General features: G+C 70.7%; 100 protein-coding genes, 5 tRNA genes and 2 riboswitches (1 of these 107 cut by a window edge). Of the genes, 35 read left to right on the top strand and 70 right to left on the bottom strand.

What is annotated here, in order from left to right:
* A protein-coding gene (gene leuC, locus ACP4J3_RS05900) for a 3-isopropylmalate dehydratase large subunit (protein WP_426531115.1) crosses the window boundary here: on the bottom strand, positions 1-259 show its start. It extends 1,172 nt beyond the left edge of the window; the window shows 259 of its 1,431 coding nt (coding positions 1-259); its start codon is at positions 257-259; its stop codon lies beyond the left edge, outside the window.
* 201 nt (positions 260-460) lie between these two features.
* Between leuC and ndgR the strand changes: the two genes are divergently transcribed.
* Complete coding sequence (gene ndgR / locus ACP4J3_RS05895; protein WP_003997614.1) at positions 461-1,177, top strand: IclR family transcriptional regulator NdgR; 717 nt, start codon at positions 461-463, stop codon at positions 1,175-1,177.
* 157 nt (positions 1,178-1,334) lie between these two features.
* Here the strand turns inward: ndgR and ACP4J3_RS05890 are convergent.
* The 9 genes from ACP4J3_RS05890 to ACP4J3_RS05850 form a co-directional block, all read right to left on the bottom strand.
* Positions 1,335-1,407 (bottom strand) — tRNA-Glu (locus ACP4J3_RS05890).
* 28 nt (positions 1,408-1,435) lie between these two features.
* Positions 1,436-1,507: transfer RNA gene (locus ACP4J3_RS05885), tRNA-Gln, on the bottom strand.
* Positions 1,508-1,527: 20 nt separating this feature from the next.
* Positions 1,528-1,600, bottom strand: a tRNA-Glu gene (locus ACP4J3_RS05880).
* Between the two features lie 29 nt (positions 1,601-1,629).
* Positions 1,630-1,702 (bottom strand) — tRNA-Glu (locus ACP4J3_RS05875).
* A 21-nt stretch (positions 1,703-1,723) separates the two neighbouring features.
* Positions 1,724-1,795, bottom strand: a tRNA-Gln gene (locus ACP4J3_RS05870).
* A 91-nt stretch (positions 1,796-1,886) separates the two neighbouring features.
* Positions 1,887-2,618 (bottom strand): HAD family hydrolase, encoded by a 732-nt coding sequence (locus ACP4J3_RS05865; protein WP_426531113.1) that lies wholly within the window; start codon positions 2,616-2,618, stop codon positions 1,887-1,889.
* 306 nt (positions 2,619-2,924) lie between these two features.
* The gene (gltX, locus tag ACP4J3_RS05860) at positions 2,925-4,409 is read right to left on the bottom strand and encodes a glutamate--tRNA ligase (protein ID WP_426531111.1); all 1,485 of its coding nucleotides are present in this window, start codon (positions 4,407-4,409) and stop codon (positions 2,925-2,927) included.
* Complete coding sequence (locus ACP4J3_RS05855; RefSeq protein ID WP_426531109.1) at positions 4,393-5,178, bottom strand: fumarylacetoacetate hydrolase family protein; 786 nt, start codon at positions 5,176-5,178, stop codon at positions 4,393-4,395. The genes gltX and ACP4J3_RS05855 overlap by 17 nt, the downstream gene beginning before the upstream one ends.
* Before the next feature lie 175 nt (positions 5,179-5,353).
* Complete coding sequence (locus ACP4J3_RS05850) at positions 5,354-5,545, bottom strand: hypothetical protein (protein WP_426531107.1); 192 nt, start codon at positions 5,543-5,545, stop codon at positions 5,354-5,356.
* Positions 5,546-6,108: 563 nt separating this feature from the next.
* Between ACP4J3_RS05850 and ACP4J3_RS05845 the strand changes: the two genes are divergently transcribed.
* The 8 genes from ACP4J3_RS05845 (at position 6,109) to ACP4J3_RS05810 (ending at position 16,697) form a co-directional block, all read left to right on the top strand.
* The gene (locus ACP4J3_RS05845; RefSeq protein WP_426531106.1) at positions 6,109-9,912 is read left to right on the top strand and encodes a nitrate- and nitrite sensing domain-containing protein; all 3,804 of its coding nucleotides are present in this window, start codon (positions 6,109-6,111) and stop codon (positions 9,910-9,912) included.
* A gap of 9 nt (positions 9,913-9,921) precedes the next feature.
* On the top strand, positions 9,922-10,335 hold the full coding sequence (locus ACP4J3_RS05840) for a roadblock/LC7 domain-containing protein (protein WP_048580707.1): 414 nt from the start codon (positions 9,922-9,924) through the stop codon (positions 10,333-10,335).
* Between the two features lie 111 nt (positions 10,336-10,446).
* A complete protein-coding gene (locus tag ACP4J3_RS05835; protein WP_003997626.1) occupies positions 10,447-10,845 on the top strand; it encodes a DUF742 domain-containing protein in 399 nt (132 codons plus the stop codon).
* Positions 10,826-11,401: a GTP-binding protein gene (locus tag ACP4J3_RS05830; protein WP_426531103.1), complete on the top strand. Its 576-nt coding sequence runs from the start codon at positions 10,826-10,828 to the stop codon at positions 11,399-11,401. Before ACP4J3_RS05835 ends, ACP4J3_RS05830 begins: the two co-directional genes overlap by 20 nt.
* A 387-nt stretch (positions 11,402-11,788) precedes the next feature.
* On the top strand, positions 11,789-15,037 hold the full coding sequence (locus ACP4J3_RS05825; protein ID WP_426531101.1) for a sensor histidine kinase: 3,249 nt from the start codon (positions 11,789-11,791) through the stop codon (positions 15,035-15,037).
* Between the two features lie 10 nt (positions 15,038-15,047).
* Positions 15,048-15,461, top strand: a complete 414-nt coding sequence (locus tag ACP4J3_RS05820; protein WP_004983065.1) for a roadblock/LC7 domain-containing protein — start codon at positions 15,048-15,050, stop codon at positions 15,459-15,461.
* 95 nt (positions 15,462-15,556) lie between these two features.
* Entirely contained in the window at positions 15,557-16,135 is a 579-nt protein-coding gene (locus tag ACP4J3_RS05815; protein ID WP_194040178.1) for a DUF742 domain-containing protein, read from the top strand.
* Positions 16,116-16,697 (top strand): GTP-binding protein, encoded by a 582-nt coding sequence (locus ACP4J3_RS05810; protein ID WP_031224757.1) that lies wholly within the window; start codon positions 16,116-16,118, stop codon positions 16,695-16,697. Before ACP4J3_RS05815 ends, ACP4J3_RS05810 begins: the two co-directional genes overlap by 20 nt.
* 169 nt (positions 16,698-16,866) lie before the next feature.
* Here ACP4J3_RS05810 and ACP4J3_RS05805 read toward each other — a convergent pair whose 3' ends face one another.
* The 3 genes from ACP4J3_RS05805 to ACP4J3_RS05795 all read right to left on the bottom strand — a co-directional run bounded on the left by ACP4J3_RS05805 (position 16,867) and on the right by ACP4J3_RS05795 (position 21,149).
* The gene (locus ACP4J3_RS05805) at positions 16,867-17,061 is read right to left on the bottom strand and encodes an acyl-CoA carboxylase subunit epsilon (RefSeq protein ID WP_426531098.1); all 195 of its coding nucleotides are present in this window, start codon (positions 17,059-17,061) and stop codon (positions 16,867-16,869) included.
* Positions 17,062-17,107: 46 nt separating this feature from the next.
* Entirely contained in the window at positions 17,108-18,691 is a 1,584-nt protein-coding gene (locus tag ACP4J3_RS05800; protein ID WP_426531096.1) for an acyl-CoA carboxylase subunit beta, read from the bottom strand.
* A 154-nt stretch (positions 18,692-18,845) separates the two neighbouring features.
* Positions 18,846-21,149, bottom strand: coding sequence for a polysaccharide lyase 8 family protein (locus ACP4J3_RS05795; protein ID WP_426531094.1), 2,304 nt, complete (start codon positions 21,147-21,149; stop codon positions 18,846-18,848).
* Between the two features lie 175 nt (positions 21,150-21,324).
* Here ACP4J3_RS05795 and ACP4J3_RS05790 point away from each other — a divergent pair, with 175 nt between their 5' ends.
* Entirely contained in the window at positions 21,325-21,879 is a 555-nt protein-coding gene (locus ACP4J3_RS05790) for a YceI family protein (protein WP_426531092.1), read from the top strand.
* Between the two features lie 33 nt (positions 21,880-21,912).
* Here the strand turns inward: ACP4J3_RS05790 and ACP4J3_RS05785 are convergent, their stop codons facing one another.
* The 3 genes from ACP4J3_RS05785 to ACP4J3_RS05775 all read right to left on the bottom strand — a co-directional run bounded on the left by ACP4J3_RS05785 (position 21,913) and on the right by ACP4J3_RS05775 (position 23,941).
* Entirely contained in the window at positions 21,913-22,482 is a 570-nt protein-coding gene (locus tag ACP4J3_RS05785) for a YdeI/OmpD-associated family protein (RefSeq protein WP_426531090.1), read from the bottom strand.
* A gap of 65 nt (positions 22,483-22,547) precedes the next feature.
* Positions 22,548-23,231: a DUF899 family protein gene (locus ACP4J3_RS05780; protein WP_426531088.1), complete on the bottom strand. Its 684-nt coding sequence runs from the start codon at positions 23,229-23,231 to the stop codon at positions 22,548-22,550.
* 95 nt (positions 23,232-23,326) lie between these two features.
* A complete protein-coding gene (locus tag ACP4J3_RS05775; RefSeq protein ID WP_426531086.1) occupies positions 23,327-23,941 on the bottom strand; it encodes a TetR/AcrR family transcriptional regulator in 615 nt (204 codons plus the stop codon).
* Positions 23,942-24,016: 75 nt separating this feature from the next.
* Between ACP4J3_RS05775 and ACP4J3_RS05770 the strand changes: the two genes are divergently transcribed.
* The gene (locus tag ACP4J3_RS05770; RefSeq protein ID WP_426531084.1) at positions 24,017-25,009 is read left to right on the top strand and encodes a DMT family transporter; all 993 of its coding nucleotides are present in this window, start codon (positions 24,017-24,019) and stop codon (positions 25,007-25,009) included.
* 105 nt (positions 25,010-25,114) lie between these two features.
* On the top strand, positions 25,115-26,287 hold the full coding sequence (locus tag ACP4J3_RS05765) for a Cmx/CmrA family chloramphenicol efflux MFS transporter (RefSeq protein WP_426531082.1): 1,173 nt from the start codon (positions 25,115-25,117) through the stop codon (positions 26,285-26,287).
* A gap of 55 nt (positions 26,288-26,342) precedes the next feature.
* Here ACP4J3_RS05765 and ACP4J3_RS05760 read toward each other — a convergent pair whose 3' ends face one another.
* Positions 26,343-27,941 carry a solute symporter family protein gene (locus ACP4J3_RS05760; protein ID WP_426531478.1) on the bottom strand — a complete coding sequence of 533 codons (1,599 nt, stop codon included), beginning with the start codon at positions 27,939-27,941 and terminating at the stop codon, positions 26,343-26,345.
* A gap of 17 nt (positions 27,942-27,958) precedes the next feature.
* A complete protein-coding gene (locus tag ACP4J3_RS05755; RefSeq protein ID WP_426531080.1) occupies positions 27,959-28,351 on the bottom strand; it encodes a DUF485 domain-containing protein in 393 nt (130 codons plus the stop codon).
* A gap of 300 nt (positions 28,352-28,651) precedes the next feature.
* Between ACP4J3_RS05755 and ACP4J3_RS05750 the strand changes: the two genes are divergently transcribed.
* Entirely contained in the window at positions 28,652-29,434 is a 783-nt protein-coding gene (locus tag ACP4J3_RS05750) for a serine protease (RefSeq protein ID WP_426531078.1), read from the top strand.
* Positions 29,435-29,600: 166 nt separating this feature from the next.
* Here ACP4J3_RS05750 and ACP4J3_RS05745 read toward each other — a convergent pair whose 3' ends face one another.
* The 7 genes from ACP4J3_RS05745 to ureA form a co-directional block, all read right to left on the bottom strand.
* Positions 29,601-30,950, bottom strand: coding sequence for a hypothetical protein (locus tag ACP4J3_RS05745; RefSeq protein WP_426531076.1), 1,350 nt, complete (start codon positions 30,948-30,950; stop codon positions 29,601-29,603).
* Positions 30,951-31,347: 397 nt separating this feature from the next.
* Positions 31,348-32,952, bottom strand: a complete 1,605-nt coding sequence (cimA, locus tag ACP4J3_RS05740; protein WP_426531074.1) for a citramalate synthase — start codon at positions 32,950-32,952, stop codon at positions 31,348-31,350.
* A 315-nt stretch (positions 32,953-33,267) separates the two neighbouring features.
* Positions 33,268-33,693 (bottom strand): hypothetical protein, encoded by a 426-nt coding sequence (locus ACP4J3_RS05735; protein WP_426531072.1) that lies wholly within the window; start codon positions 33,691-33,693, stop codon positions 33,268-33,270.
* A 245-nt stretch (positions 33,694-33,938) separates the two neighbouring features.
* On the bottom strand, positions 33,939-34,538 hold the full coding sequence (locus ACP4J3_RS05730) for a TetR/AcrR family transcriptional regulator (protein WP_426531070.1): 600 nt from the start codon (positions 34,536-34,538) through the stop codon (positions 33,939-33,941).
* 9 nt (positions 34,539-34,547) lie between these two features.
* On the bottom strand, positions 34,548-35,588 hold the full coding sequence (locus ACP4J3_RS05725; protein WP_426531068.1) for an agmatine deiminase family protein: 1,041 nt from the start codon (positions 35,586-35,588) through the stop codon (positions 34,548-34,550).
* Positions 35,589-35,606: 18 nt separating this feature from the next.
* A complete protein-coding gene (locus tag ACP4J3_RS05720) occupies positions 35,607-37,286 on the bottom strand; it encodes an urease subunit alpha (protein ID WP_426531066.1) in 1,680 nt (559 codons plus the stop codon).
* 25 nt (positions 37,287-37,311) lie between these two features.
* Entirely contained in the window at positions 37,312-37,992 is a 681-nt protein-coding gene (ureA, locus tag ACP4J3_RS05715; protein WP_426531064.1) for an urease subunit gamma, read from the bottom strand.
* A gap of 145 nt (positions 37,993-38,137) precedes the next feature.
* Between ureA and ACP4J3_RS05710 the strand changes: the two genes are divergently transcribed.
* On the top strand, positions 38,138-39,589 hold the full coding sequence (locus ACP4J3_RS05710; protein ID WP_426531062.1) for a cytosine permease: 1,452 nt from the start codon (positions 38,138-38,140) through the stop codon (positions 39,587-39,589).
* Here the strand turns inward: ACP4J3_RS05710 and ACP4J3_RS05705 are convergent.
* Both ACP4J3_RS05705 and ACP4J3_RS05700 read right to left on the bottom strand, forming a co-directional pair.
* Positions 39,586-40,692, bottom strand: a complete 1,107-nt coding sequence (locus tag ACP4J3_RS05705; protein ID WP_426531060.1) for a branched-chain amino acid aminotransferase — start codon at positions 40,690-40,692, stop codon at positions 39,586-39,588. The genes ACP4J3_RS05710 and ACP4J3_RS05705 overlap by 4 nt on opposite strands.
* A 291-nt stretch (positions 40,693-40,983) precedes the next feature.
* Positions 40,984-42,027: a 3-isopropylmalate dehydrogenase gene (locus ACP4J3_RS05700; protein ID WP_426531058.1), complete on the bottom strand. Its 1,044-nt coding sequence runs from the start codon at positions 42,025-42,027 to the stop codon at positions 40,984-40,986.
* 142 nt (positions 42,028-42,169) lie between these two features.
* Here ACP4J3_RS05700 and ACP4J3_RS05695 point away from each other — a divergent pair, with 142 nt between their 5' ends.
* Positions 42,170-43,738: a purple acid phosphatase family protein gene (locus ACP4J3_RS05695; protein ID WP_426531056.1), complete on the top strand. Its 1,569-nt coding sequence runs from the start codon at positions 42,170-42,172 to the stop codon at positions 43,736-43,738.
* 28 nt (positions 43,739-43,766) lie between these two features.
* On the opposite strand, the gene ACP4J3_RS05690 is transcribed toward ACP4J3_RS05695, so the two are convergent.
* Both ACP4J3_RS05690 and ACP4J3_RS05685 read right to left on the bottom strand, forming a co-directional pair.
* Positions 43,767-43,907, bottom strand: a complete 141-nt coding sequence (locus ACP4J3_RS05690; protein WP_194040225.1) for a hypothetical protein — start codon at positions 43,905-43,907, stop codon at positions 43,767-43,769.
* Positions 43,908-44,165: 258 nt separating this feature from the next.
* On the bottom strand, positions 44,166-44,726 hold the full coding sequence (locus ACP4J3_RS05685) for a GNAT family N-acetyltransferase (protein WP_426531053.1): 561 nt from the start codon (positions 44,724-44,726) through the stop codon (positions 44,166-44,168).
* A 161-nt stretch (positions 44,727-44,887) separates the two neighbouring features.
* Between ACP4J3_RS05685 and ACP4J3_RS05680 the strand changes: the two genes are divergently transcribed.
* Positions 44,888-45,094, top strand: coding sequence for a DUF5988 family protein (locus ACP4J3_RS05680; protein ID WP_426531051.1), 207 nt, complete (start codon positions 44,888-44,890; stop codon positions 45,092-45,094).
* Positions 45,095-45,136: 42 nt separating this feature from the next.
* Here the strand turns inward: ACP4J3_RS05680 and ACP4J3_RS05675 are convergent, their stop codons facing one another.
* The 3 genes from ACP4J3_RS05675 to ACP4J3_RS05665 all read right to left on the bottom strand — a co-directional run bounded on the left by ACP4J3_RS05675 (position 45,137) and on the right by ACP4J3_RS05665 (position 48,771).
* Positions 45,137-45,961: an alpha/beta fold hydrolase gene (locus ACP4J3_RS05675; protein WP_426531049.1), complete on the bottom strand. Its 825-nt coding sequence runs from the start codon at positions 45,959-45,961 to the stop codon at positions 45,137-45,139.
* A gap of 77 nt (positions 45,962-46,038) precedes the next feature.
* Positions 46,039-47,670 carry an L-glutamate gamma-semialdehyde dehydrogenase gene (pruA, locus tag ACP4J3_RS05670; RefSeq protein ID WP_426531047.1) on the bottom strand — a complete coding sequence of 544 codons (1,632 nt, stop codon included), beginning with the start codon at positions 47,668-47,670 and terminating at the stop codon, positions 46,039-46,041.
* A gap of 174 nt (positions 47,671-47,844) precedes the next feature.
* Positions 47,845-48,771, bottom strand: a complete 927-nt coding sequence (locus ACP4J3_RS05665) for a proline dehydrogenase family protein (RefSeq protein WP_426531045.1) — start codon at positions 48,769-48,771, stop codon at positions 47,845-47,847.
* Positions 48,772-48,916: 145 nt separating this feature from the next.
* Between ACP4J3_RS05665 and ACP4J3_RS05660 the strand changes: the two genes are divergently transcribed.
* The 5 genes from ACP4J3_RS05660 (at position 48,917) to ACP4J3_RS05640 (ending at position 55,091) form a co-directional block, all read left to right on the top strand.
* A complete protein-coding gene (locus ACP4J3_RS05660) occupies positions 48,917-50,101 on the top strand; it encodes a PucR family transcriptional regulator (protein ID WP_426531043.1) in 1,185 nt (394 codons plus the stop codon).
* Between the two features lie 101 nt (positions 50,102-50,202).
* Positions 50,203-51,693: an ABC transporter substrate-binding protein gene (locus ACP4J3_RS05655; protein WP_426531041.1), complete on the top strand. Its 1,491-nt coding sequence runs from the start codon at positions 50,203-50,205 to the stop codon at positions 51,691-51,693.
* A complete protein-coding gene (locus ACP4J3_RS05650) occupies positions 51,690-53,462 on the top strand; it encodes an ABC transporter permease subunit (RefSeq protein ID WP_426531039.1) in 1,773 nt (590 codons plus the stop codon). Before ACP4J3_RS05655 ends, ACP4J3_RS05650 begins: the two co-directional genes overlap by 4 nt.
* Positions 53,452-54,423 carry an ABC transporter ATP-binding protein gene (locus tag ACP4J3_RS05645; RefSeq protein WP_426531036.1) on the top strand — a complete coding sequence of 324 codons (972 nt, stop codon included), beginning with the start codon at positions 53,452-53,454 and terminating at the stop codon, positions 54,421-54,423. The genes ACP4J3_RS05650 and ACP4J3_RS05645 overlap by 11 nt, the downstream gene beginning before the upstream one ends.
* Positions 54,420-55,091, top strand: a complete 672-nt coding sequence (locus ACP4J3_RS05640; RefSeq protein WP_426531034.1) for an ATP-binding cassette domain-containing protein — start codon at positions 54,420-54,422, stop codon at positions 55,089-55,091. Before ACP4J3_RS05645 ends, ACP4J3_RS05640 begins: the two co-directional genes overlap by 4 nt.
* Here the strand turns inward: ACP4J3_RS05640 and ACP4J3_RS05635 are convergent.
* Positions 55,078-55,656: a TetR/AcrR family transcriptional regulator gene (locus ACP4J3_RS05635; RefSeq protein WP_426531032.1), complete on the bottom strand. Its 579-nt coding sequence runs from the start codon at positions 55,654-55,656 to the stop codon at positions 55,078-55,080. The two genes, ACP4J3_RS05640 and ACP4J3_RS05635, sit on opposite strands and share 14 nt — an antisense overlap.
* 83 nt (positions 55,657-55,739) lie before the next feature.
* On the opposite strand from ACP4J3_RS05635, the gene ACP4J3_RS05630 reads away from it, so the two are divergent.
* Complete coding sequence (locus ACP4J3_RS05630) at positions 55,740-57,257, top strand: MFS transporter (RefSeq protein WP_426531030.1); 1,518 nt, start codon at positions 55,740-55,742, stop codon at positions 57,255-57,257.
* A gap of 60 nt (positions 57,258-57,317) precedes the next feature.
* Here ACP4J3_RS05630 and serA read toward each other — a convergent pair whose 3' ends face one another.
* The 6 genes from serA to ACP4J3_RS05600 all read right to left on the bottom strand — a co-directional run bounded on the left by serA (position 57,318) and on the right by ACP4J3_RS05600 (position 67,274).
* Entirely contained in the window at positions 57,318-58,907 is a 1,590-nt protein-coding gene (serA, locus tag ACP4J3_RS05625) for a phosphoglycerate dehydrogenase (protein ID WP_426531028.1), read from the bottom strand.
* A 230-nt stretch (positions 58,908-59,137) separates the two neighbouring features.
* Complete coding sequence (gene ilvC, locus ACP4J3_RS05620; protein WP_426531026.1) at positions 59,138-60,136, bottom strand: ketol-acid reductoisomerase; 999 nt, start codon at positions 60,134-60,136, stop codon at positions 59,138-59,140.
* Positions 60,137-60,265: 129 nt separating this feature from the next.
* Positions 60,266-60,790 (bottom strand): acetolactate synthase small subunit, encoded by a 525-nt coding sequence (gene ilvN / locus ACP4J3_RS05615; protein ID WP_426531024.1) that lies wholly within the window; start codon positions 60,788-60,790, stop codon positions 60,266-60,268.
* A 25-nt stretch (positions 60,791-60,815) separates the two neighbouring features.
* The gene (locus ACP4J3_RS05610; protein ID WP_426531022.1) at positions 60,816-62,672 is read right to left on the bottom strand and encodes an acetolactate synthase large subunit; all 1,857 of its coding nucleotides are present in this window, start codon (positions 62,670-62,672) and stop codon (positions 60,816-60,818) included.
* Positions 62,673-62,909: 237 nt separating this feature from the next.
* Entirely contained in the window at positions 62,910-65,927 is a 3,018-nt protein-coding gene (locus ACP4J3_RS05605) for a putative bifunctional diguanylate cyclase/phosphodiesterase (RefSeq protein WP_426531020.1), read from the bottom strand.
* A gap of 405 nt (positions 65,928-66,332) precedes the next feature.
* Positions 66,333-67,274, bottom strand: coding sequence for a 2-hydroxyacid dehydrogenase (locus ACP4J3_RS05600; protein WP_426531018.1), 942 nt, complete (start codon positions 67,272-67,274; stop codon positions 66,333-66,335).
* Positions 67,275-67,350: 76 nt separating this feature from the next.
* On the opposite strand from ACP4J3_RS05600, the gene ACP4J3_RS05595 reads away from it, so the two are divergent.
* Together ACP4J3_RS05595 and ACP4J3_RS05590 are read left to right on the top strand one after the other, a co-directional pair.
* Complete coding sequence (locus ACP4J3_RS05595; protein WP_426531016.1) at positions 67,351-68,349, top strand: aldo/keto reductase; 999 nt, start codon at positions 67,351-67,353, stop codon at positions 68,347-68,349.
* A 295-nt stretch (positions 68,350-68,644) separates the two neighbouring features.
* Positions 68,645-69,796: a PQQ-dependent sugar dehydrogenase gene (locus ACP4J3_RS05590; RefSeq protein WP_426531014.1), complete on the top strand. Its 1,152-nt coding sequence runs from the start codon at positions 68,645-68,647 to the stop codon at positions 69,794-69,796.
* Positions 69,797-69,806: 10 nt separating this feature from the next.
* Here the strand turns inward: ACP4J3_RS05590 and ACP4J3_RS05585 are convergent, their stop codons facing one another.
* The 7 genes from ACP4J3_RS05585 to ACP4J3_RS05555 form a co-directional block, all read right to left on the bottom strand.
* A complete protein-coding gene (locus tag ACP4J3_RS05585) occupies positions 69,807-70,064 on the bottom strand; it encodes a type II toxin-antitoxin system RelE family toxin (RefSeq protein ID WP_426531012.1) in 258 nt (85 codons plus the stop codon).
* 27 nt (positions 70,065-70,091) lie between these two features.
* Positions 70,092-73,139: a helix-turn-helix transcriptional regulator gene (locus ACP4J3_RS05580; protein WP_426531010.1), complete on the bottom strand. Its 3,048-nt coding sequence runs from the start codon at positions 73,137-73,139 to the stop codon at positions 70,092-70,094.
* Between the two features lie 149 nt (positions 73,140-73,288).
* Positions 73,289-73,477, bottom strand: coding sequence for a hypothetical protein (locus tag ACP4J3_RS05575; protein WP_426531008.1), 189 nt, complete (start codon positions 73,475-73,477; stop codon positions 73,289-73,291).
* Between the two features lie 184 nt (positions 73,478-73,661).
* Complete coding sequence (locus tag ACP4J3_RS05570; protein ID WP_426531006.1) at positions 73,662-74,231, bottom strand: hypothetical protein; 570 nt, start codon at positions 74,229-74,231, stop codon at positions 73,662-73,664.
* Positions 74,232-74,266: 35 nt separating this feature from the next.
* The gene (locus tag ACP4J3_RS05565; protein ID WP_426531004.1) at positions 74,267-74,842 is read right to left on the bottom strand and encodes a GNAT family N-acetyltransferase; all 576 of its coding nucleotides are present in this window, start codon (positions 74,840-74,842) and stop codon (positions 74,267-74,269) included.
* Entirely contained in the window at positions 74,820-77,048 is a 2,229-nt protein-coding gene (locus ACP4J3_RS05560; RefSeq protein WP_426531002.1) for an MMPL family transporter, read from the bottom strand. Before ACP4J3_RS05560 ends, ACP4J3_RS05565 begins: the two co-directional genes overlap by 23 nt.
* A 210-nt stretch (positions 77,049-77,258) precedes the next feature.
* Complete coding sequence (locus ACP4J3_RS05555) at positions 77,259-77,609, bottom strand: hypothetical protein (protein ID WP_426531000.1); 351 nt, start codon at positions 77,607-77,609, stop codon at positions 77,259-77,261.
* Positions 77,610-77,796: 187 nt separating this feature from the next.
* On the opposite strand from ACP4J3_RS05555, the gene ACP4J3_RS05550 reads away from it, so the two are divergent.
* A complete protein-coding gene (locus ACP4J3_RS05550) occupies positions 77,797-78,603 on the top strand; it encodes an SAM-dependent methyltransferase (RefSeq protein WP_426530998.1) in 807 nt (268 codons plus the stop codon).
* A 61-nt stretch (positions 78,604-78,664) separates the two neighbouring features.
* On the opposite strand, the gene gatB is transcribed toward ACP4J3_RS05550, so the two are convergent.
* The 5 genes from gatB to ACP4J3_RS05525 all read right to left on the bottom strand — a co-directional run bounded on the left by gatB (position 78,665) and on the right by ACP4J3_RS05525 (position 82,869).
* Complete coding sequence (gene gatB, locus ACP4J3_RS05545) at positions 78,665-80,179, bottom strand: Asp-tRNA(Asn)/Glu-tRNA(Gln) amidotransferase subunit GatB (protein WP_426530996.1); 1,515 nt, start codon at positions 80,177-80,179, stop codon at positions 78,665-78,667.
* A 15-nt stretch (positions 80,180-80,194) separates the two neighbouring features.
* Positions 80,195-80,434 (bottom strand): hypothetical protein, encoded by a 240-nt coding sequence (locus ACP4J3_RS05540; protein ID WP_031485323.1) that lies wholly within the window; start codon positions 80,432-80,434, stop codon positions 80,195-80,197.
* Complete coding sequence (gatA, locus tag ACP4J3_RS05535) at positions 80,431-81,924, bottom strand: Asp-tRNA(Asn)/Glu-tRNA(Gln) amidotransferase subunit GatA (RefSeq protein WP_426530994.1); 1,494 nt, start codon at positions 81,922-81,924, stop codon at positions 80,431-80,433. The genes ACP4J3_RS05540 and gatA overlap by 4 nt, the downstream gene beginning before the upstream one ends.
* Before the next feature lie 6 nt (positions 81,925-81,930).
* On the bottom strand, positions 81,931-82,227 hold the full coding sequence (gatC, locus tag ACP4J3_RS05530; RefSeq protein WP_031485327.1) for an Asp-tRNA(Asn)/Glu-tRNA(Gln) amidotransferase subunit GatC: 297 nt from the start codon (positions 82,225-82,227) through the stop codon (positions 81,931-81,933).
* 270 nt (positions 82,228-82,497) lie between these two features.
* On the bottom strand, positions 82,498-82,869 hold the full coding sequence (locus tag ACP4J3_RS05525; protein ID WP_426530992.1) for a DUF4267 domain-containing protein: 372 nt from the start codon (positions 82,867-82,869) through the stop codon (positions 82,498-82,500).
* A gap of 87 nt (positions 82,870-82,956) precedes the next feature.
* Between ACP4J3_RS05525 and ACP4J3_RS05520 the strand changes: the two genes are divergently transcribed.
* Positions 82,957-83,541, top strand: coding sequence for a TetR/AcrR family transcriptional regulator (locus ACP4J3_RS05520; RefSeq protein WP_426530990.1), 585 nt, complete (start codon positions 82,957-82,959; stop codon positions 83,539-83,541).
* Between the two features lie 44 nt (positions 83,542-83,585).
* Here ACP4J3_RS05520 and ACP4J3_RS05515 read toward each other — a convergent pair whose 3' ends face one another.
* From ACP4J3_RS05515 to ACP4J3_RS05495, 5 genes are all read right to left on the bottom strand, one after another.
* Complete coding sequence (locus tag ACP4J3_RS05515) at positions 83,586-85,829, bottom strand: putative bifunctional diguanylate cyclase/phosphodiesterase (RefSeq protein WP_426530988.1); 2,244 nt, start codon at positions 85,827-85,829, stop codon at positions 83,586-83,588.
* A gap of 272 nt (positions 85,830-86,101) precedes the next feature.
* The gene (ligA, locus tag ACP4J3_RS05510) at positions 86,102-88,294 is read right to left on the bottom strand and encodes an NAD-dependent DNA ligase LigA (RefSeq protein ID WP_426530986.1); all 2,193 of its coding nucleotides are present in this window, start codon (positions 88,292-88,294) and stop codon (positions 86,102-86,104) included.
* Positions 88,295-88,309: 15 nt separating this feature from the next.
* On the bottom strand, positions 88,310-89,311 hold the full coding sequence (locus ACP4J3_RS05505; protein WP_426530984.1) for a methionine synthase: 1,002 nt from the start codon (positions 89,309-89,311) through the stop codon (positions 88,310-88,312).
* A 149-nt stretch (positions 89,312-89,460) separates the two neighbouring features.
* Positions 89,461-90,150, bottom strand: coding sequence for an SDR family oxidoreductase (locus ACP4J3_RS05500; RefSeq protein ID WP_426530982.1), 690 nt, complete (start codon positions 90,148-90,150; stop codon positions 89,461-89,463).
* A gap of 16 nt (positions 90,151-90,166) precedes the next feature.
* Complete coding sequence (locus tag ACP4J3_RS05495; protein ID WP_426530980.1) at positions 90,167-90,706, bottom strand: TIGR00730 family Rossman fold protein; 540 nt, start codon at positions 90,704-90,706, stop codon at positions 90,167-90,169.
* Between the two features lie 231 nt (positions 90,707-90,937).
* Between ACP4J3_RS05495 and ACP4J3_RS05490 the strand changes: the two genes are divergently transcribed.
* The 3 genes from ACP4J3_RS05490 to ACP4J3_RS05480 are packed head-to-tail and all read left to right on the top strand — an operon-like array spanning position 90,938 to position 93,768.
* On the top strand, positions 90,938-92,620 hold the full coding sequence (locus ACP4J3_RS05490) for a hypothetical protein (RefSeq protein WP_426530978.1): 1,683 nt from the start codon (positions 90,938-90,940) through the stop codon (positions 92,618-92,620).
* Between the two features lie 7 nt (positions 92,621-92,627).
* Positions 92,628-92,951: a DUF427 domain-containing protein gene (locus ACP4J3_RS05485; protein WP_426530976.1), complete on the top strand. Its 324-nt coding sequence runs from the start codon at positions 92,628-92,630 to the stop codon at positions 92,949-92,951.
* Positions 92,952-92,988: 37 nt separating this feature from the next.
* Complete coding sequence (locus ACP4J3_RS05480) at positions 92,989-93,768, top strand: alpha/beta fold hydrolase (protein WP_426530974.1); 780 nt, start codon at positions 92,989-92,991, stop codon at positions 93,766-93,768.
* A 7-nt stretch (positions 93,769-93,775) separates the two neighbouring features.
* On the opposite strand, the gene mnmA is transcribed toward ACP4J3_RS05480, so the two are convergent.
* Positions 93,776-94,906 (bottom strand): tRNA 2-thiouridine(34) synthase MnmA, encoded by a 1,131-nt coding sequence (mnmA, locus tag ACP4J3_RS05475; RefSeq protein WP_426530972.1) that lies wholly within the window; start codon positions 94,904-94,906, stop codon positions 93,776-93,778.
* A 60-nt stretch (positions 94,907-94,966) separates the two neighbouring features.
* Between mnmA and ACP4J3_RS05470 the strand changes: the two genes are divergently transcribed.
* Positions 94,967-95,632 carry an N-acetylmuramoyl-L-alanine amidase gene (locus ACP4J3_RS05470; RefSeq protein WP_426530970.1) on the top strand — a complete coding sequence of 222 codons (666 nt, stop codon included), beginning with the start codon at positions 94,967-94,969 and terminating at the stop codon, positions 95,630-95,632.
* A gap of 45 nt (positions 95,633-95,677) precedes the next feature.
* Here the strand turns inward: ACP4J3_RS05470 and ACP4J3_RS05465 are convergent, their stop codons facing one another.
* From ACP4J3_RS05465 to ACP4J3_RS05455, 3 genes are all read right to left on the bottom strand, one after another.
* Positions 95,678-96,853 carry a cysteine desulfurase family protein gene (locus ACP4J3_RS05465; protein ID WP_426530968.1) on the bottom strand — a complete coding sequence of 392 codons (1,176 nt, stop codon included), beginning with the start codon at positions 96,851-96,853 and terminating at the stop codon, positions 95,678-95,680.
* Between the two features lie 79 nt (positions 96,854-96,932).
* Entirely contained in the window at positions 96,933-97,205 is a 273-nt protein-coding gene (locus ACP4J3_RS05460) for a DUF4190 domain-containing protein (protein ID WP_426530966.1), read from the bottom strand.
* Between the two features lie 43 nt (positions 97,206-97,248).
* The gene (locus ACP4J3_RS05455) at positions 97,249-97,401 is read right to left on the bottom strand and encodes a hypothetical protein (RefSeq protein ID WP_194040317.1); all 153 of its coding nucleotides are present in this window, start codon (positions 97,399-97,401) and stop codon (positions 97,249-97,251) included.
* A 156-nt stretch (positions 97,402-97,557) separates the two neighbouring features.
* On the opposite strand from ACP4J3_RS05455, the gene ACP4J3_RS05450 reads away from it, so the two are divergent.
* Positions 97,558-98,187 carry a TetR family transcriptional regulator gene (locus tag ACP4J3_RS05450; RefSeq protein WP_426530963.1) on the top strand — a complete coding sequence of 210 codons (630 nt, stop codon included), beginning with the start codon at positions 97,558-97,560 and terminating at the stop codon, positions 98,185-98,187.
* 168 nt (positions 98,188-98,355) lie between these two features.
* On the opposite strand, the gene ACP4J3_RS05445 is transcribed toward ACP4J3_RS05450, so the two are convergent.
* On the bottom strand, positions 98,356-99,219 hold the full coding sequence (locus tag ACP4J3_RS05445) for a thioesterase family protein (RefSeq protein WP_426530961.1): 864 nt from the start codon (positions 99,217-99,219) through the stop codon (positions 98,356-98,358).
* 134 nt (positions 99,220-99,353) lie between these two features.
* Between ACP4J3_RS05445 and ACP4J3_RS05440 the strand changes: the two genes are divergently transcribed.
* The gene (locus tag ACP4J3_RS05440) at positions 99,354-100,592 is read left to right on the top strand and encodes an alpha/beta hydrolase (RefSeq protein ID WP_426530959.1); all 1,239 of its coding nucleotides are present in this window, start codon (positions 99,354-99,356) and stop codon (positions 100,590-100,592) included.
* Here ACP4J3_RS05440 and ACP4J3_RS05435 read toward each other — a convergent pair.
* From ACP4J3_RS05435 to ACP4J3_RS05395, 9 genes are all read right to left on the bottom strand, one after another.
* Positions 100,501-101,157, bottom strand: coding sequence for a trimeric intracellular cation channel family protein (locus tag ACP4J3_RS05435; protein ID WP_426530957.1), 657 nt, complete (start codon positions 101,155-101,157; stop codon positions 100,501-100,503). The genes ACP4J3_RS05440 and ACP4J3_RS05435 overlap by 92 nt on opposite strands.
* Positions 101,158-101,221: 64 nt before the next feature.
* Positions 101,222-102,367, bottom strand: coding sequence for an ABC transporter ATP-binding protein (locus tag ACP4J3_RS05430; protein ID WP_426530955.1), 1,146 nt, complete (start codon positions 102,365-102,367; stop codon positions 101,222-101,224).
* Positions 102,364-103,458, bottom strand: a complete 1,095-nt coding sequence (locus tag ACP4J3_RS05425; RefSeq protein ID WP_426530953.1) for an ABC transporter ATP-binding protein — start codon at positions 103,456-103,458, stop codon at positions 102,364-102,366. Before ACP4J3_RS05425 ends, ACP4J3_RS05430 begins: the two co-directional genes overlap by 4 nt.
* Positions 103,455-104,462: an ABC transporter permease gene (locus ACP4J3_RS05420; RefSeq protein WP_426530951.1), complete on the bottom strand. Its 1,008-nt coding sequence runs from the start codon at positions 104,460-104,462 to the stop codon at positions 103,455-103,457. Before ACP4J3_RS05420 ends, ACP4J3_RS05425 begins: the two co-directional genes overlap by 4 nt.
* 69 nt (positions 104,463-104,531) lie before the next feature.
* Positions 104,532-106,283: an ABC transporter substrate-binding protein gene (locus tag ACP4J3_RS05415; protein ID WP_426530949.1), complete on the bottom strand. Its 1,752-nt coding sequence runs from the start codon at positions 106,281-106,283 to the stop codon at positions 104,532-104,534.
* A 71-nt stretch (positions 106,284-106,354) separates the two neighbouring features.
* Entirely contained in the window at positions 106,355-107,353 is a 999-nt protein-coding gene (locus tag ACP4J3_RS05410; RefSeq protein ID WP_426530947.1) for an ABC transporter permease, read from the bottom strand.
* A gap of 362 nt (positions 107,354-107,715) precedes the next feature.
* The gene (locus ACP4J3_RS05405; RefSeq protein WP_426530945.1) at positions 107,716-108,513 is read right to left on the bottom strand and encodes an enhanced serine sensitivity protein SseB C-terminal domain-containing protein; all 798 of its coding nucleotides are present in this window, start codon (positions 108,511-108,513) and stop codon (positions 107,716-107,718) included.
* Between the two features lie 96 nt (positions 108,514-108,609).
* On the bottom strand, positions 108,610-109,377 hold the full coding sequence (locus ACP4J3_RS05400) for an enhanced serine sensitivity protein SseB (protein WP_426530943.1): 768 nt from the start codon (positions 109,375-109,377) through the stop codon (positions 108,610-108,612).
* Positions 109,378-109,526: 149 nt separating this feature from the next.
* Positions 109,527-110,201, bottom strand: coding sequence for an AAA family ATPase (locus ACP4J3_RS05395; protein WP_426530941.1), 675 nt, complete (start codon positions 110,199-110,201; stop codon positions 109,527-109,529).
* A gap of 173 nt (positions 110,202-110,374) precedes the next feature.
* Positions 110,375-110,473: riboswitch (glycine riboswitch) on the top strand.
* Positions 110,474-110,589: riboswitch (glycine riboswitch) on the top strand.
* A 43-nt stretch (positions 110,590-110,632) separates the two neighbouring features.
* Here ACP4J3_RS05395 and gcvT point away from each other — a divergent pair.
* From gcvT to ACP4J3_RS05380, 3 genes are all read left to right on the top strand, one after another.
* On the top strand, positions 110,633-111,754 hold the full coding sequence (gcvT, locus tag ACP4J3_RS05390; protein WP_426530939.1) for a glycine cleavage system aminomethyltransferase GcvT: 1,122 nt from the start codon (positions 110,633-110,635) through the stop codon (positions 111,752-111,754).
* A 160-nt stretch (positions 111,755-111,914) separates the two neighbouring features.
* The gene (gene gcvH / locus ACP4J3_RS05385) at positions 111,915-112,292 is read left to right on the top strand and encodes a glycine cleavage system protein GcvH (protein ID WP_426530937.1); all 378 of its coding nucleotides are present in this window, start codon (positions 111,915-111,917) and stop codon (positions 112,290-112,292) included.
* A gap of 24 nt (positions 112,293-112,316) precedes the next feature.
* On the top strand, positions 112,317-112,885 hold a 569-nt coding region (locus ACP4J3_RS05380; RefSeq protein WP_426531476.1), incomplete at its 3' end, for an aminotransferase class I/II-fold pyridoxal phosphate-dependent enzyme.

The raw sequence follows: 112,885 nt of genomic DNA, 5'->3' as shown, positions 1-112,885 counted from the left end.
GCAGCGTCTCCAACTGGACCCGGGAGACCGGGTCGGCGATGGGCTTGTCGATGTCGAGGGTGGGGGTGTTGTGGTCCTCGGTCGCGATGGTCAGATCGAGGCGGCGCACCTTCCGCCCGCTCTTGCGAAGGCCGTCGAAGGCCTGCGGGCTGGTCACCTCGTGCAGCAGGTGCAGATCGATGAAGAGGAGATCGGGCTCGCCCTCGGCGCGCCGGACGACATGGTCGTCCCAGACCTTCTCCGCGAGTGTCCTACCCATCGCTTTCCCTCCGGCCGGCATACGGTCCACCGGCCCAACTAGAGATCTTGAGAGGCGGCTTTCGCCCGCGCCCCTGTTCTCCGGGCGTCCGCCACCAGCCCGCTTTGGTCCACGGGCCGCACTGCCTTCGTCATTCCAGAGTGGCGTGTTCCACGGAAAATTGAACTTGCGTTTCACAGAGTGAGACGCGAGTATCGTTTCATGGACAACAGTAGCGGCGTCGGCGTTCTGGACAAGGCAGCCCTTGTCCTGAGCGCCCTGGAGTCCGGTCCGGCCACCCTCGCAGGGCTCGTCTCGGCCACCGGACTGGCACGACCCACGGCCCACCGACTGGCCGTGGCCCTTGAACACCACCGCATGGTGGCGCGTGACATGCAGGGCCGTTTCATTCTCGGCCCTCGGCTGGCGGAGCTGGCCGCGGCGGCCGGTGAGGACCGTCTCCTCGCCACGGCGGGCCCGGTCCTCACCCACCTCAGGGACGTCACGGGCGAGAGCGCACAGCTCTACCGGCGCCAGGGCGACATGCGCATCTGCGTCGCCGCGGCGGAGCGCCTGTCCGGCCTGCGGGACACGGTCCCGGTCGGCTCGACGCTCACGATGAAGGCGGGCTCCTCGGCGCAGATCCTCATGGCCTGGGAGGAGCCGGAGCGCCTGCACCGCGGGCTGCAGGGCGCCCGCTTCACGGCGACGGCCCTGTCGGGCGTACGACGCCGTGGCTGGGCCCAGTCGATCGGCGAGCGCGAGCCGGGCGTCGCGTCCGTCTCCGCGCCGGTGCGCGGCCCGTCGAACCGTGTGGTGGCCGCCGTCTCGGTCTCCGGCCCCATCGAGCGCCTGACCCGCCACCCGGGCCGGATGCACGCCCAGGCGGTCATCGACGCGGCCGCCCGCCTCTCCGAGGCACTGCGCCGCTCGGGCTGAGGCGCACGACACAGCCGTACGGCCGGAAAGGCAGCCTCAACGCCGCGGCAGCCTTTCCGACCGTACGGACCGGGACACCGAACCGCTCGCCGGATGCGCGAAGTTGACGCCCGGACACGGCGAAGGCCCTCCGCCGAAGCGGAGGGCCTTCGTCTTGTACCCCCGACCGGATTCGAACCGGCGCTACCGCCTTGAGAGGGCGGCGTGCTAGGCCGCTACACAACGGGGGCGTGGACTCTGCGTTTCCGCAGGTCCGAGCTGGTCTACCTGGACTCGAACCAAGACTAACTGAACCAGAATCAGTCGTGCTGCCAATTACACCATAGACCAATGTGGTTTAGACCAGTCAGTACCCCCGACCGGATTCGAACCGGCGCTACCGCCTTGAGAGGGCGGCGTGCTAGGCCGCTACACAACGGGGGCCCTAGCGATCCCGAGAAGATCGGAATCAGTACCCCCGACCGGATTCGAACCGGCGCTACTGCCTTGAGAGGGCAGCGTGCTAGGCCGCTACACAACGGGGGCTTTGCAGATGAGCTCTGCGAGCTGGCCTACCTGGACTCGAACCAAGACTAACTGAACCAGAATCAGTCGTGCTGCCAATTACACCATAGGCCACTGGAACGCAAGCCCCGGAGGGGATCTTGTTCTAGTTCGCTCCTCCGGTTCCCGGCCTTTCGGCCCGCTCCCCGGCGGCGCAGGAAGAACATTACCCGAAGGTGGACGGGGCTCCAAAACGACTATCCGCGCCGAGGATCGCGGGGAGTTCGGCGAGGGAAGCGATCCGGTGCCGTCCGCCGGGCTCGTCCTCGCTGGTGTACGCCCCGTCGCGGTCGATCCACACCGACAGCAGCCCGGCGTCCGCGGCGCCGCGCCCGTCGATCTCGGGGTGGTCGCCGACGTACGCCACCTGGTGGGGGGCGAGGTCGAGGGCGGCGCAGGCGGCGTGGAAGGCGCTGGCCTCCGGCTTGGAGACGCCGAGCTCGGCGGCGCACAGGATCGCCTCGAAGCGGGCGTGGACACCGAGCACGCGCAGCTTGTGGTCCTGGACGTGGATGCTGGAGTTCGACAGCACCGCGTGCCGGTGGCTGGCGGCGAGGGCGTCCAGGGCGGGCAGGACGTCCGGGAACAGGGCCCAGGCCGCCTGGTAGTGCGCGATGTAACGCCCGAACCAGGCGTCGGCGTCCGCATCGGTCAGCTCCTCGCCCAGGAAGACCCGTACGCGATCACGCCGCTGCCCCTCGAAGGTCGCCCGGCCGGCGGAGAACCGCGCCCACTGCTGATCGGTGACCTCCCGCCAGCGCACGAGGGCCTGCTCGACGCTGTCGTACCCGTCGAGCAGGCCCTCGGCCAGCAGGTGCGCGCGCATTCCGGCGCGGTCGGCGGTGGTGTAGTCGAAGAGGGTGTCGTCGACGTCCCAGACAACGGCTTTGATCACCATTACAGACTGGCACACTGCGGTCATGATCGAGCGCCGAATCCAGTTCACCGTCGAGGCCCGTACTGGCCCGTGACCCGTACCGGAAGACCTCGACCGCGCCGCTGGGCCCGGACGACAAGCTTCGCAGGACCTATGTGGCTCCCGGCATGATGCTGGAGTACATGGTCGCGGGCGTCATCATGGTCGTCGTCGTCCTGGAGATCTTCGACGAGTTCGCGTACCTGATCGACGAGGCCGACGCCGTCTGACACGAACGCGTGAGGGGCGGCGCCCGGAGTCATCGGGTGCCGCCCCTCACGCGTGTGCCTATGCGCTCAGCCTCGCCAGCGCCGCGTCGATCCGGGCCAGGGTCCTGTCCTTGCCCAGCACCTCGAGGGACTCGAAGAGCGGCAGGCCGACGGTGCGGCCGGTGACCGCGACGCGGACCGGGGCCTGGGCCTTGCCGAGCTTGAGGCCGTGGGCCTCGCCGGCGGCCAGGACGGCCTCCTTCAGGGAGTCCGGGGAGGTCCAGTCGGCCGCGTCCAGCTTCTCGCGGGCCGTGCGCAGCAGGGCGTCACTGCCCTCCTTCATCGCCTTCGTCCAGGACGCCTCGTCGAAGACCGGCTCCGGCAGGAACAGGAAGTCGACGTTGTCCGTGATCTCCGACAGGACCTTGAGGCGGGTCTGGGCGTGCGGGGCGATCGCCTGCCACTTCATCTCGTCGAAGGCCTCCGGGGCCCACGGGGCGAACGGGGCCTGGAGCCACGGGCGGCAGCGCTCGGTGAAGTCCTTCACATCGAGCAGCCGGATGTGGTCGCCGTTGATCGACTCGCACTTCTTGAGGTCGAAGCGGGCCGGGTTGGGGTTCACATCCGCGATGTCGAAGGCCGCGACCATCTCGGGCATCGTGAAGATGTCCTGGTCGGCGGAGAGCGACCAGCCGAGCAGGGAGAGGTAGTTGAGCAGGCCTTCCGGCAGGAAGCCGCGCTCGCGGTAGAGGTTCAGCGAGGACTGCGGGTCGCGCTTGGAGAGCTTCTTGTTGCCCTCGCCCATCACATACGGCAGGTGGCCGAAGGCGGGGATCCGCTTCGCGATGCCCAGCTCCATCAGCGCCTTGTACAGGGCGATCTGACGGGGCGTCGAGGAGAGCAGGTCCTCGCCGCGCAGGACGTGGGTGATCTCCATCAGGGCGTCGTCGACCGGGTTGACGAGGGTGTAGAGCGGGGCGCCGTTGGCGCGCACGATGCCGTAGTCCGGGACGTTCTCCGGGGTGAAGGTCAGCTCGCCGCGGACCAGGTCCGTGAAGGTGATCGTCTCGTCGGGCATGCGGAAGCGGACGATCGGGGTGCGGCCCTGGGCCTGGTACTCCTCGACCTGCGCCTCGGTCAGCTCGCGGCAGTGACCGTCGTAGCCGGAGGGCCTGCCGGCGGCCCGGGCGGCCTCGCGGCGGGTGTCCAGCTCGTCCTGGGAGCAGTAGCAGCGGTAGGCGTGGCCGCCGTCGAGCAGCTTCTGCGCGACCTCCTTGTAGAGGTCCATGCGCTGCGACTGGCGGTAGGGCGCGTGCGGACCGCCGATCTCGGGGCCCTCGTCCCAGTCGAAGCCGAGCCAGCGCATCGAGTCGAGCAACTGGTCGTACGACTCCTCCGAGTCGCGGGCCGCGTCGGTGTCCTCGATGCGGAAGACGAGCGTGCCCTGGTGGTGCCGGGCGAACGCCCAGTTGAACAGGGCGGTGCGGACCAGGCCCACATGGGGGTTACCGGTGGGCGAGGGGCAGAAACGTACGCGGACGGGTGCGCTAGCCACGCTTGACAACCTTGTTGGTGAGAGTGCCGATGCCTTCGATGGTGACGGCGACCTCGTCGCCGACGTTGAGGGGCCCGACGCCTGCCGGGGTGCCCGTGAGGATCACGTCGCCGGGGAGCAGCGTCATGGCCTCGGAGATGTTGACGATCAGGTCCTCGATGGGGTGGATCATCTCGCTGGTGCGGCCGAGCTGGCGCTGCTCGCCGTTGACCGTGAGCTGGATGGTGAGGTCGGCCGCCCTGTCGAGGTCCAGGTCCGTCTCCACCCAGGGGCCCAGCGGGCAGGAGGTGTCGAAGCCCTTGGCCCGGGCCCACTGCTTCTCGCGCTTCTGGACGTCCCGGGCGGTGATGTCGTTGGCGCAGGTGTAGCCGAAGATCACGTCCTTGACGCGCTCGCGCGGGACCTCGCGGCACATGCGGCCGATGACGACGGCCAGTTCGGCCTCGTGGTGGAGGTCCTCGGTGAAGGACGGGTACTGGATCTCGTCGCCGGGGCCGATCACCGCGGTGGACGGCTTGAAGAAGGCGAACGGGGCGTCGGGCACCTCGTTGCCGAGTTCGCGCGCGTGCTCGGCGTAGTTGCGGCCGAAGGCCACGACCTTGTTGGGGAGCACCGGGGGCAGCAGCCTGACCTTGCTCAGCGGGACCTTGGTACCGGAGAGCTCGAAGTCCGTGAACGGGATGCCCTTGATGATGTCGAGGACCAGCTCGTCCGGCCTGTCGCCCTCTACCGCGCCGAAGGCGACGTTCCCGTCGATGGAGAATCTGGCGATGCGCACGGGATCTTCGCGCCCCTCACTGAGAACTGGTGTGCGTGTCGGTCGCCCGGCCGGCCCACGAGCCGACGCTGGACGCTCCAGGCTAACCGGTCGGGCACCTTGATCATCGGACGGCGAACGCCGCGTGAGGGTGGCGGGGAGGGGGCTCCCCGGTCGGGCCGGGGAGCCGTAGCGGCTACTCGGCCGCGGCCGCCGCGGCGACGGGGGCGTCCACGAGGACCGTGCGCCGGGGGTTGGCCGTCTGTGCGGGGAGGTCGGCGGAGTGCTCCGGCTGCTGCGGGGTCTGCAGTTCGTCGGCGCCCTCGAGGTGCGCCAGCGTCGTGCGCCGCGGGTTGGCTATGTTGCGGAACATCATCGTCGTCTTCACCGTTGTACCGAGTCCTGTCGTGACGGGTTGGCGGAATCATCCCTCTTGTAAAGCGTCAGGCTAAACATGCGATTCCCGCGAGAAGTCGCGAAGGCCCCTTGATCAGCGTGTGAGTTTGCTCACGACTCCACGGACATAACGGCCAATTCAGACCAGCCCGCCATGCCAACGAATCGGACATTGGCCCACTGAAGCCATCATTCCGCTCCTGATCATGGCGACTGGGACACCTTCCACATGCGAGCGCCTCGCGGGCATAAGTCCGTTATGGGCAAGATTGCATTCTACGGCTGGTAATCTTTCCCTCACTCGGCGTCACGTATGTTACGGCTCGACCTACGGGCCTTGTTGGAGATCCTGCACTGTGCTGGAATTCCACGGACCGCCGCAGGATCGAGCCGGCGCACAGGGGGCGCACCGAGCGCCGAGTGGCGGCGAGAAGGGGGAGCCAGCGCCGGTCAATCACGACCATCAGGGAGCGTGTTCAGGACGCTCCCTAATACGCCGACACCGTGCCCGTCCGTTCAAGCGGAGGGGCGCCTGGTCCAGAGGTTGCGACGCTAGTGCAGGGACGTTTCAAGAGGGATGGCAGCGCTTCGGCGGAGCCGGAGCACGGCGGGACCGACCGAGGTCCCTCGCCCCAGCACGCCCAGAACCCGGGCCCGGCCCCGTCCGTCGACGGCGGTGAGCGCTCCGGGCGCCCCGCCGTGTCGGGGCCGCCGAGCGCGGCGAACCCACCCGCCCCGCCGGCCAAGAAGCCGCAGGGCCCGACCGGCCCCGGCTCCCGAATAGCCCTGCGCAACTGGCGCATCTCCACGCGTCTGGTGGCGCTCCTGACCCTCCCGGTGGTCGCGGCCACCTCGCTGGGCGCCCTGCGCATCAGCGCCAACGTGGACGACATCCAGCAGCTCGACAACATGCGGCTGCTAACGGACATGACCAAGCGGGCCACCGAGCTCGCCGCGGCGCTCCAGGAGGAGCGCGACCAGTCCGCCGGTCCGCTGGCGCACGGCGCCAAGGCGACCGACTACACGGTCAAGGGCTACCGGGACAAGACCGACCGTGCGATGAAGAGCTTCGTCGATGCCTCCGAGGAGATCGACAACACCAGCAAGGACGGCAGCCTCAAGGGCGTTCGCGACAACCTCGTCCAGCTCGTCGGCGACCTGAGCGACATCGCGAAGATCCGCAACACCGCCTACGAGGCCCAGCGCAACTCCACGCAGACGGTGGAGGCCTATCACCGGCTGATCACCAACCTGCTCGGCCTCTCCCAGGACATGGCGGAGGCGACCAGCAACCCGGAGATGATCCAGAGCACGCGTGCGCTGGCGGCCTTCTCCACCGCCAAGGAGTACGCCTCCATCCAGCGCGCGGTCCTCGCGGCGGCGCTGCCCGCGGACAACAAGTCCGTCGGCGACCTCTCCGAGAACGACCGGCTGTACGCCGAGTCGGCCGTGACGAGCCAGCGGTCCGAGCTGAAGAGCTTCCGCAGCGTCTACGGCACCCAGGCCGCCGCCGACCTGCTGCAGCCGATCGAAGAGCGCAACCCGACGATCACGGCCAGCGACAAGTACGCCAACCGCGCGCTCGGCAACCCCAACGCCCTGGTCGACCTGGAGAAGCGCTCGTACCGGGACTGGGTGGACGACAGCACCGTCAAGATCCAGGGGATGCGCTCCATCGAGACCACGCTGCTCGAGCAGATGGAGCAGAAGGCCCGCGAGCTGCGCAACGAGTCCGAGCGCGAGGCGATCATCTCCGGTGCGCTCATCCTGCTCGTGCTCGGTGTCTCCCTGGTCGGCGCCTTCGTCGTGGCCCGCTCCATGATCCGCTCGCTGCGCCGCCTGGAGGAGACCGCCACCAAGGTCGCCCAGGACCGCCTGCCCGAGCTGGTCAAGCAGCTGTCCGAGTCCGACCCGCAGGACGTCGACACCTCCGTCGAGTCCGTCGGTGTGCACTCCCGGGACGAGATCGGCCAGGTGGCCGCGGCCTTCGACGACGTGCACCGCGAGGCGGTCCGCCTCGCCGCCGAGCAGGCCCTGCTGCGGGGCAACGTCAACGCGATGTTCACCAACCTCTCGCGCCGCTCCCAGGGCCTCATCCAGCGCCAGCTCTCGCTGATCTCCGAACTGGAGTCCCGCGAGGCCGACCCGGACCAGCTCTCCTCGCTGTTCAAGCTCGACCACCTCGCGACGCGTATGCGCCGTAACGGTGAGAACCTCCTCGTCCTCGCCGGTGAGGAGCCCGGCCGCCGCTGGACCCGCCCGGTCCCGCTGGTCGACGTGCTGCGCGCCGCCGCGTCCGAGGTGGAGCAGTACGAGCGCATCGAGCTGGCCGCCGTACCGACCACCGAAGTGGCCGGCCGCGTCGTCAACGACCTCGTGCACCTGCTCGCCGAGCTGCTGGAGAACGCCACCTCGTTCTCCTCGCCGCAGACCAAGGTCAAGGTCACCGGTCACGCGCTGCCCGACGGCCGCGTCCTGATCGAGATCCACGACACCGGTATCGGCCTCTCCCCCGAGGACCTCGCGGCGATCAACGAGCGGCTGGCCTCGCCGCCCACCGTGGACGTCTCCGTCTCCCGCCGCATGGGCCTCTTCGTGGTCGGCCGGCTGTCCCAGCGGCACGGCATCCGCATCCAGCTTCGTCCGTCCGACTCCGGTGGTACGACCGCGCTGGTCATGCTGCCCGTCGACGTCGCCCAGGGCGGCAAGAAGCCCGCTCCGGGCAAGCCCGGCCAAAACGGCCCGGGTGGCTCCGGTGGTCCGGCCGCCGCGCAGGCCGCGGCCGGTGCGGCCGCCGCGCGTCGCCAGGCCCAGGCCGGTGGCGGCTCCCTCGGCGCGGGTGCGCCCGGCGGTGCTCCGGGCGGTGCCCTCGGGGCCGGTGCGTCCGGCGGGGGCCGGCTCGGTGCCGGCCAGGGACCGCGGGCCGCGCTGCCCGGACGGGACGGTGGCGGTCAGCCGGGTGGACCCGGTGCGCCGCGTGGACCGCAGGGTCCGGGTGCCCCGTCGCAGGGCCGGCCGGCTCCGGCCGGTGCGGGCGCCGGCTTCGGCGGCCAGGCGCCCGGTGCGCCGCAGGGACTGCAGGCCGCGGGCATGAGCGCGGACGGCTTCGGCCCGGGCCAGGACGCCTTCGGCTCCAACCGCGGCCCCGGCCGCGAGCAGTCCCGGCCGGGCGCGTCGGCGCCGCAGTCGCCGCCCCCCGGCGGTGAGAAGGGCCGTCGTGGCCGCCAGCCGCAGTTGCCGCCGCGCGGTGGCCCGCGTGCCGAGCTGCCGGGCGGCAACCCGCCGTCCCGCCCGAGCTGGAGCGACGAGAACGCCCAGCCGCCGGTGCCGCGCGCCTCGCTCGACACCCCGCGCGGGCACGACGAGGACCCCGCACAGACCTCCCGGATGCCGCGCATCGACGACCGCCAGGGCCCCGGCTCCACCTCGGAGTTCGCCCGCCCGGACTTCGACGCCCCGGCCCCCGGTACGTACCACCCGCAGAACACGGGTCAGTTCGCCCGCCCCGGTGCGAACGAACCGCAGAACAACGGGCAGCACAACACCGGCCAGTTCGTCCGCTCGGACGTCTTCGGCACCCCGGGCGGGCAGCACAACCCGTCGCAGACGGGCCAGTTCTCCATGCCGCAGTCGTACGACGACAGCTCGACGGGCCAGCACCTCCTGCCCGGCCACCGGAACCCCGAGTCCACCGGCCAGTTCGAGCGGCCCCAGGTCAACGGCAGCCACGGCGGCAACTCCGGCCTCGTCGGCCCGGCGCAGCCCCCGGCCCCGCCGCGTCCGCAGCAGCGGCCCGCCCGGCAGGAGCCGGACAATGGGGGCGCCGCGCAGCGGCCCGATGAGGGGTGGTGGCCGGGCGACGGGCGGGAGCTGCCGCCCGCGATGGGTCCCGGTGACGGGCGTACCCCGCTGTACGACACGTTGGAGACCAACTGGTTCCACGGCGGTCAGCAGGGGCGTCAGCCCGCCTCGAACGGATCGGCCCCGGCCTCCGCTCCCCGGCAGGAGCCGCAGGCCCCGGCGGAGCGGCCGCAGCCGTCCTCCGCTCCCCAGCGTTCCGCGTCGACCGCCTGGCGCAGCTCACCGAACGACGACCTCGTCCGGCAGGCTGAACGCGCCAGGCAGCCCGCCGCGGGCGGAGTCACCACTTCCGGCCTGCCGCGCCGGGTTCCCAGGGCGAACCTCGTCCCGGGGACGGCTCAGCAGCAACAGCACCAAAGCGGTCCGCAGGTCTCGCGTTCGCCTGATGACGTACGCGGCCGGCTGACCAATCTCCGTCGGGGTATCGCGCAGGGTCGACAGGCCAGTGACGGCCAGACCGGCAGCTTCCCGAGCCCCACTCACCAGCAGGAGCGTTAGTTGAGCCAGATGAGCCAGGCGGCACAGAACCTCAACTGGTTGATCACCAACTTTGTGGACAACACCCCGGGTGTGTCCCACACCGTCGTCGTGTCCGCCGACGGTCTGCTGCTGGCGATGTCGGAGGGTTTCCCGCGCGACCGTGCCGACCAGCTCGCGGCCGTCGCGTCGGGTCTGACGTCGCTGACGGCGGGTGCCTCTCGGATCTTCGACGGCGGTAACGTGGCCCAGACCGTCGTGGAGATGGAACGAGGGTTCCTCTTCCTCATGTCGGTCTCGGACGGTTCGTCCCTGGCCGTCCTGGCACACCCCGAATGCGACATCGGCCTCGTCGGCTACGAGATGGCGCTGCTGGTCGACCGCGCGGGCGCGGTGCTCACGCCCGACCTGCGCGCCGAACTACAAGGCAGTCTGCTCCACTGATCGCCCCGGATCCAACCCGTCTCACCGAATCACCGTCCGGCCGCCACAATCCCCCCACTGGCCCCACCCGACGGCTTGACCTACCGACTGCTGTCCCCGCCCGGAGGATTCATGACCCCGCCCACCGCCTCTCATGATCCGTACGCGGAGCCGTACGAGGATGAGGGCGACCAGCCGCTGGTACGTCCTTACGCGATGACCGGCGGCCGGACCCGGCCGCGCTACCAGTTGGCCATCGAGGCCCTGATCAGCACCACGGCCGACCCGGCAGCGCTCATGGGGCTCCTCCCGGAGCACCAGCGCATCTGTCACCTGTGCCGTGAGGTGAAGTCGGTCGCGGAGGTCTCCGCGCTGCTGTCCATGCCGCTGGGTGTGGCCAGGATCCTCGTCGCGGACCTCGCCGAGGCCGGCCTGGTCGCCATTCACCAGCCGGGCGGCGACGAGAACAACGGCGGCGCTCCGGACGTGACGCTGCTCGAAAGGGTGCTCAGTGGACTTCGCAAGCTCTGAACCGGGCCGGGCGACCACCTCCGCGAAGATCGTGGTGGCGGGCGGCTTCGGCGTGGGCAAGACCACGTTCGTGGGTGCCGTCTCGGAGATCAACCCGCTGCGCACCGAGGCCGTGATGACCTCGGCGAGCGCGGGCATCGACGACCTCACGCACACCGGGGGCAAGACCACCACCACGGTGGCCATGGACTTCGGCCGTATCACCCTGGACCAGGACCTGATCCTGTACCTGTTCGGTACGCCGGGTCAGGACCGGTTCTGGTTCATGTGGGACGACCTGGTGCGCGGTGCCATCGGTGCCGTCGTCCTGGTGGACACCCGCCGGCTCGCCGACTGCTTCCCGGCCGTCGACTACTTCGAGAACAGCGGGCTGCCGTTCGTCATCGCCCTCAACGGCTTCGACGGACACCAGCCCTACACGCCGGACGAGGTGCGCGAGGCACTGCAGATCGGCCCGGACGCGCCGATCATCACGACGGACGCGCGGCACCGGGCCGATGCCAAGAGCGCGCTGATCACGCTGGTCGAACACGCGCTCATGGCACGGCTGCGGTAGCGCAAGTCGACAGCGCCATACGGCAGTTGTCGTAGATGCGCCGGAGCCGACTGTGGCCTTTGACACGGTCGGCTCCATTGTTCATAACGTTTCGGCAGAGGAATCAGGTGGTACGGCCACTCGTCGCGGTCAAGCGGTCTCGCTGCGCGCACAGAAGCCCCGTCTTTTGGCGGGGCTCGCTCTTTATGACCGTTTTATCTGGGGCTTACATCACGTGGAATCCTCCTCTTCCACTGTTTGGAAGAGCGCAGGCCGTCGTGCTGGAATGCGAGAACTGCCCAATAGTCAAAGACGTACTCAGCAGTACTGCGTACTCCATGGCGAACTGGGCTCTGAGACACTGCGGCACAACGTAGGTGCCGACCCCGCCGGAAGGTTGTTGGTCGAGTGAGGCGAAGCAAGAACAGTCCCGAGCCGTCGGCCCGGGGCAACTTCACCCCGCCGCCGCGCGGAGCGGCGCCCGCCCCTGTGCCCGGATCCGAACCAACGGCGGCGCCCGCACCCAGCGGCGGCCGCCTCTCGCCGCGCAACTGGCGCGTGCCGACCCGGCTGAACGCGATCCTGCTCATACCCGTGCTGGTCGGCCTCGTCATGGGCGGCTTCCAGGTGAAGAGCTCGATCGACACCTGGCAGGAGGCCGAGGACGCGGAGAATACCGCGCGTCTGGTACGGGCGTCCCTCAACTACGCCGACGCCCTCTACAACGAGCGGGACGTCACGGCCGCCCCGCTGCTCCAGGGCAAGGGCCAGGACGACGGGACGGTCACCGCGGCCCGCCGCGCGACGGACAAGGCCGCCGACGAGTTCGACCAGGTCGCGCAGAACATGCCGCAGAAGCCGGGCCTGGAGCGGCGCCTGAACCTGTTCCGCAAGGCCGAGCCGAAGCTCGCGGACCTGCGGGCGGAGGCGTACGGCTCCAAACTCAGCGGCGTGAAGACCGAGGAGGGCTACGTCGACGTCGCCCACCCCCTGACGGAGTTCGCCAACGAGCTCGGTCTGGGCACCGGCAACATCACCTCCTACGGCCGTACCGTCTACGCCATCGAGCTCACCAAGGCGGCTCTGTCGCTGCAGCGCTCCATCGGCATGCACCTGCTGATCAAGCCCGGCCCGACCCCGGAGAGCTTCGCCGGCCAGCGGGTCGCCCTCACCTCGTACGCCTACCTCGAGGGCATCGCCGTCGAGGAGTACATCGCCGGTGGCACCGAGGCGGACGCGCAGAAGCTCGACGACGCGAAGAAGGCGATCCTGGCCGAGGGCAAGACCCTGGCCGCGGATGCCAAGGCCAAGAACCCGGACTACGTGCCGCCGCCGGCCAAGACGGAGGACATGATCAGGGCCATCGCGGGCCTGCAGTCCACCGACACCAGTGAGCGTGCCGCGCTCGCCCAGAAGGGCGTCACCGCCGAGAACTGGTGGGCGGTCAACACCCTCAAGTACAACGCCTACCGCGACATCGAGAACGACCTCGCCAACACCGCGGTGAACGAGGCCGCCAGCATCTCCGACGACGCCAAGCGCGACGCCCTGATCACCGGTGCCGCCGTCGTGGTCGCCCTGCTCGCCGCGTTCATCCTGGCCGGCATGGTGGCCCGCCAGATGTCCCGCTCCATGCGCCAGCTGCGCAACGCCGCCTTCGGCATCGCCGAGCAGCGGCTGCCGATGCTGGTCGACCAGCTCTCGCGCACCGACCCCGGCCGCGTCGACACCCGTGTCGCCCCGATTCCGATCAACACCCGCGACGAGATCGGCGAGGTCGCCCGCGCCTTCGACCAGGTCCACCGCGAGGCCGTCCGGCTCGCCGCCGAGCAGGCCCTGCTGCGGGGCAACATCAACGCGATCTTCACCAACCTCTCGCGCCGCAACCAGTCGCTGATCGAGGGCCAGCTCACTCTGATCACCGACCTGGAGAACAACGAGGCCGACCCGGACCAGCTCGAGAACCTCTTCCGTCTGGACCACCTCGCGACCCGTATGCGCCGCAACGGCGAGAACCTCCTCGTCCTCGCCGGCGAGGAGCCCGGCCGCCGCTGGGATCAGCCGGTGCCGCTGGTCGACGTGCTCCGCGCCGCCTCCTCCGAGGTGGAGCAGTACGAGCGCATCGAGCTGTCGGGCGTCCCGGAGGCCGAGATCCACGGCCGCGCCGTGACCGACCTCGTGCACCTGCTCGCCGAGCTGCTGGAGAACGCGACGACGTTCTCCTCCCCGCAGACCAAGGTTCGCGTGACCGCCACGCGTCTGCCCGACGGTCGGATCATGATCGAGATTCACGACAAGGGCATCGGCCTGACCGCCGAGGACTTCGCGGACATCAACCACAAGCTGGCCAACCCGCCGACCGTGGACGCCGCGATCTCCCAGCGCATGGGCCTGTTCGTGGTCGGCCGGCTGTCCGACCGGCACGGCATCCGCGTCCAGTTGCGCCCCTCCGGCGAGCAGGCCGGCACCACGTCGCTGGTCATGCTGCCGGACGCGATCACGCACGGCGGTGGCGGCGAACAGCAGCCGGTCCAGGACGAGTTCACCGTCTCGCAGATCATCCCGGAGCAGCAGTTCCAGGGTGAGAACTTCAGCCAGCCGATGCGTACGGCCGCCGAGCTCGGCTTCGACGACAGCGCCTACCCCGAGGTCCCGGACGACATACGCGAGCTGGACCCGGTCGGCCGCTCCCTGATGCGCGAGGAGCGCCGGGCGGCCCTGGAGGCCGAGATACACGGCCAGCCGCCCGCCGCGGAGCTGTCCGAAGCGCAGGCCTACGCCGACGGCTTCCCCGGCCAGCCCTCCTACGACAACCGCCAGAACGACTTCGGCGACCAGGCGTCGGACTACGACCGGCAGCAGGCGTACGAGGAGCAGCAGCAGCCGTCGTACGACGAGCCGCAGCAGCCGGCGTACGAGGAGCAGCAGCAGGCGGCGTACGACGACACGTACTACGCGCCGAACGGCGGTGTGGGGCACAGCGACACGTTCTCGTCGGGTGGCGGCTACCCCGAGCCCTCCTATGCGGAGCCGGCCGCCGAGGAGCCCGCGCCCGCCACCGGCTCCGCCACGGAGAGCTTCCCGGCCTTCCAGCAGCGGCGTCACCAGGACGACTGGCCGCAGCAGGAGGGCTACCGCAACGGCTACCCGGACCAGTACGCTCCGCAAGCGGAATCCGCGCAGGCCGATGACGCGAACGAGCGCGACGGCGTAGGCTTCGACCGTCCGGGGACGGACCCCTCCGCCGGCCACGCGATGACCGACGCCGGGTTGCCCCGCCGCGGCTCCGTCGCGAACGGCACCAACGGCGCCCGGCCCGCGCGGCAGGAGACGCCGGCCCCCACACCGGAGAGCAACGGCGACAGCAACTGGCGTTCGCAGAACGACGATCGCTGGCAGCAGGCCTCGCAGCTCCGGAAGCCCAAGGCAGGCGGGGTCACCTCCTCCGGCCTGCCGCGGCGGGTCCCCAAGGCCAACCTGGTCGAGGGAGCCGCCGCAGCCACCCCACAGGGCGGCCCACAGGTCTCCCGCGCTCCCGAGGACGTCCGGGGCAGGCTGAGCAACCTGCGCCGGGGGGTCCAGCGGGGCCGCAGTGCGGGAAGTGAAACGAACGGCCAGGGCTTCGGTCCTGACAGCACCTACAACCAGGAGCGTTAGTGTGAGCCCGATGAGCCAGGCGGCACAGAACCTGAACTGGTTGATCACCAACTTCGTGGACAACACCCCCGGGGTGTCGCACACGGTGGTGGTCTCCGCCGACGGACTCCTTCTGGCGATGTCCGAAGGCTTCCCCCGCGACCGCGCCGACCAGCTCGCGGCCGTCGCCTCCGGTCTGACGTCTCTGACGGCAGGCGCCTCCCGCATCTTCGAGGGCGGGAGCGTGAATCAGACGGTTGTGGAGATGGAGCGGGGATTCCTCTTCATCATGTCCATCTCCGACGGTTCTTCGCTCGCGGTTCTCGCACACCCGGAGGCGGACATCGGCCTCATTGGGTACGAGATGGCGCTTCTGGTCGACCGTGCCGGTACGGTCCTGACACCGGATCTGCGGGCGGAGCTCCAGGGGAGCCTGCTCAACTAACAGACAGTCGGTGCGTTTTGGCGTCCCGTGGCCGTAAAGTTTCGGGACGCGGCTCCACATGATGGGTGCCAGGCACAGTCGGAGGAGGAGAGAAAGTGGCAACACCCCCAGACGGTTCGTCATCGGGCAACTGGTCGTACGGTCCTGGCCAGGGCCGGAACGACGGTTCCCAGAACCCGAACCGTTACAACTTCCCCTCCACGCCGAGCCAGCGGCAGCCGTACGCCCCCCAGGGCCCCGGGCCCTCGCCGTACGACCAACCGCCGGCGCCGCGCATCCAGCCGGTGCAGCCGCAGCGACGCGCCCCTGAGCCGGCGCCCGCCGGGGCGTCGAACAACCCCCTGGTGCGCCCGTACGCCATGACCGGCGGCCGGACGCGCCCGCGCTACCAGCTCGCCATCGAGGCGCTGGTGCACACCACCGCGCAGCCGCACCAGATGCAGGGCCAGTTGCCCGAGCATCAGCGGATCTGCAACCTCTGCCGAGAGATCAAGTCGGTAGCCGAGGTCTCGGCTCTCCTCACGATCCCCCTCGGCGTGGCCAGGATCCTCGTCGCCGACTTGGCGGAGGCGGGACTGGTCGCGATCCATCAGCCCGGCGGCGACGAGAACGCCGGCGGCCAGCCAGACGTGACACTGCTCGAAAGGGTGCTCAGTGGACTTCGCAAGCTCTAGCGGCGGTCCTTCCCGCTCCACCACCTCCGCGAAGATCGTGGTGGCGGGCGGCTTCGGCGTGGGCAAGACCACGTTCGTCGGCGCCGTCTCGGAGATCAACCCGCTGCGCACAGAGGCCGTGATGACGTCAGCTTCGGCGGGCATCGACGACCTCACCCACACCGGAGACAAGACGACGACCACCGTCGCCATGGACTTCGGCCGCATCACCCTGGACCAGGACCTGATCCTGTACCTCTTCGGTACGCCCGGCCAGGACCGCTTCTGGTTCATGTGGGACGACCTGGTGCGCGGCGCGATCGGCGCCGTCGTCCTGGTCGACACCAGGCGCCTTGCCGACTGTTTCCCGGCGGTCGACTACTTCGAGAACAGCGGTCTGCCGTTCGTGATCGCGTTGAACGGGTTCGACGGCAATCAGCCGTACAACCCGGACGAGGTGCGTGAGGCGCTGCAGATCGGCCCCGACACGCCGATCATCACGACGGACGCGCGGCACCGTGCGGACGCGAAGTCGACGCTGATCACGTTGGTGGAGCACGCGTTGATGGCTCGCTTGCGGTAAGTGGTTCTTTGTGCGGCTGCTGGGCTGCCTCGGACGGTTGTGTGCCGTCTGCGGCAGCCCAGTGGTTGTTCGCGCCCACGCGGCGGAGCCGCATATCAAATACAGCCCCGCGCCCCTAAAAGCCCAAGGGCCCCTCCCGTTCGGGAGGGGCCCTTGGGCTTTTAGGGGCTCAGCGCCAGCTGTGCGGTGCCCGGAAGCCCGGCTCGCGCTCCAGGCGGCGCCAGCCGGCCTTTGCGCGGCCTCGGTGGGCCGGGGCGGGGTCGGCGGGCTGGGCGGCGGCGCGGGCCAGGAGGATCGCGGTGATGGCGGCGACTTCCTCGGGCTCGGCGTGGCCCTTCTCGACGCGGATGTCAGGGAGGTTCATGGGTGTCAGTCTCCGTGAGAGAGGTTTCCGCAGCGGTACCGGTGGGTTACTGCGGGGGGTTGCCGTGCTTGCGGGACGGCAGGTCCGCGTGCTTGGTGTGGAGCATCGCCAGGGAACGGACGAGGACTTCGCGGGTCTCCGCGGGGTCGATCACGTCGTCCACCAGACCCCGCTCGGCCGCGTAGTACGGGTGCATGAGCTCGGACTTGTACTCCTTGACCATGCGGGCCCGCATGGCGTCGGGGTCCTCGGCGTCGGCGATCTGGCGGCGGAAGATGACGTTGGCCGCGCCTTCCGCGCCCATCACCGCGATCTCGTTCGTCGGCCAGGCGTAGGTGAGGTCGGCGCCGATGGACTGGCTGTCCATCACGATGTACGCGCCTCCGTACGCCTTGCGCAGGATCAGCGAGATCCTCGGCACGGTCGCGTTGCAGTAGGCGTAGAGCAGCTTCGCGCCGTGGCGGATGATCCCACCGTGCTCCTGGTCGACGCCGGGGAGGAAGCCCGGCACGTCCAGGAAAGTGACGATCGGGATATTAAAAGCGTCACACATCTGGACAAAGCGCGCAGCTTTTTCCGATGCCTCGATGTCCAGGACACCGGCCAGCACCTGCGGCTGGTTGGCGATGATGCCCACCACCTGGCCGTCGAGGCGGGCCAGCGCGCAGATGATGTTCCGCGCCCAGCGCTCGTGCACTTCGAGGTAGTCGCCGTCGTCGACGATCTCCTCGATGACCTTGGCCATGTCGTACGGCCGGTTGCCGTCCGCCGGGACCAGGTCCAGCAGGACGTCCGAGCGGCGGTCGGCGGCGTCCGTGGACTCCACACGGGGCGGGTTCTCGCGGTTGTTCTGCGGGAGCAGCGACAGGAGGTAGCGCACCTCGGCGATGCACGTCTCCTCGTCGTCGTACGCGAAGTGGCAGACACCGGAGGTCTCGGCGTGCACGTCCGCGCCGCCCAGGCCGTTCTGGGTGATCTCCTCGCCCGTCACCGCCTTGACCACGTCGGGGCCGGTGATGAACATCTGGGACGTGTCGCGGACCATGAAGACGAAGTCGGTCAGGGCGGGCGAGTACGCCGCGCCGCCGGCGCACGGGCCGAGCATGACCGAGATCTGCGGGATGACGCCGGACGCCTTGGTGTTGCGCTGGAAGATGCCGCCGTAGCCGGCGAGGGCCGAGACGCCCTCCTGGATACGGGCGCCCGCGCCGTCGTTCAGGGAGACCAGCGGCGCGCCCGCCGCGATGGCCATGTCCATGATCTTGTGGATCTTGGTGGCGTGGGCCTCGCCCAGCGCGCCGCCGAAGATCCGGAAGTCGTGCGCGTACACGAAGACCGTCCGGCCCTCCACCGTGCCCCAGCCGGTGATCACACCGTCGGTGTACGGCTTCTTGGCCTCCAGGCCGAAGCCCTGGGCCCGGTGCCGGCGCAGCTGCTCGACCTCCCGGAAGGAACCGGGGTCCACGAGCAGCTCGATGCGCTCCCGGGCGGTCAGCTTGCCCTTGGCGTGCTGCGCCGCGGTCGCCTTCTCGCTCGGGCCGGCCAGCGCCTGGGCACGGATCTCGTGCAGCTCGGCCGTCCGCCCGCGCGCGTCGATCGGCTCACCCGGTGCCTCATCCAAAACGGTCATGTAGCGACCTTACGAAGGACGCGCTGGAAAGCGAGCCGTTGACTCCGTACAGTCCTCCGACCGATTTCCTGGTACCCCTGAACAGAACCACGGCGGCATGCAGCCTTTCCGACTGCTCAGAGGGCGTGCGGGTTGTGGAGGTCGCACAAAGCCGTCAGGCGAGAGCCACCTCACATCGATGGGTCGCGCATACCATCCCCGGAGTGACACGGATGCTCAGCCCGCGTCCCGTCGCGAGGATCTCGACCGAGTCGTCCGCCCGCAGGACCCGCCGTACGGGGTGGTCCCAGCCGATCTCCAGCGGCTCGCCGGTGCGCGGCGGCTCGCTCACGCAGAGCGTAGCGGTCCGGCCCCGGCGGCGGAGCAGGATACTCGCGCCGTCCGAGGCGGTGAGCGGACCGGCCGTGCCCGGCCGCCAGAAGTTGGCGGCCGTCAGGCCCAGGGAGGGGACGCGGACCGCCTGGCGGGCGGCGTCGTTGGCGAGGACCGACAGCCACCCGCGGTCGGCGGCCCGGGCGGCCACCTCCGCGCGGCGGGCGCCGGGCATGAGCAGGTAGAGGTAGGTGGCGTCGGCCGGGTCGGTGCCGTGGTCGAGCCACAGGGTCTGCCAGCGGCGGGTGCGGCGCTCGGTGGTGCTGGTGGTGTTGATGTCGGCCCAGGCGCCGGTGCGCTCCTCGCGCAGGGTGCGCAGCGCGCCGTACGGCACCACCCAGCCGCCGTGCCCCTCCAGATGCGCCCAGCCCCGGCCGCGTACGAGGGCCTGGGTGCCCCGCTCCCCCAGGTTGCGGTTGTCGACGACGGTCTCGACGGGGACGCCGTCCGTGCAGGTGATCCCGGCGCCGAGGCAGATCACGGCGTCGGCGACGCAGAACCACGACTTGCGGGCCTGGAGCGTCGAGCCCAGTCCCTTCAGATGCTGTCCGACCGCCGCGTACTCCCCGTCGGTGGCGCCGCCGACCCACCGCACGTCGGGCTTGGGCTCGCCCCACTCGCCGCCCGCCTTGTCGGGGAGGCGCAGCGTGGAGACGGTCGTGCCGGGAAGGCGGTACCAGTCGACGGTCGGCCAGTACCAGTCCGTGTACTGGTCGCCCAGGCCGTCCGCCCACCAGGAGAGCATTCCGGCCCCGGTGTGCCAGCCGCGCGGATTCTCGCCGTTGCCGCACTCGTAGTACGCGATGCGGTCGCTGGCCATGGCGATGTTCGCGACGAAGCGCGGGCGGCGGTGCACGGCCCGGTCCATGGCGGCGAAGAGGTGGTGGCCGGTGGGCTCGGGGGCGGCGGGGACCGGGGACTCGGCGACGGTGCGCAGCCGTGCGAGGTCGGCGACGCCGAACTGAGGGGCCGTCAGGATCGGTGTGACGGTGTCCCGTTCGATCCATCCCTTGATACGGCCGTACCAGCGCTCGCGTTCCGCGGTGCTCGCGCCGGCCGCCAGCAGAGCGATCGCGGCGATGATCGCCTGCCCGTGGTAGTGGTCGCTGCGCATCACCCGCCGGTCGTCGCTCTTGAGGTAACCCCGGCTGATGGCACGGCCGTTGACGCTGTCCATCACCAGCCCGTCGTGGATGAGGGGGGCGTAGGCGCGCTCGACGCTGTCGAGGACGATCTGCCTGTCCGGGTCGGTCACCTCCCACTCGGATCCGGCGAGCAGGGCGAAGAGGCGGCCGAGACCGTCGAGGAGGACCTGGCCGTAGGTGCCGGAGTAGGCGACCCAGGTGTGCTGCACGAAGGAGCCGTCCCGGTAGAGGCCGTCGCCCTTGGTGACGTACGGGAAGACCGGGGAGAGCGCGTCCCGGGCGAGGGCGATCTTCGCCGGGGCCCGGCCGAGGATGCCGCGCAGGGCGACGCTGCGGCACAGGTCGACGCGGTTGGCGCCGGTGGAGGTGCCGGAGTAGTCGGTGAGCATCGCGTCCGGGATGAAGTGGTCGACGGCGGCGCAGGCGGCGTCGATCCGGGCGCCGGTGAGGTGGTCGTGGAGGGCGGCGGTGATGTCCATCAGCAGGCGCGGGCTGCCGATCTGCCATTCCCACCAGTTGCCGTAGCGGGTGGTGGAGGGGTTGTAGACGGTGGCGGAGAGGTGGTCGAGGCCGCGCAGTACGTCGGCGAGGAGGGCCGGGTCGCCGGTGGATCCGGTGCCCTGCCGGCCGTAGGCCTGGGTCATGGTCCACAGGCGGCCGTAGCTCCGGGTGATGCCGGCGGGCGGGTCGAAGGGCTGGCCGGGCCAGAGGGAGGTGGGGGCGGGGGCCATGGTGGACTGAAAACCGCGGGCCAGGGTGCCGGTCTCGGCCAGGCGGGAGGCGTACGGCTCCGCTGCCGGGTCGTAGCCGGTGCCGAGGGCGATGTCGAGCCATCGTCGGCGGAGGGTGTCGTAGGGATCGGCGACGGCGCCGCGGGCGGCGGGAGCGGCCGCGGCCATGAGCGCCGTCGCGAGTAAGACGGCTCGGCGGGTCGGTCCCATGGGTTCCTTGAGTCCCTTGGTGGCTCTTTGCTGTGGGTTCATGCCCTGGGCATCTACCACCTCGAAGTAGTCACGCCAACACTTTGCAGATGATGTTGAATCCTGAACGGAATAGACCTAAGGTCGGTCGCGTTGATATGGTTCAACGTTCAACATCCTTCCGAAGGAGCACGTCATGGTGAACCCCGACCTCTCCGCCCTGACCGGTGACTACACGATCGACACGGCCCACTCCACGATCGGCTTCACCGTCCGGCACGCCATGGTCACCAACGTCAAGGGCAAGTTCCTCGACTTCAGCGGCTCGCTGCACCTGGACGGCAGCGACCCGTCGGCGTCCACCGCGTCCATCGACGTCAAGATGGACAGCATCGACACCGGCTCCGCGGACCGCGACGGGCACCTCAAGAGCGCGGACTTCTTCAAGATCGACGAATTCCCGACGATGACGTTCCGCTCCACCAAGGCGGAGGCCCTCGGCGGGGAGGACTACCGCATCACCGGTGACCTGACGATCCTCGGCACCACCCGGCCGATCAGCATCGACCTGGAGTTCAACGGCGCCGCGAAGGACCCCTTCGGCAATGAGCGCGTCGGCTTCGAGGGCAAGGCTCAGATCCTGCGCTCGGAGTGGGGTCTGACCTGGAACGCGGCGCTGGAGACGGGCGGTGTGCTGATCTCGGACAAGATCAAGCTGAACTTCGACATCTCGGCGATCAAGAACGCCTGATGATTCCCCTCAAGGCGCCGGTGGGCTCCTCGCTCACCGGCGCCTCGTCAGTTCCCGGAGGATCGCGGCGACTTGAGTGTCGCGGCCGCGTGCGGTCCGGGAGCGCAGCAGGCCCAGCATGAGCTGGTAGCGCTCGGTCCTGCCCAGCTTCTCGAAGGCCGCCCGGGCCCGGGGGTCCCGCTCCAGCGCGGCGGTCAGCTCGACCGGGACGTCGGCGTTGCGCTGCGACTCGTACGCCGCCTCCCAGCGCCCGTCCGCCTTGGCGGCGTCCACTTCGGCGAGGCCGGCCGGCCGCATACGTCCCTCGGCCACCAGTTCCGCCACGCGCCGCACATTGACCATCGACCAGAGGCTGCCGGGCCGGCGCGGGGTGATGCGCTGGAGGTAGTACGACCCGTCGATTCCCTTGCGCTGCCCGGTGATCCAGCCGTGGCACAGGGCCACGTCGTTGACCTCGGCGGCGGTGACGGAGGGGATGCCGGAGCCCTTCTTGGCGACCTTGACCCAGAGGCCGGGGTGCGGGGTCGGGTGCTCGGTCAGCCAGGCGTCGAGGGCGGGGGCGGACTCGAAGGCGAGGGGTTCCGGGTCGTGGAGAGGGCGCATGACGGAAACGTAGGGGTGAAGTAGGTCGGAAACTGTCCTCCATCGGGCCGTCCGCCGTGTCGGGGTCAGTAGTCGACGCTCGGATACCAGTCGCCGCGCCCCCGCGGGGTCAGGTCGAGGAGGTGCCAGACGGGGGCCAGCAGGTCGATGCCCCGCTCGTCGATGTCGGCGGACATGCGGGGGTGCGTGGAGTAGAAGTGGCGGATCGTGCCGTCGCCGTCGCGGGTGAAGACGGAGACGGTGGAGTCCTGTTCGCCGTCCTTGTCCTCGCTGCCCGTGTCGTACTTGAAGGTGCTGTCGCCACAGCTCAGCAGCCGCAGCCGGTGCCAGCCGCGATTACGGGCGTGCTGCCGCAGGACGGGCGGGTCGGCCGCCGCCGCGATGACGAAGTCGGCGTTGCGGGTGACGTGGCGGGCGATGCCGCTGAAGCCGTCGATCCACAGGGTGCACATCGGGCAGGGGTCGGTCTGTGCCTTGCCGTACATGAACTGGTACATGATCAGCGGCCGTTCGGGGCCGGTGAACAGCTCGCTCAGCCGCACCTCGCGGACCGGTTCGTCGCCGGCGTCGAGGTCGGCGGGCCCCTCCAGGAAGACGTAGTCGTCGACCGGCGGCCCCGGCGGCAGAGCGCGCCGCCGGGCGGCGACCTGCTCGCGGTGGCGCATCAACTCGATCTCGGCGAGGCGCAGTTCTTCGCGTGCGGCGAGGTACTCGGGTGATTCCCCTGGCAACCGGGTGTGCCGGAACATCGCGTCCTCCTGGGTCGGTTTCCCGTTCCCCTGCTCCCCTTCCCTGTGCCGCCTTCAGTCTAGGCCGCAGGCCTTGATCGCTCACCTCGATGGACTCATGGCCGCCCTTGCGGTGCCTGAAGGAGAGCTTCCGCCTGTTCGCGGGCGTGTGCGATGGGGTCCGGGAAGGTGTTCAGGCCGTGGGCGACGAGCGCTCCCTCGTGGAGGAGCATCAGTGTCCGGCCCAAGCGGTCCGAGTCGTGCGGGGCGATGTCCCGGGCGAGACGGATGAACAGGGCGAGCATCCACTCCTTCTGCCCGGCGATGACCGGGTGGGCCGGGTGGGCGGGGTCGCTGATCTCGGCATGGGCGTTGACCATGCTGCACCCCTTGGAGCCGTGCTCCACCGACCATGCGCGTGAGGCGTCGAAGACGGCCAGGACGTGCGCCTGCGGCGTCGCGTGCGCCGCGTCGAGGTGGTCGTCGAGGTAGTGCGCGAGGAAGGCCCTCCAGCGTGCGTCGCGGTCGGCCAGGTACTCCACGACGATCCGCTCCTTGGACCCAAAGCGGTCGTAGAGCGTCTTCTTGGTCACCCCCGCCTCCGCGGCGATGAGATCCACTCCGACGGCATGAATGCCGCGCTCGTAGAACAGCCGCTCGGCGGCATCCAGGATGCGCCGTGCGGCACGCGTCATCGTGATGCGGTGCGGCTGCTGCTCTGCGGTGCCCATGGCAGAGAAGTATACCGATCTGTATAGTCACGGCACAGGAGGCAGGTATACCGATCTGTTTAGTGGGGTGATCGTGTGAATGCTCTGCTCTCGCTCGCCTTCGTCCTCTGCTGGAGCTCCGGGTTCATCGGGGCCAAGCTCGGTGCGAGGAGCGCGTCCGCGGTCACGATCCTGATGTGGCGGTTCCTGCCGCTCGCCGTGATCCTGATCGTCGTCGCCGCCGTGGTGGGCCGCGCGTCGTGGCGGGGCCTGACCGCGCGGGACGTCGTACGGCAGGCCGTGATCGGCGTGCTGTCGCAGAGCGGCTATCTGCTGACCGTCTACTACGCCATCCAGCTCGGGGTCTCCAGCGGCACCACGGCCCTGATCGACGGCGTCCAGCCGCTCGTCGCCGGGGCGCTCGCCGGCCCGCTGCTGCGCCAGTACGTCTCGCGCGGACAGTGGCTCGGGCTGTTCCTGGGGGTGAGCGGCGTCGTCATCGTCACGACGGCCGACGCCACGGCGGCGACCGGCGTTGCCGCATGGGCCTATCTCATCCCGTTCCTCGGCATGCTCTCCCTGGTGGCGGCCACCTTCCTCGAGAGCCGCTCCCGGGTGCCGGTCGCGCCCGGGGTGGCGATGACCGTGCACTGCGTCACCAGCGCCGTGCTGTTCACGGTGTTCGCCGTGAGCACCGGAGCGGCCGCGCCGCCCGCCGAGGCCGGCTTCTGGGCCGCGATCACCTCGCTCGTGGTCCTGTCCACCTTCGGCGGGTACGGGCTGTACTGGATCATCCTGCGGCGCTCCGGAGTCACCAAGGTCAATACGCTCATGTTCCTCATGGCCCCGGTCACTGCGGTCTGGGGAGCGTTGATGTTCGGTGAGCCGTTCGGCGCGCAGACCGCCCTCGGCCTGGTCGTCGGCCTCGTCGCCGTCGTCATCGTGCAGCGCGGCGGCGGCGCGCGGCGCGTGGGTGGCGAGGGCACGAAAACCCGGTGGCCCCTCTCCCCGGGCCCGCGTAACCTGCCTCCGTGTCCAGCCCCGAAGCATCCAGACTCCGGCCACCGGCTCTCCGGTGGCTGCTCGTGATGCCGGGCTGATCAAGGCTCGTTCCCCTTCAGGGCTCACTCCGCTGCCGGACGGCCGTCTCGACGTGCCGTTTTCCACCTCGACTTCGGGTAGCGGAGTTTCTTCATGCCGTTTGCTCTATTTCTGCTGGGCCTTGCCGTCTTCGCCCAGGGGACATCCGAGTTCATGCTGTCCGGGCTGGTGCCGGACATCGCCCGGGATCTGGGGGTCTCGGTGCCCGCGGCCGGTGCGCTCACCTCGGCCTTCGCCGTGGGCATGGTCGTGGGGGCGCCGGTCATGGCCGGCCTCGCGCGGCGGTGGTCGCGGCGGGGTGCGCTGCTCGGGTTCCTGGTCGTCTTTCTCGGCGTTCATGTCGTCGGGGCGGTGACCGACAGTTTCGGGGTGCTCCTCGCCACGCGGGTCGTCGGGGCGCTCGCGAACGCCGGGTTCCTGGCCGTCGCCCTCGTGACCGCCGTGCACATGGTCGAGCCGGACGCCAAGGGGCGGGCCGCGTCCACCCTGCTCGGCGGGGTCCCGCTGGCGTGCGTGGTGGGGGTGCCCGCCGGGGCGCTGCTCGGGCAGCTCTGGGGGTGGCGTGCCGCGTTCTGGGCCGTGGCGCTGGTGTCCTTGCCTGCCGTCGTGGCCGTGGCGCGGTCCGTGCCCGGCGGTGCCGCCGGCTCCGCGCGTCCCGCCCTGCGGGATGAACTGCGGGCGCTGCGCAGCCCTCGGCTGCGGGTCACTCTGCTGCTGGGTGCCCTCGTGAACGGGGCGACCTTCTGTACCTTCACCTATCTCGCGTCCCTGGTCACGCAGGTGACGGGGCTGGGCAGCGGGTGGGTGCCCGTCGTGCTCGCGCTGTTCGGGGCGGGGTCGTTCGTGGGGGTCTGGGTCGGCGGGCGGTTCGCCGACCGGTGGCCCGGGGTGGTGCTGGGCACGGGCGGGGTCGCCTTGTGCGTCGGGTGGGGCGCCTTCGCGCTCGGGGCCGGCAATCCGGTCGTGGCGCTCGGGCTCGTCTTCGTGCAGGGTGCCCTGGCCTTCGGGGTCGGGTCCACGCTCATCTCCCAGGCGCTGTACGCGGCGTCCGACGCGCCCACGCTGGGCGGCGGCTTTGCGACGGCCGCGTTCAACGTGGGGGCGGCGCTGGGGCCTTGGCTCGGCGGTACGGCCATCGGGGCCGGGCTCGGGTACCGGTCGCCCCTGTGGGTCAGTGCCGTGCTGGTCGCGCTGGCACTGGTGGCGGCGGGCGTGGCGGGCTCGCCGGTCGCGGGGAAGCGTACCGGCGCGTCATCGGCCGTATGACCGTCGCCGGGGCCGGAGAGGCGCCTGACGGGCACCTCTCCGGCCCCGCGGCGAGTCACCGCTCGTCGGCACCGATCAACGCACGGACCTCGAACTCCTCGAACACCTGCGGCTCCTGAGGCTTGCTCAGTACCGATCCGAGCCACCCCAGCAGGAAGCCCGCCGGAATCGACACGATGCCGGGGTTCTGCAGCGGGAACCAGGCGAAGTCGGCATTCGGGTAGAGCGAGTTGGAGGCGGAGGAGACGATCGGGGAGAACACGACCAGGAGCACCGAGCAGGCCAGGCCGCCGTACAGGCTCAGCAGTGCGCCACGTGCGGTGAAGCGCCGCCAGAACAGGCTGTAGACGATCGTCGGCAGAATGGCGGACGCCGCGATCGCGAAGGCCAGGAACGCCAGCGTCGCGGTGCTCGTGCCCCAGGACAGCAGGGCCAGCATCATGCCCATGATGCCGATCGCGGCCGCGGAGAGCCGGGCGACGGCCACCTCTTCCGTCTGCGTCGCCCTCCCCTTGCGGATCACCGCGCCGTAGAGATCGTGGGCGATCGAGGAGGCCGCGGCGAGCGTGAGTCCGCCGGCCACGCCGAGCAGGGTGATGAAGGCCAGGCTGGACAGCAGCGCCACGAGCACGCCGCCGCCCAGTTCGTAACCGAGCAGGAGCACCGCCGCATCGCCCCTGGGGTCGGTGTCCGCGATCTGCTCCCGGCCGACGATCGCGGTGGCGCCGAGGCCCAGCACGCCCGCCATCAGGCACACGAAGCCGATCAGGCCCACGGCCCACACCACCGAGCCGCGCAGGACACGCGTGGTGCGCGGGGCGAGCAGCCGCATCATGATGTGCGGGAGGGCGGCCAGTCCGAGCACGATGGCCAACTGCAGGCTGAAGAAGTCCAGTTTGTTCGTGGTGCTGCCGCCGTATCGCAGCCCGGGGCCGAGGAAGCGCTCGCCCAGGGTGCTGTTGTCGGCCGCGGTCGACAGCAGCCGGTTGATGTTCCAGCCGAAGTGGTGGAGCACCATGACGGCGGTGATGCCCACCCCGACGACCAGCATCACGGCCTTGACGACCTGGATGACCGTGGCGCCCGGCATGCCGCCGATCGCCGCGTACACCACGACGATGGTGCCGATGACCACCACGCACATCGCCCGGGCCGTCCCGCTCGGGGCGCCGATGAACTGTGCCAACAGGGCTATGCTGCCGACGAGTTGGGCGACCAGGTACAGCAGGCACACGGTCAGGGTGCACAGGGCGAGCGCCAGCCGGACCGATCGCTGTCCCCGCGGCAGCCGCAGGGCCAGATTGTCGCCCAGGGTGAACTTGCCGGAGTTGCGCAGCGGTTCGGCGATCAGCAGCAGCGCCATCATCCAGGCCACCACCGTGCCGCCCAGATAGAGCAGACCGTCGTATCCGGTCAGCGCGACGATTCCGGTACTGCCGAGCAGCGTCGCGGCCGACAGGTAGTCGCCGCACATGGCGAGCCCGTTGCGCAACGGCGACATGTCGCGGTTGCCGAGATAGAACTCGCTGATCTCGTCCCGCTGCGGGGCCGTCAGCAGCACCGTGAACAGGGTGACCACGACGACCGTGATGAACAGGACGAGCGTGAGCTGCAAAGTGCCCCGGTCGGTGACGCTCGCCGCGTGATCCACCAGTTGACCGGCTGCTTGCGTCACCACGTGCCGAACCGCCTTCCCGAGGGGGTGGGGCGTGCCTGTGCCGACGCCTGTGCCCGCGCCTGCATCTGCGCCTGGCTGTCCCGCAGTTGGGCCCGCAGGCGATCGGTGACCGGGTCGACCCGCTCGCGCATGTGCCGGACGTAGAGCCAGATCGTCACGGCCATGAGGAGGAACTGGAAGAGGCCCAGAGCCAGTCCGATCGTCAGGTGGCCGAACAGCGGCTGGTTCATCATGCCGACGGCGAATCCCGACAGCAGGACGTATATGAGGAATCCGCCCACCGAGACGAGCGTCGCCGCCAAGCCGAAGGAACGGCGGGCGCTGCGTATCGAGTGGAGTTCAGGGGGTGGGTGCAGGTTGTCGTCCGACGGCGGATACAGGGACATAACGCACCTTCTTTGCTGCCTTATGTCGCGCACACGACACTTTGCGGTCGCGGAGCGTGAGGGGGAAGGGAACGGAGTATTGCAGCGGGGCGCTTGAACTATCAACCAGGGTGCGCAACAGAAGTGACCATGGCCGGATTCGGCCCCTTGTGGGGGCGCTCGCGGGATTCCCATAATCCGAACGACCAGATTTGACCGGCACATGTCAGCACCGATCGATCTCTCCCCTTGCTTGGCATGCGCCCGACATTCAAGCGCTCTCTACGTTCGCATGTCCAACCCCCCACGGAAGGCATCACGTTGAAGAAGCTCCTCACCGCGCTCAAGAGATGCGCGGCCCTCGGCGCCGCCGCGCTCGCGATCGTCAGCCTTCAGCCCGTCTCGGCCGCGCAGGCCGCCGACTCCCGTGTCGTCGGCGGAACCCGGGCCGCGCAGGGCGAGTTCCCGTTCATGGTCCGGCTCTCCATGGGCTGTGGCGGCGCGCTCTACACCCAGCAGATCGTGCTCACCGCCGCGCACTGCGTGGGCTCGACCGGGCCCAACACCGGCATCACCGCCACCGCCGGCGTCGTGGACCTGCAGTCCACCAGCGGCCGGGTCCAGGTCCGCTCGACGTACGTGTACCGGGCGCCGGGCTACAACGGCAACGGCAAGGACTGGGCGCTCATCAAGCTCGCCCAGCCGATCAACCTGCCGACGCTGAAGATCGCCACGACCACGCAGTACAACACCGGCACCTTCACCGTCGCCGGCTGGGGCGCCAACCGCGAGGGCGGGTCACAGCAGCGCTACATGCTCAAGGCCAACGTGCCGTTCGTCAGCGACGCCCAGTGCCGTTCCTACAGCGGCTACGGCGGCCTCATCGCCAGCGAGGAGATCTGCGCCGGCCTTCCCTCGGGCGGCGTCGACACCTGTCAGGGCGACTCCGGTGGGCCGATGTTCCGCCGCGACGCCAACAACGCCTGGATCCAGGTCGGCATCGTGAGCTGGGGCATAGGCTGCGCCCGCCCGAACGCCCCCGGCGTCTACGCGGAGGTCTCCACCTTCGCCTCGGCGATCGCTTCGGCGGCGTCCTCGTTGTGACGTCTCGCCTCTCGGCGGCTGTGACTCGTCGGCGCGCCTGAGCGGTCAGGCCTGTGTGCGGGCCCGGTGTCCTTGGATGCCGGGCCCGTGTCGTGTTCACCGGGGTGGGGTGTCTATGGCGTGTTCTCCGGGGTGGGTGTCTGTGGCGTGTTCTCCGGGGCGGGGTTCAGAAGCCCCCGCCGTCGAAGCCGCCGAAGTCGCCGCCTCCGAAGCCGCCTCCTCCGTCGAACCCGCCTCCGAAGTCCCCGCTGTCGAAGTCCGCACCGGAGACGTCGCCTCCCTCATAGCCCCCGCCGCCATAGCCGTACCCGGCGCCGTAGTCGGCCGCGTACGACGGGGTGGCCATCATGCTGCCCAGCATCGTGCCGACGAGGAGGGCGGGCAGGAGGCCGCCGCCGAAGTAGCCGCCGGCCCAGGGGCCGTAGGCCGGGCCCGCCTCCCAGTACGGGCGGCGGCCGCCGTCGGTGTCGACCTCGCGGATCACGGGGTCGCGGCCCTCGGACAGCCGGGTGCGGTCGGCCGCGCAGACCGGGACCTCGCGGGGGGTGCCGCCGGGGGGCGTCCAGGTCTCGTCGGTCTGCGACGGGCCGTGCCGGGGGTCGAAGAAGCAGGGCGGCCGGCGTTCCGGCAGCGGCCGGTGCTCCCGGCGGGCGGCGAGCCGGGTGAGGGAGAAGCGGCCGTCCTCCAGGGCCTGGGTGACCGCCTTGACGTGCTCCGGCTTGCCGGCCGAGTCCATCAGGCGTTTCGCCTGGTCGTAGGCGTCCAGGGCATGCTCGTAGTCCGAGCGCATCGCGTCGTCGGCGCCGGGTTCCGCCGGGTGGAAGTCCAGGCGGTCCAGTTCCTCGCCGAAGGCGGTGATGTCCTCGTCGACGACGACCCGCAGCTTCTCCAGCGCCGCCCGCTGTTCCTCCTCGTGGCGTCGCCGGTTGCGCCGCACCAGCGCGTACGCGCCCGCGCCGCCCGCGGCCAGCACCGCGCCGGCGGCGATCAGGCCGCTGACGTCCACGCCGCCACCGCCTTCGCTCCAGCTCGCCGGTGCCGAGCCGTCCACGTTGCGCAGTGCCGTGTCGACGAAGTCGTTGAGCTGGGCCTTGGGGTCGCCGGCGGTCTGCACCGAGGTGACCAGGTTGTTCACCGCCTGCCGGGACATCACCGAGGCGTCGGCCGCCGCGTCGAAGTCGTCGCCGACGCGGGCGCCGTACAGGCCGGTGACACCGGTCTCCGTGCGGAGGTTCAGCAGGAGGTTCTCGGTGGGCTGGTCGGCCGGGAGGACGGCGACGAAGACCGGCTTGTCGGCGTCCTCGATCTTGTCGGCGAGCGCCTCGGCGTCGGCCGACGAAAGCTGGTCCGAGGCGGCGGGGTCCACGTAGACGGGACCGTCGCGCAGCGCCTCGGCGACCTGGGATAGGTCCGTGGCCGCATGTGCGCCGGTCGCGCCGGCCATGAGCACCGCCGTGGTCGCGGCGACCGGCACGATCAGCGAGCGCATGAGGCCCCGGACGAGCGGAGTCCTCATACCTTCGACGCTACCTGATGGGGCGCGTGAAGGCGTCGGTCCTGGTGACTGGAATCCGGAGCGCGCGGCTGTGGTGGGGGTTCGCGTCGATGCCTGCGGCGCATGTGCGGCGTGTGTGGGGGTGCGCGTAGCGCCAACGGTTGGTGGGTGGGTCGGGGCCGTGGCGGGGGGTCTCCGTCCTCGGACCGGCGGCCGGCCTCGGGCAGGGTGGTCATCGTTTCTTGACGCCGGCCACTGCGGGCGGACACCCCCCGCCACGTCCCCTTCCCGCCGTACGCGACTGCGGGTCCGCTCCGCTTCAGCTGCGGGCATGCGTGCCGCCTGGGGCGGCACGGGTGGGCGCAGGCGGCGCCCCGTCGCGCCGGGCTGCGCACCCACCCCCGCCCGCCCAGCGGAGCTACTCCGCCGGCGTCACCCCGGCCCGCAGCAGGCCGTAGGCGTACGCGTCCTCCAGGGCCTGCCACGACGCGGCGATGACGTTGTCGGCCACGCCTACCGTGGACCACTCCCCCGTGCCGTCGGACGTGGAGATCAGGACGCGGGTGGTGGACTGGGTGCCGTGGACGCCCTCCAGGATGCGGACCTTGTAGTCGACCAGGTCGAGCTTGGCGAGCTGGGGGTAGATCTTCTCCAGGGCCACGCGCAGGGCGCGGTCGAGGGCGTTGACCGGGCCGTTGCCCTCGGCCGTGGCGACGATGCGCTCGCCCTTGGCGAAGAGCTTGACCGTGGCCTCGTTGGCGTGGGTGCCGTCGGGGCGGTCCTCGACGATCGCGCGCCAGGACTCGACGTCGAAGTACCTCAGGGGCCTGCCCTCCACCTCGGCGCGCAGGAGGAGTTCGAAGCTCGCGTCGGCCGCCTCGTAGGTGTAGCCCTTGAGCTCGCGCTCCTTCACGCGCTCGACCACCCGGCCCACCAGCTCGCGGTCGCCGCCGAGGTCGATGCCGAGTTCCTTGCCCTTGAGCTCGACGGAGGCGCGGCCGGCCATGTCGGAGACCAGCATGCGCATGGTGTTGCCGACCAGCTCGGGGTCGATGTGCTGGTACAGGTCCGGGTCGACCTTGATCGCGGAGGCGTGCAGGCCGGCCTTGTGGGCGAAGGCGGAGACGCCGACGTAGGGCTGGTGGGTGGAGGGGGTGAGGTTGACGACCTCGGCGATGGCGTGGGAGATCCTCGTCATCTCGCGGAGGTGGCCCTCGGGGAGGACCTTCTTGCCGTACTTCAGTTCCAGGGCGGCTACGACAGGGAACAGGTTGGCGTTGCCGACGCGCTCGCCGTAGCCGTTGGCCGTGCACTGGACGTGGGTCGCGCCCGCGTCGACGGCGGCGAGGGTGTTGGCGACCGCGCAGCCCGTGTCGTCCTGGGCGTGGATGCCGAGGCGGGCGCCGGTGTCGGCCAGGACCGTGGAGACCACCGCCTGCACCTGGGCCGGGAGCATGCCGCCGTTCGTGTCGCAGAGGATGACGACGTCCGCGCCGGCCTCCGACGCGGTGCGGACGACGGATTTCGCGTACTCGGGGTTGGCGCGGTAGCCGTCGAAGAAGTGCTCGCAGTCGACGAAGACGCGGCGGCCCTGGGAGCGCAGGTACGAGACCGTGTCCTCGATCATGGCCAGGTTCTCGTCGAGGGTGGTGCGCAGGGCGAGTTCGACATGGCGGTCGTGGGACTTGGCGACCAGGGTGATGACGGGGGCTTCGGCGTCCAGGAGCGCCTTGACCTGCGGGTCCTCCGATGCCTTGGCGCCCGCGCGGCGCGTGGAGCCGAAGGCGACCAGCTGGGCGTTCTTGAAGTCGATCTCCTGCCGGGCGCGCGCGAAGAACTCGGTGTCCCTCGGGTTGGCCCCGGGCCAGCCGCCCTCGATGAAGCCGACGCCGAACTCGTCCAGGTGCCGTGCGATGGCCAGCTTGTCCGCGACGGTGAGGTTGATGCCCTCCCGCTGCGCGCCGTCGCGCAGGGTGGTGTCGAAGACGTGGAACGAATCGTCGAGCTCGCTGGTTGCGGTCATGGTGTCAAGGCTCCTGTGTTGGATCCCAGTGGATATGTCGTTACCGGAATGACCGGCTCCACCGTCCTCCAATGATCCCTCGCGCTGCGCTCCCGGCTGCAGGTGGGCCAGAAAAGCGAAAAACCTCTCGCGGGTGCGAGAGGTCTGCGCGCGGGTCGAGGACGACGGTGTCCGCCCGTACGGGGTCGTACGTGGCGGTCACTGCGGACCGGCGCGCCTGCTGCCAATAATCATGGAGAGCGAAAGCACGGGGGCAGTCTGGCACAGACCGCCGCCGGGCTCACCGTCCGTCTCAGGATGCGAGCACTGTGTTGATCACCGTCGGCGGTGGACGAAGCCGTCGTAGCGGTTGTTGGTGTCGTCCGGGACCAGTTGGGCGGAGCGGCTGCCGAGGGCGATGCGGCCGGCGCCCGCGCTCACCTCGTACAGCGTCACGTGCTCGTCCGTGACCGGTCCTCCGGTGACGGACGTGCTGATCAGACGGGTCGCGCCGGTGCGCAGATCGCGGAGGTACACGTTGTCCGGGCCGTCCGGACGGCGTGGCTGCGCCTCGTAGGCCAGGTGGCGGCCGTCCGGGCTGAGGTGCGGTCCGTACGAGTCGCCGTCGCCCTGGTCTCCGGTGGCTGTCAGCGTGACTCGCTGGGTGGCCGGCTCCGGTGCCGAGGAGGCCGGTGTCGCGGATGCCGCGATCATCGTCCCCGCGAGTAGCGCGACCGAGAGGCCGCGGATGGTTCTGAACACGATTCCCCCTCGTTTGTTCTTGCGTTTGCCGCGTGGGGCCCGCTCATCGCAAATGCCGTACGAAGATGTCGGTGCCGTCGGCGGTGACCAGGGCGGCGGCGCCGCTGAGGAGATACCGGACGCGCGTGCGGCGCTGGACATGTCCCCCCCCCGTGGTCCCCGTGGCGCCGACGGCTCTCCACGAGGCAAACGCACCACGCGCTACAGGGGCAATCCGACGTATTGCGTACAACCTGGACGTGGACTCAGGATTCCGCGAGGAGGCTGTCGTCCAGGAACTCCCGTACGTGGCACATGACTTGCGCCCGGTCCGTGCCGCGCAGCCCGATCGCCACGTGGATGGAGAACCCGTCGAGCAGCGCGCGCAGCCGGGCGGCGAAGCGGTCCGGGTCGACGGCCCGGAACTCCCCCCTCGACACCCCCTCCGCCAGCAGCGCCACCAGGTCGCGGTGCCAGGCGCCCTCGATCGCGGCCTGCCGGTCGCGGGCGTCGTCGTCGGCGTTCTGCGAGCGGTTCCAGACCTCCAGCCACAGCGTCCAGTGCGGGTCGCGGTGGCCCTCGGGGACGTACAGGTCGACGTACGCCTCGAGCCGCTCGCGGGCGGCCGCGGTGCGGGTCAGCAGCCGGCCGCGCTCGGCGCCGAGCCGGCCCTCGCTCCACTCCAGGGTCCGCAGCAGCAGCTCGTCCTTGGAGTGGAAGTAGTAGAGGAGATGGCCGCTGCTCATGCCGACCTCACGGCCGAGCGCCGCCATGGTGAGCTTCTCCAGACCGCGCTCGGCGATCATCTCCATGGCGGCGGCGAGCACCTCGTCGCGGGGCGGCGCCTGCCTGCGCCCACCGGCCATCTGCGGCTCCTAGATCCTCGGCTGCTGCTGTGTGATGCAGTGGATGCCTCCACCACCCGCGAAGATCGTACGGGCGTCGACGAGCGTCACCGTCCGCTCGGGGAAGAGGCGGCGGAAGATGCCGGCCGCGAGCTCGTCGCGTGGGTCGTCGAAGCCGCAGAGGACCACGCCGCCGTTGCAGAGGTAGTGGTTGATGTACGAGTAGTCGGCCCAGTGGCCGTCGGCCTCCAGGACGGTCGGGGCGGGTACCTCGACGACCTCCAGGCGGCGGCCGCGGGCGTCGGTCTGGGACCGCAGGAGGCCGGTGATCTCCCGGGTCACCTCGTGGTCGGGGTGCGCCGGGTCCGGCTGTGCGTGGGCCACGACCACACCGGGGCGGGCGAAGGCGGCGACGATGTCGACGTGGCCGAGGGTGCCGAAGCCATGCGGCGGGTAGTCGCCGGTCAGGCCGCGCGGCAGCCAGATCGCCTTGCGGGTGCCGAGCATGGCGTGGATCTCGGCCTCGACCTCCTCGCGCGTCCAGTGCGGATTGCGCTCGGGGCCGAGCTGGACCGTCTCCGTCAGCAGGACCGTCCCCTCGCCGTCCACATGGATCGCACCGCCCTCGTTGACGAGTTTCGAGGCGTACGTCCGGGTGGCGCCCGCCAGGTCCGAGACATGCGCGGCGATCTTCGCGTCGTACTCCCAGCGGGCCCAGCGCTGTGCGCCCCAGCCGTTGAACGTCCAGTCCACGGCGGCGAGTTCACCGGCGCCGCTGGTCAGGAAGGTCGGGCCGATGTCGCGCATCCAGGCGTCGTCGAGGTCCCGTTCGACCGTCTCGACGCCGTCGCCGAGCAGCGCGCGGGCCTCGGCCGACTGCCCGGGACCGCACACCACGGTCACCGGCTCGAAGCGGCGCACCGCACGGGCGACGGACGCCCAGGCCGTCCGGGCGGCCGCGAGGTCCGCCGGGTCGTCGAAGGTCGCGTTGGGTCCCGGCCAGGCCATCCAGGTGCGCTCGTGCGGGGCCCACTCGGCGGGCATCCGGAAGCCGTCGGCGGCAGCAGACATGAGTGGTCCTCACAGTCCTTACAGGAAGTACAGGCGGTTGAGGGAGACGGACTCGGCGGGCTCGGAGCGCAGCGGCTCGCCGTCGAGGGTGACCAGACCGGTGTGCTGGTCGACGTCGACCGCTCCGGTACGGGAGTTCAGGCGCAGGTCGGCCGGCCCGATGCCGCGCGTGCCGCATACGGCGACCCTGCGGCGCCGGGTCGGCATGGTGTCGTGGCCCTGGTCGACGGCGGCCCGGGCGACGAAGGCGACCGAGAGGTCGGCGGGTGTGGCGCCGTACGCCCCGAACTGCGGACCCAGCACGAGGGGTTCGCAGGTGTCGGTCGCCGCGTTGGGGTCGCCGACCACGCCGTACGCCGGGAACCCGGACTTGAGCACCAACTGCGGCTTGGCGCCGAAGTACTCCGGCCGCCACAGCACGATGTCGGCGAGCTTGCCGACCTCGATCGAGCCGACCTCGTGGGCGAGGCCGTGGGCGATGGCGGGGTTGATGGTGAGCTTGGCCAGGTAGCGCAGGACGCGCTCGTTGTCGTGGCCGTCGTCCGGGGCGCCGGACTCGGCCTTCATCTTCCCGGCCATCGCGAAGGTGCGGCGGATGGTCTCGCCGGCCCGGCCCATGCCCTGTGCGTCGGACGAGGTGATGCCGATCGCGCCCAGGTCGTGCAGCACGTCCTCGGCGCCCATCGTCCCGGCGCGGATGCGGTCGCGGGCCATGGCGGCGTCGCCGGGCAGGTCGGTCTTCAGGTCGTGGACGGAGACGATCATGCCGTAGTGCTCGGCGACGGCGTCCCGGCCGAAGGGCAGGGTGGGGTTGGTGGAGGAGCCGATGACGTTGGGGACGCCGGCCATCTTCAGCACGTTCGGGACGTGTCCGCCGCCGCAGCCCTCTATGTGGAAGGCGTGGATGGTGCGGCCCTCCAGCACCCGCAGGGTGTCCTCGACGGACAGGCACTCGTTCAACCCGTCGCTGTGCAGGGCGACCTGGACGTCGTGTTCCTCGGCGACCCGCAACGCCGTGTCCAGCGCCCGGGTGTGGGCGCCCATGTCCTCGTGCACCTTGAAGCCGCTCGCCCCGCCCTCGGCGAGGGCTTCGACCAGGGGCGCGTCGTGCGACGACGAACCCCGCCCGAGGAAGCCGATGTTGACCGGCCAGGCGTCGAAGGCGTTGAAGGCGTGCCTGAGCGCCCACGGCGAGTTGACCCCGACGCCCCACACCGGCCCGAACTCCTGCCCGATGATCGTGGTCACCCCGGAGGCGAGCGAGGCCTCCATGATGCGCGGCGACAGCAGATGGACGTGGGTGTCGACGGCCCCGGCGGTGGCGATGAGCCCTTCTCCGGACACGATCGACGTGCCGGTGCCGACCACGACGTCGACTCCGTCGAGGGTGTCGGGGTTCCCGGCCCGCCCGATCGAGCAGATCCGCCCCTCCCTGATCCCGATCGAGACCTTGCGGATCCCGAGCGCGGCGTCGATCACCACGACATTGCTGATGACGACGTCACAGGTGTCCCGGACGGCGGCGGCCTTGAGATGCAGCCCGTCCCGGGCTGTCTTGCCGAATCCGGCGAGGAACTCGTCGCCGTAGCGCTGGGAGTCGGACTCCACCCGGATCGTCAGCCCGGAGTCGCCGAGCCGGACGCGGTCGCCGGCGCGCGGGCCGTGGGTGGCGGCGTAGGCGTAGGGGTCGATACTCAACAGCCTGCTCCCGGATAGTCGATGCTCATCGGTCAGCTCCCAGATATCCGCAGGCGGCGGCCCTGCGCAGGGCCTCTTCCTTCGCCCCCGGCGCGTCCAGCGCCCCGTCGACGAGCCCCGCGAACCCGATCGCGATCCGCTCGCCCCCGATCGGCACGAGCCCCACCTCGGTGCTCTCCCCCGGCCCGAACCGCACGGAGGACCCGGCGGGCACGGCGAGCCGCGTGCCATAGGCCGCCGCGCGGTCGAAGTCGAGGCGCGGGTTGGCCTCGAAGAAGTGGAAGTGGGAGGTGACGGAGACGGGCACGGTGGCGGTGTTGGTGACCACCAGCCGCACGTCCGCCTCCGGCTCGACATGCTCCGGCCCCGGCAGCAGCGCGCCGGGGGCCTGCGGGCCGAGCCCGCCGCCGAGGGGATCGGACACGACCGCGAGCCGCGAACCGTCGTCGAAGACCGCCTCCACATGCACCTCGGTGACCACGTCCGCGACCCCCGGCAGCACGTCGTCCGGTCCGAGCACGGACCGGGCGCGCTCGATGGCCTCGGCGAGACGCACCCCGTCCCGGGCGGCCTCGCACACGGTGTCCGCGATCAGAGCGGTCGCCTCGGGCACGTTCAGCCTCAGTCCCCTGGCCCGGCGGGCCCGGGCCAGCTCGGCGGCTCCGAAGAGCAGCAGCCGGTCACGTTCCGTGGGGGTGAGTCTCATGACGCGGGCACCTCCTTGCCTCCCGATTGTTAGAGCGTCACTCTAAACATGAAATTCCGGAAGCGAAAGTGTTGACCTAGGGCGATGAGTATCTGACATTGAACGTCGCTCAAACTCTCTGGCGGCCGATCGAAGGAGACCAGCCATGCCGATGGAACAGCGCGGAGTCGACACCATCCCCGAGGAGGAACGCACCAGCGGCCCACGGGACCTCGCCTCGATCCTGCTGGGATCGAACCTCTGCCTCGGAGTGATCGTCTTCGGCTGGCTGCCTCCGGCGTTCGGCCTGGACTGGTGGGCCTCGGTCAGCTCGATCGTGCTGGGCACCCTGGCCGGCACGGCCCTCACCGCCCCGCTGGCCCTGATCTCCCTGCGCACCGCGACGAACCTGTCCACGTCCTCCGGCGCCCAGTTCGGTGTGCGCGGCCGTCTGGTCGGCTCGGTGGTCGGCCTGCTGCTCGCCCTCGGCTACACGGCCCTGACCGTGTGGATCGGCGGCGATGTGATGGTGGGCGTGCTGGGCCGGCTGTTCGGGCTGCCGGCGAGCGGGGTGTCGTACGGCGTGGTCTACGGGCTGCTGGCCGCGGCGACCGTGGTGGGCGCGGTGTACGGCTACCGGGTGCTGCTCGCCCTGTCCCGCGCCCTCGCGATCGGCATGACGGCCCTCCTGGTCGTCGGCGTGATCGCCTACGCCCCGCACTTCACGACCGACGCGCTGCCGGAGACCGGCGGCTATCTGCTGGGCGGCTTCTGGCCGACGTGGCTGCTCTCGGCGGTGGCGGCGGGGCTGTCCGGCCCGATCGCCTTCATCACCCTGCTCGGCGACTACACCCGCTACATCTCACCGGCCCGCCACTCCTCGCGCCGGGTCCTGCGCGCGACCTGGCTCGGCCTCGTCCTGGGCCTGCTGGTCCCGCAGTTGTTCGGCACGTTCACGTCGTACGCGGCGCGGGCGGCCCTCGACTACGCCGGTCCCCTGGTCGACGCCTCCCCCACCTGGTACCTGCTGCCGCTCCTGCTGGCCGCCTCCGCCGGCTCGGTCGGCAACGCGGGCCTGATGCTCTACTCCATGGGCCTCGACCTGGACGCCATCCTGCCGCGCGCCTCCCGCGCCCGGGCGACGTACGCCGTCGCGGTCGTCGCCACCGCCTGCGTCTTCGTCGGTCACTACGCCTCCAGCGCCCAGGACGCGATGACGTCCTTCGTCCTGCTGCTGACGGCGATCGGCACCCCCTGGGCGGTGATCACCCTGATCGGCTTCGCGCGCTGCCGTGGCGTCTACGACGCGGAGGCCCTGCAGGTCTTCAACCGCCGGGCGCGGGGCGGGATCTACTGGTACCGGGCCGGCTGGAACATCCCGGCGACCGTGTCCTGGGCCCTGGGCGCGACGGTCGGCGTGCTGGCGGTCTCCCTCCCGTCGTATCAGGGCCCGCTGCTGGGGCTGACCGGCGGGGTGGACTGCAGTTTCCTGCTGTCCGGGCTGGTGGGGGGCCTGCTGTATCTGCTGCTGACGATCGGCGGCTCGGGCGCGGTGCGCGAAAGGGCCGTAGCGAACTCCGAGTCCGCTACGGCCCTGACGGTCAAGTCCGGGAGTTAGCCCAGCTTGTGCATCCAGCCGTGCTTGTCCTCGGCCGTGCCGCGCTGGATGTCGAGGAGGGCCTGGCGAAGCTTCATGGTCACTTCGCCGGGCTCTCCGCCGCTCTGCTGCCACTGCGCGCCGGTGCGCTTCACCGTGCCGACCGGCGTGATGACGGCGGCCGTACCGCAGGCGAAGACCTCGGTCAGGGTGCCGTTCTCGGAGTCGCGCTGCCACTGGTCGACGGAGATGCGGCCCTCCTCGGCCTCGTAGCCGAGGTCGCGGGCGACGGTGAGGAGGGAGTCGCGGGTGACGCCCTCCAGGATGGAGCCGGTGAGGGACGGGGTGATGATCACCGGCTTTTCATTGGACGCGGCGCCGTACACGAAGTACAGGTTCATGCCGCCGAGTTCCTCGACCCACTTGCGCTCGACCGCGTCCAGGTAGCAGACCTGCGCGCAGCCCTCGGCGGCGGCCTCGGCCTGGGCGAGCAGGGACGCGGCGTAGTTGCCGCCGGTCTTGGCGTCGCCCATGCCGCCGGGGACGGCGCGGACGTGGTCCTCGGAGACCCAGATGGAGACCGGCTTGACGCCGCCGGGGAAGTAGGCGCCGGCCGGGGAGGCGATGACGATGAACAGGTACTCGCTGGCCGGCTTCACGCCCAGGCCGACCTCGGTGGCGAACATGAACGGACGCAGGTAGAGGGACTCCTCGCCGCCGTGCGCCGGCACCCACGCCTCGTCCTGCCGCACCAGCGCGTCGCAGGCCTCGATGAACGTCTCGACCGGCAGCTCCGGCATGCCGAGCCGGCGGGCCGAGGCCTGGAAGCGGGCCGCGTTCTTCTCGGGGCGGAAGGAGGCGACGGACCCGTCGGGCCGGCGGTAGGCCTTCAGGCCCTCGAAGATCTCCTGCGCGTAATGCAGGACCATCGTGGCCGGGTCCAGGGAGATCGGCGCGTACGGCACGAGCTCGCCGTCGTGCCAGCCGCGGCCCTCGGTCCACTTGATCGTCACCATGTGGTCGGTGAAGTGGCGTCCGAACCCCGGGTTGGCCAGTATCGCCTCGCGCTCGGCGGCGGAGAGCGGGCTGGCGGAGGGCTTGAGCTCGATCGTGGGCGTCGTCATGTGTAGATGTCCTTCACCGGTTTGATTGTGGCGGGCCGCGCTCACGCCAGTACTGCCAGTGGCCAGTGCTAGGACGTCCGAGCATTCCGTCATTCCGCGGCTCCGCGTTCGATTATGGCAAGCGGGTGCCGTGGAAGAAATCGGCCTGATCGGAGCGATCCGCGTGATCAGCGTGATCGGCGTCAAATCGCGACCCAGGGGCTGATGGTGTCACCCGGCGGCGGACATGGGGAAGCCGCCGGGTGAGAAGTGACCCGACGGCTTCGAAAGGATTCGAGTGGCGCGGCAGGGTCAGCCGGCTACTCGTACGGCCAGCGCGTCGCCGATCTCCGACGTGGAGCGGGCGGGCTTGCCGGTGCGCTCCGCGAGGTCGGCGGAGACGGCCTCGTCGATGCGGGCGGCCTCGGCGTCGTAGCCGAGGTGGCGCAGGAGCAGGGCGACGGACAGGACCGTGGCGGTGGGGTCGGCCTTGCCCTGGCCGGCGATGTCGGGCGCGGAACCGTGGACCGGCTCGAACATCGACGGGAAGTCGCCGGACGGGTTGATGTTGCCGCTCGCCGCGACGCCGATGCCGCCGGAGACGGCCGCGGCGAGGTCGGTGACGATGTCGCCGAAGAGGTTGTCGGTGACGATGACGTCGAAGCGCTCGGGCTGGGTGACCAGGTAGATGGTCGCCGCGTCGACGTGCATGTACTCGGTGGTGACCTCGGGGAACTCCTCGGCCACCTTGTTGAAGATGTTCGTCCACAGGTGACCCGCGAAGGTCAGCACGTTGTTCTTGTGGATCAGCGCCAGCTTCTTGCGGGGGCGGGCCTGCGCGCGGGCGAAGGCGTCGCGGACCACGCGCTCGACACCGAAGGCCGTGTTCACGGAGACCTCGGTGGCGACCTCGTGCTCGGTGCCCTTGCGGATGGTGCCGCCGTTGCCGGTGTACGGGCCCTCGGTGCCCTCGCGGACGACGACGAAGTCGATGGACGGCTCGCCCTTCAAAGGCGTGTCCACACCCGGCAGCAGCTTGCTCGGCCGCAGGTTGACGTGGTGGTCGAAGGCGAAGCGGAGCTTGAGCAGGAAGCCGCGCTCCAGGACGCCGGAGGGGACGCTCGGGTCGCCGATCGCGCCCAGCAGGATGGCGTCGTGCTTCCTCAGGGCGTCGAGGTCGGCGTCGGTGAGGGTCTCACCGGTGGCGTGGTAGCGCCGGGCGCCGAAGTCGTACTCCTTGGTCTCCAGCTTCACATCCTGCGGGAGGACGGCGGAGAGGACCTTGAGGCCTTCGGCCACGACTTCCTGCCCGATGCCGTCACCGGGAATCACTGCGAGATTGAGGCTGCGAGACATGTCGGCACCCTACTCCTCGTCCCATGGAATGACACGCGGTGTCCGCGATGCGGACGGCCGGACGGGGGACGGCGTTTGCGCGTCGACTGGCGTTCACCCCTATGTGTGACGGGTGTTGGCGTCCGCTGGGAACTTCTCCGACATGGACATCCCTGACTTCGGCATCCCGCCCCGGCTCGCCCGCCGTATGACCATGGCGGAGCGGCACGAGTACCTGCGCACGAAACTGACCCGGCGTCGCACGCTGGTGACGGCCGGCGCGGTGGCGGGCGGGCTGCTGACGGGCTGTTCGGGTTCGGGATCGGGATCGGACACCGGTGGGCCGAAGCCCTCCGCGTCCACGCTCACCGAGGTGCCGGGGGCCGCCGTCGCCCCCTTCGGCCGCCATCTCGCCTTCGGCGCCGACCCGAAGACCCAGATGCGTATCTCCTGGCAGGTGCCGGCCGCGGTGCGCAGGCCGTACGTCCGGATCGGGCTGCGCCCGGACGACCTGGACCGCAGGACCGAGGCGGAGCTGCGCGACCTGAAGACCCCGGAGCTGGCCGGGGTGAGCCCGGCGGTCGAGCAGTACTACCTGCACGCGGTCCTGGACGGTCTGCGGCCGGGCACGACGTACTACTACGGCGTCGGCCACGACGGCTTCGACCCGGCGTCCCCGGGGAACCGGGCCACGATCGCCTCCTTCCGCACGGCGCCCGCGGCCCCGCCCGACCGGTTCGTGTTCACCGCGTTCGGCGACCAGGGCGTCGGTACACACGCGGCCGCCAACGACCGCGCCCTGCTGCGCCTGGACCCCGCCTTCCATCTGCACGCCGGGGACATCTGCTACGCCAACCCGACCGGCAAGGGCAAGGACACCGACGCGTTCCAGGCGGGCATGTGGGACGTGTTCCTCAAGCAGACGGAGTCGGTGGCGAAGTCGGTGCCGTGGATGGTGACGACCGGCAACCACGACATGGAGGCCTGGTACTCGCCGGACGGCTACGGCGGCCAGCTCGCCCGCTTCTCGCTCCCGGACAACGGCTTCGACCCGCGTACGGCGCCGGGGGTGTACGCGTTCACCTACGGCAATGTCGGGGTGGTCGCGCTGGACGCGAACGACGTGTCGTACGAGATCCCCGCCAACTTCGGCCACTCGGAGGGGCGGCAGACCAAGTGGCTGGACACGAAGCTGCGCGAACTGCGGGCCGACGGCTCGGTCGACTTCGTCGTCGTCTACTTCCACCACTGTGCCTACTCGACGTCGACGCACGCCTCCGACGGGGGCATTCGCGCCGAGTGGGTGCCGCTGTTCGCCCGGCACGAGGTCGACCTGGTGATCAACGGGCACAACCATGTGTACGAGCGGACGGACGCCATCAAGAACGGCGAGGTCGGCAAGCCGGTGCCGATCGGCGCGTCGACGGACCCGAGGCGGGACGGCATCGTGTACGTCACGGCGGGCGGCGGCGGCAAGGAGCTGTACGGCTTCCCGAAGGGCGTCGAGGAGAGCTACGAGGGCCATGTCGCCGGGCGGGAGTCGGTCGACTCCTTCACCTGGACCAGGTCACGCGACACCAGGGCGGAGCGCGTCGAGTGGTCGCGGGTGCGCTACCGGGGCTTCTCCTTCCTCTCCGTGGAGGCGGAGAGCGGCGCGAAGCCCCGGCTGACGGTGTCGGCACTGACCCCGGACGGCGAGCGCGTCGACCACTTCGAGGTGCGGCGCGGCTGAGCGGTCTGGGCGTCTGCCGCTGGGTGCGTCAGGCGGCCTGGTGGCCGGTGCTGCCGCCGTTGTCACGGCGGTCGAGCGCGCGCTGCAGCGCGGCCGCGGCGTTCCTGCGGTCGGACTCGCTGGTGCGGGAGATGTGACGGACTCGACGGCGGGCGGTCGTCTCGGCCATGGGAAATCGACTCCTTCGACAATCCGGGAGTGCAGAGAGGGGTTACGAGACGCCGGGTGGGGCGGGGAGCGGTGCCGCAGGGGTTGCCTGCACGGGGCTCGGCTCACGACCGCCATTCGCTTGATCGAGCGAGACGTTCGGCTTCTACAAAGCTAAGGGAGGACGGCGAGTCTGTCTCCACAATTACTCGGACTTCCTACTATCTGAGACGGTGGAGTGGGTCACACGCCGCTGACCTGCGCTTTTACCTATGTCCCGTCACAGCACATCCCCGTCCCGCCAGTCGAAGAGCAGTTCGTGGGCCGGGTCGAGGACGGTTCCGGAGGAGGCCCGTACGAAGAGCCATTCCTCCTCCTCGGGCAGGCGCACGATCCCGTCCGGGCCGAGCGCGTCGATCCGGCCGGGCCACTCCAGCCAGCCGCGCGACCGGTACAGGCCCTGGCCCTCGTACGACGCCGAGAGCGCGCCGAGCTGGTAGGCGCCGTCGATCACCCGCTCCAGCTCCGCCATCACCCGCCCGCCGAGCCCACCGCGGCGCGCGTCCGGCCGTACGGCCACCGCCACCACGTACCCGACCCGCAGCCACCGCCCCCGGTGCCGCGCCCGCCGCATGATCACCGACCCGTGCGCGACGAGCCGTCCGGCGTCGTCGTGGACGAGGGCGTGGATGCCGCCGAGGCCGTGCTCGAAGTCCTCGTCGGAGAAGTCACCGTCGAAGGCCTCGTCCAACAGGGCGCGGATCACGCGCAGTTCGCCGGGGGTGAGGTCCGCGGTGTGTGCGGTGCGCACAATGAAGGCGGAGGATGCGGTCGTGGTCATCGGACCAGTATCCGCACCTGCGACGAACCGGTGCCGAGGACCGGCCACCGGGGCCACGATGGACTGACGCCGTCGGAGCGGCCCGGCCCGTGCATCACCCACTCGGCCGATCCTCCGCGCGGCATCGGGACAGACAGCCACGACCAGGGGACGGTGAGGTCATGAACGACACGGCGAAAGTGTTCCTCGAGGGCGGCCCGGACGACCTGCCCGACCGGATCGTGCCCACGCCCTTTCCCGGCCCGGACGTGAAGATCGAGCTGCGCAACGGCTACGAGCACTTCCGGCCGACCCCGCGCCAGGCGGACACGCCCGAGGGCAGACTCCCCGTGTACGAGTGGTGGGAGCGGACGGAGATGCCGGGCTAGGGGCTTTCACCACGCCCCCCTGGCGGCACGGAGCGCGACGGCTCACCGCAGCGTGGTCGCCACCGCTTCCCGGAAGCCCTTGGGATCCTCCACCCACGGCAGATGCCCGGCGTCGGGCAGGATCACCCGGTCCGCGCTCGGCAGCGCCCGCTCCAGCGAGTCGACCGCCGAGCGTGGCCGGATGTCGCGGGCCCCGTCGACGATGAGCACGGGCAGGTCCAGGGCATGGCAGGCGGCGTACAGCTCGGGGGTGCCCCAGGTGCGTCGCCGTTCGGCGTTCAGGGCCGCACTGCACTCGGTGTTGATGCCGAACCACGGGTCGGCCATCCGGGCGGCGTGCTCCGGCGCCCGCGCGCGGTCCTCGAACTCGACCGACCATTGGAGCACCGCACGCTCCCGGTCGTCCCTGGGCAACTCCCGCCAGCGGGCGAGGCGTTCGGGGTCCTCGCCCAGCCGCGCCAGGAGGTTCTCCTCGTAGGCCGGGTGCCAGTCGGCGTCCGGTCCGATGCCGGTTCCGGCCACGTACACCAGCGTGCTCACCCGCTCCGGATGCGCCAGCGCGTAGGCGAGCGCCAGTTGGGCGCCCCAGGAATGCCCGAGCAGCGCCATCCGCGCCGCCCCGAAGTGCCGCCGTACGGCGTCCAGATCGGCCACGAACCGCTCGGTCGTCCAGGGCCCCGCGCAGCGCTCGGAGCGTCCGCACCCGCGCTGGTCCCACCGGATCACCGTGGCCAGGTCGCCGAGCAGCGCGGCCACGTCCTCGAACATGTCCCACAGTCCGGGACCGCCGTGGCACAGCACCAGCGGCGCGCCCCGGCCGGATGCGCTCGCCCACAGTCGTACGCCGTCGTCCGTCGTCACCGTCATGACCGTATTGTCCACTTGGCCACGCACGAAAGGGCCGGGTCCGCTCAAGACCCGGCCCTTTACCGCGAGTCGGGGTGTCAGCCCATGTGCGGGTACGTGTAGTCGGTCGGCGGGACCAGCGCCTCCTTGATGGAGCGGGTCAGGGTCCAGCGCATCAGGTTCTGCGGGGCGCCGGCCTTGTCGTTGGTGCCGGAGGCGCGGCCGCCGCCGAAGGGCTGCTGGCCGACGACGGCGCCGGTCGACTTGTCGTTGATGTAGAAGTTGCCGGCCGCGTAGCGCAGCTTGTCCATGGTGTAGCGTGCCGCCGCGCGGTCGCCCGCGATGACCGAGCCGGTCAGGGCGTAGGCCGACACCGACTCCATCTGCTCCAGCATCTCGTCGTACTTGTCGTCCTCGTAGACGTGCACGGCGAGGAACGGGCCGAAGTACTCGGTGGTGAAGACCTCGTTCTCCGGGTCGGAGCACTCGACGACGGTCGGGCGGACGAAGTAGCCGACCGAGTCGTCGTAGGAGCCGCCCGCGACGATCGTGCAGCTCGGGTCGGACTTGGCGCGGTCGATGGCGGCCTTGTTCTTGGCGAAGGCGCGCTCGTCGATGACGGCGCCGATGAAGTTGGACAGGTCGGTGACGTCACCCATGGTGATGTAGTCGACCTCGGCGGCGAACTCCTCCTTGAAGCCGGAGTTCCAGATCGACGCCGGGATGTAGGCCCGGGAGGTCGCGGAGCACTTCTGGCCCTGGAACTCGAAGGCGCCACGGGTCAGCGCGGTCTTCAGCACCGCCTTGTCGGCGCTCGGGTGGGCGACGACGAAGTCCTTGCCGCCGGTCTCGCCGACGATGCGCGGGTAGGAACGGTACTTCTCGATGTTGTTGCCGACCGTCTTCCACAGGTACTGGAAGGTCCTGGTCGAGCCGGTGAAGTGGATGCCGGCGAGGTCACGGTGCTCAAGAGCCACCTTGGAGACCTCGATGCCGTCGCCGGTGACGAGGTTGATGACGCCCTTGGGCAGACCGGCCTCCTCGAGGAGCTGCATCAGCAGCACGGCGGCGTGGGTCTGGGTCGGGGACGGCTTCCAGACGACGACGTTGCCCATGAGCGCCGGGGCGGTCGGCAGGTTGCCCGCGATCGCCGTGAAGTTGAACGGCGTGATCGCGTAGACGAAGCCCTCCAGCGGGCGGTGGTCCAGGCGGTTCCACACGCCCGGGGAGTTGGCGACCGGCTGCTCGGCGAGTAGGTCACGGGCGTACTTGACGTTGAAGCGCCAGAAGTCGATCAGCTCGCAGGGCGTGTCGATCTCGGCCTGCTGGGCGGTCTTGGACTGGCCGAGCATGGTGGAGGCGGCCAGCGTCTCGCGCCAGGGGCCGGACAGCAGGTCGGCGGCGCGCAGGATGATCGCGGCGCGGTCGTCGAAGGACATCGCGCGCCAGGCCGGCGCGGCGGCGAGGGCCGCGTCGATGGCGTCCTGGGCGTCCTGCTGGGTGGCGTTGCCGTAGGTGCCGAGGCGGGCTTTGTGATTGTGCGGCTGCACGACGTCGAACCGGTCGCCGCCGCCCATCCGCTTCTGGCCGCCGATGGTGCAGGGCAGGTCGACCGGGTTCTCGGCCAGCTCCTTGAGCTTGGCCTCGAGCCGGGCACGCTCGGGCGAGCCGGGGGCGTAGCCGTGCACCGGCTCGTTGACGGGGGTGGGGACCTGGGTCACAGCGTCCATGGTTTCCGTAACTCCTTGCTTGAGCGGGTGGATCGGGGCTCAGCCCTTGCTGATCATCGAGCGGGCGAAGAACCGCGGGTTGGCGGGCGTCTCCGCGAGCCGCCTCATGCTGCGCTTGCCCGGGGGACACGCCCCGGACCCCCGGCAGAGAAGGCTCTGTGGGTGCGTCATTCCTCAACCTCGGGTGAGCATGCTGCGCGCGAAGAACCGCAGGTTGGCGGGCTTCTCCGCGAGCCGCCTCATGAAGTAGCCGTACCAGTCGGTGCCGTACGCGGTGTAGACGCGCATCCGGTGGCCCTCGGCGGCGAGTCTGAGGTGTTCGTCGCTGCGGATGCCGTACAGCATCTGGAACTCGTACTCGTCGAGCTTGCGCCCGGCGCGCCGGGCGAGTTCCTGGGCGATGGAGATCAGACGCGGGTCGTGGGAGCCGATCATCGGGTACCCGGTGCCCTCCATGAGAATCCTCAGGATCCGGACGTACGCCTTGTCGATCTCGTGTTTGTGCTGGTAGGCGACCTCGGCGGGTTCCTTGTAGGCGCCCTTGACGAGCCGCACCCGGCTGCCGGCCGCGGCGAGCCGGCGGGCGTCGGCCTCGGTGCGGAAGAGGTAGGCCTGGATGACGCAGCCGGTCTGCGGGAAGTCCTTCCGCAGCTCCTCGTGGATGGCGAACATCGAGTCGAGGGTGGTGTGGTCCTCGGCGTCGAGGGTGACGGTGGTGCCGATCGCTGCGGCGGCCTCGACGACGGGGCGGACGTTGGCCAGGGCCAGCTCGTGGCCGCCGTCCAGCGCCTGGCCGAACATCGACAGCTTCACGGACATCTCGGCCCGGTCACCCAGCTCCAACTCCTTGAGCCGGTCGATGAGCGCCAGATAGGCGTCGCGCGCGGCGGCCGCCTGCTCCGGGCGGGTGATGTCCTCGCCGACGACGTCCATCGTCAGCTCCAGGCCCCGGTCGCTGAGGTCGCGGATGATCGGCACGATCTCGTCGACCGTCTCGCCCGGGATGAAGCGGTCGACGACCTGCTTGCTCACCGGGGCCGCCGAGATCAGGCGTCGCATCCGGTCGCTGCGCGACGCGGCAAGAATCACGGGACCCAGCACGGGGCACCTCCACAAACAGCAGATAGAACCACCGTGAAAACTAAGGATCCCTCCGATCGTCGGCCATCGACAGGTGTCACGCATCCGTGCCGCAGATCTCAGACAGATGTATGACGGCCCTGCGGTTATGCGGGAGAATGCCCGGGTGACAGCCGATTACAAGGGCGACTACCAGGAGCTCGTCGATGAGATCTCGGAGCTGCTGGGCGCCCCCGCGACGCTGGAGAACCGGGACTTCGAGCTGATCGCCTTCGGCGCCTACGACACCGAGGACGAGCTCGACGCCTCGGCCCTGGACCCCGTGCGCACCCGCTCGATCCTCACGCGCCGCTCGACGGCGGCCGTACGCAGCTGGTTCGAGGGCTTCGGCATCACCCGCGCGGCCGGCCCGGTGCGGATCCCGCGCACTCCGGAGGCCGGGGTGTACCGCGGACGCATCTGTCTTCCCGTACGCCACAGGGGTGTCGTCCTCGGCTACGTCTGGCTCCTGGACACCGACCCGGGCCCGACCGAGCGACAGCTCGCCGCCGCGATGGAGGTGACCGGGAGGATCGGGTCGCTGCTCGCGGACGAGGCGCAGCACGGGGCGGACCTCAGCCGGGAGCTGCGGGCGGTGCTGACCGCCGAGCGGGGCTGGCAGGGCGACATGGCGGTGGCCGAGCTGCGCACGGCGCTGGGCTCGCGCGCGGACGGCGTCCATACGGTGCTCTGCGTGGCCCCCTGGCCCTCGGCCGACCCCGACGACGCCCCGTCGGTGCGGACGGTGCCGCACGCGACCGCGCTGTGCACTCTCCCGTGGGGGGCGACGGGCCAGAGCCTCGCGGTCCTCGTGCGGCTGCGCTCGCCCGAGGCGCACACGGCGGCGCTGGCGGCGGCGTCCCGGCTGCTGAAGGAGACCCCGGCGGCGGGACCGCACGCCCGGTTGGCGGCCGGCATCGGCGAGCCGCGCGCCGGTCTCACCGATCTGGGCACCGTCTGGCGGGAGGCGTCGGCCGCGGCCCGCGCCGCCCTGGCGGAACCGCGGCTCGGCCCGGTGGCCGAGTGGTCGCGCATCGGGCCGTACCGCCTGCTGACCTCCCTCGCCCCGGACACGGTCCACGACCCGGCACTCGCCCCGCTCCTCTCCCCCGCCCACCACGAACTCGCCCGCACCGCCGAGGTCTACCTCGACTGCGCGGGCCAGGCCGGCCGCACGGCCGCCGAGCTCGGCATCCACCGCCAGACCCTCTATTACCGCCTGTCCCGGGTCGAACAGCTCACCGGCCTGGACCTGGACGACGGGGAGGACCGGCTGCTGCTGCACATGGGACTGAAGGGGGCGCGGCTCTGACCGGCGGAGCGTGGCCCGAACAAGGTTTCTGAAAACGATTGTCATCATGCTACGGTTCGTGGCACGTTCAACCTTTGACCACGCCTTTACCGGAGTGTCCCGTGCGCCTCCCCGCTCGCCCCCTGTCCCTCACCGCGGCCGCCGCGGCCTCCGCCCTGCTCACCGGCTGCTTCTCGGCGGCGGGGTCCGATGAGGCAGCCGCCGAAGGCAAGCGCATCCGTGTCGCGCACATGCTGCCGCCCCGCTCCGGCCTGTCCCCCCTCAGCGACGACGCGTTCAAGCTCTCGCGCTGGTCGACCGCCGAGACCCTGGTGAAGCTCGACGAGGACGGTGACGCCCAGCCCGCCCTCGCCACCAAGTGGCAGCAGTCCGGCCGCACCTGGACCTTCGAGATACGCGACGGCGTCACCTTCCACGACGGCACGAAGCTCGACGCCCAGGCCGTCGTGCGGTCGCTCACCAAGGCCGCCGGCGCCTCCCCCAAGCCCCGCATCCTCGACGGCGTCGAGCTGACCGCGAAGGCCGAGGACGCCGACACGGTCACGGTCACCACCGGCACCGAGGACCCCCTCGTCCCGCAGCGGCTGAGCTCGCCCCAGCTGTCGGTCCTGGCCGCCAAGGCCTACAAGGGAAAGACGGTGAACCCGGTCGGCGCCGGCACCGGCCCCTTCGAGCTGGTCAAGGTCAACGGCACCGCCTCCGCCGCCCTCGACCGCTACGACGCGTACTGGGGCGGCAAGGCCAAGGCACCGGGAATCGACGTCAAGTTCGTGCCGGACGGGACCGCCCGCGCCGCCGCCCTGCGCACCGGCGAGGCCGACATCGTCGAGGCGATTCCGGTCTCCCAGGCCGCCGTCCTCGACCAGGACCTGATCACCGAGGTCCCGATGCCGCGCACCAACACCCTCTACCTGAACACCGAGAAGGGCGTCTTCAAGGACGCCTCGCTGCGCGCCGCCGCCCGGGAGGCGATCGACGCCAAGGCGATCGTCGAGGGCGTGTACGAGGGGCGGGCGGACGTCGCCGAAGGGCTGCTCGGGCCCGCCCTGCCGTGGGCGGCCGACCTGCGCACGCCCGTCAAGCACACCAAGGCCGGCAAGCCGAACGGCACGACGATCACCATCGGCACCTTCACCGACCGGGCCGAACTGCCCGAGGTCGCCGCCACGCTGCAGCAGCAGTTGCAGAAGGCCGGGTTCAAGGTGAAGCTCGACGTCCGTGAGTACGCGAACATCGAATCCGACGCGCTGGCGGGCAAGTTCGACGCGTTCATCCTCTCCCGCGCCACCGTCCTGGACTCCGGCGACCCGGTCGCCTACCTGTACAGCGACTTCGCCTCCGACGGCTCCTTCAACCTCTCCCAGCTCGCCGACTCCTCCGTGGACGCCGAGCTGAAGAAGGCCGGCGACACCAAGGCCGGCGACTCCCGCCGAAAGGCGGTCATCGAGGCCGAGGCCGCCGTGCTCGCCGCCGACGCTGCCGTGCCGATGCTCCACGAGCGGGTCATCCAGGGCGACGCCGCCGGTGTCGTGGACGCCGCCCACGACCCGCGTGAGCGTGAGCTCGTCACGGTGGACACGTACGTCAAGTGAAGCCCATCGCAAGGAAGTTGGCCGACCCGTCCGGGCTGACCCGCTTCGTCTGTCTCGTCGCCGTCCTGGCCGCCGTCGGCCTGCTCCCCTGGCTCTCCCGCCGGGACCCGGCGCTCACGGTCCTGCGCGCCCGTTCGGCCGAGCAGGAGGCGACCGAGGAGGCCCTCTCCGCGATCCGCGAGGACCTCGGACTGGACGCCGGTCCCCTCTCCCTGCTGGGCAACTGGGCCGCCGACCTGCTGCGCGGCGACTTCGGCACCTCCTGGGTGTCGGGGACCGACGTGCTGCCGTCCGTCGTCGACGGGCTCCAGGTGTCGCTGGCCCTGATGGGCGCGGCGCTGGGCGTGGCGGTCGTGCTGGCCGCCGCGCTGGTGGCGCCGGTGCTGGTGCGGGGGCGCGGGTCGGCCGGGGCGTTCGCCGCGATGCTGGCCGCCGTACCCGAGTTCCTGCTGGCCACGGTCGCGCTGCTGGTGTGCGGGGTGTGGCTGGGGTGGCTGCCGACGGCCGGCTGGGCGGGCCCCGAGTACCTGGTGCTGCCGGCGCTCGCCCTCGGCGTGCCGGCGGGCGGTCTGCTCGGCCGGCTGGTCGCGGACGCGCTGCCCGCCGTCCTCGACGAGCGGTGGGTGGAGCTGTGGCGGGGCGCGGGAGTGGCGCGTACGACGATCTCGGCGGCCGCCCTCAAGCGCGTACTGCCGCCGCTGGTCCCGCAGTTCGGGATGGTCGCCGTCGGCCTGACCGGTGGCGCGGTCGCGGTGGAGATGGTCTTCGCGGTGCCCGGCATCGGCCGCACCGCGCTCGGCGCGGCCAAGTCGCAGGACCTGCCGCTGCTCCAGGGCTCGGTGCTGGCCCTGCTGCTGCTCGGCCTGGTGGCGGGCGCGGTGGCGGTGGGCGTACGGCGCCGGCTGCTGGGTCCCGCGCTGCGCGACGCGGGGCTGACTCTGCCGCCGGTCCGCCCGGTCCGCGCCCACCCGGCGATCCCGCTGACGCTCGCCGCCGTCCTGGGGCTCACCATCGGCTGGGGCCTGCTGCGCGACCCGTACACGGTGAACACGGCCGCCCGCCTGGCCGCCCCCTCCTGGGCGCACCCGCTCGGCACCGACGCCCTCGGCCGCGATGTGCTCGCCCGGCTCGGCCACGGCGCCGCCTCGACGGTCGGCACGGCCGCCGCCATCTGTGCGCTGAGCCTGCTGGTCGCGCTCGCGCTGGGCTTCCTGCCCGGCGTCGCGGCGGGCGCGGCCGACATCGCCAACGCCCTGCCCCCGGTGATCATGGGCATCCTGGTCGCCGCGGCGACCGGCCCCGGCACCGGCGGCGCGGCCCTCGCGGTCGCGCTGATCTCCTGGCCGGCGCTGTCCGCGCACGCGGCGGCACTGGTGCAGGAGGTGCGGGCATCGGCGTTCCTGACCGCCCAACGCGCCATGGGCGCGACCCCGTTGTGGATCCTCACCCGGCACGTCCTGCCGTCCGTCGCCGCCCCGGTCGCCCGCCACGCCATGCTCCGACTGCCCGGCATCGCCCTCGCCCTGGCCTCCCTGGGCTTCCTGGGCCTGGGCGCCCAGCCGCCGGCGCCCGAGTGGGGACTGCTGCTCGACGAGTCCCGCGCCTACGTCGAACGCGCCCCGTGGGCGGCCCTCGCCCCGGCCGTGGCGCTGGCCCTGCTGGCGGGTCTCGCGGTGTCGGGAGCGGCGTCCGTGCAGGGCCGGAGGGTGAAGCGACCCGGTCGACCCGCTCCGGTGGAGCAGCAGAAGGAGACCTCCGTTGCCGTCTGACGCACTGCTGTCGGTGCACGACCTGCGCATCGCCTTCGACGGAGTCGAGGCGGTGCGGGGCCTGACCTTCGACGTCCGTCCGCGCGAAGTCCTGGCCCTGGTCGGCGAATCGGGCGCGGGCAAGTCCCTCACGGCCCGGGCGCTGCTGGGCATGCTGCCGCGGGGCGCGACCACGACCGGCACGATCCGGCCGGACCTCGCGCCCCACCGCGGCCACCGCATCTCCCTCGTCCCGCAGGACGCCCTGTCCGCCCTCTCCCCCGTGCACCCGGTGGGCGACCAACTGGCCGCCGCCGTACGCTCGGTGGCCCGCGTCCCGCGCAAGGAGGCCCGGGCCCGCGCGGTCGCCGCCCTCGACCGGGTCGGCATCCCGGACGCCGCACGCAGGGCACGGGCGTATCCGCACGAGTACTCCGGCGGCATGCGGCAGCGCGCCGTCATCGCCATGGCGACGATCAACGAGCCCGACATCGTCGTCGCCGACGAGCCCACCACCGCCCTGGACGAGGTCCACCGCGACCAGGTGCTGCGGGTGCTGGCCGAGCGGCGGGAGGCGGTGGGCGCCGCGCTCGTCCTGGTCACCCACGACATGGACGTCGTACGGGAGCACGCGGACCGCGTGCTGGTCATGTACGCCGGCCGCCTCACCGAACTCGGCCCGGCGGACGAGGTGCTGGGCCGCCCCCGCGCCCCCTACACGGCGGGCCTGCTGGCCTCCCTCCCCCAGCACGCGCCCCCGGGCCGCCGCCTGCCCGCCCTGCACGGCACCCCGCCCGCCCCCGGCAGCCTCCCGCCGGGCTGCGCCTTCGCCCCGCGCTGCCCGCTGGCGACGGACGCCTGCCGTGCGGCGGAACCGGAGCCGCAGGAGGTTCAGGGGCGTCTGGTGGCCTGCGACCGCTGGGCGGAACTCCCCCACCCGGCCACCCGGTTGTTCCAGGAAGAGGAACGGCAGCCCGCATGAGTGACGCCCTGCTCGACGTCCGCGACCTCGTGGTCCGCTACGGCGACGCCACCGCCGTCGATAACGTCTCCTTCACTCTGGCCCCCGGCGAGACCCTGGCCCTGAACGGCCCCTCCGGCTGCGGCAAGTCCTCCACGGCCCTGGCGGTCCTCCAGCTCCGCCGCCCGGACTCCGGTGAAGTGCGCTTCGAGGGCGAGGAGTTGACGACGCTGTCCGAAGCCGAACTGCGCCCGATCCGCCCGCGTATGCAGCCGGTCTTCCAGGACCCGTACGGCTCGCTCAGCCCTCGCCACCGGATCCGCGACGCGGTGGCGGAACCGCTGCGGATCCAGGGCCGCCGGCCCACCCCCGACCAGGTGGCCGAACTCCTGGACCGGGTGGGCCTGGACCCGGCGTACGGCGACCGCCGTCCGCACGAGCTGTCCGGCGGCCAGTGCCAACGCGTCGGCATCGCCCGCGCGCTGGCCTCCGAGCCCCGCCTGCTGGTCCTCGACGAACCGGTGTCGTCCCTCGACCCCTCCATCCGGGCCGGCGTGCTGAACCTGCTCGCCGACCTCCAGGACGACCTCGGCCTCGGCTATCTGTTCATCTGCCACGACCGGGCGGTCGTACGGCATTTCGCGGACCGGGTGGTTCAGATGCGGGACGGACGCGTCATTTCCGGGTAGCGGCCTCGATCACCTGGCGCAGGCCTTCGGTGAGCTGCTCCGCGCCGGGCGCGGTCTCGGGGTCGAAGGTCCACTGGGCGATCAGGCCCGTCATCAGGGTGACGTAGAGCATGCCGAGGGTGTCCGCGGTCTCGTCCAGGACATCCTCCTCCCGCCCTCCCATCAGCAGCGGGATCAGGCCACGTCCGGCCTCCCGCTGGGCCCGCGCCAGGTGGTCACGGACCTCGGGCAGCTTGTCGCCCAGGGTGATGACCTCCATGCTGAGGCGCCACATCGGCTCCCTCAGGGTGCCGATGATGTTCGACCACACCTCCTGGAACCGCTCGACCGAACCGGCCTCGGTGGCGCTCCCGACGGTGCCGTCGCCCTCGAAGGCGTCACCCATCTCCCCGACGAGCGCCACGTACGCCTGCGCCAGCAGCGCGTCCTTCGAGCCGTAGTGGTAGCCGATCGACGCCAGGTTCGTCCCCGACTCCTTGACGATGTCGCGCGCCGTCGTACGCACGAACCCCTTCGCCAGCAGGCAGCGCTTGGCGCCCTCGAGCAGATCCTCACGGTGTCCCATGCGGCCACCTTACCGTCGATCCATACAGTCGTCCTATACAAACGTTCTAGACAGACGTATAAGACGTGCGTACATTCACCGCCATGACAACGAACCCGAACCGCGCCGACCGCCGCGCATGGACCGCTCTCGGCGTGCTGATGCTGCCGCTGCTGCTGGTCTCGATGGATGTCTCGGTCCTCTACTTCGCGATCCCGGCGATCAGCGCGGACCTGGAGCCGAGCGGCACCCAGCAATTGTGGATCTTCGACATCTACGCCTTCGTCCTGGCGGGCCTGCTGATGACGATGGGCTCGCTGGGCGACCGCATCGGCCACCGCCGCCTCCTGCTGATCGGCGCCGCCGCCTTCGGCACCGCCTCGCTCGTGGCGGCGTACGCGAACAGCGCCGAGACGCTGATCGCGGCCCGCGCGGTGCTCGGCATCGGCGGCGCGACCCTGATGCCGTCGACGATGGGCATGCTCCGCACGATGTTCACCGACCCCGCCCAGCGCGCGAAGGCGATCGGCCTGTGGTCCGGCGTGATGACGACGGGGATCGCCCTCGGCTCGGTGATGAGCGGCGTGCTGGTCGAGTACTTCTGGTGGGGCTCGGTATTCCTGGTCAACCTGCCCGCGATGGCCCTGCTGCTGGTCCTCGGCCCGCTGCTGCTGCCCGAGTCGAAGGACCCGGCTCCCGGCCGCTTCGACTGGGTGAGCGTCCCGCTGTCGATGGCGGCCGTGCTTCCCGTGGTCTACGGCCTGAAGGAGATCCCCTCGAAGGGCTGGAACAGCCTCTACGTCGTCGCGATCACCGTCGGCCTGCTCTTCGCGGCCCTGTTCGTCCACCGCCAGCGCACGGCCGCCGCACCGATGATCTCCCCGGCCCTGTTCCGCGGACGGGGCTTCGCGCCCTCGGTCGGCCTCAACCTGGTCTGCATGTTCGGGGTGATGGGGTCCTCCTACTTCACCACGCAATACCTGCAGATGGTGCTCGGCAAGGGGGCGCTGGAGGCGGCCCTGTGGGCGCTGCTGCCGTCGGTGCCGATCGGGGCGGCGGGACCGGTCGCGACCCATCTGGTGCAGCGGGGCGTCGACCGTGCGTACGTCGTCACCGCGGGGTTCACGATCTCCGCGACCGGTTTCACGCTCCTGTCCCTCGCCGGGACGGACTCGTTGTGGCTGGTGCTGACCGCGTGCGCGGTGCTCGCCGTCGGCGGCGTCGCGGTGATGTCCCAGATCGTGGACCTGGCGCTGGGCACGGCCCCGGTGGAGCGGGCCGGCTCCGCGTCCTCCCTGCTGGAGACCGGCGGGGAGTTCGGCGGCGCGCTGGGCATGGCGGTGCTCGGGTCGATCGGTACGGCGATCTACCGGCACGAGATGCCGGGTTCGGCCCCGGACGCGGCCCGCGAGACGCTGGGCGGCGCGCTGACGGTCGCCGACCGGTTCCCGGGCCTGGCGACGGCGGCCCGGGAGGCTTTCACCAGCGGGATGCGGGGGGCGGCCATAGCGGGGGCGGTACTGCTGCTGGGGGCGGCGGGGCTGGCGGCGGTGCTGCTGCGGCGGGTTCGGGTACGGGAAAACGCCGGACAGGCCGACCGACTCAGCCCGTCCGGCGTTTGAGGACGAGGCCCGTTCAGGGCCGATGCGGGGTCTGGGCGGCAGCCCCCGGAGACGGCGACCTCAGGCCAGGTTCACGGCACGAGCGGACGTCGCGCCGATCTCCGCCGCGACCTCGGCCAGCACCCCGGAGGGCACCGTGTCATCCACGGTCAGCACGGCGAGCGCCTCGCCGCCCGCCACCGACCGCGACACCTGCATGCCGGCGATGTTGATCCCGGCCTCACCGAAGATCCGGCCGACCGTGCCGACGACACCCGGACGGTCCTCGTACTTCAGCACGACCATGTGGTCGGCCAGCGCGAGGTCCACGTCGTAGTCGCCGACCGCGACGATCTTCTGGAGGTGCTTGGGCCCGGCCAGCGTGCCGGACACCGACACCTCCTCGCCGCCGGCGAGCGTGCCGCGCACGGTGACGACGTTGCGGTGGTCGGTGGCCTCCGAGCTGGTCGTCAGCCGCACCTCGACGCCGCGCTCCTGGGCGAACAGCGGGGCGTTGACGTACGACACCGTCTCGTCGACGACGTCCTCGAAGACACCCTTGAGGGCGGACAGCTCCAGCACCTTCACATCGTGCTGGGTGATCTCGCCGTACACCTCGACGTCGAGGCGGACCGCGACCTCACCGGCGAGCGCCGTGAAGATACGGCCCAGGCGCTCGGCGAGCGGCAGACCCGGCTTGACGTCCTCGGCGATGACACCGCCCTGCACGTTCACCGCGTCGGGCACGAGCTCACCGGCGAGCGCGAGACGCACCGAGCGGGCGACGGCGATACCGGCCTTCTCCTGCGCCTCGTCGGTGGAGGCGCCGAGGTGCGGGGTGGAGACGACCTGGTCGAACTCGAACAGCGGGGAGTCCGTGCAGGGCTCCTTCGCGTACACGTCGAGACCGGCGCCGGCGACGCGGCCCTCCTTCAGCGCCGAGTACAGCGCCTCCTCGTCGACGATGCCGCCGCGCGCGGCGTTGACGATGCGCACGCTCGGCTTGACCTTGCGCAGCGCCTCGTGGCCGATGAGGCCGAGGGTCTCGGGGGTCTTGGGCAGGTGGACGGTGATGAAGTCGGAGACCTCGAGCAGCTCGTCCAGCGACAGCACCTTCACGCCCATCTGTGCGGCGCGCGCGGGCTGCACATAGGGGTCGTAGGCGACGACCTTCATGCCGAAGGCGGACATGCGCTGCGCGACGAGCGCGCCGATACGGCCGAGGCCGACCACGCCGAGGGTCTTCTCGGCCAGCTCCACACCCGTGTACTTGCTGCGCTTCCACTCGCCGTTCTTCAGCGCGGCGTTGGCCTGCGGGATGTTGCGGGCGGTGGCGAGGAGGAGACCGCAGGCCAGCTCGGCGGCGGTCACGATGTTCGAGGTGGGGGCGTTGACGACCATCACGCCGGCCTTGGTGGCGGCGGAGACGTCGACGTTGTCCAGGCCGACGCCGGCTCGTGCGACGACCTTGAGCTTGCCGGCGGCGGCGATCGCCTCGGCGTCGACCTTGGTGGCGGAGCGGATCAGGATCGCGTCCACGTCGGCGATGGCGGGCAGCAGATCGGCCCGGTCGGCGCCGTTGCAGTGCCGGATCTCGAAGTCCGGACCGAGCGCGTCCACGGTCGCGGGCGACAGCTCTTCGGCGATGAGTACGACGGGTTTCGAGCTCACGTGAGTCCTCACAAGTCCAATGCGGACGGCCGTCCCGACGGCCGCAAGCGAGGGAGGGTGGTGGCCGCGTGGAAGACGCACGACGCTGTGGGCCTGACGCGTATGTAGTACGGCAGTGTAGTGCCGTGGCGGAGGCCGTCCTGCGCCTCCGCCAAAGGATCACCCGTCCGTGATGCGACGGGATGGACAACGGGACCGGAGCGGCCTGCTCCGGTCCCGTCGGCTGAGGCTCAGGCCTCCTCGTTCACCCAGCTCATGAGCTTGCGCAGCTCCTTGCCGGTGGTCTCGAGCAGGTGCTCGGAGTCGGCCGTCTTGTACTCGTTGTACTTCTTCAGACCGCCGTGGTACTCGTCCATCCAGGCCTGGGCGAAGGAGCCGTCCTGGATCTCGGCGAGGACCTTCTTCATCTCGGCCTTGGTGGCGTCGGTGATGATCCGCGGGCCGGTGACGTAGTCGCCCCACTCGGCGGTCTCGGAGATCGACCAGCGCATCTTCTCCAGGCCGCCCTCGTACATCAGGTCCACGATCAGCTTCAGCTCGTGCAGGCATTCGAAGTACGCGATCTCCGGCTGGTAGCCGGCCTCGGTCAGCGTCTCGAAACCGGCCTTCACCAGGGCGGCCGTACCACCGCAGAGAACGGCCTGCTCGCCGAACAGGTCGGTCTCGGTCTCCTCGGTGAAGGTCGTCTTGATGACGCCGGCGCGGGTGCCGCCGATGCCCTTGGCGTACGACAGGGCCAGCGCGAAGGCGTTGCCGGAGGCGTCCTGCTCGACGGCGGCGATGCAGGGAACGCCGCGGCCCTCCTCGTACTGACGGCGCACCAGGTGGCCCGGGCCCTTGGGGGCGACCATGCAGACGTCCACGCCGGCCGGGGGCTTGATGAAGCCGAAGCGGATGTTGAAGCCGTGGCCGAAGAACAGGGCGTCGCCGTCGTTGAGGTTCGGGGCGATGTGCTCCTCGTAGACCTGGGCCTGGATCGGGTCCGGCACCAGGATCATGATGACGTCGGCCTCGGCGGCGGCCTCCGAGGGCGTCACCACGCGCAGGCCCTGCTCCTCGGCCTTCGCCTTGGACTTGGAGCCCTCGTGCAGACCGACCCGCACGTCGACACCCGAGTCGCGCAGCGACAGCGCGTGGGCGTGGCCCTGGCTGCCGTAGCCGATGACCGCGACCTTGCGGCCCTGGATGATGGACAGGTCGGAGTCGGCGTCGTAGAACAGCTCGGCCACTTTGGGTTCTCTCCTTGTGTGCAGGTGTTGCGTCCCACCGTATGACGGCGAGGGGAAGGGAAGTTTCGGGGTCTCGCTATACGGGCGGTATCCGGACGGCCGGTGTCACCCGACCGTCCGAACACGGCCTTATGCCGACCGGTCCAGCGCCCGCAGCGAGCGATCCGTGATCGAGCGCGCGCCGCGGCCGATCGCGATGGTGCCGGACTGGACGAGCTCCTTGATGCCGAACGGCTCCAGCATCTTCAGCATGGCCTCCAGCTTGTCGCTGGAGCCGGTGGCCTCGATGGTGACGGCCTCCGGGGAGACGTCGACGGTCTTGGCGCGGAACAACTGGACGATCTCGACGATCTGGGAGCGGGTCTCGTTGTCGGCGCGCACCTTCACCAGGACGAGTTCGCGCTGAACGGCCGCACCCGGCTCCAGCTCGACGATCTTCAGCACGTTGACGAGCTTGTTGAGCTGCTTGGTCACCTGCTCCAGCGGCAGGTCCTCGACGTTCACCACGATGGTGATGCGGGAGATGTCGGGGTGCTCGGTGACGCCGACCGCGAGCGAGTCGATGTTGAAGCCGCGACGGGAGAACAGGGCCGCGATCCGGGCGAGGATGCCCGGCGTGTTCTCCACCAGGACGGAGAGCGTGTGCTTGGACATGGTCTGCTTCCTTTACCTACGGCTCTCAGTCGTCTTCGTTGTCGCCGAAGTCGGGGCGGACGTCCCGGGCGGCCATGATCTCGTCGTTGGAGGTGCCGGCGGCGACCATCGGCCACACCATCGCGTCCTCGTGGACGATGAAGTCGATGACGACCGGGCGGTCGTTGATGGAGTTCGCCTCTTCGATGACCTTGTCGAGGTCCTCGGGCGACTCGCAGCGGATCGCGTAGCAGCCCATGGCCTCCGACAGCTTCACGAAGTCGGGGACGCGGGTGCCGGCGCTCGGCTGCTTGCCGTCGGCCTCCGGGCCGCTGTGCAGCACGGTGTTGGAGTAGCGCTGGTTGTAGAACAGGGTCTGCCACTGGCGGACCATCCCGAGGGCACCGTTGTTGATGATGGCGACCTTGATCGGGATGTTGTTCAGGGCGCAGGTCGTCAGCTCCTGATTGGTCATCTGGAAGCAGCCGTCGCCGTCGATCGCCCACACCGTCTGCTCCGGCGCTCCGGCCTTGGCGCCCATCGCGGCCGGGACGGCGTAACCCATCGTCCCGGCGCCGCCGGAGTTCAGCCAGGTGGCGGGCTTGTCGTACTGGATGAAGTGCGCGGCCCACATCTGGTGCTGGCCGACGCCCGCCGCGAAGATCGTGCCCTCGGGGGCGAGTTGGCCGATCCGCTCGATGACCTGCTGCGGGGACAGCGAGCCGTCCTCGGGCTGGTCGTAGCCGAGCGGGTAGGTCTCGCGCCAGCGGGACAGGTCCTTCCACCAGGCGCTGTAGTCGCCCTGGTGGCCCTCGGCGTGCTCCTTCTGCACGGCCTGGACCAGGTCGGCGATGACCTCGCGGGCGTCCCCGACGATCGGCACGTCGGCGGCGCGGTTCTTGCCGATCTCGGCCGGGTCGATGTCGGCGTGGACGATCTTGGCGTACGGGGCGAAGCTGTCCAGCTTGCCGGTGACGCGGTCGTCGAAGCGGGCTCCGAGGGCGACGATCAGGTCGGCCTTCTGCAGCGCGGTGACGGCGGTGACCGCACCGTGCATGCCCGGCATTCCCACGTGCAGCGGGTGGCTGTCGGGGAATGCGCCGAGCGCCATCAGGGTGGTGGTGACGGGCGCTCCGGTGAGTTCCGCGAGGACCTTCAGCTCGGCGGTGGCGCCGGCCTTGATGACGCCGCCGCCGACGTAGAGCACGGGCCGCTTGGCGGCGGTGATCAGCTTGGCGGCCTCGCGGATCTGCTTGGCGTGCGGCTTGGTGACGGGCCGGTAGCCGGGCAGGTCCATGGTGGGCGGCCAGGAGAAGGTGGTCTTCGCCTGGAGGGCGTCCTTGGCGATGTCGACCAGGACCGGGCCGGGGCGGCCGGTGGCGGCGATGTGGAACGCCTGCGCGATCACCCGCGGGATGTCCTCGGCCTTGGTGACCAGGAAGTTGTGCTTGGTGATCGGCATGGTGATGCCGACGATGTCCGCCTCCTGGAAGGCGTCCGTACCGATCGCCTTGGACGCCACCTGGCCGGTGATCGCCACGAGCGGCACCGAGTCCATGTGTGCGTCGGCGATGGGCGTGACCAGGTTCGTCGCACCCGGTCCCGAGGTCGCCATGCAGACGCCGACCTTGCCGGTGGCCTGGGCGTAACCGGTGGCGGCGTGGCCCGCGCCCTGCTCGTGGCGGACCAGGACGTGGCGCACCTTGGTGGAGTCCATCAGCGGGTCGTACGCCGGAAGGATCGCACCACCGGGAATGCCGAATACCGTGTCGGCGCCGACCTCCTCGAGCGAACGGATGAGGGACTGCGCACCCGTGACGTGCTCGGGGGCGGACTGGTGTCCTCCGGATCGGGGCCGCGGCTGCGGATGATGGGCCCCGGAGGCCTGCTCGGTCATCGGCATTCTCTTCTCGATGCTGAGGGTTTTTGCGAAGTTTGAGCGGAGTTTCGATGCTGCACGACGGGCGCCTGTGCAACAAAAAACCCCTCGTGCCGTAAGGCAAGCGAGGGGAGCGCGTCGGGTGTGGACGCTGGGGGTTCCGGGTCCGTCCGGACGTCACCAGCTTCAGCCGACGCGCTTTCCAAGTACGAGGATTCGGGTGCGCATGGCACTGACCCTCCCCCCGGCACACACCTACTGTCAAGTGGGTGGGACGGGAGTCTCACTATGTGAGCGAAGGGCGCTGCCGCCTCCGAGAACGACGGGGACACCACTGGTGTACACCCCCGAACCACCCCCCGCGAACGCGGGCTCCACCGGGCCGTGCGGAATCGGATAGTGGCCGGAACTGAGCGCCCGGCGCAGCCGGTACTCGTCCAGCGGCCCGGAGAACGCCATGCCCTGCCCGTGCGTGCACCCCATCGCGCGCAGCGCCGCGACCTGCTCCGGCAGGTCCACGCCGTCGGCCACGGACTGCAGCCCGAGGTCCCCGGCGATCCGCAGCAGCCCACTGGTGATCTTGTGCAGCCGCGCGGACTCGACCACTCCCTCGACCAGAGTGCGGTCGAGCTTGAGCACGTCGACGGGGAGCCTGCGCAGCGCGGTGATCGCCGCGTATCCGCTGCCGAAGCCGTCCAGGACGACCCGGACGCCGAGTCTGCGCAGGCCGCTGAGGCGGCGCTCCAGTTCGTCCAGCGAGACGCGGGGGTCGAGGTCGGACAGCTCGATGATCAGCGACCCGGACGGCAGCCCGTGCCGGGTCAGCAGCGCCTCGATCGAGCCGAGCGGCATCGAGCGGTCCAGCAGCCGACGCGCGCCCATCCGCACCGCGACCGGTACGGCGAGCCCGGTCGCGGTGCGTTCGGCGGCCTGCTCGACGGCCTCCCGAAGCATCCAGCGGCCCAGCTCGGCGGTCTTGTCGCTGTCCTCGGCCACCCGCAGGAACTCGGCGGGCGTGAACAGCACCCCTTGCGAGGACCGCCAGCGCGCCTGCGCGGCGACCGATGCGATCCGGCCGTTCTCCAGGCACACCACGGGCTGGTGCAGCAGCGCGAACTCGCCGTCGTGCAGCGCGGCACGCAGCCGCGTGGCCAGCTCCGCCTTGCGTACGACGTCCTGCTGCATCTGCGGCTTGTACAGCTCGACGCGGCCCTTGCCGCCCGCCTTGGCCCGGTACATGGCCAGGTCGGCGTTGCGCAGCAGCTCCCCCGCGCCGAGGCCCGGCTCGGCGAAGGCGACGCCGATGGAGGCGTTGACACGGACATCGTTGCCGTCGATGAGGTACGGCTGGGACAGCGTCACCCTGAGGCGTTCGGCGAGCTCCAGGATGTGCCGTTCGCGGGCGGTGCGGTCACGGGTGATGTCCCCGACGATCAGGGCCGCGAACTCGTCGCCGCCCAGCCGGGACGCGGTGTCACCGTGCCGGACCGCCTCCTGGAGTCTGCGGGCGGCCTGGACGAGCAGTTCGTCACCGGCCTGGTGTCCGATCGTGTCGTTGACGCCCTTGAAGCCGTCGAGGTCGATGAAGAGTACGGCCGTGTTGCGCAGGGCGATGCCCCGGTCGGTGGCGCGGCGGCCGGACAGGGCCTGCTGCACGCGCTGGGTGAACAGCGCGCGGTTGGGCAGGTCGGTGAGCGGGTCGTGCTCGGCGTTGTGCTGGAGCTGCGCCTGCAGGCGCACTCTTTCGGTCACGTCCCGGCTGTTGAAGATGAGTCCGCCGTGGTGCCGGTTGACCGTTGACTCAACGTTGAGCCAGCCGTCGTCGCCGGAGCGGAAGCGGCACTCGATGCGCGTAGTGGGTTCCTCAACTGGGCTGGCGGCGAGGAAGCGGCGCACCTCGTGCACCACGCAGCCCAGATCCTCCGGGTGGATGAGATTGGCCAGTTCGGTACCCACCAGCTCCTCCGCGGAGCGGCCGTACACCCCGGCGGCGGCCGGGGAGACGTACCGGAGGATCCCGTTGGGCGCGGCGATCATGATGACGTCGCTGGAGCCCTGCACCAGGGAGCGGAAGTGGTTCTCCTTCTGCGCCAGTTCCTGGGTGAGGGTGATGTTGTCGAGGAGCATGATCCCCTGACGGACCACGAGCGCCAGCACGACGGTGCCGCCGGTGATGAGCACCACGCGGTCGACGCTGCGGCCGTTGAGGACGTTGTAGAGGATCCCCAGGGTGCAGACGGCGGCGGCGAGGTACGGCGTGAGCGCGGCCAGGGAGCCGGCGATCGGCCGGGTGACCGGGTACCGGGTGTGATCGCCTCCCTGTGCGGGCGGCGTGTGGTGGCCCCCGCCCCGCTGCCCGGGCACGTGCTCGTGCACCACGCGCGTGTGCCCCGCCCTGTCGTGCCGGTCGGCGTCCTCGCGCCCGCGCCGGGGCGCGGCCCACGGGGCGTACGCCAGGAGCAGCGAGCCGGCGAACCAGCCCGCGTCGAGGAGCTGGCCGGAGCGGTAGCTGTTGTGCAGCAGCGGCGAGGTGAACAGGGCGTCGCACATCACGGTCAGGGCGAGCGCGCCGATCGCGGTGTTGACCGCGGTGCGGTTGGCCGAGGAGCGCCGGAAGTGCAGCGCGAGCACCATGCTGACCAGGGCGATGTCGAGCAGCGGGTAGGCCAGCGAGAGCGCGGTGTGCGCCACGCTCGCCCCGCCGCCGGCGTCGAGCTTGGCCGCCTGGGCCAGGGCGAGGCTCCATGCCAGCGTCAGCAGCGAGCCGCCGATCAGCCAGGCGTCCAGGCCGAGGCAGACCCAGCCGGCCTTGGTCGCCGGTCGCTTGGCGAGCACCAGCAGTCCCACGATGGCGGGCGGCGCGAAGCACAGGAAGAACCCGTCGGCGTAGGAGGGACTGGGCACGGGCCGCTCCAGGACGACCTCGTACCACCCCCAGACGAGGTTGCCGAGGGCCGCCATGGCCGAGGAGAGCGCGAACAGCAGCCAGGCGGGTCGAAAACGGATACGGCGGCTGCGGGCGTAGCGGAAGCAGGACACGGCGGCCGCGCCGGCCGCGGCGGCCAGCCCGAAGTCGCCCATGATCAGCGCGACTTGGACCGAGCCCCAGCCGACCGCGGAACCGACGGCGTATCCCGCGCACACCAGGGCCAGAGCCAGTTGCGGATACAGTCCCGAGCCGGTGCCCCGGGACGAGGGACGAGGCAGCGTCGCCGCCGGTGAGGGCTTGGCCCGCAGCGCTCCGTCGAGCGTGGTCGTGGGGGGCGGTGGCGAGCTCACCGGGTCCCCCCGGTCCGCGCCGCTCGCGGGTCCCGAGGGTCCCGGTGCGCTGCGGGTGCCTGCCGCCTGTGGCCACTGTGCCGGCGGTGGTGATGGCTGTGACGGCAGCCGTGGGTGCCGTGGTGGCCACGTCTGCGCGTGGTCGGTCGCCAGGGTCGCCGCCGACGGCCCCGTCGCGTCGGATCGCTCGTCCTCAGGCCGTGCATCGCCCGTCGCCCCCCTCACAAATCTCAAATGTCCATCCCCGGCGCCGATCGGTGCGTGGCGCTGCCCCTGTCGGGACGATACACCAGGATCGTCACTCAGGGACATAGCACCTCTACGCTCCGTGACGACCAGCGCATATGCGAGCACTGACCGCTTCCGGGAGGTTGCGGACGGTACTCGAAACGGATTATGGGCCTGTTACGTGCCCGTCGTAAGGATCACGTTGCGCAACGGCTCCCGGTTCACGTAACGACTCAACTGGTCCACCAGAAGCCGCTTCGCGCGCGGCAGGAACGCGGATGTGGGCCCGCCCACGTGCGGGCTGATGAGCACGCCCGGCGCCCGCCACAGGGGATGCTCACGGGGCAGCGGTTCGGGGTCGGTGACGTCCAGGGCTGCGGTGATGCGCCCGGTCTCCAGCTCGGCCAGCAGCGCCTTGGTGTCCACGACGGGTCCGCGGGCGACGTTGACCAGCAGCGCGCCGTCCCTCATGCGGGCGAGGAAGTCGGCGCCCGCCAGGTGCCGGGTGGTGTCCGTCAGGGGCGTGGACAGGATGACGACGTCCGCTTCCGGGAGCAGGGCGGGCAGTTCGGTGAGCGGATGCACATCTCCGCGCGCCGTGGTGCGCTCAGAGCGCGCGACGCGCGCCACCCGCGCGAGTTCAAAAGGTGCGAGCCGGTCCTCGATGGCGGCCCCGATCGAGCCGTATCCCACGATGAGGACGTTCTTGTCCGCCAGCGCGGGCCGGAACCCGCCGAGCCACTCCCCCCTGTCCTGCGCCCGCACGAAGTCGGGGACGCCGCGCAACGAGGCGAGGATCAGCGTGAGCGTGAGCTCGGCCGTGCTCGCCTCGTGCACCCCGCGCGCGTTGCACAGTCGCACGCCGGGCCGCAGGTGCTTCAGGCCCGGCTCCACGTGGTCGGTGCCGGCGGAGAGCGTCTGCACCACCTCCACGGCGGTCATCTCCGGCAGGGGACGCTGCCCGAGCGCGGCCGGCTTCATGTACGGGACGACGTAGAAAACACAGTCCGCCGGATCGGCGGGGAAATCCTCGGCGCCGTCCCAGAAGCGGTAGTCAGGGCCCTCGGGGAGGCCCTCGATGTCTTCCGGCGGGATGGGGAGCCACACGTCAGCAGTCATGCTCTGGAGGCTATGTCAGGCGAACTGGAGTCCAGAGGTTAGGTTGGGGTGCCGGAAGAGGGAGGGTTACGGCCAGGTGGAGCGCAGGACGATCGGCGCGGCGGCACTCGCGGTGGGGGCCATAGGGCTCGGGTGCATGCCGATGAGCTGGGCGTACAGCTCGTCGCGGCAGCGGGGCGAGGAGTCGGTCAGGGCGGTGCACCGGGCGCTCGATCTGGGCTCGACGCTGCTGGACACGGCCGACATGTACGGCCCGTTCACCAACGAACTGCTGGTGGGGCGGGTGTTGAAGGAGCGCCGCCAGGACGCGTTCGTGTCGACGAAGGTCGGCCTGCTGGTCGGCGAACAGCACATCGTGGCCAACGGCCGCCCCGGCTATGTGAAGCGCGCCTGCGACGCCTCCCTTCGCCGCCTTCAGACGGACGTCATCGACCTCTACCAGCTGCACCGCGCGGACCCCGAGGTGCCCGTGGAGGAGACGTGGGGCGCGATGGCGGAGCTGGTCCAGGCCGGAAAGGTGCGGGCGTTGGGCCTGTGCGCGGTGGGCGCGCGGGGCGGCCGCCGCTCCGGGACGGGCCTGCACGACACGACGATCCGGCAGTTGCGGCGCGTCCAGCAGGTGTTCCCGGTGAGCGCCGTGCAGGCCGAGCTGTCGGTGTGGTCGCCCGAGGCGCTGGAGGCGCTGCTGCCGTGGTGCGAGGCGCGCGGCGTCGGCTTCCTGGCCGCGATGCCGCTGGGCAACGGCTTCCTCACCGGCACGCTGACCCCGGGCGAGGGCTTCGAGCCGGACGACGTGCGGGCCCGGCACCCGCGCTTCACCGCCGAGATGATGGCGGCGAACCAGCCGATAGTGGCCGGACTGCGCCGCATCGCGGCCCGGCACGGGGACGCGGTCACGCCGGCGCAGGTGGCGCTGGCCTGGGTGGTGGCTCAGGGACGGCACGTCGTCGCGGTGCCGGGGGCCAAGCAGGAACGCTGGGTGGCGCAGAACGCGGGGGCGCAGGGGTTGCGGCTGGCCCCGGAGGACCTGGTCGAGGTGGCGGAGCTGCCGGGCGCCCAGGGATCCTGGGACTGACGGCCACCGGGCCGCGGGCGGAATCCGGCCGAGTCGGGCCGCGGGCCCGGCGGCGTTGGTTCAGTGTTCATGGATCGGGAACCTGTGAGGCGCTTGCGGTGACGGCATCTGCCGAGGGGCGCGCCTCCGGGCATCCGGCATCCAGCCTCCGGCATCCTGCCGGCATCCGGCATCCGGCAGAAAAGACACTCGTGATCCCCAACCGGGAACCTGTGAGGCGCTTGCGGTGTATGACAAGTAGAACCCGCGTCGGGGCCACTGCGTCGAAGGGACCGTGATCGTGCAACGTCGAGCTGTGTCGGCCGTATTGGCCGCCGCCGCACTCCTGCTGGCGGCCGGCTGTTCCTCCGACGGCGGGGAATCGCCGGGCAGGAACGGGAGCGCGGAATCGAGCACCGCGTCGGGGGCGGCCGCCTCGCCCACCGGCGGGGCGGCCGAGGAGACCCCGCCGGCACAGGGCTCGGTCGAGGTGGTGCGCACGGTCGCCGACGGCCTGGACTCCCCTTGGGGTCTGGCCCCGCTCCCCGACGGGGACCTGCTCGTCTCCTCCCGCGACGACGCCACGATCACCCGGGTCGACGGGGAGAGCGGCAAGAAGACCGAGCTGGGCGAGGTGCCCGGGGTGTCACCGGCGGGCGAGGGCGGCCTCATGGGCCTGGCGCTGTCGCCGGACTACGCCTCGGACCACATGGTCTACGCCTACTTCACCTCGGCCTCGGACAACCGCATCGTCCGCATGCTGTACGACGAGCAGCGCCCGTCCGGCGACCAGCTCGGCGCGCCCGACACGATCTTCAGGGGCATCCCCAAGGGCTTCATCCACAACGGCGGCCGGATCGCCTTCGGCCCGGACAAGATGCTCTACGCGGGCACGGGAGAAAGCGGTGACACGGGCCTGTCCCAGGACAAGAAATCCCTGGGCGGCAAGATCCTGCGCCTGACACCGGAGGGCGAACCGGCTCCGGGCAACCCGTTCCCCGACTCCCCCGTGTACTCCTACGGCCACCGCAATGTGCAGGGCCTGGCCTGGGACTCCAAACAGCGCCTGTTCGCCTCCGAGTTCGGCCAGAACACCTGGGACGAGCTGAACGCGATCAAGCCGGGCGACAACTACGGCTGGCCGGAGGCCGAGGGCAGGTCGGACGACTCCGAGTACCACAACCCGCTGGCCCAGTGGGGCACCGACGAGGCCTCCCCCAGCGGCGCCGCCTACGCCGAGGGCTCCATATGGATGGCGGGCCTGAAGGGCCAGCGCCTGTGGCGCATTCCGCTGAACGGCACGGAGGTGTCGGCGGATCCGCAGGCCTTCCTGGAGGGCGAGTACGGCCGGCTGCGGACGGTCGTGTCAGTGGGCGGCGACAAGCTGTGGCTCACCACCAGCAACACGGACGGGCGGGGCGACCCCAAGGACGGGGACGACCGGATTCTGGAGGTGCGGGTGACGTAGGCGGCGCAGACTACTCATCGTCTATGAGCGACTGATCGAGGGTCGCCACGGAGACCAGGATCAGGAAGGCCCGGTGCACCATGTAGTCGACGGTCAGACCGGTGGCGACGGACACGACTCGGATGTCCTCGCCGCTTACAGCCTGCGACACCGGCGTGAACGGATCCTCGGCCAACTTCAGGAGCCCCCGCTCCAGGACCTTGCGGCGGTCCTCGGGGGGAGCGTCACGCTGCGCCGCGGCGCGCTCGGTGTATTCGATCTGGTACAACACGGCTCCTCCCTGGTGCCTCCAGCATTACCTCGCTCCGAGCCGCTCCGCGTCCCCCGCGTCGAACAACCCCAGCCGATGCGCCACCGCCGCCGCCTCGCCCCTCCCCGAGACGCCGAGTTTCCCGAGGATGTTGGACACGTGGACGCTGGCCGTCTTCGGGGAGATGAAGAGTTCCTCGGCGATCTGGCGATTGGTGCGGCCGTCGGAGACCAGGCGCAGGACGTCGCGTTCTCGGGTGGTGAGGCCGAGGGAGTCGGCCGGGGGCGGGGCCGTGGTGAGGGTGAGGCGGGCTCGCTGGGCGAGCTGGGTCGAGACGTCGGCGAGCGGGCGGGCGCCGAGGTGGACGGCGGTGGCCCGGGTCAGGCGGAGCAGTTCGGTGGCGCGGGCGCGCTCGTCGTCGCCGCCGGCCGCGAGCAGGGCCTCGGCGAGGCGGTGGCGAACCTGGGCGAGGTCGTAGGGGCGCTCCAGGGCTTCGAAGGCGGTGACCACGTCCGACCAGGTGTCGAGGGTGGCGCGGCCCTGGGCCCGGTCGAGTTCGGCTCGGGTCCACTTCTCGTAGGCCAGCCACAGGGGCGCTCCGGTGGTGAGCCGGCGGACGGTGTCGAAGAGCCGTTCCAGGAAGGCGTCGCGGCCCTCCTGGGCGGCGGGCAGGGATTGGGCGCGGGCGTCGTCGGACTCGGCGACGGCGGCGGCCAGCAGCAGCGGCCAGGCGTAGCGCTGGGTGCCGGGCGGGAAGCCGGCGTTCAGGGCCCGGTCGGCCTCCGCCCGGGCGTCCAGGAGGCGACCCTCGGCGGCGGCTATGCCGAGGGTGAGGCAGGACATCGGCAGGTTGTTCTGCGGCATGGGGTCGTGGGTGCCGTAGGAGACGCGGGCGGCGGCGAGGTGGCGGGCGGCCTCGGCGACCTCGCCGCGGGCAAGGGCGAGGTGGGCGAGGCGGTTGGAGGCGCCGCCGCGCGGCTTGGCGGACTGACCGGTGCGCTGGGCGTTGAGCGCGGCTTCGGCGGCCTCGTTCCAGTGGCCCAGGGAGATCAGTGACTCGGCGAGGTTCGTCCAGATCCAGGCCTCGGAGTCGCGCAGGCCCCACTCCTGGGTGAGCCGCAGGCCCTCGCGCAGGATGCCGATGGCCTCCTCGGAGCGGCCGATGCCTTCGAGGGCGGACGGCAGGTTCACATGACTGCGCCCGACCACGGAGGTGAGGTCGCGGTCCAGCACCTGGTCCCTGACCTCATACATCTCGGCGAGTCCAGCCTCGATGGCCCCGGCCTCGACCTTGAGCACGCCGAGGGTGAGTCGGGCGTTCAGCTCGATGTCCTCGGCGCCCACCATGCGGGCGTACTCGACGGCCCGCTCGGCGGCCGACATGGCGTCGGGGCCGGGGGCGCGCAGCATCGACCAGTTGGCCGCGGCGGCCAGTACCTCGGCGTGCACCTCGGAGGGCGGCAGGCCGCGGACCAGTTCCTGCGCGGTGCCCAGCTCCTTCCAGCCGTCACCGCGGGCCTGTGCCTGGACGAGACGGGCGCGCTGGGCCCAGAACCAGGCGGCGCGCAAGGGGTCGCCGCCCTCGTCCTGAAGCAGGTGCAGGGCCCGCTTGGTGATCTTCAGGGCGCGTTCGCGTTCCCCGCAGAGCCGTCCGGCGACGGCGGCCTCGGCCATCAGGTCGAGGTAGCGCAGGGGCGCGGTCGCGGGGTCGCAGCCGCAGGGCGGAAAGGCCTCGGTGTAGTCGACGGGGCGCAGCGTGGCCCGGGTCTCCTCGGGGGCGGCGTCCCACAGCTCCATCGCGCGTTCCAGCAGCCGCAGTTGCTCGGCGTGGGCGTGCCGGCGGCGGGCGGTGACGGAGGCGTCCAGGACGGCGGGCAGGGCCTTGGCCGGGTCATGGGCGTGGTACCAGTAGCTGGCCAGCCGCATGACGCGTTCGCCGGCCGGGACGAGCGTCGGGTCGGCCTCCAGGGCCTCGGCGTAGCGGCGGTTGAGGCGGGAGCGTTCGCCGGGCAGCAGGTCGTCGCCGACGGCCTCGCGGACCAGGGAGTGCCGGAAGCGGTAGCCGTCGCCTGAGGGCGCGGCGCTGAGGATGCTGGCATTCACGGCGGCCCGCAGCGCCTCGATGAGGTCGTCCTCGGCGAGCTGGGCGACGGCGGCGAGCAGCCGGTACTCGACGGTGGAGCCGCCCTCGGCGACGATCCGGGCGACCCGCTGGGCGCTCTCGGGCAGTTGTTCGACGCGGACCAGGAGCAGGTCGCGCAGGGAGTCGGTGAGGCCGGTGGAGCCGCCCTCGTGGGTGGCGACGGCTAGTTCCTCGACGAAGAAGGCGTTGCCGTCGGAGCGTTCGAAGATCGCGTCGACCCGGGCCGGGTCGGGTTCGCAGGCGAGGATGCCGGCGATCTGGCGGCCGACCTCGGCGCGGTTGAAGCGGCCGAGTTCGATTCGGCGGACCGTGCGCAGCCGGTCGAGTTCGGCGAGGAGTGGGCGCAGCGGGTGGCGGCGGTGGATGTCGTCGGAGCGGTAGGTGGCCAGGATGACGAGGCGGCCGGTGCGCAGGGTGCGGAAGAGGTAGGCGAGGAGGTGACGGGTGGAGGTGTCGGCCCAGTGCAGGTCCTCCAGGGCGACGACGATCGTGCGGCCGGCGGCGACGCGCTCCAGGAGGCGGGCGGTGAGTTCGAAGAGGCGGGCCATGCCCTCCTCGTCGGAGCGGTCCGGGCCGCGGGCGGGAGCCGTCTCACCCAACTCGGGCAGCAGCCGGGCCAGTTCCTCCTCCTGGCCGGCGGCCGCGGCGGCCAGGTCGTCGGGCAGTTCGCGGCGCAGGGCGCGCAGTGCGGTGGAGAACGGGGCGAAGGGCAGGCCGTCGGCGCCGATCTCGACGCAGCCGCCGAGCAGGACGACGGCGCCCTCGCGGGCGGCGGCTCCGGCGAACTCCTCCACGAGGCGGGTCTTGCCGACCCCTGCCTCACCGCCGATCACCAGAGCCTGCGGGTTGCCTGCGGCGGCTTGGGCGAGGGCGGCGTTCAGGGTCTCCAACTCGGTTGTGCGGCCGACGAACACGGGGCTTATGGACCTGCTCTCCACGGAGGCGAGCATCGCATGCGCCGCTGACAGTCCGGCACCGGTTTTCTGGGGGCTGCCGCCCCCAGAGCCCCGCTTCGGCCCCGAACGGGCCTCGTCCTCGAACGCCGGACGGGCTGAGACATGCCGGCCCGCGTCGAGGAGACGCCGTCCGTCCCCCGCCTTCACGCGGCACGCGGATGCCGCATCCGGCGCAGGCGCGACGTATGCGCCTCCGCGTCCCCGGTGCCCTTGGCGGAGCGCTCTCGGCGGGCCGCGCGGCGGACTCGGACGGCCTCGCGGACCAGGCGCTCGTGCTCGGCCTGGCGGATCAGTTCGGCGGAACGGATGTGGTGAAGCTCGTACTCATACATGGCTGGTCCCTCGTTTTCCCTGGTGAGAGGCGGTTACTGGCTCGCTTTTCGCGATGCCTCAACCTTCCTCTCCCAGGCGGGTCCGCCACATCGGGAGAGTTCCGCATCTTCAGCGGGGCGCCGGGCCTTAGACATGCGTGAGGGGCCTTAGGAACTCCTAAGGCCCCTGGGCACCTGCGGTGATTCAGCTCGCTGAGGGCAGGCCCAGCAACGCGTCGGTGTACTTGAGGACGGCGAGCAGCAGTCCGATGACGCCGAGCGCGACACCGCCCCAGGCGACCGACTTGATCCACACGGGCTGCGGCTTGCCGGGCGCCCCGAACGCGGGGCGGGCGAGCACCACGACACCGACGATCAGCGCGGCCAGCGCGAAGACGCCGGCCCACAGCGCGGAGGCCTGCCATGCGTCGCCGTAGACCTCCTTGATCTGCTTGGCGACACCCGCGTTGGACGCGGTCTCGAGCTGGCCGATGAGGGTCTCGCGCGCGGCGGCGACCGTACCGATCCAGCCACCGGTCAGGGAGACGAGTCCGAGCGCCGCGGAGACGACCGCGCCCGCGCCCTGGCCGACGACGGAGGGACCGTCTTCCGTGGCCTCGGCGGTCACCCCGTCCCCGGCCTCGGCCTCGTCGTTCTCGGTCACCTCGTCGGAGACGGTGGCGTCGGTCGCCTTGGTGACGTCCGCCTTCTCCTCGTCGGTCCTGGCCTCGGTGCCCGTCTCGGACCCGGTCTCGTCCACTGTCTTCGTTCCCATGCCTCGCACCGTACGGACGCTGTCTGAGAGCTCTCTTAATGATCCCTGTGAGCGGCACGCGCGCGTGCCTCACGCCACTCGGGGGCCAGGATCGACCACACCTCGAGATCGTGCCGCACCCCACGATAGGGGTAGCTCTCGCGCCGTACGCCGTCGCGGGTCATGCCGAGGCGCCGGGCGACGTTCAGGCTGGGTGTGTTCCCTGCGGAGGCGATCCACTCCACCCGGTGGATGCCGCGCTGCTCGACGGCGAAGCCGATGAGCACGCACATCGCGCGCGTGACGAGCCCGCGTCCGGTGCCGGCGGGTTCCAGCCAGCAGCCGACCTCGCAGTTGGCGTTCTCGGCGTCGAAGTTCAGGAAGAGCACCCCGCCGACCAGCTTCCCCTCCAGCCACAGGCCGTGCAGGGAGCCGGTGTCGGCGGCGCGCATGTCGGCGTACCGCTGGAGCGTCTCGCGCGCGGTGTCCAGGTCGACGGCCTTGGAGCCGAAGGGGACGTACTGGTTGATGAACTCCCGCCCCCGCTCCAGGTGCGCCAGGAACTCCTCGGCGTGCCACGGCTCCAGAGGCCTGAGCTCGGCTCCGTCGTCACCCAGCGGTATCGCGTACATCGCCCTGCTGCTCCTTCTCGAGTTCCGCCACGACGTCGGTGAGCCTCTCATGGGCGGCGCGGGACTCGGGCGGCTCGATGCTGATGCGGGGCATGCGCTTGTCGAGCCAGCGCGGCAGCCACCAGTTGGCGCCGCCGAGCAGGTGCATCAGGGCGGGGACGAGGAGCGTACGGAGCACGAAGGCGTCCAGGGCCACGGCGGCGGCCAGCGCGATGCCGAACATGGCGATCACGCGGTCGCCGCTGAGGACGAAGGCGAGGAAGACGGAGATCATGATGACCGCGGCGGAGTTGATCACCCGGCTGGTCTCGGCGAGGCCGACGCGGACGGCCCGCCGGTTGTCGCCGGTCTCCAGCCACTCCTCGTACATCCGGCTGACCAGGAAGACCTGGTAGTCCATGGAGAGGCCGAAGAGGACGGACACCATGATGACCGGGAGGAACGGCTCGATCGGGCCCGCGCGGCCCAGGCCCAGCAGCTCGCTGCCCCAGCCCCACTGGAAGATCGCGACGACGACACCGAAGGCGGCGGCGACGGCGGCCACGTTCATCGCGGCGGCCTTCAGCGGTATGCCGACGGACCGGAAGGCGAGCAGGAGCAGCAGACAGCCCAGGCCGATGACGACCCCGACGAACAGCGGCAGCTTGCCGACGATGACGTCGGCGAAGTCGTCGTATCCGGCCGTCATGCCGCCGACGTGCACATCGAGGGAGGTGCCGGTCTCGGCGCGCGGCAGGACGTCGTCGCGCAGCCTGTCGACGAGGTCGCTGGTCTGCCGCGACTGCGGCGAGGACTCCGGTACGACGGTGAGGTACGCGGTGTCGCCGCCGGCGTTGTACGTCACCGGGGTCACCGACGCGATGCCCTCGGTGGCGCGCAGGGTGGCGTCCAGGTTGTCGAGGGCGAGCTTGTCGTCGCCGCCGTCGACCTCGGTGACGAGGGTGAGCGGGCCGTTCACGCCGGGGCCGAAGCCGTCGGCCATGAGGTCGTAGGCCTGGCGGGTGGTGGAGGTCTCCGGGCCGTTGCCCTGGTCGGAGGTGCCCAGGCGCAGGCCGAGGGTGGGCAGTGCGAGGAGCGTGATGACGGCCAGGGCGAGGGCGCCGAGCGCCTTGGGGTGGCGCTCGACGAACGCCGACCAGCGGGCGGCGAACCCGGTCGGCAGCTCGGGCTCGGGGCCGTGCTCGGCCAGGCGGCGCCGCTCGCGGCGGCTGAGGGCGCGCATGCCGATGAAGGACAGCAGGGCGGGCAGCAGGGTCACGGAGGCGGCGACCGTGAGGACCACGGCCAGCGAGGCGGCTATCGCCACGCCGTTGAGGAAGCTGAGCCGCAGGATCAGCATCCCGAGCAGGGCTATGCACACGGTCGCGCCCGCGAAGACCACGGCCCGTCCGGTGGTGGCCACGGCGTTGGTGATCGACTCGGCGACGGGCAGCCCGCGTTTCAGCCCGCGCCGGTGCCGAGTGACGATGAACAGGGCGTAGTCGATGCCGACGCCCAGCCCGATGAGCATGCCGAGCATGGGCGCGAAGTCGGCCACGGTCATGGCGTGCCCGAGGAGCGCGATCCCGGCGTAGGCGGTGCCGACGCCGACCAGGGCGGTGGCGATGGGCAGCAGCGACGCGGCGAGCGAGCCGAAGGCGAGGAACAGCACGACCGCGGCGACGGCCACCCCGACGATCTCGGCGACATGCCCGCCGGCCGACTCGGTGAGCGCGATGGCGCGGCCGCCCAGCTCCACCTGGAGCCCGTCGGTCTCGGCGTCCTTGGCAGCGCTCACGACGGCCTGTGCCTCGCCGCTGACGACGTTCTCGGCGCTGTCGTCGAAGGTGACGGTGGCGTACGCCGTGTGCCCGTCCGCACTGATCTGGGCGGCGCCCTGCTTGTCGTACGGGCTGGTGACGGCCGCGACACCGGGCAGCGCGGCGATCTCGTCCAGGGTCCGCGTCATGGTCTGCTCGACGTCGGCGGCGTGGACGGAGCCGGACCCGGTGTGCCAGACAACGGTGTCCCTGTCGCCGCCGAGGCCGGGGAACCCCTCCTGAAGGAGCTGGGTGGCACGGCCCGACTCGGTGCCGGGGACGTGGTAGTCGTTCGAGTACGCGGTGCCCGTCACGGCGGCGGCCGCGCTCACCCCGCCGAAGGCGAGAAGCCAGAGCAGTACGGCGACGAGGCGGCGTTGGACACACCAGCGTGCAAGAGCTGCCACGAACGTGCTCCCGGGGGTGATTTATGGATCTTTGACCGGGATCAGTCGTTCATGAAGTGAACAGCCCGCAAAGAACGCATGAGCGATGTGAAGCAAACTCTTGCAGGCGACAGAGATCGTTTGCCGCGTTCGTGGGCTTATTCACAGGAGTGGGAGGCAGATCACAGGACAGTAACGGCCACTCTGTCGTCTTGAGTGACCCCCTTCACATCAGTCGAACTGATCCCCCAGCGCCATCACCATCACTCCGGTGACGAGCAGCCACAGCGCCCGGCGGGTGCGTCCCCGCGAGCCGAGGAAGGCGGCGAGCGCGCAGACGGCGGCGCCGAAGGCATAGGCGGCCGGGACGAGGGCCGGGGCGGATCCGGTGGCCCGGAGCAGGGCGGCGGCCAGCCCCGCGAGGCCGAGCAGCGCCCCGGTCAGGGCCGCCGTCCAGCGGGCCCGCCGGGCCACCTGCGCCGGGTCCTCGACGTCGTCCGGCTCTTCGTCGCGTACGTCCTCCGGCGTCTCGGACCGCTCCTCCCCCGTCTCGGATATCTCGGAATCACCGCGTCCACTCATGGCGGGCGAGCGTAGCGGGTCGCGCCGGGAAACAGGATGCGGGTCCGCACGGTCGGCTGCTAGCTTCCGAAGGTCGACCCCTGTGCGGCACACCGCCGCCGACCTGGGCAGGTGCATTGTTTGAGCGTCCGACCGAGCTCTGTCGTATCCCTTTCCGCCTTCAAGGACTCAAGGAGCCCGTTCACCGATGCCAGACATCACCCCGGGGACCTCGACGAATGAGGACCTCGCCAAGCGGCTGAACCACGCCCGCTACCCGCGCAGCAACAGCTACGACCCCCGCTGGGTCATCGAGAACCAGATGGGCCCGAACGCCCTCTGGCTGCTGGAGTGGCTGTCTCCCGCCCTCGGACTGGACGCCCTGCGCCCCGGCGCCCGCGTCCTCGACCTGGGCTGCGGACGGGCGATGACCTCCGTCTTCCTGGCCAGGGAGTACGACGCTCAGGTCACCGCCGCGGACCTGTGGATCAAGCCCGACGACAACGCCCGGCGCATCGCCGAGGCCGGCTTCGCCGACCGGGTGCTTCCGGTGCACGCCGAGGCGCACGACCTGCCGTTCGCCGAGGGCGGCTTCGACGCGATCGTGAGCATCGACGCGTACCAGTACTTCGGCACGAACGATCTCTATCTGCCCACCTTGACCCGGCTGCTGAAGCCCGGTGGGCGGATCGGAGTCGTCGTGCCCGCGCTGCGTCAGGAGCCGGGCGGCTGCGAACCGCCGGAGCATCTCCAGCCGTGGTGGGAGCCCGACTTCTGGTGCTTCCACTCCGCCGAGTGGTGGCGGCGCCACTGGACCCGCAGTGGGGCCGTCGAGGTCGAGGCCGCCGACTGGCTGGACGACGGCTGGCGGGACTGGCTGCTGTGGTGCGAAGTGATCGCCGAGGAGAGCCCGGAGGAGTTCCATCGCACGATGGCCCGCCGGGTCGGCGAGATGGTGCGCCATGACGAGGGCCGCGCGCTGGGCTTCGTACGGCTCGTAGGGCGCCGTATCTGACCAGCGCTGGGGTGATGCACCTGGCCCGGTGCATCACCCCAGCGGCGTGCAGGAATGGGGCTCAGCCCTCGCTGACGCCCAGCTTCTCCAGGATCAGCTCCTTGACGCGCGCGGCGTCGGCCTGACCCCGGGTGGCCTTCATGACGGCGCCGACCAGGGCGCCGGCCGCCGCCACCTTGCCGCCGCGGATCTTGTCCGCGATGGCCGGGTTGCCGGCGATGGCCTCCTCGACGGCGGTGGTCAGGGCACCCTCGTCGGAGACGACCTTCAGACCGCGCTTGTCGACGACCTCGTCCGGGGTGCCTTCGCCCGCGAGGACGCCCTCGATGACCTGACGGGCCAGCTTGTCGTTCAGGTCGCCCTTCGAGACCAGCTCGGTGACCCGGGCGACCTGCGCCGGGGTGATGGCCAGCTCGTCCAGCGGCGTGCCCGACTCGTTGGCGCTGCGCGCCAGTTCGCCCATCCACCACTTGCGGGCGGAGGCGGCGTCGGCTCCGGCGTCGATGGTGGCGACGATCGGCTCCAGCGCGCCGGCGTTGAGGATCGCCTGCATGTCGGTGGCCGAGATGCCCCACTCCGCGAGCAGCCGGGTGCGGCGGACCAGCGGCAGCTCGGGCAGGGCCGCCCGGAGCTCCTCGACCCACTCGCGGGACGGGGCGACCGGGACCAGGTCCGGCTCGGGGAAGTACCGGTAGTCCTCGGCCTCTTCCTTCACCCGGCCCGAGGTCGTGGACCCCGTGTCCTCGTGGAAGTGGCGGGTCTCCTGGATGACCGTCCCACCGCCGCTCAGTACGGCGGCGTGCCGCTGGATCTCGTAGCGGGCCGCGCGCTCCACGGACCGCAGCGAGTTGACGTTCTTGGTCTCGCTCCGCGTGCCGAACTTCTCGCTGCCCTTGGGCATCAGCGAGAGGTTGACGTCGCAGCGCATCTGCCCCATCTCCATGCGGGCTTCCGACACACCGAGCGCCTTGATGAGCTCGCGCAGTTCACGGACGTACGCCTTCGCCACTTCGGGAGCGCGGTCGCCGGCACCGACGATCGGCTTGGTGACGATCTCGATGAGCGGGATGCCCGCGCGGTTGTAGTCGAGGAGGGAGTGCTGCGCGCCGTGGATACGGCCCGTCGCGCCGCCGACGTGCGTCGACTTGCCGGTGTCCTCCTCCATGTGGGCGCGCTCGATCTCCACGCGGAAGGTCTCGCCGTCCTCCAACTGGACGTCGAGGTAGCCGTTGAAGGCGATCGGCTCGTCGTACTGGGAGGTCTGGAAGTTCTTCGGCATGTCCGGATAGAAGTAGTTCTTCCGGGCGAAGCGGCACCACTCGGCGATCTCGCAGTTCAGCGCGAGACCGATCTTGATCGCGGACTCGACGCCGGTCTTGTTCATGACCGGGAGCGCGCCGGGCAGGCCGAGGCAGGTGGGGCAGGTCTGCGTGTTGGCGCCCTGACCGAGGGCGGTCGAACAGCCGCAGAACATCTTGGTCTTGGTGCCGAGTTCGACATGGACCTCGAGGCCCATGACGGGGTCGTACGACGCCAGCGCGTCCTCGTACGACACCAGGTCGGTCGTGGTGGTCACGGTGAAACTTCCCTCTCAGCCCAGCAGGACGTCGTCGTCGCCCAGCCGCTTCAGCTCGCGGTAGAGGATGGCGAGGCCGGTGACGATGGCGGCGGCGGACACGGCGGCGTCGATCAAGCGCAGCGTGTCGCTCTCCACGCGGGCCTTCTTGGCCTGCTTGGCGACACTGACCGCACCGAACGCGGTGGTGGCCATGGACAGGTACAGACCGGACTTGGACTTCTTGAAGTCCTTGGCCTTGGACAGCTTGCTCACAGCGACGGTGCCTCCTCCAGGAGCGGGTGCCCCCACTTTTCCACGAAGGCCGCCTCGACGGCCGCGCCGACCTTGTACAGACGGTCGTCCTTCATCGCCGGGGCGATGATCTGCAGGCCGACCGGGAGGTTGTCCTCCGGCGCCAGACCGCACGGCAGCGACATGGCCGCGTTGCCCGCGAGGTTGGTGGGGATGGTGCACAGGTCGGCGAGGTACATCGCCATCGGGTCGTCGGCGCGCTCGCCGATCGCGAAGGCGGTGGTCGGCGTCGTCGGCGAGACGATGACGTCGACCTGCTCGAAGGCCTTCTCGAAGTCGCGCGTGATGAGCGTGCGGACCTTCTGGGCGCTGCCGTAGTACGCGTCGTAGTAGCCGGAGCTCAGCGCGTACGTACCGAGCATGATGCGCCGCTTGACCTCGGGGCCGAAGCCCGCCTCACGGGTGAGGGAGGTGACCTCCTCGGCGGAGTGCGTGCCGTCGTCGCCGGTCCGCAGGCCGTAGCGCAGGCCATCGAAGCGGGCGAGGTTGGAGGAGCACTCGGAGGGCGCGATCAGGTAGTACGCGGAGAGCGCGAGGTCGAAGGACGGGCAGTCCAGCTCGACGATCTCGGCGCCCAGTTCCTTCAGGAGGGCCACGGACTCGTCGAAGCGCTGGATGACGCCGGCCTGGTAGCCCTCGCCGCGGAACTGCTTGACGACGCCGACGCGCATCCCGGCGACGCTGCCGTTGCGGGCGGCCTCGACCACCGGCGGGACCGGGGCGTCGATGGACGTGGAGTCCAGCGGGTCGTGGCCGGCGATGACCTCGTGCAGCAGAGCCGCGTCCAGGACCGTACGGGCGCAGGGCCCGCCCTGGTCGAGGGAGGAGGAGAAGGCGACCATGCCGAAGCGGGACACCGCGCCGTACGTCGGCTTCACGCCGACCGTGCCGGTGACGGCGGCCGGCTGGCGGATGGAGCCGCCGGTGTCGGTGCCGATGGCCAGCGGCGCCTGGAAGGAGGCGAGCGCGGCGGAGGAGCCGCCGCCCGAGCCGCCGGGGATCTTGGTGAGGTCCCAGGGGTTGCCGGTGGGCCCGTACGCGCTGTTCTCCGTGCTCGACCCCATGGCGAACTCGTCCATGTTGGTCTTGCCGAGGATGACGACGTCGGCGGCCTTGAGGCGCTGGGTGAGGGTGGCGTCGTACGGCGGAATCCACCCTTCGAGGATCTTCGAGCCGACGGTCGTCGGGATGCCCTCGGTGGTGAAGATGTCCTTCAGCGCGAGCGGAACGCCGGCGAGGGGACCGAGCTTCTCCCCGCGCTCCCGCTTCTCGTCGACGGCACGGGCCTGGGCGAGGGCGCCCTCGCGGTCGACGTGCAGGAAGGCGTGCACCTTCTCGTCGACGGCCTCGATGCGGGCCAGGTGGGCCTCGGCGACCTCGACGGCCGTCAGCTCGCCGGAGGCGATCTTCGCGGCGGTCTCGGCGGCGGTGAGCTTGATGATGTCCGTCATGGCTTCTTAGTCCTCCCCCAGGATCTGCGGCACCTTGAAACGCTGCTGCTCCTGGGCCGGGGCGCCGGAGAGCGCCTGCTCGGGGGTGAGCGACGGACGGACCTCGTCCACGCGCATGACGTTCGTCAGCGGGAGCGGGTGCGAGGTCGGCGGTACGTCTTGGTCGGCGACCTCGCTGACGCGGGCGACCGCGCCGATGATGTCGTCCAGCTGTCCCGCGAAGTGTTCGAGCTCTTCGGGCTTCAGCTCCAGACGCGCCAGCCGGGCGAGGTGGGCGACCTCCTCGCGCGTGATGCCAGGCATGCAGCGATCCTCTGGGGTGAGTGTGTGTGGTTTGGGGCTGGGGCTTGCCGGCGCATTCCCGTCGTCCGCCCGAAGGGCGGGCCGCGCGGCGTCTGGTGCGTGCGATCGCAAGGCGCCGGAGCGTCCTCGTGGCGGAGCCACGTGGACGATTCGGCAACGCGGCGAGCGCGCGTGCCAGGCGTCGCGCGGCAGACGGGAATGTGCCGGCAAGCCCCAATCCTATGGGGCGGGGGCGGGTGGCCGTGAAACGGTTTCCGGGGCGCGGGCCCGCTAGGCCAGGAACAGCAGAACGGCGCTGATCAGTACGACGACCGCCGTGGCGAAGTGGACGCCGAAGGCCACCGCCTTCGCGCCGCCGTGCCGCAGCACGACCAGGGTGTCGCAGAGCGGCACGATCGCCACGGCGAGCATGAACCAGGCCTCGGCGCGGGCGCCGACGAAGAACAGCAGCGCCAGGCCCACCAGGCCGAAGGTGCCGTCCCGCAGGCCCTTGATCGTGAGATACGCGCCGGCGTCACCCTCCGGCCGGGCGGGGACGCCGTAGCCGGTGGCGGCGGAGGCGGGCTGGAACAGGAACCGGTAGCCGAGGAACAGGCAGAACAGGTTGAGCACGACGGCCAGGGTGTAGGCGGTCACGGTCATGCCGTCACTCCTTACTAGCAGCGCTAGGGACAAGAGCGAAGCTAACAGAGCGGCGACAGTTGTGCTAGCGCTGCTAGAATTTCGGCTATGTCGATCCAGACGCGCAAGGAGCGCGAACGAGCGGAACGCGAGCGGCTGATCGTCACGGCGGCCCGGGAACTCGCGGAGTCGGAGGGCTGGGACGCGGTGACCACCCGTCGGCTGGCGGCGGAGATCGAGTACAGCCAGCCGGTCCTCTACAGCCACTTCAAGGGCAAGGACGCGATCATGGCCGCCGTCGCGGTGCAGGCCTTCGCGGACCTGGCTGACGAGTTGCGTACGGCCCGGGCGGCGGCGCAGGGTGCGCGCGCGGAGCTGGCGGCGGTGGGTGAGGCGTACGTTTCCTTCGGGCGGCGGCATCCCGCCCTGTACGACGCCATGTTCACGCACGCGGTGCCGCTCCCCTTCGCCACCGAGGAGGCTCCGGCGCCCCTGCAGGAGGGGTTCGGGGAGCTGCTACAGGCGATCACGCCCTTCGCGGCCCCGGGCGACGACCCAGGTCTGCTGACGGAGACCTACTGGGCCGGACTGCACGGCCTGGTGACGCTGATGCGCAGCGGGCGCCTGCCGGAGCGGGCGCACGAACAGCGGCTGGCGCTGCTGATCGGGCACTTCACGGCGGCCTCCGGCTGACGACCGGACGCCTCGAGGTCAGGTCTTTCGTCGGTCGCCGCGGCTCATTCGTCCGTCGCCGCGGCCGGCAGAGCCGCTCGCGGCCGCTGCCACCCCCGCGACCCGCGCGCCCGCAGCCACGCCGTCGTCTCCTCCGCCGGCATCGCGGCGGCCACCAGCCACCCCTGTACGGCGTCGCAGCCCAGATCCCGCAGCCGTTCCCAGGTCTCGTCGTCCTCGACGCCCTCGGCGACCACCAGCAGGCCCAGCGAATGCGCCAGATCCACCGTGCAGCGCACGATCTCCGCGTCCTCGGTGTCCACCGCGAGCCGGGCGACGAACGAACGGTCGATCTTCAGCTCGCTCACCGGCAGCCGTCTGAGGTGGACCAGCGAGGAGTAGCCCGTCCCGAAGTCGTCCAGGGACATCTTCACGCCGTGCCCGGTCAGCCCGGCCAGCGTGTCCGCGGCCCGCTGCGGGTCCTCCAGCAGGACGTGTTCCGTTATCTCGAGCTGGAGCGCTCCCGCCGGGACGCCGTGCCGGGCGAGCCGGGCGGCGACGGAGCCCGCGAAGCCGGGGGTGTGGACATCGCGCGGGGAGACGTTGACCGCGACCGGCACATACAGCCCCTGGGAGCGCCACCGGGCCACCTGCCCGAGCGCCGTCTCCAGCACGTACTCCGTCAGATGCGGCATCAGCCCCGAGGACTCGGCGATCGCTATGAACTCGTCCGGCGGCACCTTCCCGCGTTCCGGGTGCACCCAACGCACCAGGGCCTCGAGGCCCGAGACCTGTCCGTCGAAGCGGACCTTCGGCTGGTAGTGCAGCTCGACCTCGTGCGCGTCGAGGGCGCGGCGCAGATCGCCCAGCAGGCCCAGCCGGTCCGGGGTGTTCGAGTCGCGCTTGGACTCGTAGACCTCCACGCCCGTACGGTCCCGCTTCGCCTGGTACATCGCCACGTCCGCGCGCCGCAGCAGCCCCTCGGCGTCCAGGGCGTGGTCCGGGAAGACGGCGACGCCCGCACTGGCCTCCAGGACCAGGGTGAGGCCGTCGAGGTCGAGTGGGGAGCTGAGGGCGGTGACGAGGCCGCGGGCGACCCGGGTCGCGGACGTCGTGGAGTCGGCGACCGGCAGTAAGACGGCGAACTCGTCGCCGCCGAGCCGCGCGGCCTCCGCTCCGCGCGGCAGGGCCAGGCGCAGCCGGTCCGCTATCTGCAACAGCAGCCGGTCACCGGCCAGATGGCCGAGCGTGTCATTGACCGACCGGAACCGGTCGAGGTCGATCAGCATCAGGGCGGACCGGGCGTCGATGCGCTCGGCGTCGTCGAGCGCGGTCCAGATGCGCTCCAGCAGCCACTGCCGGTTGGGCAGCCCGGTCAGTGGATCACGCAACTGCTCCTCCGCCCGGGCCCGGGCTATCCACAGGGTGGAGTCCAGCGCAATGAGGGGGATCGAGAACAGCGGCAGCAGAAGGGGCTTGGCGATGGCGACGACGCACACCAGCGGCGCGATGCCCAGCAGCGCGACCGCGACCAGTCCGTGTCTGACCAGGGCGGTGCGCTCGACGGTGGGCAGTCCGCCGCGCGGGGCGTGCAGGTACCACAGCAGGACCCGGGTGACCGCGAGATAGGCGGCGGCGACGAGCACCACGCCGGGGGCGGTGTAGAGGGTCCAGGTGTCCGGGTTCCAGGGGTTCTCGACGGTCGGCACCCGTCCGAAGGCGGCCAGCACGAGGGCCCCCGCCGCGATGCCGAGGATGTCCACCGCGCCGTGCAGCACGCCCTGGCGCCAGCGGCCCCGGCGGGCGATGCCGACCAGGACGACGACGGTGAGGCTGACCATGCCGGCGGACACCCAGCCGTACAGCATCAGCACGGCGAGGGTGAGGGCGGCGCCGGAGCCGGTGCCGCCCCACCAGCGGGCGCGGCCGAGCGCGACCAGGTGGCCGACGATGACGCCGGTCAGCACGGCCAGCGACCAGCCGACCGTGCCGGACGGGAAGAGGGCGTGGTTGTCGGTGAACGCCCGGTAGAACCCGGCGCCGAGGACGAACCCGGCCGCCGCGACGACCGCCGCGGGCAGCGCGGGCCAGGACAGGTGCCGTTCGTGGTCGGGGTGGTGCAGCCCGGCGGTGCGGTCGGCGCCGAGCGGCGCGGTGGGGCGGCCGTCCACCGCGGTGCGCTCTGAGGTGGCGCGCCCGGCGCCGCCGTCCGCACCCGGACGCACCGCTGCCCGCGCCGTCCACCCCCGCCACGCACCGGCCATCCGGCGCAGCCGTGAGTGCGGGGCGGCGCTCTCGGTCGGTTCCATTCCCGTCCCTCTCACAGCCGGCGGTGCCCACGCCACGCGGCCCGATGCCCGACAACGACCTTCAACGGCACCGCGTTGGAAAGCCCTTCCCCTCGCTCTTCACAGCTCTTCAAGAGCAAGGGGATGCCCCAACCGCAGCGGGGCACGGCAGGCGCACATCTCAACAGTAGGCCGCAGAAGGCTTCCACGGGCAGCGGTCGTCGACGGTTGCCCGAATGCGCCCCAGCCACCCGTATGCATCTGGTATGCGCAGATCGGGTGGCCTTCAACCGCTACTCCGCCACGGGGAGGGCAACTTCGGCCGCCGCTTCGGGACCCTGTTCCAACAGGACATTGAAGCCATCCTCGTTCAGAACAGGCACCTTGAGCTGCATGGCCTTGTCATATTTGGACCCAGGGCTGTCACCTACGACAACAAAAGATGTCTTCTTCGAAACGGAACCGGTCACCTTCGCCCCGCGGCTCTGGAGCGCGTCCTTGGCGCCGTCGCGCGTGAAGTGCTCCAGTGTGCCGGTCACCACCACCGTGAGCCCCTCCAGCGGACGCGGCCCCTCGTCCTGACCGGAGCCCTCCTCCTCCATGCGGACGCCGGCCGCCTTCCACTTGCGGAGGATCTCCTGGTGCCACTCCTCGGCGAACCACTCCTTGAGCGAGGCGGCGATGATCGAGCCGACGCCCTCGGTGTTCGCCAGCTCCTCCTCGCTCGCCTGCTCGATACGGTCGATGGAGCGGAACTCACGGGCCAGCGCCTCCGCGGCGACCGGGCCGACGTGACGGATCGACAGTCCGGTCAGGACGCGGGCCAGCGGGCGCTCCTTGGCGGCGGCGATGAACTCCAGCATCGCGACCGCGTTCTTCTTCAGCTCGCCCTGCTGGTTGGCGAAGACCGTGGCGATCTTCTCCTCGCCGGTCTTCGGGTCCCGCTTGGGCAGGCCGCTGTCCTGGTCGAGGACGTACGCCTTGATGGGCAGGAGCTGCTCGGGCGTCAGGTCGAACAGGTCGCCCTCGTCGACCAGCGGCGGATCGGCCGGCTCCAGCGGCTTGGTGAGCGCGGCGGCGGCGACATAGCCGAAGTGCTCGATGTCCAGCGCCTTGCGGCCCGCGAGGTAGAACAGGCGCTCACGCAACTGGGCCGGGCAGGTGCGGGCGTTCGGGCAGCGCAGATCGACGTCGCCCTCCTTCATGGGCCTGAGCGCCGTACCGCACTCCGGGCACTCGGCCGGCATCACGAACTCGCGCTCGCTGCCGTCGCGCAGGTCGACGACGGGACCGAGGATCTCCGGGATGACGTCGCCGGCCTTGCGCAGCACCACCGTGTCGCCGATGAGGACGCCCTTGGCCTTGACGACGTCCTGGTTGTGCAGGGTGGCGAACTCGACCTCCGAGCCCGCGACCGTGACCGGCTCGACCTGGGCGTACGGCGTCACCCGGCCGGTGCGGCCGACGCCCACGCGGATGTTGACGAGCTTGGTGTTGACCTCCTCCGGCGCGTACTTGTACGCGATGGCCCAGCGCGGGGCGCGGGAGGTGGAGCCGAGGCGGCCCTGGAGCGGGATCTCGTCGAGCTTGACGACGACTCCGTCGATCTCGTGCTCCACGGAGTGCCGGTTCTCGCCGAAGTGGGCGATGAACTCCCGTACGCCGTCCAGGCCGTCGACCACCTTGTTGTGCCGGGCAGTGGGCAGGCCCCAGGTCTTCAGCAGGTCGTACGCCTGGGAGAGGCGGGTCATGCCGTCGAAGCCCTCGAGGGCGCCGATGCCGTGGACCACCATGTGCAGGGGCCGGGTGGCGGTGACGCGCGGGTCCTTCTGGCGCAGTGAACCGGCCGCCGCGTTGCGCGGGTTGGCGAAGGGCTTGTCGCCGGCCTCGACCAGACGGGCGTTGAGCTCCTGGAACTTCTCCATCGGGAAGTAGACCTCACCCCGGATCTCCACCAGATCCGGGATGCGGTCGCCGCCCAGCCGGTCCGGAATGTCCGTGATGGTACGGACATTGGGGGTGATGTCCTCGCCGGTTCGACCGTCGCCTCGGGTCGCCGCGCGGGTGAGGCGGCCGTGCTCGTAGGTGAGGTTGACGGCGAGGCCGTCGACCTTGAGCTCGCACAGGAAGTGGTGCGCGGAGGTGCCGACGTCCTTGTGGACGCGCTCCGCCCAGGCGGCGAGCTCCAGGTCGTCGAAGGCGTTGTCGAGCGAGAGCATGCGCTCGCGGTGCTGGACCGCCGTGAACTCCGTCTCGTACGCACCCGCGACCTTCTGGGTCGGCGAGTCCGGAGTGCGCAGCTCCGGGTACTCCTCCTCCAGCGCCTCCAGCGAGCGCAGCAGCTTGTCGAACTCCGCGTCGCTGATGACCGGAGCGTCCTTCACGTAGTACCGGAAGCGGTGCTCCTCGATCTGCTCAGCGAGCTGCGCGTGCTTCTCCCGTGCCTCGGCGGGCACCGTCGTCTCCGCTTGCTTGTCGCCGGCCACCGTGTTGTCCTCCCGTTACTCTGGGTTGTCCGCGAGGGATCTCGCCGCCCGGACGCAGTGGGCGAGAGCCTTGCGCGCGTACTCGGGAGAGGCCCCCGCGAGTCCGCACGACGGCGTCAGAGTGACCGCCTCCGCGAGAAGCCCCGGTGACAGCCCCAGCCTGCGCCACAGCGTCCTGACACCCATGACGCTACCGGCAGGGTCTGACAATGGGCCGTCCGTGCCCGGGACGACACCGGCGAAGAGCCGGGTGCCTCCTTCCACCGCCTCGCCGATCGCGTCGTCGTCACGTTCGGTGAGGAGAGAGAAGTCGAACGAGACCGCCGCCGCGCCCGCCCGGCGCAGCAGGGCGAACGGGACGTCCGGTGCGCACGAGTGGACCACGACGGGCCCGTCGCCGTGAACCCCGACGACGTCGCGGAGGGTGGCCTCGACGATCTGCCGGTCCACCGCGCGGTGGGTGCGGTAGCCACTGGCGGTCTTGACCTGGCCGCGCAGTACGGCGATGAGGGAGGGCTCGTCGAGTTGGAGGACGAGTCGGGCGCCGGGGACTCGGCGGTGGACCTCCGCGAGGTGCTGGCGCAGGCCTTCGGCGAGGGAGGCGGCGAGGTCTCGGCAGGCGCCGGGGTCGGAGAGGGCTGCCTCGCCGTTCTTCAGCTCCAGGGCGGTGGCCAGGGTCCATGGGCCCACGGCCTGGACCTTCAGCAGGCCCTCGTATCCCTGGGTGAACTCCTCCAGCGCGTCGAGGTCCTCCCCCAGCCAGGACCTGGCCCGCCTGGTGTCCCGCCCCGGCCGGTCCCCGATCCGCCACCCGCTGGGCTCCACGCGCGCGTACAGCTCGACGAGCATCCCGGCGGTCCGGCCGATCATGTCCGCGCCGGGGCCGCGTGCTGGGAGTTCTGCGAGGAACGGGAAGTCCTCGAAGGACCCGGTGACGGTCTTGGCGGCCTCGCGGGCGTCGGCGCCGGGCATCGAGCCGATGCCGGTGGCCGGGCCGAAACGAATGTCTGCGTTCACGTGTGCAGCCTATGTTTTCGCCCCCGCCGCCCCTACCCGTCCCATCCCTGGGGGCTGCCGCCCCCAGACCCCCGCTTCGGCCCTGAACGGGCCTCGTCCTCAAACGCCGGACGGGCTGATATATCCCGACCGGCGCCTCGACAGTGCCGTCACCTCCCCGGCCGCACCGTCAGGTCGTTCACCTCCGCGTCCCGCGGCAGGTCCAGGGCCATCAGGATCGTCGTCGCCACCGACTCGGGGTCGATCCACTTGGAGGGGTCGTACTCCTTGCCCTCCTGCTGGTGGACCTTGGCCTGCATGGGGCTGGCCGTGCGACCGGGGTAGACCGAGGTGACGCGGATGCCGTTGCCGTGCTCCTCGTGGCGCAGGGAGTCGGCCAGGGCCTTGAGGCCGTGCTTGGAGGCGGCGTAGGCGGACCAGTCGGCGTGCGCGTTGAGGCCGGCGCCCGAGTTGACGAAGACGACGTGGCCTCGGGTGGCGCGGAGCTGGGGGAGGAAGTGGCGGGTCAGCTCCGCGGGGGCGATCAGGTTGACGTTGAGCTGGTGACGCCAGGACTTCGGGGTCAGGTCGCCCACCGGGCCCAGGTCCACGACCCCGGCGATATGGAGCAGGGAGTCCACCCGGTCCGGAAGCGACTGGTGGGAGAAGGCCCAGGACAGCTTGTCCGGGTCGGCCAGGTCTCCGACCAGTGTCCTGGCGCCGGGGAACTCCGCCGCCAGTTCCTTCGCGCGCCCCGCGTCGCGCGCGTGGAGGACGAGATCGTCCCCGCGCGCGTGCAGACGGCGGGCGACGGCCGCGCCGATGCCGGAGCCGGCCCCGGTGATCACATGAGTAGCCATGCCCGCCATGCTCGCATCACTCCAGGCCGCGGCTCTCCTCCAGGTAGGCCAGGGCCCCCACCGGCTCCTCCGCGAAGAACACCAGGTCGGTCAGCGGACGGGGCAGGAAGCCCTCCTCCTCCATGCGGCGGAACTGCTGCTTGAGGCCGTCGTAGAAGCCCGCGGTGTTCAGCAGGACCACCGGCTTGTCCGTGTGGCCGTGCTTCTTCAGCTCCAGGATCTCCGTCGCCTCGTCGAGCGTGCCCGTGCCGCCGACCATGATCACGACCGCGTCGGCCTTCTCCAGCAGCAGCTTCTTGCGCTCGGCGAGATCCCTGGCGATGACCATCTCGTCGGCGCCCTGACGGGCCTTCGCCGCGAGGAAGTCCACGGAGACCCCGCACAGCCGCCCGCCGGCGTCCTGGACCCCGTCGGCGACCACTTTCATCAGCCCGACGTCCGAACCGCCCCACACGAGCGTGTGCCCGCCCTTGCCCAGCAGTTTCGCGAACTCGCGCGCGGGGCGCGTGTATCGGTCGTCGAGGTCGGCGGCGGAGAGGAAGACGCAGATTCGCATGGAGCCACCGTACGCGGGAAGAACCCGGCGCCCGTGAGTGCTTTTCGGTCGGCAACTGCTGAGTCGGTTGCTGGCCATGGCTGGCCAACGCGTCCCTCGTCCGGGTGAACGGGGCCGGTTACCGGGATCTTGCGTGTGCCGGGAACGCATGATCGGTGATGGCAACCCAGTTCGCGGTGACCCGGGAAGGGGGGAGGGGCGGTGGCACGTCAGCGTGCAAGGAAGCGTGCGTTGCGTACGATCGCGCCTCCGTTCACCGTGGCCGCGCCCTCGGGTGCTCGGATCCGGGACCGGCTCCGTGTCGACACCGCGGACGAGGAGGTCCTCACCCTGGTCGGCCTGCACCTCGGCCGTCATCAGCGGGCGGATCTCGCCGAGCGCGTCGCGATCGGCTCGGTGCCGGTGAAGGACAACCGGCGCGCCGAGCGGAAGAGGCAGCTGACGGCGGTGTCGTCGTCGCGCTGGGCGGGTGCCATGACCCGCGCCAGCGAGGACCAGTACCAGCTCAGCATGCGCTGCCTGTACGACGAGCGCGCCGGACTGCGCCGCGCCATCGGCAAGATCGCCCGTCGCCTCGCCGTCCCGTGCGGGCAACGCAAGGGCACGGCGCGCGGCTACGCAGACCAGAACGAACGCTTCCAGAAGCAGCGCCGCCGCCAGGCACTCACGCAGCGCCTGGCGGTGGTGGAGCAGCGCATCACCGAAGGCCGCCCGGCCGTTGTGGCGGGCGGACGGCGCCTGCTGCACACACGCCACCACCTCACCGAAGCCGGCCTCACCCTGCCCGAGTGGCGGCAACGCTGGGAGGCGGCGCGCCTGTTCCTGACCGCCGACGGCGAGTGCGGCGCCCCGCACGGCAACTACACGATCTGCGTCGACCCCTCCAACGGCAGCGTGACGATCGTGCTGCCCGGGCCACTGCAGCACCTGGCGAACGCGCCACGGGGCCGCTACCGGCTCTCGTGCACGGTTGCCTTCTCCCACCTGCGGCAGGAGTGGCTGGACCGCGCGATGGCGAACCGGGCGGTGCGTTACGACATCGCGCACGACCCGGCCCGCGGCCGCTGGTACCTCGACGCCTCGTGGGGCACGGACACGACCGTGCCGCCCTCGCCGGAAGAGATCCGGGCGGCCGGTGCGCGGCTGCTCGCCGTCGACCTCAACGCGGACCATCTCGCCGCCTGCGTTCTGGACCCGCACGGCAACCCCGTCGGCCACCCCGTCACCATCCCCATGGACCTGACGGGCCCCACCCCCACGAGGGACGGCCGGCTGCGGGCCGCGATCACCGCCCTGACCTCCCTCGCCCACGAACACGGCTGCGCCGGCATCGTGATCGAGAACCTCGGCTTCAGAGACGCCCGCGCCACCGGCCGCGAGACCATGGGACACGGACGGCGCGGCAAGACCTTCCGCCGTACCGTCTCCGGCATCCCCACCTCCCGCTTCCGCGAACGACTGCGCGGCATGGCCTACCACCAAGGGCTGGTCGTCATCGCCGTAGACCCGGCCTACACCTCACGCTGGGGAGCCGCCCACTGGCAGCAGCCCCTCCAGCGGCAGAACAAGCAGACCACGACCACGGTGACGCGGCACCACGCCGACGCCGTGGCCATCGGACGGCGCGGCCTGGGTCACCGGATCCGGCGTCGGCCAGGTGTGACCGCCAACGACCAGAGGATCGTTGCGCGGAGAGCTACCGGCCAGACCGGACCCGGCCCCAGGCCGCGCGGGACCACGAGCCCACCCAGGACAACGGGCACGCCCCATCGGGGCCGTAAGACCCGGCTGGACCACGGTGACCAGCTCGTGCTGTTCCCCGCACCCAGGACCGTTCGGGGTGCACCCCGTGCCAGATGCCTCACACCTGGCCCGGAATGTGTTCATTCGGCCAACAGCGGCCAACAACGCTAGGAACGGTATGGCTGACGGACACACGATCACGATCGAGCAGGGCACGCGACGCGTACGGGCCGTTCACGGCGGTCAGGTCCTGGCGGAGAGCGACCGGCCCCTCGTCCTGCGCGAGACCGGCTGTCCCGTGCGGTACTACCTCCCCGCCGAGGACGTACGGCTGGACCTGCTGACGCCCTCCGACACGCACACGTACTGCCCCTTCAAGGGAACGGCCTCCTACTGGTCGCTGCCGGACGCGGCGGACCTCGTCTGGTCGTATCCGGACCCCGAACCGGACGTGGCCGAGATCAAGAACCACCTGTGCTTCTACGAAGTCGAAGTGTCGTGAGCGATTAGTTCCGTGCCGTACGGCAATCTCCACAGGCATGGACAAGAAGACCAATTCGGCAGACGGCACCTCCATCGCCTACGAGACCTCCGGGGACGGTCCCGCGGTGATCCTCGTCAGTGGGGCGATGTCCACCGGGGGCACTGTGGCGCCGCTGGCCGTGCCCCTGGCGGATCGCTTCAAGGTCGTCGTGTACGACAGGCGTGGGCGCGGGGAGAGCCGTGACACGCCGCCGTACGCGGTGGAGCGCGAGGTCGAGGACCTCGCCGCGCTGATCGAGGCGGCCGGCGGGGAGGCGGCGCTGTGCGGCATCTCGTCGGGTGGCGCCCTGGCGCTGGAGGCGGCGGCGAGTGGGCTGCCGGTGCGTCAGGTCGCCGTGTACGAGGTGCCGTTCGCCGTCAACGAGGGCGGCGCCAAGGAACGCGCGGAGTACACCGAGCGGCTGACGGAGGCTCTGGACGAGGGACGGCGCGGGGACGCCGTCGAGCTGTTCCTGCGGCTGGCCGGGATGGCCGAGCAGATGATCCAGGGCGCCCGCCAGTCCCCCATGTGGCGCGGCATGGAGACGATCGCGCCGAGCCTGGCCTACGACAACGCCGTGATGGGCGACGGCCTGGTGCCCCGGCACCGGCTGGCGTCGATCACCGTCCCGGTGCTGGCCGTCGCGGGCGGCGCGAGCCCCGCGTGGATGCACGAGGCGGCGCGGGCCGTCGCGGAGACCGTGCCGGGCGGGGCGTACCGGATCCTGGAGGGGCAGACCCACATGGTGGAGCCGGACGTGCTCGGGCCGGTGCTGGCCGAGTTCTTCGCGCGGTGAGCGAAGTTCAGACGGTCGACGGCGTCGCGCGCACCGTGGACGCGATCGTCGCCGAGCCCACCACCCGCGTGCCGTCGTACAGGACGATCGCCTGGCCGGGGGCGACGCCGCGGACCGGCTCGGTGAAGGTGACCTCCAGGGAGCCGTCGACCAGTTCGGCGCTCACGTCGGTCTCGCCGCCGTGGGCGCGGAGCTGGGCGGTGTAGGTGCCGGGGCCGGTCGGGGCGGCGCCGCACCAGCGGGGCTTGATGGCGGTGAGGGCGCTGACGTCCAGGGCGGACGCCGGGCCGACCGTCACGGTGTTGTCCACCGGCGAGATGTCGAGGACGTAGCGCGGCTTGCCGTCGGCGGCCGGGGTGCCGATGCGCAGGCCCTTGCGCTGGCCGATGGTGAAGCCGTACGCGCCCTCGTGGGTGCCGAGCCTGGCGCCGGACTCGTCGACGATGTCGCCCTCGGCCTTGCCGAGGCGGTTCGCGAGGAAGCCCTGGGTGTCGCCGTCGGCGATGAAGCAGATGTCGTGCGAGTCGGGCTTCTTGGCGACCGCGAGGCCGCGGCGCTCGGCCTCCGCGCGGATCTCGTCCTTGGTCGTGAGCGTGTCGCCGAGCGGGAACATCGCGTGGGCGAGCTGCTTCTCGTCGAGGACGCCGAGGACGTACGACTGGTCCTTGGCCATGTCGGAGGCGCGGTGCAGCTCGCGGGTGCCGTCCTCGTTCTGGACGACCGTGGCGTAGTGGCCGGTGCAGACCGCGTCGAAGCCGAGGGCGAGCGCCTTGTCGAGCAGCGCCGCGAACTTGATCTTCTCGTTGCAGCGCAGGCACGGGTTGGGGGTGCGGCCGGCCTCGTACTCGGCGATGAAGTCCTCGACGACGTCCTCGCGGAAGCGGTCGGCGAGGTCCCACACGTAGAACGGGATGCCGATGACGTCCGCGGCGCGGCGGGCGTCGCGCGAGTCCTCGATGGTGCAGCAGCCCCGTGCGCCCGTGCGGAAGGACTGCGGGTTCGCGGAGAGCGCGAGGTGGACGCCGGTCACGTCGTGCCCCGCCTCGGCGGCGCGGGCGGCGGCCACGGCGGAGTCGACCCCGCCGGACATGGCGGCGAGGACGCGGAGGGGGCGGGAGGGCTGCGCGGTGTCAGTCATAACCCTTCCAGGGTAAGGGGGCGCGGGAACCAGGGCCCGCGAGTATCCGTTGACGATCACATGGGACAGCGGAAGGCTCCGAAGGACGGCGACCGGAAGGTCGGCCGTCGTGCGTTGCTCATCGGCGGGACGGCGGCCGCCGTGGGCTCGGCCGTGCTGGCCCGGGACGAGCTGGCGCGGCTGTGGTGGCGGGTGCCGGGCATGGAGAAGCCGCGCAAGGCGGGCGAGGTCGACTTCGCGGGGGCGCGCTGGGTGGCGGCGTCGGACGCGAACTGGAGACGGGCGGACCGGCCCGACGACTACGGCGTGGGCATGGTGATCATCCATGTCACACAGGGCAGCCACGACAGCGCGGTGAAAGCCTTCCAGGACCCCGGTCACAAGGCGGCCGCGCACTACATCGTGCGCCAGGACGGCCGCATCACTCAGATGATCCGCGAGCTGGACGTGGCGTACCACGCGGGCAACCGCGACTACAACGAGCGCAGTGTCGGCATCGAGCACGAGGGCTTCGTGGACCGTCCGCAGGACCTCACGGACGAGATGTACGAGGCCTCGGCGCGGCTCACGGCCCGGATATGCGCCCGCTACGACATCCCCGTCGACCGCGAGCACATCATCGGCCATGTGGAGGTGCCGGGGACCGACCACACCGATCCCGGGGAGCACTGGGACTGGGACCGGTACATGAAGCTGGTGCGGGAGGCGCGTACGGCGCCCGCGTAGCGACCCGGCCGCCCTGCGACCCGCGCCGCCCCAGGTGAGCCCCGGCTAGGTGAGCCCGGCCGCCCGCGCCCGTTCCACCACCGGCCCGATCGCCTTGGCGACCGCCTCCACGTCGGCCTCCGTGGAGGTGTGGCCGAGGGAGAAGCGCAGGGTGCCGCGGGCCAGGTCGGGGTCGGTGCCGGTGGCCAGCAGGACGTGGCTGGGCTGGGCGACGCCCGCGGTGCAGGCGGAGCCGGTGGAGCACTCGATGCCCTGGGCGTCCAGGAGCAGCAGCAGGGAGTCGCCCTCGCAGCCGGGGAACGTGAAGTGGGCGTTGGCCGGGAGGCGGCCGCCGGGTGCCGGGTCGCCGCCGAGGATCGCGTCCGGGACCGCCGTACGCACCGCCTCGACCAAGGCGTCGCGCAGGGCGCCGATCTCGTTCGCGAACCATTCGCGCTGCTCGGCGGCGAGGCGGCCGGCGACCGCGAAGGAGGCGATGGCGGGGACGTCGAGGGTGCCGGAGCGGACATGGCGCTCCTGGCCGCCGCCGTGCAGGACGGGGACGGGGGTCTGATCGCGGCCGAGGATCAGGGCGCCGATGCCGTACGGGCCGCCGATCTTGTGCCCGGAGACGGTCATCGCGGCGAGCCCTGAGGCGGCGAAGTCGACCGGGACCTGGCCGAAGGCCTGGACGGCGTCGGCGTGCAGGGGGACGTCGAACTCCCTTGCCACGTCGGCCAGTTCCCGCACCGGCATGACGGTGCCGATCTCGTTGTTGGCCCACATCACGGTGGCCAGGGCGACGTCGTCGGGGTTGCGGGCGATGGCCTCGCGCAGGGCGTCGGGGTGGACCCGGCCGTAGGAGTCGACCGGGAGGTACTCGACGTTCGCGCCCTCGTGCTCGGCGAGCCAGTGGACGGCGTCGAGGACGGCGTGGTGTTCGACGGGGCTGGCCAGGACGCGGGTGCGGGTGCCGGCCGGGGAGGCGTCGCGGCGGGACCAGTACAGGCCCTTGACCGCGAGGTTGTCGGCCTCGGTGCCGCCGGAGGCGAAGACGACCTCGCTGGGGCGGGCGCCGAGCGCTTCCGCGAGGGTCTCGCGGGCCTCCTCGACGGTGCGCCTGGCTCGGCGGCCGGATGCGTGGAGGGAGGACGCGTTGCCGGTGACGCTCAGCCGGGCGGTCAGCGCCTCTGCCGCCTCCGGGAGCATGGGGGTCGTCGCGGCGTGGTCGAGGTAAGCCATGGTGGCGACGATTCTACGGGGGCGTGTCGGCCGACCTCGATCCAAGGTGGGGCAGTACTGCGGGCCGTGCTCAATACACCTAGAAGCTCCAGGACAGCGTGTTGTCCATCTGCACGAACGCCAGCAGGACCAGCAGGTCGGCGACGCCCAGCCCCATGCCCAGATACGCCCGGCCCTTGCGCCGGGTGCCGCGCCAGAGGGACACCGCCGCCAGGACGATGGCGGTCGGGCCGAGGAAGACGTTGAAGACCAGGAGGCCGATGAGGCCGAGGATGAAGGACGCCACGGCCATGCCGTCGGCGTCGCGGGTGCGGGCGCCGGGGCGGTCGGTGGCCGGTGCGGTGAGTTGCATGGGTGTCAGCTCCTGAGGAGTCGGGTCGGTCCGGGCGGCGGAGTCAGTTGCGGCGGGCGTGACGCTCGCGGGCGGCGAAGACGCCGAGCCATACGGCGATCACACCGGCGGCGACGGCGGTGAAGGCGAGCGGCGCGTGGGCCACGGTGCCCAGCAGCACGCCCAGCAGCAGGAGCGCGGCGACGAGGAACAGCATGGGTCGGATCCCCCTTCGAGATCTCTCGCGACGATCTCTCTCGTTCTCTCTCGTTTCATTTCGGTGAACAGTTGTAGTTACAGTTGTTCACTGACTCTCAAGTCTAGCGCGCCCCACGGCTTTTCAATTCTAGAGAACAGTTGTTAACTGCATGGCATGAGTCACACCCTCGGCATTCGGCAGGCCCAGAAACAGAAGACCCGACAGGCGCTGCTGGACGCGGCGTTGGGACTGCTGGAGGAGCAGAGCCTGAGCAGTCTGGGTCTGCGCGAGGTCACCCGCGCCGTCGGCGTCGCCCCCACCGCGTTCTACCGGCACTTCCGCTCCACCGCCGACCTCGGCGTCGCCCTCGTCGAGGAGGCGCTGGGCAGTCTGCACCCGATGATCCGCACGATCGTCTCCTCGGCCGGCGACAGCGACCAACGCATAGAGCGCGCCGTCGGGTTGATCGCCGGGCATGTCGAGACGCATCCGGCCCACGTCCGTTTCATCGCCCGGGAGCGGCACGGCGGGGTGCAGTCGGTGCGGGAGGCGATCCAGGACCAACTGGCCCGCTTCGCCGAGGAGGTGAAGGACGCGCTCGCCAAGGACCCCCTCTCCGCGGGCTGGGACGACGAGGACCTCCTCATGCTCGCCCACCTCTACGTCGACCAGATGCTGATCACGGCCTCGGTGTTCCTGGACGTCCTGGAGGCCCCGGAGGAGGAGCGGCGACGCGTCGCCCAGGCCGCGACCCGCCGGATGCGGCTGATCAGCATCGGCCGGGAGCACTGGCTGAAGGGCTGAGCGGTCGTACTACGACAGGGGCGGCACCCCCTTCCGGAGTGCCGCCCCTGTCGTACGGCGTCCTGCGTCAGCTCTCGGTCGCCGCCGCCTCCGCGCTCGGCGCGCCCGACGGTGGCCGGCAAGACGACTGCCGCTGCCCGGAGTTGCCGTTGCCGGAGGTGACATGGCTCACCCCAGCCGCACCCGCGCCAACTGCCTCGACTGCGCCACCAGCCGGTCCGCGCTGTCCCAGACCTCCGCGTCCTCCTCCAGGAAGCCGCCCGCGAGGTTGCGCGTGGTGATCGACACCCGCAGCGGGCCCGGCGCCGGGCGGCACCGCACATGCACGGTCAGTTCGACGGTCGGGACCCAGCCGGATATGCCGATCTCGAAGGCGGTGGGCGGCAGGGCATCCACCGCGAGCAGCAGTGAGAACGGGTCGGGGTCACGGCCGTCCGCGAGACCGAACCACGCCCGCATCTCCCCCTTGCCGGAGGGCTGCCCGAGCGCCCAGCCCAGGGTCGACGGGTCGAGCTTGAGCATCAGGCGGTCGGCGATCGCCGAGCTGCCTTCGACCGGCGCCGGGCCGTCTTCGGGGCCGAAGCAGTGCTCCATCGGTGGGATCGCGGGCGGCTTCGCCGCCGTACGGACGTCGTCGGGGAGGGTGTCGAGGTCGCCGTAGGAGGCGAGGACGCGGATGCGCTCGATCTCGTTGCCCTGGTCGTCGTACTGCAAGAGCGAGGCCTGGCCGGTCGACAGGGTGCGGCCGGTGCGGACGACGTCCGTGCGGACGACCGCGGGGCCCGGCTGGGACGCGGTCAGGTAGTGCGCGGAGATCGTGAACGGGTCGCGGTGCGGCAGGGCGTCCGCGAGGGCGCGGCCGAGGACGGCCAGCAGATAGCCGCCATTGACGGCGCTGATGATGGTCCAGCCGGCGGAGAGGTCGATGTCGTAGACGCCGGGTTCGCGCAGGGTGAGCGCGGTGTCGCGGTCGAACTCGCTGTCACCGATCGTGGCCCGCGGGGCCGTCGGGGCGGAGGCTGCTTCTGGCATGGATGAACCGTACAACAGGTAACTACTAAGCGGTAGCTTTTCAGTTCAGGCCGACTCCTCGAGACGCGGCCAACTTTTCGGTAAGTGTCCGGCTCGTCCGAAACCCGAAGCCCGGTCTCCCCCTCTATCAGGACATGAGTCTCACCGGGAGCCCGTTCCTCTACACGCTCGTCGTGCTGTGCGTCGTCGCCGTGGCGCTGCCGCTCGTCCTCTGGTCACGGGTGCGCGGGCCCAGGGTCGTGCGGGCCGCCGCGCGGGTGCTGATGGTGCTGTTCGCCCAGGGCACGGCCGTCGCGCTGGTCTTCACGCTGGTCAACAACTCCAACCAGCTCTACGACAACTGGGGCGACCTGCTCGGCACCAGCGACCATGTGCACCAGGCCGCCGACCTCGGGGCGAGCGGCACCGGTGGGATCGCCCTGGAGAAGCTGCCCAGGGTCCGGCAGGCCTTCAAGCCGGGCAAGGGCCCGGGCATGCGCGCGGAGGGCGGGGTGCTCACCACCGAGCTCAAGGGCCGGGTGTCCGGGGTGCAGGCCGAGGTCAACGTCTGGCTGCCGCCGCAGTACCACGAGCCCGCCTACCGCAACCACAGGTTCCCGGTCGTCGAGGTGCTGCCGGGCTATCCGGGCTCGTCGAAGGCCTGGTACGGCACGATGGACGCGCCCCAGCAACTGGCGCCGCTGATGCGCCGGGGACAGATCGAGCCGTTCATCATCGTCTCGCCGCGCACCACGCTGCTGCCCGGCCGGGACACCGGCTGTGCGAACATCCCGGGCAAGGTCAACGCCGACAGTTGGCTCAGCATCGACGTGCCGAAGATGGTCATGGACAACTTCCGGGCCAAGGCGGCGCCGGACGGCTGGGCGGTCGCCGGCTACTCGGCGGGCGCGCACTGCGCGGCGAAGCTGGCGGTCGCCCACCCCGACCGCTACCGGGCCGCGGTCAGCCTGTCGGGCTACAACGACCCCGTCGCCGTACCCCAGTCGCTCGCCGGAAAGTCCCCTGCCCTGCGGGCCGCGAACAACCCGTACGTGCTGCTGAAGGACGCCCGTGTCGCGCCGCGCGTCGCGCTGTACCTGTCCGGTCAGCCGAACGACGGGTACGAGGCGGCGATGGCCCTCAAGCGGGTCGCGAAGTCACCCACGACCGTGCGCGTCGTGTTCATCCCGACCAGCGCCGGCGGGCACACCATGGCGCTGTGGAAGCCGCAGGTCGTGCCGGCGTTCCGCTGGCTGACCGAGGTGCTGGGGAGCGAGCACCGGGTGCGTACGGCGCCGGGTACTACTCCTCTCGCACCGTCGACCGCCGGTTCCAGGCACGCGGAGCTCGCCAGTGGAAACGTATCGCCAGCAGGCGCAGCGCAAAGGCCGTGACGGCCGCGAGGGCGCTGGTGAGCGGGGTCAGGGCGTCGTAGCGGATGCACAGCGCGACCATGGTGGCGCCGACGATCGCCGGGGCCGCGTACAGGTCGCGGTCCCAGCGCAGCAGTGACGGCACCTCGTTGGCCAGGACGTCGCGCAGCACACCGCCGCCCACGGCGGTCGCCATGCCGAGGCAGACGGATGCCGTGAGGCCGAGTCCGTAGTCGTACGCCTTCGTCGTCCCGGCGACGCAGAACAGGCCGAGGCCCGCCGCGTCGAAGACGTTCACGCCGGTCTGGATGCGCTCCACGTGCGGGTGCAGGAAGAAGACCAGGACCGCGGCGAGCAGCGGGGTGAGGAAGTAGCCCAGGTCCGTGAAGGCGGCCGGCGGTACGGCGCCGATGACCACGTCCCGGAACAGCCCGCCGCCCAGGGCGGTGACCTCGGCAAGGACGGCCATGCCGAAGATGTCGAAGTTCTTGCGGACGGCCAGCAGGGCGCCGGAGATCGCGAAGACGAAGATGCCGATCAGGTCGAGCGTGTGCTGGACGGACGGGCTGAACAGTTGCTGGAGCACCCGTACATTCTCACCCAGCGCAGGGCCCCTGCCTTACAAACCAAGGCAGGGGACCGAGCGGGGTTTACTTATCAGTGGACTCGTCGGAAGAGGCGGACTCCGTCTGCGCCTCGTCGGACACCAGCTCCGCCGCCTCCTTGGCCGCCGACAGCAGCACCGTGTCCTGCGGCTGCTGGTCCTCGAAGTTCTCCGGGTGGTGGCACGCCACCCGCTGGCCGGGACGCAGCTCCGTCAGCGGCGGCTCCGTCGTGCGGCAGACCTCCGTCGCCTTCCAGCACCGGGTGTGGAAGCGGCAGCCGCTGGGCGGGGCGATCGGCGAGGGCACGTCGCCGCGCAGCAGGATGCGCTCGCTCTTCGCCGCCCGCCGCCTCGGGTCCGGGATCGGCACCGCCGACATCAGGGCCTTGGTGTACGGGTGCATCGGCGCCTTGTACAGCGAGGCGCGGTCGGCGAGTTCGACGATCTTGCCGAGGTACATCACCGCGATGCGGTCCGAGACATGGCGTACGACGGACAGGTCGTGGGCGATGATCACGTACGTGAGGCCGAGCTCCTCCTGGAGGTCGTCCATCAGGTTCACGACCTGCGCCTGGATCGACACGTCAAGCGCGGACACCGGCTCGTCGGCCACGACCAGCTTCGGCTTCAGGGCCAGGGCGCGCGCGATGCCGATGCGCTGGCGCTGGCCGCCGGAGAACTCGTGCGGGTAGCGGTTGTAGTGTTCGGGGTTCAGACCCACCAGCTCCAGCAGCCGCTGGACCTCCTTCTTGACCCCGCCCTCGGGCTCGACGCCCTGCAGCTTGAACGGCGCCGAGACGATCGAGCCGATGGTGTGCCGGGGGTTCAGGGAGCCGTACGGGTCCTGGAAGATCATCTGGACGTCGCGACGGAACGGCCGCATACCGCTCGTGCCCAGGTGCGTGATGTCCGTGCCGTCGAACTCGACCTTGCCGTCGGACGGCTCCAGCAGCCTGGTGATGAGCCGGCCCATGGTCGACTTGCCGCAGCCGGACTCGCCCACGACGCCGAGGGTCTCCCCTCGGCGCACCTCGAAGTCGATGCCGTCCACGGCCTTGACCGCCCCGACCTGCCGCTGCAGCAGGCCCTTCTTGATGGGGAAGTGCTTGACCAGGCCCTCGACCTTGAGCAGCGGTTTGTCGTCGGCCGGCCCGGCTTTCACGGCCGCGGCCCCGGTCTCAGTCTCGCTCACAGCTTCGGCGCAATCTCTTCGGTCCAGATCCGGGTACGGTCCTCCTGCGACAGGTGGCAGGCGGTGAAGTGCCTGCTGGCGACCTCGCGCAGTTCGGGGCGCTCGGTGCGGGTGATCCCGCCCTTGGGGACGTCCGCGTACGGGCAGCGAGGGTTGAACGCGCAGCCCGAGGGGACGTTGATCAGGCTCGGCGGCTGCCCCTTGACCGGGATGAGCCGGTCGGTCTGCTCGCGGTCGATGCGCGGCATCGAGCCGAGCAGGCCCCAGGTGTAAGGATGCGACGGCTCGTAGAAGATCTTGTCGACGGGTCCGCGCTCCACGCAGCGGCCGCCGTACATCACCAGGATGTCGTCGGCGATCTCGGCGACCACGCCGAGGTCGTGCGTGATGATGATGACCGCGGAGCCGAACTCCTTCTGCAGGTCCCGGATGAGGTCGAGGATCTGCGCCTGCACGGTCACGTCGAGCGCGGTGGTCGGCTCGTCCGCGATCAGCAGCTCGGGGTTGTTCACCAACGCCATGGCGATCATGGCGCGCTGCCGCATACCCCCGGAGAACTCGTGCGGATACATGTCCACGCGCTTGTTCGGCTCGGGGATGCCGACGCGGTCGAGGAGTTCGACGGCACGGCGGCGGGCGGTCTTCTTGTCGACCTTGTTGTGGACCCGGTACGCCTCCACGATCTGGCTGCCGACCGTGTAGTACGGGTGCATCGCGGACAGCGGGTCCTGGAAGATCATCGCCATCTCACGGCCGCGCAGCCGGCGCACCTCGTCGGGACTGGCCGAGACGAGTTCCTTGCCGTCGAGCCAGATCTCGCCCGACATGCGCACGTTCTTGCCGCGGTTGCCGAGGCGATGCAGGCCCATGACGGCCAGCGAGGTCACGGACTTGCCGGACCCGGACTCGCCCACGATGCCGAGAGTGCTGCCCTTGTCCAGTTGGAAGGAGAGCCCGTCCACGGACTTGACCAGGCCGTCGTCGGTCGGGAAGTGCACCTTGAGGTCGCGCACTTCGAGGAACGCCCGGGGCGGCTCGCCGGCACGCACGGGCTCGCCCATGGCGGCCCCGGTCTTGGTCAGGTCGGTCACGAGAGCCTCACGCGCGGGTCGATCGTGGCGTACAGCAGGTCCACCACAAGGTTCATGAAGACGACGAAGAACGCCGCGAGCAGGGTCACCCCGAGGATCGGGGGCAGGTCGTTGGCGGTGATCGCCTGTACCGCGTACTCACCGATGCCGTGCAGGGAGAACACCGTCTCGGTGATGACGGCACCGCCGAGCAGCAGGCCGATGTCCATGCCGAAGACCGTCACCAGCGGGGTCAGCGCGGCCCGCAGACCGTGTCGGACGACGACCTTGCGCTCCCGCAGGCCCTTGGCCCGAGCGGTTCGGATGTAGTCCTCGCTCATCGTCTCCAGCATGCCGGAGCGGGTCAGCCGGGCATAGATGGCCGAATAGAGCAGGGCCAGCGAACACCACGGCAGGAACAGGGTGTTGGCCCACTGGGAAGGGTTCTCCGTGAAGGGGACGTACGTTCTGCCGAAGATCTCCAGCTTGTAGCTGAACAGCAGCAGCGCCAACTGCCCGGTGAAGAACATGGGCAGGGAGACGCCCGCCAGGGCCACGCCCATGGCGGACCGGTCGAAGATGGAGCCCGGCTTGAGCGCGGAGATGACGCCGGCCGTGATACCGCCGACCAGCCACAGCACGGCGGCGCCCCCGGCCAGGGAGAGGGTGACCGGCAGCCGTTGAGTCAACTGGGGCCAGACCTCGATGTGGTCCTTGAAGGAGTAGCCGAAGCAGGGGGCGTCACAGCGGACCGTGCTGGGGCCGAGGTCATAGGTGGCACCGGAGACGATCCCCTTGATGAAGTCCCAGTACTGGACGTAGACCGGCTGGTCGAGGCCGAGGTTGCGCTTGACCGCCGCGATGTCCTCGGGGGTGGGGTTCTTGCCGATGTACTGCTGTGCCAGTTGGTCGGCGGTCTGCCCGGCGAGCTTCGGCAGGATGAAGAAGATGCCGAAGGTGACCGCGGTGACGACGAGCAGCAGGACCAGTGCCGCGATCGTCCGGCGGATGATGTACGAGATCACGAGGACCGGCGCCGGCGCCCGCGGCTGACGAAGCCCGCGGGCGCCAATGCCTTCACCTGCCTTCCGGGGCTACTTCTCGGCGGTACCGACGTTGAGGTAGTCGTACTGACCGCTCCAGGCGGACGACGACACCAGGTTGGTGGCGTGCGGCGAGCGGTACAGCAGGACCTTGAAGTAGGTCAGCGGAACGATGACGGCCTGCTCCATCATCTTCTGGTCGACCTCGGTGTACGCCTTGGTGCGGGCGGCCTCGTCGGTGTTGCCGATCGCGTTGTCCAGCAGCTTGTTGATCTCGGGGTTGTCCAGCTCGGACAGGTTGGTGTTGCCGGACTGGCTGATGGCCTTGCCGTGCGCGATCTGCTGCAGGAAGCCGTAGCCGGTGGGCCAGTCGGCGCCCCACTGCATCATGATCAGGCCGATATTGTTCTTCTGGTTGAACTTGGGCACGCCCGCGTAGTCGGAGAAGTACTTGCCGGACGGGTACTGCTTGATGTCCGCGTCGATGCCGACCTTCTTCAGCGCGCCGACGATCGCGGTGGCCGCGTCGACCTCGCCCTGCCGGTCGGTGCGGGCCGAGATGGAGGTCTTGAAGCCGCCCTCCTTGCCACAGGCCTTCAGGTGCTCCTTGGCCTTGGCCACGTCGCCCTTGCTGTCCTTGGTGGCGTACAGGTCTGACTTCTCGTAGCCCGTGACGTCGGTGGGCAGGACGGTGGTGGCGATGTCACCGCGCAGCGGGCCGCCCATCGCGGTCTGCACTGCGGTCTTGTCGATCGCGTACTCGACGGCTTTACGGCACTCGACGTTGTCGAACGGGGCCACCTTGGTGTTGATCGCCGTGTAGATGAGGCGACCGCCCAGCGCGTTGTCCGTGTTGGCCATCTCGGCCTTGTCGTTGAGGATCTGCGCCTGGGTCTGCGCGTCGACACCGGTTCCCTGGATGTCGATCATGGTGGCGCCGGACATCACGTCCTTGTCGATCGTGGCCTTGTTGACCTTGAGGTTCACCACGATCTTGTCCGGGTACTGCTTGCGCAGCGGGTCCGTCTTGGCATCCCACTCGGGGTTGCGGACCAGGACGATCTGCTTGCCCTCCTCGTACTTTTCGAACTTGTACGAGCCGGAGGAGACGACCTTCTTGGTGTAGTCCACACCCGTGTCCTTGGCCCGCGGCACGGGGGCCGTCTGCGGGGCACTGACCAGGTAGTCGAACTCGGAGAACGCCTTGTTCAGGTGGAAGACGATCGTGTGGTCGTCCGGGGTCTCGATGGACGAGATGCCCTTTTCTCTCTTGTCCTTGTACGGGCCCTTGTAGTCGTCCGGGTTGTCCAGCAGGTTCTGGAAGTAGTTGGGGCCGAGGGAGAGCACGTCACGGGCGAAGTTCGAACGCTCCACGGCGTACTTGACGTCCTTGGAGGTGACCGCGGTCCCGTCCTCGTACTTGACGCCCTGCCGGATCTTGTACGTCCAGGTCTTGCCGCCGTCGCTGGGCGTGCCCGCGCCCTCGGCGAGGTCCGGGACGAGTTCGTTGCCGGCCTCACCGGGGCCGGGCTTGAAGGTCATCAAAGGACGCGCGTAGAGGCGGCTGAAGTTGTAGCCGTAGGCGTAGTACATGTTGCCCGGGTCCAGGGACTCGGGAGCGTCGGAGCTCGCGTAGGTGACCGTGCCGCCCTTGTGGGTGGATTCGTTCACCACTCCCTTGGTCGCGGCGTTCGCGCCGGCGCCCTTGGGCGTGTCTTTGCCTTCGTCGGCCTTGCTGCAGCCCGCGAGAAGCAGGCCGGCGCTACTGGCGACCGCAACTGCGGCCAATGCTGACCTTCGCATGATGGTCGGATTCCCCTTCTTAGGTGGACACTTGGTGGGACGTCGGGTCGCGGGTGCCGCGACCGCGGACGTCAGCGGCTGCGGGGGTCGAGTGCGTCCCGGAGGCCGTCGCCGAGGAGGTTGAAGGCCAGCACCGTGAGGAAGATCGCCAGGCCGGGAACGATCATGTACTGCGGATCGACCTCGAAGAAGTCGACGGCCTGGTTGAGCATCCCTCCCCAGGACGCCTGGGGCGGCTGGATACCCACACCGAGGAAGCTCAGCGAGGCTTCGAAGATGATGTTCGTCGGGATGAGCAGCGTCGAGTAGACGATGATCGGCGCGACGAGGTTGGGCAGCAGTTCCTTGAAGAGGATGTACGGGCCGGCGGCCCCCATCCCCCGAGAGGCGTCGACGAACTCCCGCTCGCGCAGGGCCAGAGTCTGACCGCGCACGATGCGCCCCATGTACGGCCAACTGAAGAAGCCGATGACGAAGATCAGCACGGAGATGTGCAGGGGCAGTCCTTCGAGGCCGAAGGCACCGCCCTGGAGCGTCGCGGAGATGGCGATGGCGAAGAGGAGCAGGGGGAACGCGAGGAAGGTGTCCATGAGCCGGCTGACGATGGTGTCGACCCGTCCGCCGTAGTAGCCGGCGACCAGGCCCAGCACGGTGCCGATGGTGACGGACAGCAGCGTCGCACCGAAGGCGACGACCAGCGAGACCCAGGAGCCCTCCAGGATGCGCGCGAGGATGTCCCGGCCGAACTTCGGCTCGACACCCAGCGGGTGATCCCAGCTCATCCCGCCGAAGTCACCCTTGGGCAGCGAGGTGTTGGGGTCGATCAGGTCCTGGTGGAAGGCGTTGGGGTCGAGCCCCAACAGCGCCTGAAGCGGCCGGGACAGGACCGCCAGGAGGATGAGCAGCGCGACAATGATGCCGCCTGCCACCGCGACCCTGTCCCGCTTGAAGCGGGTCCAGGCGATCTGCCCGAGTGACCGGCCCTCGATCTTGCGGGATCCGACCCCTTCCAGCACGGCCTCCGGCTGGGCGTCGGCCTGCGATCCGGTGGTCTCGATCGGTGCCGTCACGGTGTGTCTGACCCCTCTCGGCCGACGGTTGTCGGCCCCCCTGGCTGCCGCGGTAGCGGTTGCTCCAACTCGCACACAGGACCTACCGGTCCATGTCTTGCGGGGAGTCTTCAATGCTTTGGCGATCTGTTGCCAGAGCTAGCAGGGAAAGTATGCGCAACCGTGATGCTGGCTGGGAGGTTCCGTTATCCGAACAGCAGGTAACGGCGGCCGGACGCGCGCCAGTTGGGGCGTATGAGGGCGGACCGGGACCTTCCGATCGCATCTACGCGCGAAGATTCGCCTGGGAAACGAGAGTTGACGGCTGTTTGCACCTAAGAGAAGCGGGCTGGGGGCCGTTCGACAGATCAGCCCATGAATGATCAGTAACGGCCCTGTGCCGGTGGGTAGCCGTAGTCGCCGACCGGAGCCTGAGCGGGAGCCGCGTGCGCCTCGCGGTCGTAGAACGGACGGGCGGCGGCCCGCATCCACATGGCGACCGGATCGTCGTCGTCGGACATCGCCACGGTCGACACCGGCAGCCCGTCCGGGACCGCGGCGATCGACTGGAGCATCATCGAGCGCACCGCGTCCACGGCTTGCGGACTGGTGTCGTACACGTCGAGCCCGATCGCGAGATACGGCGCGCCGAGCGCCGGCTGCACCCACGCGCGGCGCAAGGAGCGGACGGCCGGGGTGCGGTGGGCGTTCTGTGCGAGCAGGGCGTAGAACTGCGGGATCTCGATGCCGGGTTCCGACAGCCGCAGCGGCCCGGCAGGCTGGCGGTCCAGGCCGGTGGCGATGCGGCGCAGATCGAGCCAGGGGATGCCGACGCCGCCGCCCGGGGCGTGCGGGTTGAGCCACAGGCCGTAGTGGTCCGGGTAGAGGGTGCGGGCCACGTCGACTCCGTCGACCACTTCGTAACTGCGGTTCCAGCCGCTGGCCGACAGTTCCTGGGCGGAGGTGACGCACGGCGCGTAGCCGTACCCGTCGACCTCCATGTTTCCGTACTGGGCGTCCGGGGAGCCGGACTGGCCGTGCCACAGCAGCATCCAGACCTGGCCGTTGCTCGGGGTGGCGAGAGCGCGCAGGAGGGCCTCGTAGGCGTCGTAGCGCCCGGGCGTCACCTGGCGCAGCATGTGCTCGACCTGCCCGGTCGAGGTGGTGCCGCTCGCGCTCACCTTTAACCGCCCCTTCGCGAAGTCCGTTTTCGCAACAAGCTTAAGCGCTGAGAGCTCGGGACCCGATGTGGTCTGCGGGCCGCACGTCGTGGGACGTCACAAGTCCCGCTGGTAGAAGGGGCGCACGTGCTGCCGCATCCAGTCGATCACCGGATCCTGGGCCACATCCAGCAGGACCAGGTTGACCGGCCACTGGACCGGGGCGCGCCCCAGGGCCCGGGCGAGGGCGTCCATGGGGGCCGCTCGCACATCGCCCTCCCAGTGGGAGAGTTCCACGCCTATGAACATCACCGGGGTGGCCGTCTCGATCGCCGCGAGGCAGCGGCGTGCCGTCGCCACCACGCCGGTCCCGGCGAACTCGGCCGACGCCGCCGCGAGGAAGTCGACCGGCTCCTCCTGCCAGTCGGGCTGGTAGAGCTTGACGCGGCCGCCGGAGGTGAGGCCGTCCAGTGGCGTACGGCCCACCCGGCACAGCTCGGCGACCGCCGCAGGCGGCAGGGGGGCGCCGACCACACCGTCCGGGTTCAGGGCGATGCCCACCTGCGGGGGCAGGCCGCGGGCGAACTCCACGGCCGGGGCGACGGTGTACGACATGTGGGAGCCGACGACCTGGCGGAACTGTTCCTCGGAGCTGAACACCGGGACGTACCCCTGGCCCTCGATCTCGAGTGTCGGCAGGTCCAGCGGGCCGCTGTGCGGGCCGCCGCCGCCCGGCAGGGGCACCCAGACGAAGCTGCGGCCCAGGACCTCGAGGATCCGGCCGCCTCCCTCGGGGAAGCTGAGGGAGGCCGAGAGCACTTCCTCCAGTTCGTTGCCGGGCCAACCGCCGTGCGGATGGAGGTGTGCCTGTGCCGGAAAGTCCATCTGTCTGACCGCCTGCTGTGAACCACGTCTGTGGCTCAGAAGGCTATCCGGTGTCCGATCGGTCCAGGACTACGGTCGCCGCACAGCACCGCAGCATCGCAGTGCGCTCCATCAGCACCGCGCAGGTCGGTCACCCGCACCTCGGCCGCTCAGCCCGTGAAGCCGATCCGGCGCAGGGCGTTCGCCGCCTCCCGGTCCAGCAGGACCGCGGAGTCGCAGCCCCGGGGCAGGCGGCCCTTCTCGACCGAACGCAGCAGGTGGCCGGCGGCCCTGCGGTGGCGCAGGAAGGCGTAGCGCGAGACTCCCCGGCCGCGCTCGCGCTGGCCCTCCAGGGCCGTGTCCGGGGTCACGTCGAGCAGCAGCAGATGCAGCGTGCCGCCGCGGCGGCGGGCCTCGCGGGCCAGCCAGCCGCGCACCCAGGCCTGCGTACCGCAGTCGTGCACGACGACGCCCTCGCCGGAGCGCAGCGCGCGGCGCAGCCCGGCGTAGTGCGCGAGGCGGACCAGGGGACGGTAGATGGCGTAGGGCAGGAGGCCGGAGAAACGGGCGTCCCAGCGGTCCCGGGTGTCCTGGGAGTCGATGCGGATGCCCTTCACCGCCCGCCGCATCAGCGTGGACTTGCCGCTGCCGGGCAGGCCGGTGATCACGACGAGGTCCTCGGGGGCGAAGAGCAGCGCGTGCGGGCTGTGGCCGGAGCGCTCGCGCAGATCGCGGACCACGGGCGCGGGGCACTGGGCGCGTGCTTCGACACCGGGTGCCGCGGACTGCTTGGGCAGCGCGATGCCCGAGGTCGTGGCGTACGCCGTGGTGCGGTTCACCGTCATCGTCCTCCTCCGGGGGGGTCGAGACTCCCCATCCCCACTGAACGTAAAGAGAAGGTAATAGAGGATCTCTCGTCTTTTCGTTCGCTTCCTGCCACAAGCCGGTTACAGACATGCCCTGCCGCGGGGCGGCTCAGGCATGCAATGATGTCCGCGCCAACTGCATACCGGCCGTTTGAATCCGCGCGGGAGAGTTCCCGGCACCGCAGTGCTGGGACGCCGAAGGAGCAAGTTCCTCCCTTGAATCTCTCAGGCCCCGTTACCGCGCGGGCGAGGCACATCTGAAAAGCGGGTCACTGTGTACGCAGTGGCTCCACCCAAGGTGCAAGCCGTGATCGTCCCGGTGGCGGTCGTGGCGAACCTCTCAGGTTCCGATGACAGATGGGGAGGAATGACCTCGCCCGTCCCGTTCAGCCCTGGGAGACGACCGACCGATGAGCAGTACAGAAGAACTCCGTCACACCGCGCTCGATGCCCTGCATCGCTCGCTCGGCGCGACGATGACCGACTTCGCCGGCTGGGACATGCCCCTGCGCTACGGCTCCGAGCGCGACGAGCACAACGCCGTGCGCACCAGGGCCGGGCTCTTCGATCTCTCCCACATGGGCGAGATCACCGTCACCGGCCCGCAGGCCGCGGCCCTGCTGAACTTCGCCCTGGTCGGCAACATCGCCTCCGTCGGCGTCGGCCGCGCCCGCTACACCATGATCTGCCAGGCCGACGGCGGCATCCTGGACGACCTGATCGTCTACCGGCTGGCCGGGACCGAGTACCTGGTCGTGGCCAACGCCTCCAACGCCCAGGTGGTGCTGGACGCGCTGGTGGAGCGTGCCGCCGGCTTCGACGCCGAGGTGCGTGACGACCGGGACGCGTACGCGCTGCTCGCCGTCCAGGGCCCCGAGTCCGCCGGCATCCTGAAGTCCCTCACCGACGCCGATCTCGACGGCCTGAAGTACTACGCCGGCCTGCCCGGCACCGTCGCCGGCGTCCCCGCCCTCATCGCCCGCACGGGCTACACCGGCGAGGACGGCTTCGAGCTGTTCGTGAAGCCGGAGCACGCCGTGGAGCTGTGGCAGGCGCTGACCAAGGCGGGCGAGGGCGCCGGCCTGGTCCCCTGCGGGCTGTCCTGCCGGGACACGCTGCGGCTGGAAGCGGGCATGCCGCTGTACGGCCACGAGCTGTCGACCTCCCTCACCCCCTTCGACGCCGGGCTCGGCCGGGTGGTGAAGTTCGACAAGGAGGGCGACTTCGTCGGGCGCGAGGCGCTGGCCGCGGCTGCCGAACGCGCCGACCGGAACCCGCCGCGCGTCCTGGTCGGCCTGATCGCCGAGGGCCGTCGCGTCCCGCGCGCCGGGTACCCGGTCGTCGCCGGCGGCGAGGTCATCGGCGAGGTCACCTCCGGGGCGCCCTCGCCCACCCTGGGCAAGCCGATCGCCATGGCGTACGTCGACGCGGCGCACTCGGCGCCGGGCACGGCGGGCGTCGGTGTGGACATCCGCGGCAGCCACGAGCCGTACGAGGTCGTGGCGCTGCCGTTCTACAAGCGGCAGAAGTAGCGCCAGAAGAAGAGACTGACAGCGGTGCGTGCGTGACCCCGCGCACATTCCCGCCGATCAGACACGTGCCGATCACACACGTGCCGGTCACACATGCATCGATGCATATCGAGCAGTCCCCCTTTCCCACCACTCCCGCGCGTACAGGAGAATTCAGGCCATGAGCAACCCCCAGCAGCTTCGCTACAGCAAGGAGCACGAGTGGCTGTCGGCCGCCGAGGACGGCGTCTCGACGGTCGGCATCACGGAGTTCGCGGCGAACGCGCTCGGCGATGTCGTCTACGCCCAGCTCCCCGAGGTCGGCTCGACCGTGACCGCGGGTGAGACCTGCGGCGAGCTGGAGTCGACGAAGTCGGTGTCCGACCTGTACTCCCCGGTCACCGGCGAGGTCACCGAGATCAACGAGGACGTGGTGAACGACCCGGCGCTGGTGAACTCCGCCCCCTTCGAGGGTGGCTGGCTGTTCAAGGTGCGCGTCACGGAGGAGCCGGCCGACCTGCTCTCCGCCGACGAGTACGTGGCCCACACCGCCGGCTGAGGAGTCACACCCCCGATGACTGACATGTCCGACAAGTCCCTTCTGAATACACCCCTGCACGAGCTCGATCCGGCCGTGGCCGCCGCGCTCGACGCCGAGCTGGAGCGTCAGCAGTCGACCCTGGAGATGATCGCCTCCGAGAACTTCGCGCCGGTCGCGGTCATGGAGGCACAGGGCTCGGTCGCCACCAACAAGTACGCCGAGGGCTACCCGGGCCGCCGTTACTACGGCGGCTGTGAGCACGTCGACGTCGCCGAGCAGATCGCCATCGACCGGGCCAAGGAGCTGTTCGGCGCGGAGTACGCGAATGTGCAACCGCACTCGGGCGCCTCCGCCAACCAGGCCGCCCTGTTCGCCATCGCCCAGCCCGGCGACACCATCCTCGGCCTGGACCTGGCGCACGGCGGCCACCTCACCCACGGGATGCGGCTGAACTTCTCCGGCAAGCAGTTCAAGGTCGTCCCGTACCACGTCGACGACTCCGGTCTGGTGGACATGGCCGAGGTCGAGCGCCTCGCCAAGGAGCACCGGCCGAAGGTGATCATCGCCGGGTGGTCGGCGTACCCGCGGCAGCTCGACTTCGCCGCCTTCCG

This window comes from Streptomyces sp. UG1 (assembly GCF_049974585.1).
In the GTDB taxonomy this organism is placed as follows: domain Bacteria; phylum Actinomycetota; class Actinomycetes; order Streptomycetales; family Streptomycetaceae; genus Streptomyces.
The sequence above is the reverse complement of the archived record's forward strand: the minus strand, read 5'-3'. Positions and strand labels throughout refer to the sequence as shown.

Bases quoted from the DNA above. Each gene is read 5' to 3' on its own strand.
- ndgR (WP_003997614.1), top strand. From the start codon at position 461: ATGGACAACAGTAGCGGCGTCGGCGTTCTGGACAAGGCAGCCCTTGTC.
- ACP4J3_RS05865 (WP_426531113.1), bottom strand. From the start codon at position 2,618: ATGGTGATCAAAGCCGTTGTCTGGGACGTCGACGACACCCTCTTCGAC.
- ACP4J3_RS05840 (WP_048580707.1), top strand. From the start codon at position 9,922: ATGAGCCAGGCGGCACAGAACCTCAACTGGTTGATCACCAACTTTGTG.
- ACP4J3_RS05835 (WP_003997626.1), top strand. From the start codon at position 10,447: ATGACCCCGCCCACCGCCTCTCATGATCCGTACGCGGAGCCGTACGAG.
- ACP4J3_RS05820 (WP_004983065.1), top strand. From the start codon at position 15,048: ATGAGCCAGGCGGCACAGAACCTGAACTGGTTGATCACCAACTTCGTG.
- ACP4J3_RS05805 (WP_426531098.1), bottom strand. From the start codon at position 17,061: ATGAACCTCCCTGACATCCGCGTCGAGAAGGGCCACGCCGAGCCCGAG.
- ACP4J3_RS05800 (WP_426531096.1), bottom strand. From the start codon at position 18,691: ATGACCGTTTTGGATGAGGCACCGGGTGAGCCGATCGACGCGCGCGGG.
- ACP4J3_RS05795 (WP_426531094.1), bottom strand. From the start codon at position 21,149: ATGGGACCGACCCGCCGAGCCGTCTTACTCGCGACGGCGCTCATGGCC.
- ACP4J3_RS05790 (WP_426531092.1), top strand. From the start codon at position 21,325: ATGGTGAACCCCGACCTCTCCGCCCTGACCGGTGACTACACGATCGAC.
- ACP4J3_RS05785 (WP_426531090.1), bottom strand. From the start codon at position 22,482: ATGCGCCCTCTCCACGACCCGGAACCCCTCGCCTTCGAGTCCGCCCCC.
- ACP4J3_RS05780 (WP_426531088.1), bottom strand. From the start codon at position 23,231: ATGTTCCGGCACACCCGGTTGCCAGGGGAATCACCCGAGTACCTCGCC.
- ACP4J3_RS05775 (WP_426531086.1), bottom strand. From the start codon at position 23,941: ATGGGCACCGCAGAGCAGCAGCCGCACCGCATCACGATGACGCGTGCC.
- ACP4J3_RS05765 (WP_426531082.1), top strand. From the start codon at position 25,115: ATGCCGTTTGCTCTATTTCTGCTGGGCCTTGCCGTCTTCGCCCAGGGG.
- ACP4J3_RS05755 (WP_426531080.1), bottom strand. From the start codon at position 28,351: ATGTCCCTGTATCCGCCGTCGGACGACAACCTGCACCCACCCCCTGAA.
- ACP4J3_RS05745 (WP_426531076.1), bottom strand. From the start codon at position 30,950: ATGAGGACTCCGCTCGTCCGGGGCCTCATGCGCTCGCTGATCGTGCCG.
- cimA (WP_426531074.1), bottom strand. From the start codon at position 32,952: ATGACCGCAACCAGCGAGCTCGACGATTCGTTCCACGTCTTCGACACC.
- ACP4J3_RS05730 (WP_426531070.1), bottom strand. From the start codon at position 34,538: ATGGCCGGTGGGCGCAGGCAGGCGCCGCCCCGCGACGAGGTGCTCGCC.
- ACP4J3_RS05725 (WP_426531068.1), bottom strand. From the start codon at position 35,588: ATGTCTGCTGCCGCCGACGGCTTCCGGATGCCCGCCGAGTGGGCCCCG.
- ureA (WP_426531064.1), bottom strand. From the start codon at position 37,992: ATGAGACTCACCCCCACGGAACGTGACCGGCTGCTGCTCTTCGGAGCC.
- ACP4J3_RS05710 (WP_426531062.1), top strand. From the start codon at position 38,138: ATGCCGATGGAACAGCGCGGAGTCGACACCATCCCCGAGGAGGAACGC.
- ACP4J3_RS05705 (WP_426531060.1), bottom strand. From the start codon at position 40,692: ATGACGACGCCCACGATCGAGCTCAAGCCCTCCGCCAGCCCGCTCTCC.
- ACP4J3_RS05700 (WP_426531058.1), bottom strand. From the start codon at position 42,027: ATGTCTCGCAGCCTCAATCTCGCAGTGATTCCCGGTGACGGCATCGGG.
- ACP4J3_RS05695 (WP_426531056.1), top strand. From the start codon at position 42,170: ATGGACATCCCTGACTTCGGCATCCCGCCCCGGCTCGCCCGCCGTATG.
- ACP4J3_RS05690 (WP_194040225.1), bottom strand. From the start codon at position 43,907: ATGGCCGAGACGACCGCCCGCCGTCGAGTCCGTCACATCTCCCGCACC.
- ACP4J3_RS05685 (WP_426531053.1), bottom strand. From the start codon at position 44,726: ATGACCACGACCGCATCCTCCGCCTTCATTGTGCGCACCGCACACACC.
- ACP4J3_RS05680 (WP_426531051.1), top strand. From the start codon at position 44,888: ATGAACGACACGGCGAAAGTGTTCCTCGAGGGCGGCCCGGACGACCTG.
- ACP4J3_RS05675 (WP_426531049.1), bottom strand. From the start codon at position 45,961: ATGACGGTGACGACGGACGACGGCGTACGACTGTGGGCGAGCGCATCC.
- pruA (WP_426531047.1), bottom strand. From the start codon at position 47,670: ATGGACGCTGTGACCCAGGTCCCCACCCCCGTCAACGAGCCGGTGCAC.
- ACP4J3_RS05640 (WP_426531034.1), top strand. From the start codon at position 54,420: ATGAGTGACGCCCTGCTCGACGTCCGCGACCTCGTGGTCCGCTACGGC.
- ACP4J3_RS05635 (WP_426531032.1), bottom strand. From the start codon at position 55,656: ATGGGACACCGTGAGGATCTGCTCGAGGGCGCCAAGCGCTGCCTGCTG.
- ACP4J3_RS05630 (WP_426531030.1), top strand. From the start codon at position 55,740: ATGACAACGAACCCGAACCGCGCCGACCGCCGCGCATGGACCGCTCTC.
- ilvN (WP_426531024.1), bottom strand. From the start codon at position 60,790: ATGTCCAAGCACACGCTCTCCGTCCTGGTGGAGAACACGCCGGGCATC.
- ACP4J3_RS05610 (WP_426531022.1), bottom strand. From the start codon at position 62,672: ATGCCGATGACCGAGCAGGCCTCCGGGGCCCATCATCCGCAGCCGCGG.
- ACP4J3_RS05600 (WP_426531018.1), bottom strand. From the start codon at position 67,274: ATGACTGCTGACGTGTGGCTCCCCATCCCGCCGGAAGACATCGAGGGC.
- ACP4J3_RS05580 (WP_426531010.1), bottom strand. From the start codon at position 73,139: ATGCTCGCCTCCGTGGAGAGCAGGTCCATAAGCCCCGTGTTCGTCGGC.
- ACP4J3_RS05575 (WP_426531008.1), bottom strand. From the start codon at position 73,477: ATGTATGAGTACGAGCTTCACCACATCCGTTCCGCCGAACTGATCCGC.
- ACP4J3_RS05570 (WP_426531006.1), bottom strand. From the start codon at position 74,231: ATGGGAACGAAGACAGTGGACGAGACCGGGTCCGAGACGGGCACCGAG.
- ACP4J3_RS05565 (WP_426531004.1), bottom strand. From the start codon at position 74,842: ATGTACGCGATACCGCTGGGTGACGACGGAGCCGAGCTCAGGCCTCTG.
- ACP4J3_RS05555 (WP_426531000.1), bottom strand. From the start codon at position 77,609: ATGAGTGGACGCGGTGATTCCGAGATATCCGAGACGGGGGAGGAGCGG.
- ACP4J3_RS05550 (WP_426530998.1), top strand. From the start codon at position 77,797: ATGCCAGACATCACCCCGGGGACCTCGACGAATGAGGACCTCGCCAAG.
- gatA (WP_426530994.1), bottom strand. From the start codon at position 81,924: ATGACGGACATCATCAAGCTCACCGCCGCCGAGACCGCCGCGAAGATC.
- gatC (WP_031485327.1), bottom strand. From the start codon at position 82,227: ATGCCTGGCATCACGCGCGAGGAGGTCGCCCACCTCGCCCGGCTGGCG.
- ACP4J3_RS05525 (WP_426530992.1), bottom strand. From the start codon at position 82,869: ATGACCGTGACCGCCTACACCCTGGCCGTCGTGCTCAACCTGTTCTGC.
- ACP4J3_RS05520 (WP_426530990.1), top strand. From the start codon at position 82,957: ATGTCGATCCAGACGCGCAAGGAGCGCGAACGAGCGGAACGCGAGCGG.
- ACP4J3_RS05515 (WP_426530988.1), bottom strand. From the start codon at position 85,829: ATGGAACCGACCGAGAGCGCCGCCCCGCACTCACGGCTGCGCCGGATG.
- ACP4J3_RS05500 (WP_426530982.1), bottom strand. From the start codon at position 90,150: ATGGCTACTCATGTGATCACCGGGGCCGGCTCCGGCATCGGCGCGGCC.
- ACP4J3_RS05495 (WP_426530980.1), bottom strand. From the start codon at position 90,706: ATGCGAATCTGCGTCTTCCTCTCCGCCGCCGACCTCGACGACCGATAC.
- ACP4J3_RS05485 (WP_426530976.1), top strand. From the start codon at position 92,628: ATGGCTGACGGACACACGATCACGATCGAGCAGGGCACGCGACGCGTA.
- ACP4J3_RS05480 (WP_426530974.1), top strand. From the start codon at position 92,989: ATGGACAAGAAGACCAATTCGGCAGACGGCACCTCCATCGCCTACGAG.
- mnmA (WP_426530972.1), bottom strand. From the start codon at position 94,906: ATGACTGACACCGCGCAGCCCTCCCGCCCCCTCCGCGTCCTCGCCGCC.
- ACP4J3_RS05470 (WP_426530970.1), top strand. From the start codon at position 94,967: ATGGGACAGCGGAAGGCTCCGAAGGACGGCGACCGGAAGGTCGGCCGT.
- ACP4J3_RS05465 (WP_426530968.1), bottom strand. From the start codon at position 96,853: ATGGCTTACCTCGACCACGCCGCGACGACCCCCATGCTCCCGGAGGCG.
- ACP4J3_RS05460 (WP_426530966.1), bottom strand. From the start codon at position 97,205: ATGCAACTCACCGCACCGGCCACCGACCGCCCCGGCGCCCGCACCCGC.
- ACP4J3_RS05455 (WP_194040317.1), bottom strand. From the start codon at position 97,401: ATGCTGTTCCTCGTCGCCGCGCTCCTGCTGCTGGGCGTGCTGCTGGGC.
- ACP4J3_RS05450 (WP_426530963.1), top strand. From the start codon at position 97,558: ATGAGTCACACCCTCGGCATTCGGCAGGCCCAGAAACAGAAGACCCGA.
- ACP4J3_RS05445 (WP_426530961.1), bottom strand. From the start codon at position 99,219: ATGCCAGAAGCAGCCTCCGCCCCGACGGCCCCGCGGGCCACGATCGGT.
- ACP4J3_RS05440 (WP_426530959.1), top strand. From the start codon at position 99,354: ATGAGTCTCACCGGGAGCCCGTTCCTCTACACGCTCGTCGTGCTGTGC.
- ACP4J3_RS05415 (WP_426530949.1), bottom strand. From the start codon at position 106,283: ATGCGAAGGTCAGCATTGGCCGCAGTTGCGGTCGCCAGTAGCGCCGGC.
- ACP4J3_RS05400 (WP_426530943.1), bottom strand. From the start codon at position 109,377: ATGGACTTTCCGGCACAGGCACACCTCCATCCGCACGGCGGTTGGCCC.
- ACP4J3_RS05395 (WP_426530941.1), bottom strand. From the start codon at position 110,201: ATGACGGTGAACCGCACCACGGCGTACGCCACGACCTCGGGCATCGCG.
- gcvT (WP_426530939.1), top strand. From the start codon at position 110,633: ATGAGCAGTACAGAAGAACTCCGTCACACCGCGCTCGATGCCCTGCAT.
- gcvH (WP_426530937.1), top strand. From the start codon at position 111,915: ATGAGCAACCCCCAGCAGCTTCGCTACAGCAAGGAGCACGAGTGGCTG.